This window comes from Stenotrophomonas sp. FW305-C-20-S1, from assembly GCF_058783335.1.
In genome coordinates this window covers 1-111144 of sequence record NZ_JBYTEK010000011.1, presented here as the reverse complement: position 1 = coordinate 111144, position 111144 = coordinate 1, and the positions used below count along the sequence as shown (strand labels likewise).

Annotated in this window: 105 protein-coding genes, 1 tRNA gene and 1 riboswitch (1 of these 107 only partly in view); of the genes, 52 read left to right on the top strand and 54 right to left on the bottom strand. The window is 67.3% G+C overall.

Going from position 1 to position 111144, the window contains the following annotated elements; genetic code table 11:
• The 6 genes from AC3WTC_RS08360 to AC3WTC_RS08335 all read right to left on the bottom strand — a co-directional run.
• Positions 1 to 70, bottom strand: partial view of a 50S ribosomal protein L25/general stress protein Ctc gene (locus AC3WTC_RS08360; protein WP_025879148.1) — the beginning only. It extends 548 nt beyond the left edge of the window; the window shows 70 of its 618 coding nt (coding positions 1-70); it begins with the start codon at positions 68 to 70; its stop codon lies off the left edge, out of view.
• 106 nt (positions 71 to 176) lie between these two features.
• Complete coding sequence (locus AC3WTC_RS08355; protein WP_025879147.1) at positions 177 to 1136, bottom strand: ribose-phosphate diphosphokinase; 960 nt, start codon at positions 1134 to 1136, stop codon at positions 177 to 179.
• Between the two features lie 138 nt (positions 1137 to 1274).
• A tRNA-Gln gene (locus AC3WTC_RS08350) sits at positions 1275 to 1351 on the bottom strand.
• An 11-nt stretch (positions 1352 to 1362) separates the two neighbouring features.
• Positions 1363 to 2232 (bottom strand): 4-(cytidine 5'-diphospho)-2-C-methyl-D-erythritol kinase, encoded by an 870-nt coding sequence (ispE, locus tag AC3WTC_RS08345; protein ID WP_492711273.1) that lies wholly within the window; start codon positions 2230 to 2232, stop codon positions 1363 to 1365.
• Complete coding sequence (gene lolB, locus AC3WTC_RS08340; RefSeq protein WP_025879145.1) at positions 2229 to 2888, bottom strand: lipoprotein insertase outer membrane protein LolB; 660 nt, start codon at positions 2886 to 2888, stop codon at positions 2229 to 2231. Before lolB ends, ispE begins: the two co-directional genes overlap by 4 nt.
• Positions 2885 to 4570 (bottom strand): tetratricopeptide repeat protein, encoded by a 1686-nt coding sequence (locus AC3WTC_RS08335; protein ID WP_025879144.1) that lies wholly within the window; start codon positions 4568 to 4570, stop codon positions 2885 to 2887. Before AC3WTC_RS08335 ends, lolB begins: the two co-directional genes overlap by 4 nt.
• A gap of 63 nt (positions 4571 to 4633) precedes the next feature.
• On the opposite strand from AC3WTC_RS08335, the gene hemA reads away from it, so the two are divergent.
• The 4 genes from hemA to ppk2 are packed head-to-tail and all read left to right on the top strand — an operon-like array spanning position 4634 to position 9518.
• On the top strand, positions 4634 to 5917 hold the full coding sequence (gene hemA, locus AC3WTC_RS08330) for a glutamyl-tRNA reductase (protein ID WP_025879143.1): 1284 nt from the start codon (positions 4634 to 4636) through the stop codon (positions 5915 to 5917).
• Positions 5895 to 6977, top strand: coding sequence for a peptide chain release factor 1 (gene prfA / locus AC3WTC_RS08325; protein ID WP_025879142.1), 1083 nt, complete (start codon positions 5895 to 5897; stop codon positions 6975 to 6977). The genes hemA and prfA overlap by 23 nt, the downstream gene beginning before the upstream one ends.
• A 5-nt stretch (positions 6978 to 6982) precedes the next feature.
• Positions 6983 to 8689, top strand: coding sequence for an O-linked N-acetylglucosamine transferase, SPINDLY family protein (locus AC3WTC_RS08320; protein ID WP_492711272.1), 1707 nt, complete (start codon positions 6983 to 6985; stop codon positions 8687 to 8689).
• Positions 8690 to 8735: 46 nt separating this feature from the next.
• On the top strand, positions 8736 to 9518 hold the full coding sequence (gene ppk2 / locus AC3WTC_RS08315) for a polyphosphate kinase 2 (protein WP_093818980.1): 783 nt from the start codon (positions 8736 to 8738) through the stop codon (positions 9516 to 9518).
• Between the two features lie 598 nt (positions 9519 to 10116).
• Here ppk2 and AC3WTC_RS08310 read toward each other — a convergent pair.
• Positions 10117 to 10680, bottom strand: a complete 564-nt coding sequence (locus tag AC3WTC_RS08310) for a TlpA family protein disulfide reductase (protein WP_080149965.1) — start codon at positions 10678 to 10680, stop codon at positions 10117 to 10119.
• Positions 10677 to 11951, bottom strand: a complete 1275-nt coding sequence (locus AC3WTC_RS08305; RefSeq protein WP_025879138.1) for a YihY family inner membrane protein — start codon at positions 11949 to 11951, stop codon at positions 10677 to 10679. The genes AC3WTC_RS08310 and AC3WTC_RS08305 overlap by 4 nt, the downstream gene beginning before the upstream one ends.
• Before the next feature lie 77 nt (positions 11952 to 12028).
• Here AC3WTC_RS08305 and wrbA point away from each other — a divergent pair, with 77 nt between their 5' ends.
• The 3 genes from wrbA (at position 12029) to AC3WTC_RS08290 (ending at position 13519) form a co-directional block, all read left to right on the top strand.
• A complete protein-coding gene (gene wrbA / locus AC3WTC_RS08300) occupies positions 12029 to 12622 on the top strand; it encodes an NAD(P)H:quinone oxidoreductase (protein WP_025879137.1) in 594 nt (197 codons plus the stop codon).
• Positions 12619 to 12954, top strand: a complete 336-nt coding sequence (locus AC3WTC_RS08295; RefSeq protein ID WP_025879136.1) for a DUF2069 domain-containing protein — start codon at positions 12619 to 12621, stop codon at positions 12952 to 12954. The genes wrbA and AC3WTC_RS08295 overlap by 4 nt, the downstream gene beginning before the upstream one ends.
• Positions 12955 to 13033: 79 nt before the next feature.
• Positions 13034 to 13519 (top strand): asparaginase domain-containing protein, encoded by a 486-nt coding sequence (locus tag AC3WTC_RS08290; protein ID WP_033830416.1) that lies wholly within the window; start codon positions 13034 to 13036, stop codon positions 13517 to 13519.
• A 227-nt stretch (positions 13520 to 13746) separates the two neighbouring features.
• Here AC3WTC_RS08290 and AC3WTC_RS08285 read toward each other — a convergent pair whose 3' ends face one another.
• From AC3WTC_RS08285 to sufT, 3 genes are all read right to left on the bottom strand, one after another.
• Entirely contained in the window at positions 13747 to 15486 is a 1740-nt protein-coding gene (locus AC3WTC_RS08285) for a S8 family peptidase (protein WP_025877979.1), read from the bottom strand.
• Positions 15487 to 15996: 510 nt separating this feature from the next.
• The gene (locus tag AC3WTC_RS08280) at positions 15997 to 17091 is read right to left on the bottom strand and encodes a branched-chain amino acid aminotransferase (protein WP_117309605.1); all 1095 of its coding nucleotides are present in this window, start codon (positions 17089 to 17091) and stop codon (positions 15997 to 15999) included.
• A gap of 59 nt (positions 17092 to 17150) precedes the next feature.
• Entirely contained in the window at positions 17151 to 17702 is a 552-nt protein-coding gene (gene sufT / locus AC3WTC_RS08275; protein ID WP_025877975.1) for a putative Fe-S cluster assembly protein SufT, read from the bottom strand.
• 121 nt (positions 17703 to 17823) lie between these two features.
• Here sufT and AC3WTC_RS08270 point away from each other — a divergent pair, with 121 nt between their 5' ends.
• Entirely contained in the window at positions 17824 to 18243 is a 420-nt protein-coding gene (locus AC3WTC_RS08270) for a hypothetical protein (protein WP_025877973.1), read from the top strand.
• A gap of 99 nt (positions 18244 to 18342) precedes the next feature.
• Here the strand turns inward: AC3WTC_RS08270 and AC3WTC_RS08265 are convergent, their stop codons facing one another.
• Together AC3WTC_RS08265 and AC3WTC_RS08260 are read right to left on the bottom strand one after the other, a co-directional pair.
• Positions 18343 to 19803 carry an NAD(P)(+) transhydrogenase (Re/Si-specific) subunit beta gene (locus AC3WTC_RS08265; protein WP_025877971.1) on the bottom strand — a complete coding sequence of 487 codons (1461 nt, stop codon included), beginning with the start codon at positions 19801 to 19803 and terminating at the stop codon, positions 18343 to 18345.
• Positions 19800 to 20120, bottom strand: a complete 321-nt coding sequence (locus tag AC3WTC_RS08260) for an NAD(P) transhydrogenase subunit alpha part 2 (RefSeq protein ID WP_492711271.1) — start codon at positions 20118 to 20120, stop codon at positions 19800 to 19802. The genes AC3WTC_RS08265 and AC3WTC_RS08260 overlap by 4 nt, the downstream gene beginning before the upstream one ends.
• Positions 20121 to 20217: 97 nt before the next feature.
• Between AC3WTC_RS08260 and AC3WTC_RS08255 the strand changes: the two genes are divergently transcribed.
• The 3 genes from AC3WTC_RS08255 to AC3WTC_RS08245 are packed head-to-tail and all read left to right on the top strand — an operon-like array spanning position 20218 to position 21593.
• On the top strand, positions 20218 to 20802 hold the full coding sequence (locus AC3WTC_RS08255) for an RNA polymerase sigma factor (RefSeq protein ID WP_080149966.1): 585 nt from the start codon (positions 20218 to 20220) through the stop codon (positions 20800 to 20802).
• Entirely contained in the window at positions 20799 to 21125 is a 327-nt protein-coding gene (locus AC3WTC_RS08250; RefSeq protein WP_059066081.1) for a hypothetical protein, read from the top strand. The genes AC3WTC_RS08255 and AC3WTC_RS08250 overlap by 4 nt, the downstream gene beginning before the upstream one ends.
• A 3-nt stretch (positions 21126 to 21128) precedes the next feature.
• The gene (locus AC3WTC_RS08245) at positions 21129 to 21593 is read left to right on the top strand and encodes a DUF3106 domain-containing protein (RefSeq protein ID WP_492711270.1); all 465 of its coding nucleotides are present in this window, start codon (positions 21129 to 21131) and stop codon (positions 21591 to 21593) included.
• Positions 21594 to 21680: 87 nt separating this feature from the next.
• Here AC3WTC_RS08245 and AC3WTC_RS08240 read toward each other — a convergent pair whose 3' ends face one another.
• Together AC3WTC_RS08240 and pacR are read right to left on the bottom strand one after the other, a co-directional pair.
• A complete protein-coding gene (locus AC3WTC_RS08240) occupies positions 21681 to 22760 on the bottom strand; it encodes an NAD(P) transhydrogenase subunit alpha (protein ID WP_279208899.1) in 1080 nt (359 codons plus the stop codon).
• A 52-nt stretch (positions 22761 to 22812) separates the two neighbouring features.
• Positions 22813 to 25134: a PacR family protein gene (pacR, locus tag AC3WTC_RS08235; protein WP_032977479.1), complete on the bottom strand. Its 2322-nt coding sequence runs from the start codon at positions 25132 to 25134 to the stop codon at positions 22813 to 22815.
• Between the two features lie 332 nt (positions 25135 to 25466).
• Between pacR and AC3WTC_RS08230 the strand changes: the two genes are divergently transcribed.
• From AC3WTC_RS08230 to AC3WTC_RS08215, 4 genes are read left to right on the top strand one after another with little or no spacing between them, the layout of a single operon-like run.
• Positions 25467 to 26045 (top strand): nitroreductase family protein, encoded by a 579-nt coding sequence (locus tag AC3WTC_RS08230; RefSeq protein WP_025877963.1) that lies wholly within the window; start codon positions 25467 to 25469, stop codon positions 26043 to 26045.
• Positions 26042 to 26986: a 5'-3' exonuclease gene (locus AC3WTC_RS08225; protein WP_492711269.1), complete on the top strand. Its 945-nt coding sequence runs from the start codon at positions 26042 to 26044 to the stop codon at positions 26984 to 26986. The genes AC3WTC_RS08230 and AC3WTC_RS08225 overlap by 4 nt, the downstream gene beginning before the upstream one ends.
• The gene (locus AC3WTC_RS08220) at positions 26983 to 27537 is read left to right on the top strand and encodes an NUDIX hydrolase (RefSeq protein WP_025877960.1); all 555 of its coding nucleotides are present in this window, start codon (positions 26983 to 26985) and stop codon (positions 27535 to 27537) included. The genes AC3WTC_RS08225 and AC3WTC_RS08220 overlap by 4 nt, the downstream gene beginning before the upstream one ends.
• Positions 27530 to 28327: an N-formylglutamate amidohydrolase gene (locus AC3WTC_RS08215; protein ID WP_492711268.1), complete on the top strand. Its 798-nt coding sequence runs from the start codon at positions 27530 to 27532 to the stop codon at positions 28325 to 28327. Before AC3WTC_RS08220 ends, AC3WTC_RS08215 begins: the two co-directional genes overlap by 8 nt.
• A gap of 114 nt (positions 28328 to 28441) precedes the next feature.
• Here AC3WTC_RS08215 and AC3WTC_RS08210 read toward each other — a convergent pair whose 3' ends face one another.
• Both AC3WTC_RS08210 and AC3WTC_RS08205 read right to left on the bottom strand, forming a co-directional pair.
• Complete coding sequence (locus AC3WTC_RS08210) at positions 28442 to 29110, bottom strand: DUF7716 domain-containing protein (protein ID WP_032977482.1); 669 nt, start codon at positions 29108 to 29110, stop codon at positions 28442 to 28444.
• Positions 29107 to 30525: an MFS transporter gene (locus AC3WTC_RS08205; protein ID WP_080149970.1), complete on the bottom strand. Its 1419-nt coding sequence runs from the start codon at positions 30523 to 30525 to the stop codon at positions 29107 to 29109. Before AC3WTC_RS08205 ends, AC3WTC_RS08210 begins: the two co-directional genes overlap by 4 nt.
• A 106-nt stretch (positions 30526 to 30631) precedes the next feature.
• On the opposite strand from AC3WTC_RS08205, the gene AC3WTC_RS08200 reads away from it, so the two are divergent.
• Positions 30632 to 31516, top strand: coding sequence for a LysR family transcriptional regulator (locus AC3WTC_RS08200; protein ID WP_492711280.1), 885 nt, complete (start codon positions 30632 to 30634; stop codon positions 31514 to 31516).
• A gap of 178 nt (positions 31517 to 31694) precedes the next feature.
• Here the strand turns inward: AC3WTC_RS08200 and pip are convergent, their stop codons facing one another.
• Both pip and prmC read right to left on the bottom strand, forming a co-directional pair.
• A complete protein-coding gene (gene pip / locus AC3WTC_RS08195) occupies positions 31695 to 32636 on the bottom strand; it encodes a prolyl aminopeptidase (RefSeq protein WP_032977488.1) in 942 nt (313 codons plus the stop codon).
• A 49-nt stretch (positions 32637 to 32685) separates the two neighbouring features.
• Positions 32686 to 33543, bottom strand: a complete 858-nt coding sequence (gene prmC / locus AC3WTC_RS08190) for a peptide chain release factor N(5)-glutamine methyltransferase (protein ID WP_492711267.1) — start codon at positions 33541 to 33543, stop codon at positions 32686 to 32688.
• A 306-nt stretch (positions 33544 to 33849) separates the two neighbouring features.
• Between prmC and ahpC the strand changes: the two genes are divergently transcribed.
• From ahpC to AC3WTC_RS08165, 5 genes are all read left to right on the top strand, one after another.
• Positions 33850 to 34413, top strand: coding sequence for an alkyl hydroperoxide reductase subunit C (ahpC, locus tag AC3WTC_RS08185; RefSeq protein ID WP_025877950.1), 564 nt, complete (start codon positions 33850 to 33852; stop codon positions 34411 to 34413).
• A 214-nt stretch (positions 34414 to 34627) separates the two neighbouring features.
• A complete protein-coding gene (gene ahpF, locus AC3WTC_RS08180) occupies positions 34628 to 36220 on the top strand; it encodes an alkyl hydroperoxide reductase subunit F (RefSeq protein ID WP_033830402.1) in 1593 nt (530 codons plus the stop codon).
• Between the two features lie 80 nt (positions 36221 to 36300).
• Entirely contained in the window at positions 36301 to 37266 is a 966-nt protein-coding gene (locus tag AC3WTC_RS08175) for a LysR substrate-binding domain-containing protein (protein WP_025877947.1), read from the top strand.
• A gap of 123 nt (positions 37267 to 37389) precedes the next feature.
• Positions 37390 to 37794: a nucleoside diphosphate kinase regulator gene (rnk, locus tag AC3WTC_RS08170; RefSeq protein WP_025877946.1), complete on the top strand. Its 405-nt coding sequence runs from the start codon at positions 37390 to 37392 to the stop codon at positions 37792 to 37794.
• A 58-nt stretch (positions 37795 to 37852) separates the two neighbouring features.
• Entirely contained in the window at positions 37853 to 38809 is a 957-nt protein-coding gene (locus AC3WTC_RS08165) for a transaldolase (RefSeq protein ID WP_032977493.1), read from the top strand.
• A 608-nt stretch (positions 38810 to 39417) separates the two neighbouring features.
• On the opposite strand, the gene msrA is transcribed toward AC3WTC_RS08165, so the two are convergent.
• Both msrA and AC3WTC_RS08155 read right to left on the bottom strand, forming a co-directional pair.
• Entirely contained in the window at positions 39418 to 40083 is a 666-nt protein-coding gene (gene msrA, locus AC3WTC_RS08160) for a peptide-methionine (S)-S-oxide reductase MsrA (RefSeq protein ID WP_059066071.1), read from the bottom strand.
• Positions 40084 to 40113: 30 nt separating this feature from the next.
• Positions 40114 to 40377: a putative signal transducing protein gene (locus AC3WTC_RS08155; protein ID WP_132825899.1), complete on the bottom strand. Its 264-nt coding sequence runs from the start codon at positions 40375 to 40377 to the stop codon at positions 40114 to 40116.
• A gap of 128 nt (positions 40378 to 40505) precedes the next feature.
• On the opposite strand from AC3WTC_RS08155, the gene AC3WTC_RS08150 reads away from it, so the two are divergent.
• The 5 genes from AC3WTC_RS08150 to AC3WTC_RS08130 all read left to right on the top strand — a co-directional run bounded on the left by AC3WTC_RS08150 (position 40506) and on the right by AC3WTC_RS08130 (position 45269).
• Complete coding sequence (locus AC3WTC_RS08150; protein WP_492711266.1) at positions 40506 to 42254, top strand: glutamine--tRNA ligase/YqeY domain fusion protein; 1749 nt, start codon at positions 40506 to 40508, stop codon at positions 42252 to 42254.
• 177 nt (positions 42255 to 42431) lie between these two features.
• Complete coding sequence (locus AC3WTC_RS08145) at positions 42432 to 43163, top strand: DUF6348 family protein (RefSeq protein WP_059066058.1); 732 nt, start codon at positions 42432 to 42434, stop codon at positions 43161 to 43163.
• Between the two features lie 96 nt (positions 43164 to 43259).
• Entirely contained in the window at positions 43260 to 43820 is a 561-nt protein-coding gene (locus AC3WTC_RS08140) for a nucleoside deaminase (RefSeq protein WP_033830398.1), read from the top strand.
• Positions 43804 to 44871 (top strand): 23S rRNA (cytidine(2498)-2'-O)-methyltransferase RlmM, encoded by a 1068-nt coding sequence (gene rlmM, locus AC3WTC_RS08135; RefSeq protein ID WP_492711265.1) that lies wholly within the window; start codon positions 43804 to 43806, stop codon positions 44869 to 44871. The genes AC3WTC_RS08140 and rlmM overlap by 17 nt, the downstream gene beginning before the upstream one ends.
• Positions 44871 to 45269 carry an EF-hand domain-containing protein gene (locus AC3WTC_RS08130; RefSeq protein WP_059066056.1) on the top strand — a complete coding sequence of 133 codons (399 nt, stop codon included), beginning with the start codon at positions 44871 to 44873 and terminating at the stop codon, positions 45267 to 45269. Before rlmM ends, AC3WTC_RS08130 begins: the two co-directional genes overlap by 1 nt.
• Positions 45270 to 45543: 274 nt before the next feature.
• Here the strand turns inward: AC3WTC_RS08130 and AC3WTC_RS08125 are convergent, their stop codons facing one another.
• On the bottom strand, positions 45544 to 46725 hold the full coding sequence (locus tag AC3WTC_RS08125; RefSeq protein WP_080149978.1) for a UbiH/UbiF family hydroxylase: 1182 nt from the start codon (positions 46723 to 46725) through the stop codon (positions 45544 to 45546).
• Positions 46722 to 47927 carry a 2-octaprenyl-6-methoxyphenyl hydroxylase gene (gene ubiH, locus AC3WTC_RS08120; protein ID WP_492711264.1) on the bottom strand — a complete coding sequence of 402 codons (1206 nt, stop codon included), beginning with the start codon at positions 47925 to 47927 and terminating at the stop codon, positions 46722 to 46724. Before ubiH ends, AC3WTC_RS08125 begins: the two co-directional genes overlap by 4 nt.
• 107 nt (positions 47928 to 48034) lie before the next feature.
• Here ubiH and AC3WTC_RS08115 point away from each other — a divergent pair, with 107 nt between their 5' ends.
• From AC3WTC_RS08115 to AC3WTC_RS08070, 10 genes are all read left to right on the top strand, one after another.
• The gene (locus AC3WTC_RS08115; protein ID WP_025877927.1) at positions 48035 to 48619 is read left to right on the top strand and encodes a hypothetical protein; all 585 of its coding nucleotides are present in this window, start codon (positions 48035 to 48037) and stop codon (positions 48617 to 48619) included.
• An 8-nt stretch (positions 48620 to 48627) separates the two neighbouring features.
• Positions 48628 to 49182, top strand: coding sequence for a cob(I)yrinic acid a,c-diamide adenosyltransferase (locus tag AC3WTC_RS08110; RefSeq protein ID WP_025877925.1), 555 nt, complete (start codon positions 48628 to 48630; stop codon positions 49180 to 49182).
• Between the two features lie 6 nt (positions 49183 to 49188).
• A complete protein-coding gene (locus AC3WTC_RS08105; RefSeq protein WP_492711263.1) occupies positions 49189 to 50127 on the top strand; it encodes a histone deacetylase family protein in 939 nt (312 codons plus the stop codon).
• An 89-nt stretch (positions 50128 to 50216) separates the two neighbouring features.
• Positions 50217 to 52718 carry an LPS-assembly protein LptD gene (gene lptD / locus AC3WTC_RS08100; protein WP_223483370.1) on the top strand — a complete coding sequence of 834 codons (2502 nt, stop codon included), beginning with the start codon at positions 50217 to 50219 and terminating at the stop codon, positions 52716 to 52718.
• Positions 52715 to 54058 (top strand): peptidylprolyl isomerase, encoded by a 1344-nt coding sequence (locus tag AC3WTC_RS08095; protein WP_032974943.1) that lies wholly within the window; start codon positions 52715 to 52717, stop codon positions 54056 to 54058. Before lptD ends, AC3WTC_RS08095 begins: the two co-directional genes overlap by 4 nt.
• Positions 54059 to 54061: 3 nt before the next feature.
• Complete coding sequence (gene pdxA / locus AC3WTC_RS08090) at positions 54062 to 55042, top strand: 4-hydroxythreonine-4-phosphate dehydrogenase PdxA (protein ID WP_140227963.1); 981 nt, start codon at positions 54062 to 54064, stop codon at positions 55040 to 55042.
• Entirely contained in the window at positions 55039 to 55842 is an 804-nt protein-coding gene (gene rsmA / locus AC3WTC_RS08085; protein WP_492711262.1) for a 16S rRNA (adenine(1518)-N(6)/adenine(1519)-N(6))-dimethyltransferase RsmA, read from the top strand. Before pdxA ends, rsmA begins: the two co-directional genes overlap by 4 nt.
• A gap of 13 nt (positions 55843 to 55855) precedes the next feature.
• Positions 55856 to 56239, top strand: a complete 384-nt coding sequence (gene apaG / locus AC3WTC_RS08080) for a Co2+/Mg2+ efflux protein ApaG (RefSeq protein WP_025877914.1) — start codon at positions 55856 to 55858, stop codon at positions 56237 to 56239.
• 15 nt (positions 56240 to 56254) lie between these two features.
• Positions 56255 to 57265: a symmetrical bis(5'-nucleosyl)-tetraphosphatase gene (locus AC3WTC_RS08075; RefSeq protein ID WP_033830390.1), complete on the top strand. Its 1011-nt coding sequence runs from the start codon at positions 56255 to 56257 to the stop codon at positions 57263 to 57265.
• Positions 57262 to 57906, top strand: coding sequence for a DUF1287 domain-containing protein (locus tag AC3WTC_RS08070; RefSeq protein ID WP_025877912.1), 645 nt, complete (start codon positions 57262 to 57264; stop codon positions 57904 to 57906). Before AC3WTC_RS08075 ends, AC3WTC_RS08070 begins: the two co-directional genes overlap by 4 nt.
• 48 nt (positions 57907 to 57954) lie before the next feature.
• Here AC3WTC_RS08070 and AC3WTC_RS08065 read toward each other — a convergent pair whose 3' ends face one another.
• From AC3WTC_RS08065 to AC3WTC_RS08020, 10 genes are all read right to left on the bottom strand, one after another.
• Positions 57955 to 58446 carry a dihydrofolate reductase gene (locus AC3WTC_RS08065; RefSeq protein WP_025877911.1) on the bottom strand — a complete coding sequence of 164 codons (492 nt, stop codon included), beginning with the start codon at positions 58444 to 58446 and terminating at the stop codon, positions 57955 to 57957.
• A gap of 12 nt (positions 58447 to 58458) precedes the next feature.
• Positions 58459 to 59022: a hypothetical protein gene (locus AC3WTC_RS08060; RefSeq protein ID WP_032974939.1), complete on the bottom strand. Its 564-nt coding sequence runs from the start codon at positions 59020 to 59022 to the stop codon at positions 58459 to 58461.
• The gene (locus AC3WTC_RS08055) at positions 59019 to 59813 is read right to left on the bottom strand and encodes a thymidylate synthase (RefSeq protein WP_080149983.1); all 795 of its coding nucleotides are present in this window, start codon (positions 59811 to 59813) and stop codon (positions 59019 to 59021) included. The genes AC3WTC_RS08060 and AC3WTC_RS08055 overlap by 4 nt, the downstream gene beginning before the upstream one ends.
• Positions 59810 to 60697, bottom strand: coding sequence for a prolipoprotein diacylglyceryl transferase (gene lgt / locus AC3WTC_RS08050; RefSeq protein ID WP_025877907.1), 888 nt, complete (start codon positions 60695 to 60697; stop codon positions 59810 to 59812). Before lgt ends, AC3WTC_RS08055 begins: the two co-directional genes overlap by 4 nt.
• Before the next feature lie 84 nt (positions 60698 to 60781).
• On the bottom strand, positions 60782 to 61276 hold the full coding sequence (locus tag AC3WTC_RS08045; protein ID WP_025877906.1) for a TPM domain-containing protein: 495 nt from the start codon (positions 61274 to 61276) through the stop codon (positions 60782 to 60784).
• A complete protein-coding gene (locus AC3WTC_RS08040) occupies positions 61276 to 62160 on the bottom strand; it encodes a TPM domain-containing protein (protein WP_208082836.1) in 885 nt (294 codons plus the stop codon). Before AC3WTC_RS08040 ends, AC3WTC_RS08045 begins: the two co-directional genes overlap by 1 nt.
• Positions 62161 to 62163: 3 nt before the next feature.
• Positions 62164 to 62784, bottom strand: a complete 621-nt coding sequence (locus AC3WTC_RS08035; protein ID WP_025877902.1) for a LemA family protein — start codon at positions 62782 to 62784, stop codon at positions 62164 to 62166.
• Positions 62785 to 63350: 566 nt separating this feature from the next.
• Positions 63351 to 64511 carry an MFS transporter gene (locus AC3WTC_RS08030; RefSeq protein ID WP_263929481.1) on the bottom strand — a complete coding sequence of 387 codons (1161 nt, stop codon included), beginning with the start codon at positions 64509 to 64511 and terminating at the stop codon, positions 63351 to 63353.
• Between the two features lie 255 nt (positions 64512 to 64766).
• Complete coding sequence (locus tag AC3WTC_RS08025) at positions 64767 to 65516, bottom strand: TerC family protein (RefSeq protein WP_025877899.1); 750 nt, start codon at positions 65514 to 65516, stop codon at positions 64767 to 64769.
• 32 nt (positions 65517 to 65548) lie between these two features.
• On the bottom strand, positions 65549 to 65944 hold the full coding sequence (locus tag AC3WTC_RS08020; protein WP_025877898.1) for a diacylglycerol kinase: 396 nt from the start codon (positions 65942 to 65944) through the stop codon (positions 65549 to 65551).
• A 234-nt stretch (positions 65945 to 66178) separates the two neighbouring features.
• Between AC3WTC_RS08020 and AC3WTC_RS08015 the strand changes: the two genes are divergently transcribed.
• Entirely contained in the window at positions 66179 to 66877 is a 699-nt protein-coding gene (locus tag AC3WTC_RS08015; protein WP_218788722.1) for an SGNH/GDSL hydrolase family protein, read from the top strand.
• 151 nt (positions 66878 to 67028) lie between these two features.
• Here the strand turns inward: AC3WTC_RS08015 and AC3WTC_RS08010 are convergent, their stop codons facing one another.
• The 3 genes from AC3WTC_RS08010 to AC3WTC_RS08000 all read right to left on the bottom strand — a co-directional run bounded on the left by AC3WTC_RS08010 (position 67029) and on the right by AC3WTC_RS08000 (position 69902).
• A complete protein-coding gene (locus AC3WTC_RS08010; protein WP_032974932.1) occupies positions 67029 to 68300 on the bottom strand; it encodes a sensor histidine kinase in 1272 nt (423 codons plus the stop codon).
• A gap of 150 nt (positions 68301 to 68450) precedes the next feature.
• On the bottom strand, positions 68451 to 69164 hold the full coding sequence (locus AC3WTC_RS08005; protein WP_002811889.1) for a response regulator transcription factor: 714 nt from the start codon (positions 69162 to 69164) through the stop codon (positions 68451 to 68453).
• Between the two features lie 90 nt (positions 69165 to 69254).
• Positions 69255 to 69902 carry an arylesterase gene (locus AC3WTC_RS08000; RefSeq protein ID WP_492711261.1) on the bottom strand — a complete coding sequence of 216 codons (648 nt, stop codon included), beginning with the start codon at positions 69900 to 69902 and terminating at the stop codon, positions 69255 to 69257.
• 75 nt (positions 69903 to 69977) lie between these two features.
• Between AC3WTC_RS08000 and AC3WTC_RS07995 the strand changes: the two genes are divergently transcribed.
• Positions 69978 to 70625, top strand: coding sequence for an ABC transporter ATP-binding protein (locus AC3WTC_RS07995; protein WP_059066070.1), 648 nt, complete (start codon positions 69978 to 69980; stop codon positions 70623 to 70625).
• On the top strand, positions 70622 to 73135 hold the full coding sequence (locus AC3WTC_RS07990) for an ABC transporter permease (protein WP_481462689.1): 2514 nt from the start codon (positions 70622 to 70624) through the stop codon (positions 73133 to 73135). Before AC3WTC_RS07995 ends, AC3WTC_RS07990 begins: the two co-directional genes overlap by 4 nt.
• Positions 73136 to 73525: 390 nt before the next feature.
• Here AC3WTC_RS07990 and AC3WTC_RS07985 read toward each other — a convergent pair whose 3' ends face one another.
• The 5 genes from AC3WTC_RS07985 to AC3WTC_RS07965 form a co-directional block, all read right to left on the bottom strand.
• The gene (locus tag AC3WTC_RS07985) at positions 73526 to 74461 is read right to left on the bottom strand and encodes a DUF6607 family protein (protein WP_032974928.1); all 936 of its coding nucleotides are present in this window, start codon (positions 74459 to 74461) and stop codon (positions 73526 to 73528) included.
• Positions 74462 to 74533: 72 nt separating this feature from the next.
• Positions 74534 to 75136, bottom strand: a complete 603-nt coding sequence (locus tag AC3WTC_RS07980; protein WP_025877867.1) for a ChuX/HutX family heme-like substrate-binding protein — start codon at positions 75134 to 75136, stop codon at positions 74534 to 74536.
• 4 nt (positions 75137 to 75140) lie between these two features.
• A complete protein-coding gene (locus tag AC3WTC_RS07975; protein WP_170919622.1) occupies positions 75141 to 77327 on the bottom strand; it encodes a TonB-dependent hemoglobin/transferrin/lactoferrin family receptor in 2187 nt (728 codons plus the stop codon).
• Between the two features lie 152 nt (positions 77328 to 77479).
• On the bottom strand, positions 77480 to 77674 hold the full coding sequence (hemP, locus tag AC3WTC_RS07970; protein WP_005412278.1) for a hemin uptake protein HemP: 195 nt from the start codon (positions 77672 to 77674) through the stop codon (positions 77480 to 77482).
• Between the two features lie 198 nt (positions 77675 to 77872).
• Positions 77873 to 78844: an aldo/keto reductase gene (locus AC3WTC_RS07965; RefSeq protein ID WP_492711260.1), complete on the bottom strand. Its 972-nt coding sequence runs from the start codon at positions 78842 to 78844 to the stop codon at positions 77873 to 77875.
• Between the two features lie 193 nt (positions 78845 to 79037).
• Between AC3WTC_RS07965 and AC3WTC_RS07960 the strand changes: the two genes are divergently transcribed.
• The 4 genes from AC3WTC_RS07960 to AC3WTC_RS07945 all read left to right on the top strand — a co-directional run bounded on the left by AC3WTC_RS07960 (position 79038) and on the right by AC3WTC_RS07945 (position 83452).
• On the top strand, positions 79038 to 80336 hold the full coding sequence (locus AC3WTC_RS07960) for a NupC/NupG family nucleoside CNT transporter (RefSeq protein WP_025877855.1): 1299 nt from the start codon (positions 79038 to 79040) through the stop codon (positions 80334 to 80336).
• Positions 80337 to 80362: 26 nt separating this feature from the next.
• The gene (locus tag AC3WTC_RS07955; protein ID WP_025877854.1) at positions 80363 to 81328 is read left to right on the top strand and encodes a ribokinase; all 966 of its coding nucleotides are present in this window, start codon (positions 80363 to 80365) and stop codon (positions 81326 to 81328) included.
• A gap of 290 nt (positions 81329 to 81618) precedes the next feature.
• Positions 81619 to 82614 carry a tRNA dihydrouridine synthase DusB gene (gene dusB, locus AC3WTC_RS07950; protein ID WP_025877853.1) on the top strand — a complete coding sequence of 332 codons (996 nt, stop codon included), beginning with the start codon at positions 81619 to 81621 and terminating at the stop codon, positions 82612 to 82614.
• Between the two features lie 10 nt (positions 82615 to 82624).
• Positions 82625 to 83452 (top strand): class I SAM-dependent methyltransferase, encoded by an 828-nt coding sequence (locus AC3WTC_RS07945; RefSeq protein ID WP_032974924.1) that lies wholly within the window; start codon positions 82625 to 82627, stop codon positions 83450 to 83452.
• Between the two features lie 110 nt (positions 83453 to 83562).
• Here AC3WTC_RS07945 and AC3WTC_RS07940 read toward each other — a convergent pair whose 3' ends face one another.
• The 3 genes from AC3WTC_RS07940 to olsF form a co-directional block, all read right to left on the bottom strand.
• Positions 83563 to 84621 (bottom strand): metal-dependent hydrolase, encoded by a 1059-nt coding sequence (locus AC3WTC_RS07940; protein ID WP_492711259.1) that lies wholly within the window; start codon positions 84619 to 84621, stop codon positions 83563 to 83565.
• Between the two features lie 117 nt (positions 84622 to 84738).
• Positions 84739 to 85539 (bottom strand): UDP-2,3-diacylglucosamine diphosphatase, encoded by an 801-nt coding sequence (locus AC3WTC_RS07935; protein WP_223483380.1) that lies wholly within the window; start codon positions 85537 to 85539, stop codon positions 84739 to 84741.
• Complete coding sequence (gene olsF / locus AC3WTC_RS07930) at positions 85536 to 87245, bottom strand: bifunctional ornithine lipid synthase OlsF (protein WP_080149994.1); 1710 nt, start codon at positions 87243 to 87245, stop codon at positions 85536 to 85538. Before olsF ends, AC3WTC_RS07935 begins: the two co-directional genes overlap by 4 nt.
• A 313-nt stretch (positions 87246 to 87558) precedes the next feature.
• Between olsF and metK the strand changes: the two genes are divergently transcribed.
• Both metK and AC3WTC_RS07920 read left to right on the top strand, forming a co-directional pair.
• Positions 87559 to 88770 carry a methionine adenosyltransferase gene (gene metK / locus AC3WTC_RS07925; protein WP_025876533.1) on the top strand — a complete coding sequence of 404 codons (1212 nt, stop codon included), beginning with the start codon at positions 87559 to 87561 and terminating at the stop codon, positions 88768 to 88770.
• Positions 88771 to 88918: 148 nt separating this feature from the next.
• Positions 88919 to 89425, top strand: coding sequence for an acyl-CoA thioesterase (locus tag AC3WTC_RS07920; protein ID WP_025876535.1), 507 nt, complete (start codon positions 88919 to 88921; stop codon positions 89423 to 89425).
• Between the two features lie 146 nt (positions 89426 to 89571).
• On the opposite strand, the gene ppc is transcribed toward AC3WTC_RS07920, so the two are convergent.
• Both ppc and AC3WTC_RS07910 read right to left on the bottom strand, forming a co-directional pair.
• Positions 89572 to 92283, bottom strand: coding sequence for a phosphoenolpyruvate carboxylase (gene ppc, locus AC3WTC_RS07915; protein WP_099782870.1), 2712 nt, complete (start codon positions 92281 to 92283; stop codon positions 89572 to 89574).
• A gap of 172 nt (positions 92284 to 92455) precedes the next feature.
• Entirely contained in the window at positions 92456 to 94972 is a 2517-nt protein-coding gene (locus AC3WTC_RS07910; RefSeq protein WP_492711258.1) for a S9 family peptidase, read from the bottom strand.
• 123 nt (positions 94973 to 95095) lie between these two features.
• A riboswitch (S-adenosyl-L-homocysteine riboswitch) is annotated at positions 95096 to 95178 on the top strand.
• Between the two features lie 36 nt (positions 95179 to 95214).
• Here AC3WTC_RS07910 and ahcY point away from each other — a divergent pair.
• The 3 genes from ahcY (at position 95215) to AC3WTC_RS07895 (ending at position 99154) form a co-directional block, all read left to right on the top strand.
• Entirely contained in the window at positions 95215 to 96660 is a 1446-nt protein-coding gene (gene ahcY / locus AC3WTC_RS07905; RefSeq protein WP_033830371.1) for an adenosylhomocysteinase, read from the top strand.
• A 302-nt stretch (positions 96661 to 96962) separates the two neighbouring features.
• Entirely contained in the window at positions 96963 to 97748 is a 786-nt protein-coding gene (locus tag AC3WTC_RS07900) for a lysozyme inhibitor LprI family protein (protein WP_033830370.1), read from the top strand.
• A 50-nt stretch (positions 97749 to 97798) separates the two neighbouring features.
• Positions 97799 to 99154 carry a peptidoglycan-binding protein gene (locus AC3WTC_RS07895; protein ID WP_492711257.1) on the top strand — a complete coding sequence of 452 codons (1356 nt, stop codon included), beginning with the start codon at positions 97799 to 97801 and terminating at the stop codon, positions 99152 to 99154.
• Positions 99155 to 99225: 71 nt separating this feature from the next.
• Here AC3WTC_RS07895 and AC3WTC_RS07890 read toward each other — a convergent pair whose 3' ends face one another.
• Positions 99226 to 100080 (bottom strand): hypothetical protein, encoded by an 855-nt coding sequence (locus tag AC3WTC_RS07890; RefSeq protein WP_492711256.1) that lies wholly within the window; start codon positions 100078 to 100080, stop codon positions 99226 to 99228.
• Positions 100081 to 100172: 92 nt separating this feature from the next.
• On the opposite strand from AC3WTC_RS07890, the gene ybaK reads away from it, so the two are divergent.
• A complete protein-coding gene (gene ybaK, locus AC3WTC_RS07885; protein ID WP_059066028.1) occupies positions 100173 to 100646 on the top strand; it encodes a Cys-tRNA(Pro) deacylase in 474 nt (157 codons plus the stop codon).
• Positions 100646 to 101140, top strand: coding sequence for a hypothetical protein (locus tag AC3WTC_RS07880; protein WP_492711255.1), 495 nt, complete (start codon positions 100646 to 100648; stop codon positions 101138 to 101140). Before ybaK ends, AC3WTC_RS07880 begins: the two co-directional genes overlap by 1 nt.
• Before the next feature lie 92 nt (positions 101141 to 101232).
• On the opposite strand, the gene AC3WTC_RS07875 is transcribed toward AC3WTC_RS07880, so the two are convergent.
• The 5 genes from AC3WTC_RS07875 to AC3WTC_RS07855 form a co-directional block, all read right to left on the bottom strand.
• The gene (locus AC3WTC_RS07875) at positions 101233 to 101832 is read right to left on the bottom strand and encodes an energy transducer TonB (protein WP_318263606.1); all 600 of its coding nucleotides are present in this window, start codon (positions 101830 to 101832) and stop codon (positions 101233 to 101235) included.
• Between the two features lie 128 nt (positions 101833 to 101960).
• Positions 101961 to 102518 (bottom strand): DUF3228 family protein, encoded by a 558-nt coding sequence (locus tag AC3WTC_RS07870; protein WP_025876554.1) that lies wholly within the window; start codon positions 102516 to 102518, stop codon positions 101961 to 101963.
• Between the two features lie 50 nt (positions 102519 to 102568).
• Positions 102569 to 103300 carry a LytR/AlgR family response regulator transcription factor gene (locus tag AC3WTC_RS07865; RefSeq protein WP_492711254.1) on the bottom strand — a complete coding sequence of 244 codons (732 nt, stop codon included), beginning with the start codon at positions 103298 to 103300 and terminating at the stop codon, positions 102569 to 102571.
• Complete coding sequence (locus AC3WTC_RS07860; protein WP_481462890.1) at positions 103297 to 104346, bottom strand: sensor histidine kinase; 1050 nt, start codon at positions 104344 to 104346, stop codon at positions 103297 to 103299. The genes AC3WTC_RS07865 and AC3WTC_RS07860 overlap by 4 nt, the downstream gene beginning before the upstream one ends.
• A gap of 37 nt (positions 104347 to 104383) precedes the next feature.
• On the bottom strand, positions 104384 to 105319 hold the full coding sequence (locus AC3WTC_RS07855) for an alpha/beta fold hydrolase (RefSeq protein ID WP_492711253.1): 936 nt from the start codon (positions 105317 to 105319) through the stop codon (positions 104384 to 104386).
• A gap of 204 nt (positions 105320 to 105523) precedes the next feature.
• Between AC3WTC_RS07855 and metF the strand changes: the two genes are divergently transcribed.
• Positions 105524 to 106351, top strand: coding sequence for a methylenetetrahydrofolate reductase [NAD(P)H] (gene metF / locus AC3WTC_RS07850; RefSeq protein ID WP_059066021.1), 828 nt, complete (start codon positions 105524 to 105526; stop codon positions 106349 to 106351).
• Between the two features lie 41 nt (positions 106352 to 106392).
• Positions 106393 to 106971: a DUF4124 domain-containing protein gene (locus AC3WTC_RS07845; RefSeq protein ID WP_025876564.1), complete on the top strand. Its 579-nt coding sequence runs from the start codon at positions 106393 to 106395 to the stop codon at positions 106969 to 106971.
• A 152-nt stretch (positions 106972 to 107123) separates the two neighbouring features.
• Here AC3WTC_RS07845 and AC3WTC_RS07840 read toward each other — a convergent pair whose 3' ends face one another.
• A complete protein-coding gene (locus AC3WTC_RS07840) occupies positions 107124 to 108077 on the bottom strand; it encodes a Nudix family hydrolase (protein WP_025876566.1) in 954 nt (317 codons plus the stop codon).
• Positions 108078 to 108173: 96 nt separating this feature from the next.
• Positions 108174 to 110906, bottom strand: a complete 2733-nt coding sequence (gene secA / locus AC3WTC_RS07835; protein WP_025876568.1) for a preprotein translocase subunit SecA — start codon at positions 110904 to 110906, stop codon at positions 108174 to 108176.
• Positions 110907 to 111144: the final 238 nt, after the last annotated feature.

Below are 111144 nucleotides of genomic sequence, written 5' to 3'. Positions count from 1 at the left end.
GCAGGCGGCGGCTCGCACCCTTACGCTGCAGTTCACGCTTGGTGACCTTGATTTCATGGGTCTTCGACATTTTCGACTACTCGGTTGTTGCCTTGCCTTGCGGCTTGGCGGTTGAAGGCACTTCCGCGACCAGAAGCGCCCGGTGTGTCCCTGCCGTTGCCGGCGGGGACGAAAAATCAATCCACGTACAGCGAGCTGACCGACTCGCCGAAGGCGATGCGGCGCATCGTTTCGGCCAGCATTTCCGCCACGCTCAGCTGGCGGATCTTGCTGCACACCCGCGCGGCGTCCTTCAGCGGGATGGTGTCGGTCACCACCAGCTCATCAAGCTGGGAATTGGTGATGTTGTCCACCGCCGGGCCCGACAGCACCGCGTGGGTGCAGTAGGCGGCAACCTTCAGCGCACCGCGCGCCTTCAGGGCAGCAGCAGCGGCGCACAGGGTGCCGGCGGTGTCGACGATGTCATCGACCATCACGCAGGTCTTGCCTTCGACGTCACCGATGATGTTCATCACGGTGGAGACGTTGGCGCGCGGACGACGCTTGTCGATGATCGCCAGGTCGGCGTCATCCAGGCGCTTGGCCACTGCACGGGCGCGGACCACGCCGCCCACGTCCGGCGACACCACGATCAGGTTCTCGGTGCCGTAGGCGCGCCAGATGTCGGCCAGCAGCAGCGGAGAGGCATACACGTTGTCGACCGGAATATCGAAGAAGCCCTGGATCTGGTCGGCGTGCAGGTCGACGGTCAGCACGCGATCAGCGCCGGCGGTGCTGAACATCTTCGCCGCCAGCTTGGCGGTGATCGGCACGCGCGAGGAACGCATGCGGCGATCCTGGCGCGAGTAGCCGAAGTACGGCACCACGGCGGTCACGCTGGCCACCGATGCGCGCTTGAGCGCGTCGATCAGCACCAGCAGTTCCATCAGGTTTTCCGCGCTCGGCGCCGAGGTCGGCTGGATCACGAACACGTCCTGCTTGCGGACGTTCTCTTCGATTTCCACCTGCACTTCACCATCGGAGAAGTGCGAGACCAGCGCCTTGCCCGGGCGGACTCCCAGTTCCTTGCAGATGTTCTGCGCCAGACGTTTGTTGGCGTTGCCGGAAAAGACCAGCAGGTTCGGGGACTCTTGCATCATGATTGTCTCGGGCGGGGACGAGTGGCGGGGATCCGGTAGCGGCAAGGACCACGTCGGCCCCTGCTGCTGACAACACCGCGGCTGTTCCCACGTCCCGCGCAGGTGATGCGCTGGAAGGCGCGGACGCAGCCGCATTGGCAGGGGCGGGAGGATTCGAACCTCCGAATGCCAGGATCAAAACCTGGTGCCTTGGGCCTCTTGGCGACGCCCCTGCATTGATGAATCAGTGTTGCTCGAGTGCATCCAGCAGTGGCGAACGTGCAACGCCCGCAGCCACCCTTGCCCGCAACTCCTTCGACAACTTCGCTCGTCCCTGCTCGGCGGCAGCCTGCGAATCGAACTCGACGAAACAACCACTTCCCGAACCGGTCAGTCGTGCCGTGCCGATGTCGCTCAACGCAGCAAGCACCGCCTCGACGGCAGGCTCACGGCGGCGCAGCACCGGTTCGAACACGTTCCCGACCAGCAAGCCGGAAGCGAAGTCCTCTATTTTCGCCTGTGGACTGTCGCGCGTCAAATCCGGATCTGCGAACAGCAGCGGGGTCGGCACATGAACGCCCGGTTCGACCACCACATACCAGGCCTGCCGCAGGGTGATCGGCCGCAGCCGCTCGCCCACCCCCTCGGCCCAGGCGTTGTGGCCACGCACGAACACCGGCACATCGGCGCCGAGGCGCAAGCCCAGCGCCGCCAGCGTATTTTCGTCCAGCCCCGCGCCCCAGAGCCGGTTCAGCACCACCAGCACGGTGGCCGCATCGGACGAACCACCGCCGAAACCGCCGCCCGCAGGAACGTGCTTTTCGACGACGATATCGACACCTTTCTCGACATTCGCCACCTCTTTGAGCAACCGCGCTGCGCGAACCGCCAGATCATCCGCCTCCGCGACACCGGCCAGGCCATCGCCCTGCCGCCGCACCTGGCCGTCTTCACGCAGGTGCAGGCCGATCCGGTCGCCCCAGTCGAGCAGGCGGAACACGGTCTGCAGCTCGTGGTAGCCGTCGGCACGGCGGCCGGTGATATGCAGGAACAGGTTCAACTTGGCCGGGGCCGGCCACCAGGACCAGCCCGCGTCATCCACCCGCGCGTTCATGGCGCGCCCTGCCCCCACTGGTCGACCAGCAGGCGCACCTTGGCGTCACCATTGACCGCCTCGACCCTGCGCGGCAGGGCCGGACGCCCGGCTTCGGCCGGATACCAGTCCAGATACTGGATCACCCAGCCCATCTGCTGCATGCGCCGCGGACGGCCATCGGCATCACGCTCGATCTTTTCCGGCCCAGCGCTGTCGCCGGCGACCAGGCCGCGTACCCAGTCCGGCAGCTGGTTGACCGGGATGTCCCAGCCGGTGGCTTCCAGCAACAGGGCCTGCGCGTCTTCACCGTCTCGCGGACCACCGGCCAGTCCTTCCAGACGGCCGGCTTCATGATGGCTATCACCGCTCAACTTCCAGCTCTGGCGGGTGACCGGCGCGCTCAGTTCGACGACATAGCGTTGGCCTTCCTGTTTCCAGTCGATGCGGCCGCTGCCACCATCCTTGCCCTTGCTGACCGCCACCCGGCCCTGGAAATTCCACTCCGACGCCGATCGCAGCGCGTCCACGCGTGCGGCCTCGGCGGCGGTCGCTTCGGCGGAAACGGTGGTGACCACGGCCGGCGCCGGCGTTTTCTGCCGGCCAACGGTGGTACAGGCACTCAGGGCCAGGGTCACGGCCACCAGCAGCAACGGCCGGATCGTGGAAACGCTCATGGATTGAATTTCTCGCGGGCGCGCAGCAGCGCGCGGTTTTCAGGGTCGAGCCTGGCCGCTTCCTCGAAGAAGTGACGGGCTTCATCGTGCTTGCCCAGCACCCACAGCACCTCGCCTACGTGGGCGGCGATTTCCGGGTCCTTGGCCAGCGTCCAGGCGCGGCGCAGCTGTACCAGCGCGTCGGCGTTGCGCCCCAGCCGATACAGCACCCAGCCATAACTGTCGACGATGGCGGCGTTGTCCGGTTCGGCCACGCGCGCGCGGTCGATCAGTTCGAGCGCTTCCTGGTAACGGCCAGTACGGTCGGCCAGGGTATAGCCCAGTGCGTTCAATGCCGGCACGTTCTCCGGCTCGGTCACCAGGATCTTGCGCAGGTCGGCCTCGGCACGGGCGATGTCATCGCGGCGCTCCCAGGCCAGCGCACGGGCATACAACAGGCCGTTTTCGTCCGGATACGCGGCCAGGCCACGGGCCAGTGCGTCGATCTCGCCGGGAAGGTCGTCGGCGCGCTGGCGCAGCTCGGCTTCCAGCAGATACGCATCGCGCCGCACATCGTCATCCACGCTGGCATCGGACTGGATGGCATGCACTTCATCCAGCGCCAGCGACTGCCGGCCCGCCAGACCCTGCGCATTGGCCGCGCGCAGGCGCGCTTCATTCAGCTCATCGCCGCCAGGAACGCTGTGATACCAGTTGACCGCCTCCGGGTAGCGCTTGAGGTACTCGGCGATCTTGCCCAGCAACAGGCGCTGCGCCGGGTCCGGCTTGGCCGCCTGCCGAGACAGTTCGTTGTACAGATTGGACAGCGCGGCCTTGTCGCCCTGCTTGGCCAGCAGCGAAGCGCGCATGCCCCACGTCTGCACATCCTGGGGACCGACCGCCAGCACGCGCTCGGCCGCTGCCGGCTGGCCGAGGCTGTCATAGGCGATGGCCACCGCGTTGCGCAGATCCGGGTCCTGACGGGTCTTCGGCTCCACCCCATGCAGCAGCGACAGCGCCTGGTCGGTCTGGCCGGCCTGCTGCAGCTGGCTGGCGCGCAGCAACGCCACGCGTGGCTCCTCGGGGAAGCGCTTGACCACCTCATCGATCATGCGCCGTGCCAGCTCGGGCTTCTCCATGCGCAGCGCAAGGCGTCCAAACTCCTGCCAGGCCTCGATCTTCTGGGGAATGGCGTTGGCATCGACCAGCTCACCCAGTACCTGGGCCGGCACGGCCGGATCGCGGCCACCGCCGATCAAGGCGCCCAGGGCGAACTTCCAGCCCTCATCCCCCGGGTCCTGCAACAAGGCCTGAAGCTCGCTGCGCGCAGCCTTCACATCGCCCTGGCGCATCGCCAGCGCACCGGCTGCGCTGCGCATCGCCAATGAGCGCGGCGCACGCTGCTGCCACAGGGCCAGGCCCTTGGCCGCGGCGCCATCTTCGTTGGCCAACATGGCGATACGGGTCGCCCGCTCGGCCAGGCCGGCGTCGCCGTCGGTCTGCTGGGCCGCCTGCAGGTACCAGCGCGCGGCCTCGGCCAGCTTGCCGGCCTGCAGGGCGAACTCGCCGGCCAGCACCGGCTCCAGCGCCAGTTCCTCAGTCACCGCAGGCCGTGCAGGCGCCTTGGCGGGCACCGCCGCCAGGGCCTGCGCACAGGCCAGAGACAGCAGCAGAACACTGGGGATGCGAATCAATGCGGGCATCGTCGGCATCGGGGCCTTAAAATGTCGTCCAATGGCCAGCAGCTTATCGCAAGCAACTGAACAATGACCCTGTGGGTGCTCGGACTGAATCACCAGACCGCACCGGTGGAACTGCGCGAACGCGCAGCCTTCGCCGGTGACGCGTTGCCGCGCGCGCTCGGTTCGCTGCGCGATACCCCGCAGATCGCCGAGGCGGTGCTGCTGTCCACCTGCAACCGCACCGAGCTGTATGCCGTGGCCGAGTCCGCGCAGGCGCTGGACCAGTGGCTGCAGAGCCAGGCCGGCGACCTGCAGGGCTACCTGTACCAGCACGCCGATGCCGATGCGGTGCGCCACCTGTTCCGGGTGGCGACGGGGCTGGATTCAATGGTGCTGGGTGAGCCGCAGATCCTGGGCCAGGTGAAGGACGCCTGGTCGACCGCGCGCGACCACGGCCTGCTCGGCCAACGCCTGGACCGCCTGTTCCAGCAGACGTTCTCGGTGGCCAAGCGCGCGCGTACCGATACCCAGGTCGGTGCCAACCCGGTATCGGTGGCCTCGGCAGCGGTGCGCCTGGCGCAGAATGCATTTGCACGCCTTGACGATTCCACCGTGCTGCTGGTCGGCGCCGGCGAGACCATCGAACTGGCCGCACGCCACCTCAGCGAAGGCAAGGTGCGGCGGCTGCTGATCGCCAACCGCACCCTCGCCCATGCGCAGGAACTGGCCAGCCGGCACGGCGGTGTGGCGCTGCCGCTGACCGAACTGGAGCGCCACCTGGCCGAGGCCGATGTGGTGTTCTCGGCCACCGCTGCACGTGAACCGGTGATCCACCGTGCCGCGGTGGCCAATGCCCTGCGCGCACGCCGGCACAAACCGATGCTGCTGTTCGACCTGGCCGTGCCGCGCGACATCGAAGCCGACGTTGCCAGTCTCAACGATGCGTTCCTGTACACCGTGGACGACCTCGAGCGCGCGGTGGAAGACAACCGCCGCAGCCGCCGCGAGGCGGCCGCCGAAGCGGAAACGATCATCGACCTGCAGGTCTCGCGCTTCGTCGAAACCCTGCAGGCCAGTGCCCACCAGGCACCGCTGCGGCAACTGCGCGCCTTCGGCGAGGCCACCCGTGCCGAACTGCTGGAGCGCGCGCGCCAGCAGCTGGCCAACGGCAAGCCGGCCGACGAAGTGCTGGAACTGCTTGCCCATGGATTGACCAACCGCCTGCTGCACCCGCCGACCGCCGCCCTGCGCGCGGCCGCGCTCAGCGGCGACGCCGACCTGACCCGCGCCGCCGAGCGCCTGTTCCCGGCTGCGCCGGGTTACCACCACCCACCTGTGAGAACCGATGACGCCGACCCTGCGCCGTAAGTTGGAAGCGCTGGCCGAGCGCCGCGAAGAACTGGAACGTCTGCTCGCCGAACCGGAGGTGGTCGCCAACAACGCGCGCTTCCGCGATCTTTCGCGTGAGTTTTCCCAGCTCGAACCGATCGCCACCGCGCTGGCCGATGAAGTGCGTGCCAAGGCCGACCTGGCCGCGGCCGAAAGCATGCGCACCGATCCGGACCTGCGCGAACTGGCCGACGAGGAGATCGCCGCCGCCCAGGCCCGCCTGCAGGAACTGGAGCAGGAACTGGCGCTGCTGCTGGTGCCGCGCGACCCGCGCGATGAAGGCAACCTGTTCCTGGAAGTGCGCGCCGGCACCGGCGGCGACGAGGCGGCGATCTTCGCTGGCGACCTGTTCCGCATGTATGCCCGCTACGCCGAGCGACAGGGCTGGAAGGTCGAGATCGAATCGGACAACCCCGGCGAACATGGCGGCTACAAGGAAGTGGTGGCGCGCGTGGTCGGCCGGGGCGCGTTCTCGCGCCTGAAATTCGAATCGGGCACCCACCGCGTGCAGCGCGTGCCGGCCACCGAATCGCAGGGCCGCATCCACACCTCGGCGGCCACCGTGGCGATCATCCCGGAAGCCGACGAAGTCGATGAGATCGTCATCAACCCGGCGGACCTGAGGATTGATACCTACCGCTCCTCCGGCGCCGGTGGCCAGCACGTCAACAAGACCGAATCGGCGATCCGCATCACCCACGTGCCCAGCGGCGTGGTGGTGGAATGCCAGACCGAACGCAGCCAGCACGCCAACCGGGACAAGGCGATGAAACGCCTGAAGGCGCAGCTGCTCGATGCCGAGCGCCAGCGCCACGACGCAGCGCAAGCCGAATCTCGGCGCCTGCAGGTCGGCAGCGGCGACCGCAGCCAGCGCATCCGTACCTACAACTTCCCGCAGGGCCGGATCACCGACCACCGCGTGGAAGGGCTGACCCTGTACGACCTGCCCAACGTACTGGCCGGCGATCTCGATCCGCTGCTGCAGCGATTGAGCCACGAGCACCAGGTCGACGCCCTGGCCCAGCTTTCGGCGGGCTGACCAGCATGTCGGCCTGGCAGCAGCGGCAGCAACTGCAGCAGGCGATCACGCGCCAGCCCGGCGACTTCGTCGCCTGGGTGATGCTGGCCGACCTGGAACTGGAAGCCGGCGATATCGCGGCCGGTGAGCAGGCTGCGCGACGCGCGCTGCAGCTGCGGCCCAATCATCCTGAAGCGCTTGCCCGGCTCGGCCGGGTGGCATGGATGGCAGGAGCGCATGCCGATGCCGCTACGCTGCTGGGCCAGGCCTCGGCGCTGGCACCGGAGCACCCGGGCATCGCGTTGTGGCTGGGGCACGCGCTGGAAGATGCCAACGATGCCGAAGGTGCATCAGCGGCCTATCGCCGCGCACATGCACTGATGCCCGATGAGCCGTATATCGCCGCGCAGCGCCTCGCCTGGCAGCGTCGCCTGTGCGATTGGCAGGACGTGGATGCGCTGGCCGATCAGGTGCGCGGTGCACTGGTGTCCGGCCAGGGCGTAGTGGAACCCTTCGCGTTTCTCAGCGAAGACGCCAGCGCGGCCGAACAGCTGGCCTGCGCGCGTGCACGCGCCGCTGCGGTGGCGGCATCGGTGCGGCCGCTGCCGCCGGCGAAGCTGCGCGAACGAGGCCCACTTCGCGTGGGCTTGCTTTCCAACGGCTTCGGCGCCCATCCCACCGGATTGCTGACGGTGGCGCTGCTGGAGCAGATGAGCCGCGACCCGGCCCTGCAACTGCATCTGTTCGCGCTCAACGCGGACGATGGCAGCCGCATCCGCCAACGCCTGCAGGCCGCTACCCGGCTGCATGACGTGGTGGGATTGCGCCACGCCGATACGGCCGCGCGCATCCGTGCACAGGGCATCGACCTGCTGCTGGACCTGCGCGGCTGGGGCGGTGGCGGCACGCCGGAAGTGCTGGCGATGCGCCCTGCCCCGCTGCAGTTGAACTGGCTGGCCTACCCCGGCACCTCCGGTGCATCGTGGCTGGATGCAGTGATCGCTGACGACTTCGCGCTGCCGTCCTCGCTGGAACCGCACTACAGCGAACGCGTGCTGCGCCTGCCGCGCGCGTTCCAGCCCTCCGACAACACCCGCGTGCTGGAACCGGCGCCGGACCGTGCGGCGTGTGGGCTGCCCACGCAGGGCACGGTGTTCTGCTGCTTCAACAACAGTTACAAACTCAACCCGCGCAGCATGGGCCGTGCGTTCGCGGTGCTGCAGGCAGTACCTGGCAGCGTGCTGTGGCTGCTGTCCGGCCCCGGCCAGGCCGATGCAAGGCTGCGTTCCGCCGCCAAGGCTGCAGGACTGGATCCGGCGCGCCTGGTGTTCATGGCCAAGCTGCCGCATCCGCAGTATCTGGCCCGCTATCAGCTGGCCGACCTGTTCCTGGACACCAACCCGTACAACGCGCACACCACCGCATCGGATGCACTGTGGGCCGGCTGCCCGGTGCTGACCTGCCCCGGCGCTACCTTCGCCGCGCGCGTGGCCGGCAGCCTCAACCATCATCTGGGGCTGGAGCACATGAACGTCGCCGACGATGCGGCCTTCGTCGCCACCGCCAGCGCACTCGGCAACGACCCGGCCGCGCTGGCTGCCCTGCGTGCCGAACTGGCGCAGGCACGCGAGCGCAGCGGCCTGTTCGACATGACGGCCTTCGCGCGCGATCTGTCCTCACTGCTTCAGCAGCTGGCCCGCGAACAGGGCTGGCAGGGCCTCGACACGCCCTGACATCGCCCTGCGCTACGCTCGAGCTTCCCTCCCGCGTGGCATGACGATGGCCAAGCTCAAGCGCAAGGAATACGACGAACTGCTGCAGCCGCTGCAGCTGGAACTGACGGCGATGGCACGCTGGGTGCAGCACAGCGGGCAACGCCTGCTGGTGCTGTTCGAAGGACGCGATACCGCCGGCAAGGGCGGTGCGATCCAGGCCATCAGCCAGCACCTCAACCCACGCCAATGCAGGGTGGTGGCGTTGCCCAAGCCCACCGACCGCGAAGCCACGCAATGGTATTTCCAGCGCTACGCCACGCATCTGCCGGCCGCCGGCGAGATCGTGCTGATGGACCGCAGCTGGTACAACCGCGCGGGCGTGGAACGGGTGATGGGCTACTGCAGCGAGACCGAGTACCAGCAGTTCCTGCATCAGGCACCGGTGTTCGAACAACTGCTGGTGGATGACGGCATCCTGCTGTTCAAGTACTGGCTGTGCGTGGACCAGGAGCAGCAGGAGAAGCGTTTCGCCGAACGCCATCTTGATCCGTTGAAGGGGTGGAAGCTGTCGCCGGTGGATCTGAAGTCGCGCAGCAAGTACAGCGCGTACACCGAAGCGCGCGAGGCGATGCTGCGCGCGACCCATCGCGACGGTGCGCCGTGGACGCTGGTGGATTTCAACGACCAGCGGCTGGGTCGCCTGACTCTGGTCCGCAATCTGCTGGACCGGCTGCCGGACACACGGGTGGATGTGCCCTTGCCGGAGCTGCCGAAACTGAAGGGCAAGCTGCATCGCGAGCACTACGACGTGCTGAAGCCGATCGAGGATTTTCCGGTCGAAGAATAGGGTGGGTCGGCAGGGCTGCGCCCTGCACCTGCTGCTTTCAGGCAACAGCCAAAGCAACAGCAAAAGCGGCATTGCGTGGGATGGCGGGGCGGTGTCGGACTGCGGGGACGCCGCAAGTACGTCCTTGTAGGCTTGGCAGCCGCATCCATGCGGCTGACACCCCGCAATCCGACACCGCCCCACCTTCGACAGATTTCCGGTGGCTGATGGATTCACGCCATGCGTGAATGTATGTCCATCGAAATCGAATATTTCGACAATTGAACGAAGAGCATCCACGCATGGCGTGGATCTACGTGTCGACCAAGTTCGACACCCACCAAGAGCAGGCCATGTAATTCCCGCAGCTTGCGGAGAATTGTCGAAGGCGCGGTGGGTCCGGTTGCGGGGGCGTGAGCCGCATGGATGCGGCGACCGAGCCTACAGGGACGTATTTACGGCGTCCCCCGCAACCGGACCCACCCCGCCTCCCCACAGGAAACCTGCTTCTGCTGTTGCTTCGGCTGTTGCTGTTGCTGTTGCTGTTGCTGTCGAGGTTGCCGGCCAGCGGCCGGCACTACCGCTTCGGTGGGTGCAGGGCGCAGCCCTGCCCCTCCCCTTATTTGGCAGCAGCAATCTGCTTTTCGATGTCCGCCGCGGTGACCGGGCCCAGGAAGCTGTGGGCCAGCTTGCCCTGCGGGTCGATCAGATGGGTCAGCGGCAGGCCACGCGGGGTGGCGAAGTCGGCCGGCGGGTCGAACGGATCGACGACCACGATCGGGTAGGTCACCGGATGCTTGGTCAGGAACGCCTGCATCTCCGGCGTCTCGATGTCCTCGTAGGCCAGGCCAACCACTTCGATGTTGCTGCGCATGGCATGCAACGCCGACAGCTCGGGCATTTCCTTGCGGCAGGGCGCGCACCAGGTCGCCCAGAAATTCACCACCACCCACTTGCCACGATGCGCGGCCAGGTCGTAATCGCTGCCATCGACCGCCTTCATCTTCAGCGTCGGGAACTCGGCAGTAACGCGCTCGGCGGGCGTGTCCTCCACAGGCGCCGGCGCGGCCGGGGTCGGTGCCTGTGCCGGCGGCTGGCTGCTGGCCGGGGTCGGCTCCTGCGCGGGTTTGCAGGCGGCCAGGGCCAGCAGCGCAGCCAGCAGCAACGGGGTCTTGCAGGTCATGGGGTGTCTCCAGAATCAGGGTAGATGTCGCTGACGCGACGCTTGAGGCGTTCACGCAGCGGCAGGCGCAGTTCATCCAGTGCGGCCAAGGCGGCCCGGCCGAGGCTGTCATCGCGGTAAGGCAGGTGTTGTTCGGCCACCGGAATGCGCAGCTGCGTGCATTCGTACAGATCGCCCAGGCTGACCTGGTCCAGGTCGCGGGCCAGCAGCCACTCGCCGCGCTCATCGCGGCGCAGCAGGCCGATGCCCTCCAGGTGGCAGGCCAGGTCCTGCAGCAGCGAGTCGGTCAGCATCGGTTCCAGCCGCAGGATCTCGTCGTCGGCCAGGCCCCTGCCCTTGGCGCGTGCGTGCTGGAAGCGCCCGAGCAGGCGCAGCAGGCCATAGAACTCGTAGCCCTGCGGCAGGCGCAGTTCCACCGGTTGGTAGCGGAAAGCCGCCATCGACGACGCCAACGACGCGCCCAGCAGCACGGCCACCCAGCAGAGGTAGATCCACAGCAGCAGGATCGGCACGAAGGCCACAGTGCCATACAGCTTCTGGTAGGACTGGAAGCTGCCCAGGTAGGCGCCGATGCCCCACTTCACCAGCTCCAGGATCACTGCGGCGAGAATCGCGCCCGGCACCGCATGGCGCCACTTCACGGTGTGGTGTGGCACCACCCGGAACATCAGGGTGATGCAGACGAATTCGATCAGGATCGGCGCCAGCCGCAAGGCGAGATCGGCCAGCCAGCGCCCCTCCTGCGTGCCGAACAACGGCATCGCGAACACCCGCGCCGACACCGCCAGCGATGCAGCGGCGAGCATCGCGCCCAGGGTCAGCACCGTCCAGTAGACCAGGAAGCGGGTCAGCCGCGGCCGACTGCTGCCGACGCGCCAGATCTGGTTGAAGGTCTCTTCAACACTGTTGAGGGTGATCAGCAGCGAGATGACCAGGGCAATGAAGCCGGCGGCAGTGAGCTGGCCGGCGCTGGCCGAGAACTGCCGCAGGTAGCCTTCGGCAGCGCGCGCGGCATTGGGCACGAAGTTGGAGAAGACGTAGTCGCTGAGCTGGTCGCTCCAGCGATCGAACACCGGGAAGGCCGAGAGCACGCCAAATACCACGATCGCCAACGGCACCAGCGCGAACACCGTGGTGTAGGCCAGCGCGGCGGCGGCCTGGAACAGGCGGTCGTCGAGGAAGCGGCGCCACAGGAAGCGGCCGAAGCTGGCGGCGCGTGCGCGATCCCGCGCGCGCTCCATCCACAAATTGAGCGTATCCAAAGGTTCCATCGGCGCAAGGGTACCCGATGCGGAATCGGTGCAGGATAGCCATACTGGCGTCCACACGATGAGGAGAGCTGGGCGCGATGGGCGAAATCCTGGTGCTGTACTACAGCCGCGGCGGTTCGGTGGCACGGCTGGCGCGCCAGATCGCGCGGGGCATCGGCGAGGTTCCGGGCATGGCAGCGCGGCTGCGCACGGTGCCGCCGGTGGCTGCCGTTACCCAGACCGCGCAGCCGCCGGTACCCGACGATGGCGCGCCCTATGTAAGCGTGCAGGACCTGGCGGAGTGCCAGGGACTGCTGCTGGGCAGCCCTACCCGTTTCGGCAACATGGCCGCGCCGGTCAAGCATTTCCTTGACGGCCTCGGCGCCGAATGGGTGAACGGCACGCTGGCCGGCAAGCCGGCCGGGGTGTTCACGTCCACCGCGTCGATGCATGGCGGCCAGGAGTCGACCCTGCTGTCGATGCAGGTACCTCTGCTGCACCACGGCTGCCTGATCGTCGGCATTCCGTTCACCGAGCCGGCGCTGAGCCACACCACCAGTGGCGGCACGCCGTATGGCGCCAGCCACGTGGCCGGCGCCGCCGACGACCCGCAACCCACCGACGATGAGGCGGTACTGGCGCGGGCGCTGGGCCGGCGCGTGGCCGACATCGCGCAGCGGCTGGCGCGATGAGCACCGCGCCGCGCACCGTGCTGCTGCTGGCCCTGATGGGGCTGGCGGCGCTGTTTGCCGGCTGGTTCATCAACGACAGGCACTGGCTGGCCACCCAGCTGGTGTTCACTGCGCCGCCGCTGGCGCTGGCCATCGCCCTGCGGCTGGGCTGGCGCAAGGCCGGGTTCTGGGCGGCGGTGCTGGCCCTGGGCTGGTTCAGCCACGGCGTGATGAGCGCCTGGAGCCATCCCGAGACCCGCTGGCTGGCACTGATCGAAATCGTGCTGGCGCTGCTGGTGATCTTTTCGGCCAGCCTGCCCGGCCTGCGCGCCCGTTTCGGGCGGCGGCGCTGACGCTGCGCCCGGTGGGCCGTATCATCTGCGTTCCCGGCCCCGCGCCGCTGTACCTGCCTTGGTTTCGCGCATGCACATGATGGAAGAGCTCCTGGTCGTCACCACCGGTGGCACGATCGACAAGATCTATTTCGACGACAAGTCGGACTACCAGATCGGCGACCCGCAGATCGGCATGATCCTGCGCGAACTGGGGGTCACGTTCCGTTTCAACGTGATTCCGATCCTGCGCAAGGATTCGCTGCACATCAACGACGACGATCGTGAGCTGATCCGCGCGACGATCGCCGCGCAGCCCACCCGCCACGTGCTGGTGACCCACGGCACCGATTCGATGGTGCAGACCGGCAAGGTGCTGGCGACGATCCCGGACAAGACCATCGTGATGACCGGTGCGCTGAGCCCGGCGCGTTTCCGTGGTTCGGATGCGGAGTTCAACATCGGCTGTGCGATCGGTGCGGTGCAGTCGCTGCCGGCGGGGGTGTTCATCGCGATGAACGGCCGGATCTTCGACCCGCAGCATGTGCGCAAGAACGTGGCGGCGAACCGGTTCGAGTCGGTTTGAGGGTTCAAGGCGCGCTGTCGCGCGGATGGGTTCAGCGTTTTGGTTGCTGCTGGGTTGAGGGGGTGATCACCCCCTCCTGACAGATCATCGCGCGCGGCCAGCAAGGTGAAGGGCAGAGCAAGGGCAAATGCAAATGCACTGCTGCACATTGCTTTCTCCGCTTCGCCGTCCCCCAAAAAAAACACCCCGGCCGAGGCCGGGGCGTGCCCATGGAGAGGGGCTTGGGCTCAGTACTGGGCGTTGACGGTCACGCCCGAGAAGGTGCTGTAGGCCTTCACCCGCACGTACCAGGTACCGGCGGCGGGGCTGTTGACGGTGCAGGTCTCGTTGTTGCCGCTCAGGTACGGGCGGCAGGTGTAGACGGTGTCGGTCGGGGCACTGCCCTGGCGCAGGTACAGGTCGGCATCACCGCTGCCGCCGCTGATCGCCACGCGCAGCTGCGTGCTGCCAGCCGGGACGTTGACGGTATAGCTGAGCGATGCGCCGCTGGCTGCGCCGAGGCCGGTAACCGGCACGTTGTTCTGCAGCACGGTGCCACCCGGGTTGGGCGTGGTGCCGTTGATCGCGGCAGTCACCGCGGCATCGGCGTCGATGATGCCGGCGCCGCAACCACCCGAGCACGCGCCCGGCAACGGACGCGCGGTGCTCTTGATGATGCTCTCCACCTGCGCCGGGCTGAGCGGGCTCGGTGCCACCGACTGCATCAGTGCAACCACGCCCGCCACGTGCGGTGCCGCCATCGAGGTGCCGTTGTAGGACGCATAGCTGGCGCTGCCCGGGGTGGTGGTGCCGCTGTTGAGGGTGGACAGGATGCTCTGGCCCGGTGCGGAGATGTCGATGCCGGTGCCGTAGTTGGAGAAGCTGGCACGCGCACCCGCCGAGGTGGTGGCCGCCACGGCGATCACGTTCGGGCAGTTCGCCGGTACCGCGCTGGAGACGTTGGTGTTGCTGTTGCCGGCAGCGACCACCACGGTGGTGCCGCGGCCGACCGCGCCGTTGATCGCGTTCTGGTAAGTGGTCGAGCAGCTGCCGCCGCCGCCCAGCGACATGTTGATGACCTCGGCCGGATTGGCATTGGCCGGCACACCGCTGACCGTGCCACCGGAGGCCCAGACGATCGCGTCGGCGATGTCGGAGGTGTAGCCGCCGCACTTGCCGAGCACGCGCACCGGCACGACCTTGGCGTTGAAGGCGGTACCGGCCACGCCGGTGCTGTTGTTGGTCACCGCAGCGACCGTGCCGGCCACGTGGGTGCCATGCCAGCTGGAGTTGGAGGCCGGAATGCCCGAGCCGCACTCGTTGGCGCCGTACCAGTCACCCTCATCGTTGGGATTGCTGTCACGGCCACCACCATCGCGCGCCATCGCCGCGTCGCTGATGAAGTCATAGCCGGGCAGGATGTTGGCGTTGAGGTCGGCATGGTTGGTGATGCCGGTATCGATCACGGCGACGACCACGCCGGTACCGGTGGCCTTGTCCCAGGCCGGACGCACGTTGATCGAGGCGTTGGACGTACCGAAGCCCCATTGCTCGCTGAAACGGGTGTCGTTGGGGGTCAGCGTCGCGCGCATGATCTGGTCGACTTCGACGTATTCGACGTTCGGGTCGGCGGCGAGCTTGCGCATCAGCAGCTCGGATTCGGCCTGGTCCAGCGCACGGTCGGTCCTGACCACGGTGGAGCCGACGGCAAGCCTGCGAACCTGCTGCAGGCCCAGCGCGCGGCCCTGGCTGCTGGCGATGCCGGCAGCGGCCGTCTTCAGCGAAGAGGCCAGCGCGGTGGTGTTGGCCACCGGCGCACTGCCGTCGCGGTACTTCACGATGAAACGCTGGTGGGTCGGCGCGGACTGCAGGCCGCTGAGCTGGACATCACCGGCCAGCGCAGGCGTGGCCAGCAGCAGCGATGACAGGACGGACGCACCAAGGACCACCCACACACGACGCACACGCGGTTGCGTTACCTGGGACATCGGATTTCCCTTCTAATGGTAGGAATGCCGGAATCGGCAGAAGCACCGGCCTGAACCGTGGGCTGGCTTGCGATGGCGAGGTTCGGGTCCGGCGAGCCAGCGGATTCCCCTGACCATCCGCTGTGTTGATGACGCTAGTGGCTCAAACCGGACACCACAAGATTTTCAGCGTCTTTTCAGCAAGATGAAATGTTGGATCTGAGACTTTCCGGGTCGAGGGTTTGTGAAGGTGAAGGAACTTTCGCGTCAGCTGCACGTACCTGACTGCGGAATGTCCTGTCCCACCATGTCTTTGCCGACATCGGCGAACAGCCGCCGGGCATGGCCCGACGCTACCGTGGTACGCGTACATTCGCCGGGCATCGCTGCGCGCTGGCGGGAGCCGTTGATCCTGGTAGCGCCGGGCCATGCCCGGCGGACGTACGCCTGAAACGCAGAAAGCCCGTCGCAGGGACGGGCTTTCCGAAAAGTCACCGGGCATGGCCCGGCGCTACGCGTTCGCGTGGGCGATCAGCCCAGCTTGACCAGCCAGCCGTGGCGGTCCGGCAGGCGACCGTACTGGATGTCGGTCAGTTCCTTGCGCAGTGACATGGTCACTTCGCCAGCCGGCGCGTTGATGTCGCCCACCGAGAAGCCTTCGCCCTTGAGCTGGCCGATCGGGGTGACCACCGCAGCGGTACCGCAGGCGAACACTTCGGCGATCTCGCCGGAGGTCACACCCTGCTTCCACTCATCGATGGTGACCTTGCGCTCTTCGACCTTCATGCCGCGGTCGCGGGCCAGCTGCAGGATGCTCTCGCGGGTGATGCCCTCGAGGATGCTGCCGGACAGTTCCGGCGTGACCAGGGTGCCGTCCTTGTAGACCAGGAACACGTTCATGCCGCCCAGTTCTTCCAGGTACTTGCCTTCGACCGGGTCCAGGAACAGCACCTGCGAGCAGCCCTGTGCCTGCGCCTTCTGCTGCGGCAACAGCGACGCGGCGTAGTTGCCACCGCACTTGGCCGCACCGGTACCGCCCTTGGCCGCACGCGCGTACTCGGTGGACAGCCAGATCGACACCGGGGCGACGCCCTTGGCGAAGTACGGGCCAGCCGGGCTGGCGATGACGTAGTAGCCGGCCTTGTGGGCGCCGCGCACGCCAAGGAACGCTTCATCGCCGATCATGAACGGACGGAAATACAGGCTCGACTCATCGGCCGACGGCACCCAGGCGCTGTCGACGGCGATCATCTGCTTCAGCGATTCGACGAAGATCTCCACCGGCAGTTCCGGCAGCGCCAGGCGCTGCGCCGAACGCTGCAGGCGACGGCCGTTGGCATCGGGGCGGAAGGTCCAGATCGAACCATCGGCATGGCGGTAGGCCTTGATGCCTTCGAAGATCTCCTGGCCGTAGTGCAGCACGGCCGCGGCCGGGTCCAGCTGCAACGGACCGTAGGCGCGCACGCTGGCGTTGTGCCAGCCGGCATCCTTGTCCCAGCGCACTTCCACCATGTGGTCGGTGAAGTGCAGGCCGAAGCCCGGCTTCTCCAGGATCTGGGCGCGCTCTTCAGCGCTGCGCGGGTGGTCCGAACGGGTGACGGCGAAGCTGGGAATGGACTGGGACACCGGAGATTTCCTGTTCTGGTTGCGGGTAATGCCGGGCCCGCGTCACTGCGGGCCGTGGGTCAAAGCATGCCGGTTTCGAGCCGTGCGGCCTCGGACATCATGTGCTGGTTCCACGGCGGGTCGAAGACCAGCTCGACGTCGGCCTCGGCCACCGTCGGGATCATTTCAAGCTTGCTGCGCACGTCGTCGACCAGGATGTCGCCCATGCCGCACGCAGGCGCGGTCAGGGTCATCTTCACGTCGATCTCGCGCTGCCCTTCGTCCAGGTGCTTGATCTCCACCTCGTAGACCAGGCCCAGTTCGACGATGTTGACCGGAATTTCCGGGTCGAAACAGGTGCGCAGCTGCTGCCAGACCAGTTGCTCGACCTGCTCGTCGCTGGCATCGTCGGGCAGTTCCAGCGGTGCCGGCGCCTCCTTGCCGATGGCATCGCCATCCTTGCCGGCGATGCGGAACAGATTGCCCTCGACGAACACCGAATAACTGCCGCCCAGCGCCTGGGTGATGTACCCATAGCTGCCGGCGGGCAAGGTCACGGTGTCGCCCTGCGGGACCATCACGGCCTCGCAATCGCGTTCGAAGTGGACAGGTTCGCTGCTACGGGAATACATGGGGACCGATATGGGGCTGCGGCATAAGCCACGCAAGCGGTCATTCTAGCGTAGGCGCCCCGCCCTCGCCGGTGCACTGCGGCAAACCACAGTATCCTGTTGGCGACCTTCAGGAGCTTCGATGTCCTCCAATGCCGCACGCGCCAGGACCGTTACCTGGCTCTGGCCCTTCATGTTGTTGCTGGCGCTGGCCACCGCCCCCCTCGCCTGGATGCTGATCGCCCTGTTCACCGGCCGTCCGGTCGGCTGGATGGCGGTACTGACCGCCCTGGAACTGGTGTTCATGCTGCGTCTGGGCACGCTCGGTCCCGGCAAGCTGCGCATCGCCCTGGTCGTGCTGGGCACGCTGCTGGTGGCCGCGATCTCGAACTGGGCGATCGCCAGTGCCTGGATGGGCGGCTCGATGGGCCTGAACCCCTGGGACGCCTCGCTGCGGATGGGCCCGCACCTGGCCTGGACGCTGATCACCCTGGCCAATGGCGTGGTCGAGTGGCTGTGGCTGGCGGTGGGTGTCGCCGTAGGCGCCTGGCTGGCGCGCTGAGCGCGCCGGACGTGGGTAGCGCCGGGCCATGCCCGGCGGATTGTTGGAACAGCCGCGCTGCGCGCTCGCCGGGCATGACCCGGCGCTACCGGTATGGCATCAATGCCCGCCGTCGAGCGCCTTCAGCTCGCTGACCAGCGACGCCGCCGCCTCGGCACCGTCGCCGTACAGCATGCGGGTGTTGTCGGCATAGAACAGCGCATTCTCGATACCGGCAAAGCCGGTGCCCTTGCCCCGCTTGATCACCACCACGTTGCGGGCGTTGACCACGTCCAGTACCGGCATGCCGTAGATCGGACTGGCCGGATCGGTGCGCGCCACCGGGTTGACCACGTCGTTGGCGCCGATCACCAGCACCACGTCGGTGGTGGCGAACTCGGGATTGATGTCGTCCATGTCCGCGATCAGGTCGTACGGCACCCCCGCTTCGGCCAGCAGCACGTTCATGTGCCCGGGCATGCGCCCGGCCACCGGGTGGATGGCGAACTTGACCTTCACCCCGCGCGTGATCAGCCGCTGCGCCAGCTCCCAGATCTTGTGCTGGGCCTGGGCCACGGCCATGCCATAGCCGGGCACGATCACCACGCGTTCGGCAAAGCCCATCATCGCCGCCACGTCGGCCGCTTCGATGGGCTTCTGCGAACCGGAAATCGCCTGCGCCTCACCACCGGCGCCACCACCGAAGTTGGAGAACAGCACGTTGCGGATCGGCCGGTTCATCGCCTTGGCCATCAACCGGGTCAGCAGGATGCCGGCCGCACCGACCATCATGCCGGCGATGATCAGCGCCTCGTTGCCCAGCACGTAGCCTTCGAACGACACCGCCAGGCCGGTGAACGCGTTGTACAGCGAGATCACCACCGGCATGTCGGCGCCACCAATCGGCAACGTCATCAACACGCCCAGCGCCAGGGCCAGCACGAAGAAGGCGACAATGGCCCAGGTGCTGAGCGTGCTGGCGGCGATGATGCCCAGCACCACCACGGCCAGCGCCACCAGCAGGTTCATCACCTGCTGGCCCGGCCAGGTCACGCGCTTGTCGAGGCGACCATCGAGTTTGGCCCAGGCGATCACCGAGCCGGACAGCGACACCGCACCAATCGCCGCGCCCACCACCGCCAGCACCAGCACCGTGCCGGACGGCTGCCGCGCGGCCAGATCGGCCAGCGCCTGCGCACTCCAGTGGGTGGTATCGCGGTTGGCCAGGAAGGCATAGCGCAGCAGTTCCACCGCACCGATGGCGGCCGCCGAGCCGCCGCCCATGCCGTTGTACAGCGCGACCATCTGCGGCATGTCGGTGACCGCGACCTTGCCCGCCGACCACCAGGCCAGGCCGGCCCCCAGCAGCAGTGCCACCAGGATCAACGGCACGTTGTGCAGTTCGGGCAGGAAGAAGGTCGCCACCGTGGCCAGCAACATGCCCAGCCCCGCCCAGCGGATACCGCTGCTCGCGGTCATCGGCGAGGCCATGCGCTGCAGGCCGAGCAGGAACAGGGTGGCGGCGACCAGGTAGCTGGCCTTGACCAGCCAATCGAGCAGTTCGACGGTGCTGATGTTCAAGCCTGCGGCTCCTTCGGTTCAGCGTTGCCGGCCTTGCGCACGCTCGGCTTGAACATCTCCAGCATGCGCGCGGTGACCACATAGCCACCGGCTGCGTTGCCGGCGCCGAGCACCACGGCAATGAACCCCAGCACCTTCTCCAACGGCGTCTGCGCGTGCCCCAGCACCACCATCGCGCCGATCAGCACGATGCCATGGATGAAGTTGGAGCCCGACATCAGCGGGGTATGCAGGATCACCGGGACCCGGGAAATGATCACGTGGCCGGCAATGGCGGCCAGCATGAAGATGTACAGCGCCACGAACCCGTCACTCACCGGCAACGCTCCTGCTCTGTCTTCGTCGCCCCATCATAACCATGGGCTGAACCCTGCGCGCGTCCCGGTCAACCACGGCCGCGCTCACGCGTTGTCGATGGTGACCCCTGCCGAGGAACCGTACCCTGTGCTGGTGAGCAGCCCTGTCCCCTCAACCACCGATGCCGACGCCGTTCCGGCCTCGCTGGAAGCGTTCCTGGCCAGCGTCGGGCCGCGCGCCTTCCGCTTCGCCGAGGCCGGCCTGCGCCAGCGTGATGACGCGCTGGATGCGGTGCAGGACGCGCTGCTGCGCATGCTGGACTACGCCGACAAGCCGGCCGCCGAGTGGGCGCCGTTGTTCTGGAGCATCCTGCGCCGGCGGGTGATCGACCTGCAGCGCCGCCGCCGCTTCCGCCTGCCGTTCTGGCGCGACAACCAGGATGCCGATGGCGGCGAGATCGACTGGGCCGACCCCGCACCGGACCCTTCGCAGGCGCACGAGCAGCGCCAGCAGTACCAGCAGCTGGTGCAGGCACTGCGCGACCTGCCCGCCCGCCAGCGCGAGGCATTCACCCTGCGCGTGCTGCAGGACCTGGACGGGGCCACCACCGCCCGCGCCATGGGCTGCAGCGAAGGCGCGGTAAAGACCCATCTGGCGCGCGCCCGACAGGCGCTGCAGAATCAACTGGAGATGCACCCGTGAACCGCCCCCTGCCTTCCGATGACGCCCTGCGCAGCCTGCACGCGCAGTCGCTGCAGGCGCTGTCGCCGGCCACCCTGGCACGCCTGCGCAGTGCCCGTCACAACGCCGGTGCGGCGCACGCCGGTCGCTGGCGCTGGTGGCTGGCCAGCGCCTGTTCGCTGGTGATCGCGCTGGGCATCGGCGTCCAGTTCGTCGGCCCGGGCGATCACCAGGGCCCGATCAGCACGCCGATCGTCGCTGCGGAAGAAGACAATGGCGTGCTGTACGACGAGAATCCCGATCTGTACCTGTGGCTGGGCGACAACGACCTGGCGATGGAGTGAACCATGCTGCGATACCCCTCCCTGCCCCTGCTGATCGCCCTGACCCTGCTGCCCCCTGCATCGGCACTGGCGCAGGCCACCGCGCCGGTGCCTGCCGCGCGGCCGGCACCTGCTGCCGCGCCGCTGCCGAACTGGGAACAGCTGAGCCCGGCCCAGCGCGAAGCGCTGTTGGCCCCGCTGCGTGACCGCTGGAACGGCGCTGATCCCGCGCAGCGCCAGCGCATGCTGTCGCACGGCCAGCGCTGGCAGTCGATGAGCCCGGAAGAACGCGACAAGGCCCGCCGCGGCCTGCGCCGCTTCGAACACATGAGCCCGGAACAGCGCGAGCAGGCCCGGGCGTTGTTCGGCCAGATGCGTGACCTCAGCCCGGCCCAGCGCGATGCCATGCGCGAGCGCTGGTCGCAGATGACCGCAGACGAACGCAGGGAATGGGTGCGGGACAACCCGCCGCCGGCGAAGCCGCGGTAACCCGCCATCGAAGGCGGACCGCCGGGCCATGCCCGCGGGTTCACCGGATGTCGCTGCACCCGCCGGGCATGGCCCGGCGCTACCGGCTTACGCCTGCCAGCGCGTTTTCGCCAGCAGTTCGTCTTCCCAGTCGAAGCCCAGCTGGCCATCGCGCACGAACAGGGCGACGAAGTTCATCAGGTTGCGCGCATACATCTCGCTGGCCTGGGTGGCACCCCGGCTGGCCAGGCCCAGCGGGCCATCGATGGTCACGCCCTGGTGCTCGATGCATTGGCCGGGCTCGGTCAACGCGCAGTTGCCACCGCTCTCGGCGGCCAGATCGACGATCACGCTGCCGGCGGCCATGCCTTCGACCATCGCGGCGGTGACGATCGTCGGCGCCTGACGTCCCGGCACCGCGGCAGTGCAGATCACCACGTCCACGCTGCGCAGGTGGTCGCCAAGACGGCGCTGCTGTTCACCACGCTCTTCATCGGTCAGCGCCCGCGCATAACCGCCCTCGCCTACCGCGCTCACCCCCAGGTCGAGGAAGCGCGCACCAAGCGACTGGATCTGTTCGCGGGTTTCCGGGCGCACGTCGAAGCCCTCCACCTGCGCACCCAGGCGGCGTGAGGTGGCAATGGCCTGCAGGCCGGCGACACCGGCGCCGATCACCAGCACCTTGGCTGGACGCACGGTACCGGCCGCCGTGGTCAGCATCGGGAAGAAGCGCGGCGCGCGTTCGGCAGCAATCAATGCCGCCTTGTAGCCGGCCATGCCGGCCTGCGAACTGAGTACGTCCATCGCCTGTGCGCGCGTGGTGCGCGGCAACTGCTGCAGCGGGAACAGGTGCAGGCGGTCATCGGAGGCCAATGCGGCCAACGCAGGGTCGGCCGCCGGGGTCAGCAGGCCGACCACACTGGCGCCCGGCTTCAGCTGGGCCAGCACCTCGGCCGGTGGCGCCTGCACGCACAGCAGGATGTCGATCTCGGCCCAACGGGCGGCGTCGAAGGCGCGGGCACCTGCGTCGTCGTAGGCGGCATCGGTAAAACCGGCGGCCTGGCCCGCACCGGGCTGGTACCACACGGTGATGCCCAGCGCACCGAGCTTGCGCGCCGTTTCCGGCGTGAGCGCAACGCGTCGTTCGCCCGGCGCGGTCTCCTTGATCCCCAGCAACGCCACGGCCATGCAGATTCCCGCTGATCGGTGAGTGGGTCCGATCCTAGCAGGCGTACGTGGCTCAGTGCAGCGTCGCACCACCCGGGTCGAGGCGGTCGAGCACGCCCTGCATGGCGCTGTCGAAGGCGCCATCGTCGATGTGGGGACGCAGGCGACCCAGCCGCACCATCACCGCCAGTTCTTCGGGTGAGGCCACGCAGAAGCGCACGCCACGCCGGTTGACGAACAGCAGGCGCGAGGAAATCGGGCTGATCCAGGACAGTTTGCCCGCCTGCACCTTGCCATCCTTGTCGACGAAGTCCAGCCAGTTGCCGATCTCCATCCGGCGGAAGCGGTCGGCATCGGCATTGTCGAAATCGTCGGTATTGAAGGTACCGCCCAGTTCCACTGCCGGTGTTTCCGGGGCCGGCGGCGCGGGCAGCACCACCTGCGGCAGCTCCGGCAACGCGCGCTGCAGCTCCGGTCGCGATTCGGCGATGCCCTGCAATGTGTCGTGCAGCGCATCGATGGCTGCGGTGGCTGCGTCGCCATGCACGCCGACGCTGGCAAACACCTTGGCCAGCATCGGCTGCCAGGCCTGCAGCCACGGCTTGCCGACGATCTGCCGGCGGGCCTCGGCCACTTCCTCAAGCAGGCCATCAGCCAGGGTCAGCGCCTCGGCTACCGAGGCACCCTCCTCGCCCTCGCGCAGCAGCGCCAGGGTCAGATGGTGCTGCCAGGGCTGGCGCAGGAACTCGGCGATGGCCGGCGGCAGGGTGGCATCGCCGATGCGGCGATCCAGTTCGGCGCCGGCACGGGTGCGGGCCATTTCCAGTTTTTCCTGGCCGCGCTGGGTCTCGGCGGCCCGCCGCTCGGCGATTTCCACGCGACGGCGGTGCTGTACCAGGAAATCGCGGAATTCTTCTTCCAGGGTCAGGAAGATCGCCAGGTTCTCGTTGAACTCGGCGACCAGCCGCTCGATGATCTCCTCCACCTTGGCCATCAGCATGCGTTCGGCCTGGCTTTCGCCGGTGTTGCCCTCGCAGGCTTCGGCCAGCGAGTTGAGCAGCTTGCGCGCCGGATGGGTCTTCTGCACGAACATGCGGCGGTCCAGCATCGCCACCTTCACGAACGGAACCACCAGGCGGCCGATCAGCTCACGCGAGCGGCCTTCCAGTTCGCGCTCATCGAGCATCACGTCGAACAGCATGCCGACCAGGTCAATCGCATCCTCGTCCTGCGCGTCCAGCCGGGTCTGGCCCGGGTCGACGCCCAGCCGGGTAGCGCTGGACAGCACTTCGCTCTTCAGCCGCTGCGCCAACGATTCGCCGTCCTCGCCGATCGCCGCACGCAGGGTCGCACTGGGCGTGGCCTGCAGCAGCGACAGCACCGACATCATTTCGCGCTGGCTCAACGGGCGATGCTGGCCGACCGCGACCTGCGCCGCAGAGGTTGCGTCGTCGCGCACGTGGCGGGTCTGCTGCAGCAGTTCGTGCAGGGCTTCCAGCAGCATGCCCTGCTGGCCGGAATAGGCTTCACCGGACGGGTTCTCCTCGCCACCAGCATGCTGCTGCATGTGGCCACGACGCTCCGACCAGCGCGCGGCAAATCGCTGCGCCCAGGCCGGTGCGGCCTGTTCGTCGTCATTGAATTCGTTGTCAACGCCCGGCGCCGTGCGCTGCTCGACCAGATCATCCAGGCCATGCGGAACGTGCTGCGCCGGGGCCGGCGCCAGTGGTCGGCGCGGCGCACCCATCTGCGACATCACCCCGGCCGCGGCCAGGTGCTCGTCCAGCTTCTCGTAGATGCGACCCACCGGCGCGCGCAGGTCGCGCTCGCACAGCTTGATCAGCACCAGGTGTACTTCCGGGGCCAGCTCACAGCCGGCAAAGGCTTCGTGGATGGCCACGCCCAGATGCTCGGGGCTGATCGGGTTGCGGTCGGCGTCGAGTTCGATACCGCCGCCCAGCCAGCCCAGGCGGCGGTCGAGCCGCGCCAGCACCGGCTTGAAGTCGCGCAGCAGCACGGTGGCGAAGTTGCGCACCGCCAACCGCGATTCCAGTACATGTTCCGGCACCAGGCTCAGGCCATCCTGGGCCTGCCCGGCCAGGGTCAGCTCGGCAGAGACGGGCTCGCCCGCCGCCAGGCCGGCCCAGGCATGGCCGAGATGGGCGGCAAAAGCACCGGCGATCTCTTCACGGCGGCGGCGCAGTTCGCGCATCGCGTCCAGGAACAGCAACTGCGACGAGCCGGCATTGCCGGCACGGTCGAACAGGGCATCGTCGAAGCGGGCCAGTGCCGCGCCAAAGGCCTGGCACAAGGCCGGCAGGACGATGTCCCGGGCAAGCTGGAGCTGGGCCGGGTCACGGCCCGGCGATCCCATCGGAGTGGGCGCGCTCATCATTCGGGAAGGCTCCCCACCTTCTCTGGTGCGACAGACATCATGGACATCGCGACGGCCGGTACACCCCATGCACCGGTCCCTCGATGGTAGGCCGCCCAGCCCATCGCGGACAGTGAAACAGTCCTCACTTCAAACCTCATGAACGGCGGCCCGGCAATATTACGTATCGTAAGCCGTGCGGGGCCTGCGAGGCGAGGGGAAGCGGGGCTCCGTGATCCGCCAGTGGCATGATGTTCATCACAGTTTGCTATTCAGGGGTCTGACGCGACACAAACGGCGTCATCTACCTCCCCGACTATAATCAGCGACCCGTGATGACCGGTTCAGACTCCATGCCCGACCCTGCCGCCCTGCTTGCCCTAGATGCCCGCCGCTCGGTGCCCTCGCGGCAACTGGGCGAGCCCGGACCGGACCCGGCCACCCTGCAGCGGATGCTGACCTCGGCGGTCCGCGTGCCCGACCACGGCAAGCGCGTACCGTTCCGCTTCCTGAAGATCGCCGGCGATGCGCGTCACACTCTGGGCGACTTCCTGGCCGCGCGCAGCCGTGAGCGCGACCCGCATGCCGGCGACGCCGTGTTCGAGAAGGACCGCCAGCGCTTCAGCCATGCACCGCTGGTGATCGTGGTGGTGGCCAGCCCCCGCCCGGACCCGAAGGTACCGGCACAGGAACAGCTGATGACCGCCGGCTGTGTGTGCTTTGCTCTGTTGCAGGCGGCACAGGCGCTGGGCTTCGGCGCGCAGTGGCTGACCGCATGGATGGCCTTCGATCCTGCCGTGCACGCCCACCTGGGGCTGGCCGAGGGCGAAGGCATTGCCGGCTTCATCCACATCGGCACGCCCAAGGCCGAAGTGCCCGAGCGCGAGCGTCCCGATGCCGCGGCCCTGCTGCAGGACTGGACCGGCCAGTGAGCGCGGTGATTCCCGTGGCGATACCGCCGCCGCTGTACCTGGTCGACGCCAGCATCTACGTATTCCGCGCCTGGCATTCGCTGCCGGACGAATTCCAGGACAGCCAGGGCTGGCCGACCAACGCCGTGCACGGCTTCGCCCGTTTCCTGCTGGACCTGCTGGAGCGCGAACGCCCCCGGCACATCGCCATCGCCTTCGACGAAGCACTGGACAGCGGCTTCCGCCACCGCCTGTACCCGGCCTACAAGGCCAACCGGGACCCGGCGCCGGAAGCGCTCAAGCGCCAGTTCGTGCACTGCAAGGCGTTGTGCGCAGCGCTCGGCCTGGCGGTGCTTGCCCACCATGATTACGAAGCCGACGACCTGATCGGCAGCGCCCTGCATGGCCACCGCAGCAGCCATCGCGGCGTGATCATTTCCGCCGACAAGGACCTGTCTCAGCTGCTGCTCGACCATGACGAGCAATGGGATTACGCACGCAACCAGCGCTGGGACGTGGCCGGGGTCAAGGCCCGGCACGGCGTACACGCGCACCAGATCGCCGATTACCTAGCGCTGTGCGGCGATGCGGTCGACAACATTCCGGGCATCAGCGGTGTCGGTGCCAAGTCGGCGGCCGTGCTGCTGGCCCATTTCGGCAGCATGGACGTGCTGTTCGAACGCCTGGACGAAGTGCCGTTCCTGCGCCTGCGCGGCGCGGCCCAGATGGCCGTGCGCCTGCGCGAGCAGCGCGAGCACGCCCAGCTCTGGCGCCAGCTGACCACCATCGCCCTGGACGCACCGTTGGAAGGTTGCCAGCCCGGCATGCCGCGCCAGGCGGCCGATCCAGAGCTGCTCGACGGCCTGTGCCAGACCCTGCGCTTCGGCCCCATGACCCGCCGCCGGCTGTTCAGTGCCGCCGGCATTTCCGACCCCGTCCCTACTTCCAGCGAGCCCGCATGAGCCAGCGCAACACCGAAGCACCGCGTGTCGTCTACGAAGGCAAGTACCAGCGCATGGTCGTGCGTGGCAGCTGGGAATACAGCGAACGCACCCACGCCGGCGGCCTGGCCGCGATCATCATTGCCGTCACTCCCGAGGACAAGGTGCTGTTCGTCGAGCAGTTCCGCGTGCCGCTGCAGGCCTCGACCATCGAGATGCCGGCCGGGCTGGTCGGCGACATCGATGCGGGCGAGTCCATCGAAGTTTCCGCTGTACGCGAGCTGGAAGAGGAAACCGGCTGGACCGCCGAGCACGCCGAAGTGCTGATGATCGGCCCCACCTCCTCCGGTGCCAGCAGCGAGAAGATCGCCTTCGTGCGTGCCACCGGCCTGCGCCGCATCGGCGAAGGCGGCGGCGACGAGAGCGAGGACATCACCGTGCATGAAGTGCCGCGCACGCAGGCGGCCGCCTGGCTGGTGCAGAAAATGGCCGAAGGCTATGAAGCCGATGCCAAGCTGTGGGCCGGCCTGTGGATGATCGAGCACCACCTGGACGGCCGGCCCCGTGGCTGACGCCGGCCTGCACGCGCTGCCGGCACTGCTGGGCGCCGACGATCCGGCGATCTTCAGCGTGCACCGTGCGCAGGGTGCCTCACCGTTCCTGCTGCTGGCCGACCATGCCGGCCAACAGGTGCCGCGTGCACTGGCCGACCTTGGATTGCCGCAGGCCGAACTGGACCGGCATATCGGTTGGGACATCGGCATCGGCGGCACCACCCGTGCATTGGCCGAGCGGCTGGATGCGTGGGCGATCGAGCAGACCTATTCGCGGCTGCTGATCGACTGCAACCGGCCGTTGGTTTCGCCCACGCTGATCCCCGAGGTCAGCGACCACACCATGGTGCCGGGCAATGCCGGGCTGTCGCCCGCACAGCGGCAGCAGCGCATCGATGCGATCCACGCGCCCTACCATGCACGCATCGATGCCGAACTGGATGCGCGCCGCGATGCGGGACGGCCGACGCTGCTGGTGATGATGCACAGCTTCACCCCGGTGATGAACGGCATGCAGCGCCCCTGGCACGCCGGCGTGCTGTACCACCAGGACACACGCTTTGCCCACGCCTTGCTGCAGGCACTGCGCGATGAAGGCGACCTGGTGGTGGGCGACAACGAACCGTATTCGGTCAACAGCAGCAGCGACTACGCGGTGCCGGTGCATGGCGAAGGTCGCGGCCTGGTGCATGTGGAACTGGAAATCCGCCAGGACCTGATCGCCGATGCCGCCGGGCAGCAGGCGTGGGCGGAGCGGCTGGCGCGTATTTTCAGCGCCTTGCAGCCGCAGTTGTTGGCGTTGGGATGACCGCATCCACGCATGGCGTGGATCTACTGCAGCGGTGGCGGACATCCGCATTCGGCGAAAAGAAAGAACGAGGCCGGTTCCCAGTAGATCCACGCCATGCGTGGATGATTTTCGTCAACGCAGCACGGGAACATCCATCCACGGGAACGGTTTGAATCCGCGCACCTGCACGCGGACGCCGATCGCTTCAAAATCGTCCTTGATCGCCTGCGCACGACGCCGATCCAGTGCTTCACCCAGCAACACCGGCAGCGCGCGACAGCGTGCCAGCGCTTCGCCCACCGGAATGTCGAGCAGCTGCGCGACGCGCTGTGCCGCAGCCTTGACCTGTTCGCCCGCACACGCCAGCGTCAACTCGAACGCGGCGAAGATGCCCGGCCCGACACCGGCTGCGCGCGCAGCGTCCTGCTCGGCGGCACCCGCCTCGCCCAGCGCTTCATCGACACCGTCCACCTGCAGGAAGGCGTCGTACTCGGCGTAGTACGCCAGCGCTTCGGCGTAATCCTGCAGGGATGAGAGCGGACGCTGGCGCTTCTGCACATCCAGTACGTCAGCGAACGTGGCCGGTTCCAGGCAGGCCGACAGGCCCAGCGCCTGCACGGCCTCGGGCACTTCACCGTCATCATCGAACGCGGCGTCTTCATCTGCCGGCAACCAGAAACGCGCCGCCAGCAGATCGCCCTCGCTGGCATGCACCCAGCCGAACGACGCCCATACGTCGTGGTCGTCATTGCAGGCGGCAAACGCGTCCAGCGTCTGGCGAAGATCAAGCAGTGCAATCATGCGTCGTTGGGCAGCGCGTCGGGAGAGCTGCAGTCTACCCGTGCCGGACGCAGGCCCAGCGCGACGACCACGCCGAGCGCGGCGAACAGCGCTGCGCCGTACTGTGCATTGATCATGCCCTGCAGGGCATCAGGACTGGTTGCCGCCTGCGTGCCGCGTGCGGCGTTGGCCACCATTACCAGTACTGCCAGTCCCAACGCGCCACCGATCTGCTGTGCGGTAGCCGCCATGCCGGACGCCACACCCTGCTGCGGCCCCGGAACGCCCTGCCCGGCCACGATCCACATCGCCGTCCAGCTCATGCCCTGGCCCACGCTGAGCACCACGATGCCCGGCAGCAGCGGCCAGTAGCTGGCGCCGTGCGGCATCGCCAGCGCCACCGCGGTGATGCCGATGGCACCGGCAGCGAAGCCCCAGGCCAGCACCTGCCGTGGCGAACGGCGCTGCAGCATGCGCTCGGCAATGCGGATGCCGAAGGTGCACACCAGCGTCGGCAGCAGGAAGGCCATGCCGGCCTGCAGCGGGCTCCAGCCATAGCCATCCTGGAAGTACAGCGCCAGGAAGTAGTACTGCACGCCATAGCTGCTCATGAACGCGAAGGTCAGGCCGAGTGCTGCACGCAGGCCGGGCAGGCGCAGCAGCGCGAACTGCATCAGCGGGTCGCGGCTGCGCTTTTCGATCTGTACGAACACCGTCAGCAGCACGGCTGACAGCAATAGGCAGATGAGCGTGGCCGGCGCGGTCCAGCCCCATTCCGGCCCCTGCACCAGGGTGGTGACCAGCAGGCTGCCGCCGGCGGTGACGGTGAGGCAACCGGCCAGATCGAAGGAACGGCCGCGCACGCGCGGGCCATCGGCCGGCAGCCACGCGCCCGCGGCGACGGCACAGGCGGCGGCCAACGGCACGATCACCGCCAGCACCGCCGGCCAGCCGAACGCCTGGGTCAGCACGCCGCCCAGCAGCGTTCCCAACGCGAGGCCCGCCGCGCTGGCCATGCTCCAGATTGCCAGCGCGCGGTTGCGCAACGGGCCTTCTGCATACAGCGTATTGATCAGGGCCAGGGTGGCCGGAAACAGCAGCGCCGCACCGATGCCCTGCGCCGCACGTGCCACGATCAGCAGCGTGGCATTGGGCGCCAGCGCACCCAGCAGCGAGGCCAGCGCGAACAGCAGCATGCCCAGCCGGTAGAAGCGGCGGCGGCCCAGCAGATCGGCCGCACGCCCGCCCAGCAGCAGGCTGCCGCCAAAGGCCACCGTATAGGCGCTGACCACCCACTGCAGCTGCTGCGCATTGATCTGCAGCGCGCGGCCCATGTCGTGCAGGGCGACGAAGATGATGGTGGCGTCCAGAGCGATGATCAGCTGCGCGGTGGCCAGCAGGGTCAGCGCCCAGCGCGGGTATTTCAGGGGAGGCATGCGGCGCCCGGTTCTGAGGGGGGACGGCAGTCTCATTGATGCAGGTTAATCAATAAACCCCCTCAACGCGATTTCTGTCATGATTTTCCGCATGAATGGATCCTCGATGGACCTCAACGCGGTGCGCATGCTGGTGCAGGTAGCTGAGGCGCGCAGCTTCACCGTCGCCGCCGGCCAGCTCGGCTTGAGCCAGTCCGGGCTGTCACGCGCGATCGGCCGGCTGGAAGCCTCGCTGGGGGTAAAGCTGCTGCAGCGGAATACGCGCAATGTCGCGCTGACCCCGGATGGCCAGCAGTTCGTCGAGCAGGTGGGACCGTTGCTGTGCGGGATGGAAGACGCAGAGCGGCTGCTGGCCGACCGCCCCTGCACGCCATCGGGCACGTTGAAGATCAGCGCGCCGTCGATGTTCGGGCGCAAGGTGCTGGTGCCGTTGCTGGGACCGTTGCTGCAGCAGCATCCGCAGCTGCAGGTGGAAGCGGTGCTCAGCGACCGCCTGGTGGATCTGGTGGAGGAAGGCTTCGACGCCGCCCTGCGCACCGGCACCATCGCCGACCAGCGCATGGTGGCGCGTCCGTTGAAGCCACTGCGCTGGGTGACCGTGGCCAGCCCGGCGTACCTGGCCGCGCAGGGTGAGCCGGCCGATGTGGCGGCATTGCAGAACCATGCCTGCCTGGCGGTGCGCAACCTGCGCAGCGGCCGGCTGGTGGACTGGCAGTTCCTGCAGGACGGGCAGCTGCGCGAGGTCACGCCGCCGACGCGGATGGTGTTTGATTGCGGCGACCCGTTGGTGGAGGCAGCGATTGCGGGCATCGGCATCGTGCAGGTGATGGATTTCGCGGTGGCCGACGCGTTGGCCGATGGCCGCCTGCAGCGCGTGCTGCAGCCGTTTGAAGGCCGCAGCCGCGCGCTGTCGTTGATCTACCCGCCCTCGCGCCAGCACTCACCCAAACTGCAGGTGCTGGCCGAAGCGTTGTTGGGCGGGGATTGGTAGATCCACGCCGCGCGTGGATGAGCGTTTCAACGCAAAAGCAGCCAGGCATGGCCTGGCTCTACTGGGCCGTGGTAGATCCACGCCATGCGTGGATGAGCGTTTCAACGCAAAAGCCGCCGGGCATGGCCCGGCGCTACCGGTAAGGCGTTGCCGGCCAGCGGCCGGCACTACCCCACGATCAGGCGAAACTATCGGTGGCACGCACCAGCGCGTCGACGTTCTCGGCTTCGAACGCCGAATGCCCCGAGGCCGGGGTGATCTCAAGCTTCGCCTTCGGCCACACCTTGGTCAGGTCCCAGGCATTGGCCAGCGGGCAGACCACGTCGTAGCGGCCGTGCACGATCACGCCCGGGATGTCGGCGATGCGGTGCGCGTCGCGCAGCAGCTGGTCTTCCACCTCGAAGAAACCACCGTTGACGAAGTAGTGGTTCTCGATGCGGGCAAACGCCAGCGCGAAGTGCGGGTCTTCATGGCTGTTGATGAAGTCGTCGTCCACGTGCAGGAAGCTGGTCGCGCCTTCCCACACCGCCCAGGCCTTGGCCGCGTCCAAGCGCGTTGCTTCGTCTTCGCTGGTCAGGCGGCGATGGAAGGCCGAAATCAGGTCGTGGCGTTCCACCGCCGGAATCGGCTTGAGGTAGTGCTCCCACGCATCCGGGAACAGGCGGTTGGCGCCTTCCTGGTAGAACCATTCCAGCTCCCAGCGGCGCAGCATGAAGATGCCGCGCAGCACCAGTTCGGTCACGCGCTGCGGATGGGTCTGCGCATAGGCCAGCGCCAGGGTCGAGCCCCAGCTGCCACCGAACACCTGCCAGCGATCGACCTTGAGGTGCTCGCGCAGCTTCTCGATGTCGGCCACCAGGTCCCAGGTGGTGTTGTCCACCAGATCGGCATGCGGGGTGGAACGACCGGCACCGCGCTGGTCGAACAGGATGATGCGGTACTTGGCCGGGTCGTGGAACTGGCGCATCTTGTCGCTGCAGCCGCCGCCGGGCCCACCATGCAGCATCACCACCGGCTTGCCGTCCGGGTTGCCGCACTGTTCGAAGTACAGCGTGTGGCGGTCGTCGACCTTCAGGGTGCCGACGTCGTAAGGGGTGATGGCGGGGTACAGCGTACGCATGCTTGCAGCTCCGTGGTGGTGCCCTGCCCTTGGCAGGAGAACCCCCATTCTAGGCCGGTCGCCGGCCCAGGGTGACCCGGTCGCGCTGCTCCAGGTCCTGCACGGTCTGCACGTCGATGTAGCCGGCCTGCTCGAACAGCGCGCCGATGGCATCGCCCTGGTCCCAGCCGTGCTCGATCAGCAGCCAGCCGCCGGGCTGCAGGTGGTCGCCGCCGCCGACGATGATGCGACGTATGTCGTCCAGCCCATCGATGCCCGAGGCCAGCGCCGTGGTCGGCTCGAAGCGCAGATCGCCCTGTTGCAGGTGCGGGTCGTCGCTGGCGATATAGGGAGGATTGCTGGCGATCAGGTCGAAGCGTTCACCGTGCAGCGGCGCGTACCAGTCGTGACCACCTTCGGCAAAACGCACGTTGCCCAGCTCGTGGCGCGCGGCGTTTCGGGCCGCCACCGCCAGCGCAGCGGAACTGGCGTCGGTGGCCAGCACCTGCGCCTGCGGTCGTTCGCTGGCCAGGGCCAATGCAATCGCGCCGCTGCCGGTGCCAAGATCGGCCAACCGCAGTGCACGGTCCGGCGGCAGGCGCTCCAGCGCCAGTTCCACCAGCAGTTCGGTTTCCGGGCGCGGAATCAGGGTGGCGGGGTCGACTTCCAGATCGAGGGTCCAGAAACCACGACGGCCGGTCAGGTAGGCCACCGGCTCGCCCGCGAGGCGACGACCCAGCAAGGCCTCGAACGCGGCCTGCTCGGCGGCGGGCAGTGGATCGGTGGCGTGCGCGAACAACCAGCTGCGCGGTCGCTGAAGCACATGCAGCAGCAGCAGCTCCGCTTCATGACGGGCCTCTACGCCCCCCAGGCGGCCGCTGGCGTCGGCCACGACCTGGCGCAGGGACGGTTCGGAATCGGCGGGCATGGCAGGCACTGGCGCGGGCGGTGGGCCCGCAATTGTAGAGTCTGGATACCGTTCAGGTTCGCTGGGGCGGGATTCGCTGCGGTGGGATATGAGAGACCTATCGACCGTTTTCCGCAGCCGCTGATGATTTCCCTTGTCATACAGCGGGTTGCAGGATGCAGGTGGCCTGATTCATTGCCGGCTCAGCGCACATCAATAGACTTCATCTATCAAATAGATGTAATCAATGCATTGTCCTTATCGAAATGGAACCAGTAACCTAGGTCCTGTCGATTCACCCACTCCCCTTCACCCAGAGGAAAAACGATGTCCCTGATCAACACCCAGATCCAGCCGTTCGAAGCCAACGCTTACCTGAATGGCGAGTTCATCAAGGTCTCCGACAGCACCCTGAAGGGCCAGTGGTCGGTCCTGATCTTCATGCCGGCAGCCTTCACCTTCAACTGCCCGACCGAGATCGAAGACGCCGCTGACCATTACGCCGAATTCAAGAAGGCCGGCGCCGAGGTCTACATCGTCACCACCGACACCCACTTCTCGCACAAGGTCTGGCACGAAACCTCGCCGGCCGTGGGCAAGGCCCAGTTCCCGCTGGTCGGCGACCCGACCCACCAGCTGACCCGCGCCTTCGGCGTGCACATCGAAGAAGAAGGCCTGGCCCTGCGCGGCACCTTCATCATCAACCCGGAAGGCGTGATCAAGACCCTGGAGATCCACTCCAACGAGATCGCCCGTGACGTCTCCGAGACCCTGCGCAAGCTGAAGGCTGCCCAGTTCACCGCCGCCAACCCGAACCAGGTCTGCCCGGCCAAGTGGAAGGAAGGCGAGAAGACCCTGACCCCGTCGCTGGACCTGGTCGGCAAGATCTAAAGCAGCACCGGCCTGCCGCAGCCCCACGCTGCGGCGCGCCCATCCCCGTGCCGGCCACATCGCCGGCGTGGGGGTGAACCCAAGACGGCCGCGCCCGCATCGCCCCTTCCACAGGTCCGCGCTGCCCTCTTGGGTTCACCCCTACCCCCTCGCTGGTCCGCTACCTTCTACAGCGGTGCCACGCCCCCGTTTTGCCTGAAGCCAGGAGAAGACCATGTTGGACGCCAACCTGCAGTCGCAGCTGAAGACCTATCTGGAGCGCGTGACCCGCCCGATCCAGATCACCGCGCATGCCGACGACGGTGCCAAGTCGCAGGAGATGCTGGAACTGCTGCAGACCCTGGAAAGCCTGTCGGACAAGATCTCGCTGCAGGTGCTGCGCGACGGCCAGGGCCGCGTGCCGTCCTTCGACCTGGGCACGCCGGGCCAGGACATCCACCTGACCTTCGCCGGCCTGCCGATGGGCCACGAGTTCACTTCGCTGGTGCTGGCCCTGCTGCAGGTCGGCGGGCATCCGTCCAAGGCCACTGCCGAGCTGATCGAGCAGGTGCAGAACCTGGAAGGCGACTACCGGTTTGAAACCTATTTCTCGCTGTCCTGCCAGAACTGCCCGGACGTGGTGCAGGCACTGAACCTGGCCGCGGTGCTCAACCCGCGCATCCAGCACGTGGCCATCGACGGCGCGCTGTTCCAGGAGGAAGTCGAGCAGCGCGAGATCATGTCGGTGCCGACCGTCTACCTCAACGGCGCGGTGTTCGACCAGGGCCGCATGACCCTGGAGCAGATCGTGGCCAAGCTGGACACCAACGCCAGCAAGCGCGATGCCGAGAAGATCGCCGCCAAGGACGCCTTCGACGTGCTGGTGGTCGGTGGTGGCCCGGCCGGCGCTGCTGCGGCGATCTATGCCGCGCGCAAGGGCATCCGTACCGGCATCGCCGCCGAGCGTTTCGGTGGCCAGGTGCTGGACACCATGGCGATCGAGAACTTCATTTCGGTGAAGGAGACCGAAGGCCCGAAGCTGGCCACGGCGCTGGAACAGCATGTGCGCGAGTATGAAGTCGACATCATGGACCTGCAGCGCGCCAGTGCGCTGGTGCCCGCTGGCGAAGACGGCCTGGTGCAGGTGCAGCTGGAAAACGGCGCGGTGTTGAAGTCGCGCTCGGTGATCCTGTCCACCGGCGCGCGCTGGCGGCAAATGAACGTGCCCGGCGAAGACCAGTACCGCAACAAGGGCGTGGCGTACTGCCCGCACTGCGACGGCCCGCTGTTCAAGGGCAAGCGCGTGGCGGTGATCGGTGGCGGCAATTCCGGCGTTGAAGCGGCCATCGACCTGGCCGGCATCGTGTCGCATGTGACCCTGCTGGAGTTCGATTCCAGCCTGCGTGCCGACGAAGTGCTGCAGAAGAAGCTGCGCAGCCTGGCCAATGTCACCGTGCTGACCAGCGCGCAGACCACCGAAGTGCTGGGCGACGGCAGCCGCGTCACCGGCCTGGTCTACAAGGACCGTGTCGGCGGCGACTCCCATCGCGTCGAACTGGAAGGCATCTTCGTGCAGATCGGCCTGCTGCCGAACACCGAATGGCTGAAGGACACCGTGGCCCTTTCGCCGCGTGGCGAGATCGTCATCGATGACCGCGGGCAGACCAATCTGCCGGGTGTGTTCGCCGCGGGCGATTGCACGACGGTACCCTACAAGCAGATCATCATCGCGATGGGCGCCGGTTCGACCGCCGCACTGAGCGCTTTCGATCACCTGATCCGCTCCTCGGTTCCCAAGAGCAGCGGTGCGGTGGCCGAAGCGGCCTGATCCAACGTTCCCAGGCCATCGGGAGCACCATCAACCGGCTGGGCACGCCCTGCCGGTGCAGTACCCCGAGAGGTCTGAGGATGAACCTGCGTGACCTGAAATACCTGGTGGCCCTGGCCGATCACAAGCACTTCGGCCGGGCCGCCGCCTCCTGCTTCGTCAGCCAGCCCACGCTGTCGACCCAGATCCGCAAGCTGGAAGAGGAACTGGGCCTGCCGCTGGTGGAACGCGCACCGCGCAAGGTGATGTTGACCCCCGCCGGCCACGAAGCGGCCGCGCGGGCACGGGTGATCGTGGCCGAAGTGGAGCAGCTGAAGGAAGCGGCGCGACGCAGCCGCGATCCCGAAGCGGGCACGGTGCGCCTGGGGATCTTCCCCACCTTGGGCCCGTATCTGTTGCCGCACGTGATTCCGCGCATCCGCACGCGCTTCCCCGAGCTGGAACTGCTGCTGGTGGAGGAAAAGAGCGATGTGCTGCTGGAGCGCCTGCGCGAAGGCAGGCTCGACGCCGCGCTGTTGGCACTGCCGGTGATCGACGACCAGCTGCACGCCGAATTCCTGTTCGAGGAACCGTTCCTGCTGGCCGTATCCGGCCGCCACCCGCTGGCCACGCGCGAGCATCTGGACGTACAGGAACTGGCCACGCAGAAGCTGCTGCTGCTGGAAGACGGCCACTGCCTGCGTGACCAGGCGCTGGAAGTCTGTCGCCTGTTCGGCGCCAACGAAAAATCCGAATTCCGCGCCACCAGCCTGGAAACGCTGCGACAGATGGTCGCCGCCGACGTGGGCATCACCCTGCTGCCCAGCCTGTCGGTACAGCCGCCGGTGCCGCGCTCGAACAACATCCGCCTGCTCGACTTCGTCGGCGAGGGCCGTCCCAGCCGTCGCATCGCCATGATCTGGCGGCGCAGCTCGGCAATGAACGAGTTCCTGATGGAGCTGGCCGAGCAGTTCAAGCGCCTGCCCGATGCGCTGTTCACGCTGGAGGCGCTGGCCCCGCCAAGCGGCGATGCTGCCACCCCGCCCACGCCGGTGCTGAACGGCTGAGACACCGCAGCCGGGCATCGAAACCGGCGGGAGTCGATTCCGGCCGCATTTGTCCCCACAATACAGTCAGGCGGCGCCAGCAGGTGCCGCCTTTTGCATGGCTTTCAACCAAGGAGCGTCACCATGAACACCGCCAGCGGCCTTCCGCCGTCGATCACTGTTTCCACCCTCGACATGGACCGCCTGGACGCCATGCTCGAATCCCCGGCACACAGCCAGACGCCGGCCGCGCGTACGCTTGCCGACGAGCTCAACCGCGCAACCGTGTTGCCGCCAGACCAGATTCCCGAAGGCATCGTCATGATGCATTCGCGCGTGGAGTGCGAAGATGAAGTGTCGGGCGAGAAGCATGTCCTGACCCTGGTCTTCCCCCGCGAAGCCAATGTCGATGAAGGCAAGGTGTCTGTGCTGGCGCCCGTCGGCAGCGCCCTGCTTGGCCTGGCCGTTGGCCAGAGCATCGACTGGACCGCCCCGGGCGGCCGCAAGCTGCGGCTGCGCGTGAGCGCGGTCCACAACGACCGTCCCTGACCTGCGCTGCGAACCGCGCGCGATCAGTTTCCCTGCAATCCCCGCACCAGGAGCCGTAATGAGTACCCCGTCCAAACTGTCCCAGCTGCGCGAACTGTCCGTGGTCGTTGCCGATACCGGTGACTACGAGGCGATCAAGCGCCTGCAGCCGGTGGACTGCACCACCAATCCGACCCTGGTGAAGAAGGCGCTGGACCTGCCGGTCTATGCGGAACTGATCGAACGCGAACTGGCCTGGGGCCGCCAGCAGGGCGGCGACCGCGAGGCCGTGGTGCACGCCGTGGCCGACCGCCTGACCATCGGCGTCGGTGCGCTGCTGAGCACGCTGGTGCCGGGCCGCGTCTCCACCGAAGTGGATGCCGACCAGGCCCACGACACCGCCGCGACCGTGGCCAAGGCCCGTCAGTTCATCCAGATGTATGCCGATGCCGGCGTGCCGCGCGAGAAGATCCTGATCAAGATCGCTGCGACCTGGGAAGGCGTGGAAGCCGCGCGCGTGCTGCAGGCCGAAGGTATCGACTGCAACCTGACCCTGATCTTCAACCCCACCCAGGCGCTGGCCTGCAGCGAAGCCGGTGCGTTCCTGATCTCGCCGTTCGTCGGCCGCATCCTGGACTGGTACGTGGCCAACGGCCAGACCCCGGCGAACATCGACGAGGACCCGGGCGTGGTGTTCGTGCGTGGGGTGTATGCCGAATTCAAGCGCCGCGGTTCGCCGACCGTGGTGATGGGCGCCTCGTTCCGTTCGACCGCGCAGATCGAAGCGCTGGCCGGCTGCGACCGCCTGACCATTTCGCCGGACCTGCTTGAGAAGCTCGACGCCGACCACGGCGCGCTGCCGCGCAAGCTGGTGGCCGGTGCCGCTGAAGCGGTGCAGGTGACGCCGATCGACGCGGCAAAGTTCGCAGCCGACCTGGCCGCCGATCCGATGGCGACCGAGAAGCTGGCGACCGGTATCGATGCGTTTGCCAAGGATCTGCAGGCGCTGCGCGAGCGCATTCGCTCGGAACTGTGATTCCAGCCAACGGCTGAGCCCCTCGTGGCGGGGGCTTGGTCGCGAACTGCATGAAGCAACAGCCGCGCTTGGCCGGGCGGGTTGGGTTCGCGGGAGACGCCGTGAATCCGTCCCTGGAGGCTTGGCCGCCGCATCCATGCGGCGGACACTCCCGCGAACCCAACCCGCCCGCCCTCTGACAGTTTCCTGCGGCGGTCCGCCACGGAAGAAAGAAAAGAAGAGCAGAAGCGGGTCGCGCGCTGCGCTTGCTCGCAAGCAAACAAACAAAAAGGACGCGGCGAACGCCGCGTCCTTTTTGTTTTCCATCAGTTCGTCAGTAACCCATGCTCTTGCCCACCGTCACCGGGAAACGGTCGGGGGCGGGGCGGTGTGGGTTGGCAGGACCGTTGGCGCCATGGATGGCGCCATCGAGCCCCCATGGGTGAGGGCGCTTTGCTTGCGAAGCACTGCTTCGCAAGCGCCCGAACGCACAGCCGCCAGCGGCTGGGCTGGACCCCGGAGGGGGGTTCACGGCGTGTCCTGCCAACCCACACCGCCCCGCCCAACCCACAGAAACCCAGAGCCGCTTTGGCTTTGGCTTCTGCCCGCCGCAGGCGGACCACCGCGCGTCAGCGCGGCACCTCCACATCCAACCCGATCGGGCAGCTCACGCCGGTACCGCCAATGCCGCAGTAGCCGTTCGGGTTCTTGGCCAGGTACTGCTGGTGATAGTCCTCGGCGTAGTAGTACGTCGGTGCCGGATACACGATCTCGGTGGTGATCGGGCCATACCCCGCTGCAGCCAGCTGCGCCTGGTAGGCCTCGCCACTGGCCAGCGCCGCGGCGTACTGGGCCTCGTCGGTGGCGTGGATCGCCGAACGGTACTGGGTGCCGGTGTCGTTGCCCTGGCGCATGCCCTGGGTCGGGTCGTGGCTTTCCCAGAACAGCTGCAGCAGCCGCTCCAGGCTGACAACCGCCGGGTCGAACACCACCTGCACCACCTCGGTGTGGCCGGTCAGGCCCGAGCAGACCTCTTCATAGGTGGGGTTCGGGGTGATTCCACCGGCATAGCCCACCGAGGTGCTGTACACGCCCGGCTCGTTCCAGAATTTGCGCTCGGCGCCCCAGAAGCAGCCCAGCGCGAAGCGGATCTGCTGCAGGCCGGCGAAACGGTCCTTCAACGGATGGCTGTTCACGAAGTGCTGGTTGCTGTGCAGCGGCAGCGGCTGGTCGCGGCCCGGCAAAGCCTCTTCCGGGCGCGGCAGGCGCTGCTTGAAGGCCCCGATGCCGAGGATGCCCTGTCCGATTCCCAACATGATGCGCTCCTACGCCGGAAGCCCGGCAATGTCGTCGGCATCTGAAATGGGGGCGTCTGCGGCGTGGCCCAAGTCCAGCGCCGCCACGATCTCTTCGGCCTGTGCCCGCGCGGCGTCGGGGATACCGACCCGCAGCACGCCGAACAGCGGCAGCTCGCCCATGCCGCCCAGCAGCGACTCGCCGAACACGAACGCCGGGATGCCGGCGTCTTCCAGCGCGTGCTTGACCAGGTGGGCGTCGAACAGATTGTCGGCCTTGTACACGATGTGCATGCGGCAGCTCCGTGGGACAGGATTCCAGCATACGCCCGGGGGCTGAATGGTGCCGCTGCGCTCGCCGGGCAGCCCTTCCCGGTAAGCGTTAGACTGTCAATCTTTCTGCCTTTCTCTTTCGCCGACTCATGTCAGAGCACACCCCCGCCAGCCCCGAGACCCCCGCCGACAGCCACGAGAAGCGCGATTTCATCCGCCAGATCGTGCGCGAGGACCTGGCCAGCGGTAAGCACCAGGCGATCAAGACCCGCTTCCCGCCCGAGCCGAACGGCTACCTGCACATCGGCCATGCCAAGTCGATCTGCCTGAACTTCGGCGTCGCCGGCGAGTTCGGCGGCGTCTGCAACCTGCGTTTCGACGACACCAACCCGGCCAAGGAAGACCCGGAGTACGTGGCCGCGATCCAGGACGACGTGCGCTGGCTGGGCTTTGAGTGGAACGAGCTGCGCCATGCGTCGGATTACTTCGACGCCTACTACCTGGCCGCCGAGAAGCTGATCGCCGACGGCAAGGCCTACGTCTGTGACCTGTCGGCCGAGGAAGTGCGCGCCTACCGCGGCACCCTGACCGAACCGGGCCGGCCCTCGCCGTGGCGCGACCGCAGCGTCGAGGAAAACCTGGACCTGTTCCGCCGCATGCGCGCCGGTGAATTCCCCGATGGCGCGCGCACCGTGCGCGCCAAGATCGACATGGCCAGCGGCAACATCAACCTGCGCGATCCGGCCCTGTACCGCATCAAGCACGTCGAACACCAGAACACCGGCAACGCCTGGCCGATCTACCCGATGTATGACTTCGCCCATGCACTGGGCGATTCGATCGAAGGCATCACCCACTCGCTGTGCACGCTGGAGTTCGAAGACCACCGCCCGCTGTACGACTGGTGCGTGGATAACGTCGACTTCGCCCACGATGACGCGCTGACCCAGCCGCTGGTCGACGCCGGCCTGCCGCGCGAAGCGGCCAAGCCGCGCCAGATCGAGTTCTCGCGCTTGAACATCAACTACACGGTGATGAGCAAGCGCAAGCTGATGGCGCTGGTCACCGAACAGCTGGTGGACGGCTGGGAAGACCCGCGCATGCCGACCCTGCAGGGCCTGCGTCGCCGTGGCTACACGCCGGCGGCGATGCGCCTGTTCGCCGAGCGCGTGGGCATCAGCAAGCAGAATTCGCTGATCGATTTCAGCGTGCTGGAAGGCGCGTTGCGCGAAGACCTGGACAGCGCCGCGCCGCGCCGCATGGCCGTGGTCGACCCGGTCAAGCTGGTGCTGACCAACCTGGCCGACGGCCACGAAGAGCAGCTGACTTTCAGCAACCACCCGAAGGACGAAAGCTTCGGTACCCGCGAAGTGCCGTTCGCACGTGAAGTGTGGATCGACCGCGAGGACTTTGCCGAAGTGCCGCCGAAGGGCTGGAAGCGCCTGGTTCCCGGTGGCGAAGTGCGCCTGCGCGGCGCCGGCATCATCCGCTGCGATGAAGTGATCAAGGATGCCGACGGCACCATCACCGAACTGCGCGGCTGGCTGGATCCGGAGTCGCGTCCGGGCATGGAAGGCGCCAACCGCAAGGTCAAGGGCACCATCCACTGGGTCAGCGCGGTGCACGGCGTGCCGGCCGAGATCCGCCTGTATGACCGCCTGTTCTCGGTGCCGAACCCGGACGATGAATCGGAAGGCAAGACCTACCGCGATTACCTCAATCCGGAATCACGTCGCACCGTCATCGGCTATGTCGAGCCGGCAGCTGCCACCGCGGCGCCGGAACTGTCGTTCCAGTTCGAGCGCACCGGCTACTTCGTTGCCGACCGCCGCGACCACACCGCAGCCAAGCCGGTGTTCAACCGCAGCGTGACCCTGCGCGACACCTGGTCGGCCTGAGCACCTGCGCGGGCGCCGCACAGGCGCCCGCGTCATCCCGGCGAGTGCCCCATCCCGTGAAGCCGCATCGCCGACCAGCGGACGCGGCCCGGCCGTGCTGCGCACGTGGAACGCACTGCCGCTGTGCAGCGGATACCGCCATCATCGTCCGTTCTTTCCTACCCATCAGGCCCTGCCATGTCCGCCGCCCCGAGTGCACTTCTGCCGCTGCTGCAACAGGTCCTGCTGGGCCGTGACATCGCCTGCACCGTCGAGGACGACGGACTGCTGCTCGACAGTGGCCTGCACCTGACACCGCACGGTGTCGCCAGCAACGAACGCGACAACGGCGGCTGGCAGACCTCCACCGTCATCGAGACCCGTCACGCAGGCTTGTTCGCCGATGGCCTGTTCGAATACCAGCACGCCAATGGCGCAACCGAACAGGAATCCCTGCTGTCCGGCTTCGAGACCTGGGTGCGGGTGGATCTGGCGACCCTGCAGGCCGCCATCGGCGCTGAAGACGCACCGGATCTGCCGATGATGGGACTGACCTACCCGACCAACGAAGACGGCCGGGAACACGAGCGCACCGTGGTGCTGGGACCGCTGGCCCATTACCGCGCCCGCGAACTGGACGACGCTGCTGCGTGCAGCGAAGACGACCACGGCTCCTGCCCCTGCTGCCTGTTCACCAGGAGCATCGACGCCTTCGACGATCTGCTGAAGGCTCATCACTTCCTGGCCATTCGCCTGTTCGCTTCGCGCGACGAGCAGGGCCAGTGCGAAGCCGACTGCCGGGTCAACGGCCATGACTTCGCCCCTGCCCTGCCGCTGCTGCGCGCCTATGCTGCGCGCTGGCCGCAGGCGGGGCTGGAATTCCGCAAGCAGTACGTGGTGATCCGCACCGGCTCACCCTCAGCGGCCTGAATCCAGCGCGCACGCCCGGTACATGCCACTGCCGCTACACTGCGCGCCGACATCTGTTGCACCTGTTCCTTTCACTCCCAACGAGGCACCCCCGCGATGCTGTACGCGCAAGTCCACCTGACCCTTCCCGCCTGGATCCACGACCAGATCGACCTGGATCGTCGATATCCGGGCGACGAGGCCAAGGTCGCGCTGGCGATCGAGCTGTCGCGGCTGAACGTCGACCACGCCAGTGGCGGCCCGTTCGGCGCCGTGGTGTTCGGGCCGGATGACAAGGTGATCGCTGCCGGCGTGAACCGGGTGATGCCGCATTCGACCTCGCTGGCGCACGCCGAGAACATGGCCTACATGCTGGCCCAGCAGCGCCTGCAGACCCCGCGCCTGAACGCGGTGCTGTCGCCGATCACCCTGGCCACCAGCTCGCAGCCGTGCTGCCAGTGCTACGGCGCCACCGTGTGGGCCGGCATCGACCGCCTGCTGATCGGCGCCAGTTCGGCCGACGTGGAAGAACTGACCCCGTTCGATGAAGGCCCGCTGCCGGCCGACTGGGTGGGCGAGCTCAACAAGCGCGGCATCGAAGTGGTGCAGGGCCTGAACCGCGATGCGGCGCGCAGCGTGCTGCGTGCCTATGGGGAAAGCGATGGCGCCCGTTACTGAGGCCGGCATCGGCCTGCTGTGCCTGTGCCGGCAGGGCTTCGAGCCCGAGCTGGCCGGCGAACTGCAGTTCCGCGCAGGCACCGCCGGTTTTGCCGGTTACGCCCGTACCCAGCGCAACGACGGCTACGTGCTCTTCATGTGCGATGAAGCCGCAGCGCTTGCACCGCGACTGCCGTGGCGCGAGCTGATCTTCGCCCGCCAGAAGCTGGTGGTGCTGGCCGAGCTGCCGCAGCTGGACCCGGCCGACCGCATCACGCCGATGCTGGACGTGCTGGCCGATGCGCCGCGCTTCGGTGATCTGTGGGTGGAGCATCCCGATTCGGACGCCGGCAAACCGCTGTCCGGGCTCGCGCGTGCCTTCGGCAATGCCCTGCGCCCGGCGCTGCGCAAGGCCGGCAAACTCAGCGACAAACCCAACGCACGCTTGCCGCGCCTGCACGTGGTGTTCGTCGATGGCACGCATGCCTTCATCTGCGTGGCCAACCCGGACGACAGTGCACCCTGGGCGTTGGGCATTCCGCGCCTGAAGCTGTTGCCCGACGCACCCTCGCGCTCGGCATTGAAGCTGGACGAGGCACTGCTGACCCTGCTTGCCCCGGAAGAACGCGAAGCGCTGGTGCGTCCGGGCATGCGTGCGGCCGACCTGGGCGCGGCACCCGGCGGCTGGACCTGGGTACTGACCCGCCAGCACGTGCATGTGCTGAGCATCGACAACGGCCCGCTGCGCCAGCACGTGCTGGACACCGGCCTGGTCGAACACCTGCGCGCCGATGGTTTCCATTGGCACCCGGAGCAGCCGCTGGACTGGATGGTCTGCGACATGGTCGAGCAGCCGCGTCGCGTCGCCGAACGCATGGCCACCTGGTTCCGCGAGGGCTGGTGCAGGCACGCGATCTTCAACCTGAAGCTGCCGATGAAGAAGCGCTGGGATGAAACCCGCCTGTGCCTGGACCTGTTCCAGGAGCAGGCTGGCAAGCCGCTGGTGGTACGTGCCAAGCAGCTGTACCACGACCGTGAGGAAATCACGGTGCTGGCGTCGCCGCTGCGCTGATGAACACCCTGCGCATATCCCTGCTGCTGTGTACCGCGGTGCTGGCGTCGCCGGCACTGGCACAACCGGCGCGCCCGCAGCCGGCACAAAGTGCTCCGCTGCGCGATGACAGTGGCGTGGTCCGACAGCAGTCACTGTCGGCCGGCCGCGTGACCGGCAGCGTCGACATCGTGGTGCCGCTGGGCGAAACCCCGGTAACGGTGCGCTCGCTGGCGCCGGCCAGCGTGGTCGGCCAGTACCGCATCCATTTCGCCGAGCTGGACGTGAACGCTGATGGTTTCATCAGCCGTGACGAAGCACTGGCCAATCCGGCGCTTTCCGATGAGTTCAACGCATTGGACAGCAAGCGTCGCGGCAAGCTGGACCGCGCTGACCTTGCCGGTTGGCTGATCGATTGACCCGATTCCGGTAGCGCCGGGCCACGCCCGGCGGGATCGGTGAACCGCGCTACGCGCTCGCCGGGCATGGCCCGGCGCTACCGGCGGATGATCCGGGGCTCGCGCGCCAACCAAGGTTGGCGTCTACAGAAGCGATTCGCTGCAGACCGGCATGACCCGCTTTTGGTAGGTGCCAACCTTGGTTGGCACAAGCCCGGAAGGCCCTCACTCCAGCTGGGGCGAGGATGCCCGATCGACGCGCCAACCGAGGTTGGCATGTACCAGGGCCTCGCCGTCACACCCCTGCGGCGCGCTTCCAGAAGGCCTGCACAAGCGGCGGCCACTTGCCTACGCAGCCCAGCGCGCGCCCACGCGCCAGGGTCAGGTGCATCTCGTCGTTGGAGAACAGCCGGTTGATCGCGTCGAAGCTGTAGGCGGCGATCTGGTTGTCGCTGCGACGCTCACGCGCCCAGCGCTGCACGCGCTGCGGCGACAACCGGGGTTGTCCACGCCGTTCGGCCGACGGCGCCAGCCAGTGCTGCAGGGCGGCGACATCGCGCAGGCCAAGATTGACACCCTGCCCGGCCAGCGGATGCACCACGTGGGCGGCATCGCCCAGCGCCAGCACGCGACCGGCCACGTAGTGGCGGGCAAGCTGCCGGCGCAGCGGGAAGGCCGCGCGCGGCGAGGCCAGCCGCAGTTCACCCAGGCGCGCGGCGAAAGCGCGGGTCAGTTCACGATTGAATGCGTCTTCGTCCAGGGCCAGTACGCGTGCCGCCTCGTCGTCGGGCAACGTCCAGACGATGGAACTGCGGCGCTCGGCCACCGGCAACAGCGCCAGCGGACCGGTCGGCAGGAAGCGCTGCCAGGCCGTGGCCTGGTTGGGCAGCTCGCTGTCCACATAGGCGACTACACCGCGCTGCTGGTAGTCGTGGCGTTCAACGTCGATCCCGGCCAGTCCGCGCAGGGTCGATTCAGCGCCGTCGGCAGCCACCGCCAGTGCGGCTTCGATGCGACGGCCATCATCCAGGCGCAGGCGCACAGCGTGCTCGTCCTGCTCAAGCGCTTCCACCCGCGCCGGGCAATGCAGCTCCACGCCAGCTGCCGGCAGCGCCGCCCACAGGCGATCCTGCAGCAAGCCGTTCTCGACGATGAAACCCAGCTCGCGTCGGCCGAAGCGATCGGCGTCGAACAGCAGGTCGTCGCCACCGGCCGCGTCCCACACCTGCATGCGCCGGTATGGCCAGGCGCGTGCCTGCGCGATCGTCGGCCACACGCCGAGACGCTCAAGCAACTGCACGTTGTCGGCGGCGAAGGCGAACACCCGCAGATCCGGCTGTGCGGCCTGCCATGGTGCCGGTTCACGCCCTTCCACCAGCGTTACGGCAAGGCCGGCATCGGCCAGCGCCAGCGCACAGGCGGCGCCGACCACACCGCCGCCAACGATGGCCACGTCCAGGCGTGCGCGCCGGTTCATGCGGCTTCTCCACGGCACAGGCGCGGCACATCGCCACGGAAGCCCATCGCACCACCAACCAGCATCGACTGCACCGAGGCGCGCTGTGCGGCCACCAGGCCCAGGCTGCGCAGGGGGCGCAGCAGCGGCGCCGGATTGCTGGTCAGCCGGGCAAGACCGCCGGAGAACGCCACCGTCTGCCGTCGATCTTCTTCGCGGCGGTCCACGTAGGATCGCAACAGTGCATCGCTGCCGGCATCGCCCTCCACTTCCAGCAGCTCGGCCAACGTCAATGCGTCGCGCAGGCCGAGGTTGAAACCCTGCGCACCCAGCGGGTGGATGGTCTGCGCGGCATTGCCCAGCAGCACCGAGCGCTCCCCCACCAGCGCGCGCGCCAGTACCTGGATCAGCGGATAGGCACTGCGCGGGCCGGAGTCGAGCAGGCGGCCCGCCCGCCAGCCGATGGCCTGCTGCAGGCGCTGCAGCCAGGCGGTGTCGTCCAGCGCCATCACCGCCTCGGCCTGGTCACGGGCAACCCCGTGCACAGTACCGAAATGGCGGTCGCCACGCGGCAGCAACGCCGTCGGGCCGGTATCGGTGAAACGCTCCCAGGCGGTGCCATCGGGCGCGCGCTGGCTGCGCACGCGGGCCACGAACAGCGTCTGCTGGAAGTCGTGGCGATCAACGTCGATGCCCAGCGCATCGCGCACGCCGCTGCTGGTGCCGTCGGCACCGACCACCAGCCGCGCCAGCAGCACCCGCTCGCCACTGTCATCGGCCACCCGCACCTGGCGGTAGCCGTCAATCACCTCGCCCAGGCCAAGGAAACGCATCGGCCGGTAGCGGCGCAGCCGTGACAACTCCTGTAGCCGGCTTTCCAGCGCCTGGCCGAAATCACGCGCCACCACCACCTGGCCGAACCATGGCCGGTCGTACTCTGCGGCATCGAGCTGCACCCGGCCGAAATCGCCGGCGCGGCTGACATGGATGCGGCGGATCGGACCGGGCGCCATCGACAGCTTCTGCATGACCCCCAGCACGGTCAGCGCGTTGATCGTGGCGGCGGCAAAACTGAGGTTGCGCTGGTCGAACACCGCCGGCAGTTCCCCGGCCGGGCTGGCTTCGAGCAGGCCCACGTCGCGGCCCAGGCGGTCCAGGGCGATGGCCAGGCTGGCACCCACCAGACCGCCACCGACGATCAGCACGTCATGTCGTTCACTCATGGGCGCATGATACGCGCTCGCCGCGCCGGCATGCCCCACGCCGCCCCGCCTGCGCCAAGCGCCGCGCCGGGCTAGAATGAAACCTGAATCCGCTCCGGCCCACCGCCATGTCCGACTCCGCCCCCCGCGCCTTCGTCCTGTCAGTGCTCGTGCTGTTGCTGGCGGCGACCCGCGTCAATCACTTCGCGGCAATCCCGGACGCCTCCTGGGCGGTGTTCTTCATCGGCGGCTTCTATCTCGCCCGCTGGACCCGCTGGGCGTTTCCGCTGCTGATGGTGTTCGCGGTGCTGGTCGACTGGATCGTGATCCGCAGCAGCGGCCTCGACTTCTGGCAGCACTACTGCGTATCGCCGGGCTACTGGCTGCTGTTGCCGGCCTACTTCGCGATGTGGGCCGGCGGCATGTTGCTGGGCCGCAACTACCGCAGCGCGCAGTGGTCGGTGCTGGGCAAGGGTGCCTTGCTGCTGGTGGCGTCGGTGGCGCTGTGCCATCTGCTGGCGCAGGGCGGTTTCTACTGGACCAGCCAGAACGTGGCCGAGCCGACCGTGGCCGGATGGGCACAGAACTACGCCCAGTGGTTCGGCCCCTACCTGCGCACCACCGCGATCTACGTGGCCCTGGCCGCCGCACTGCAGCTGGCCGTGGAGCAGGTGCTCAAGCTCCTGCAGGCCCGCCGCGACATCCACCACTGAGCCACGCCATGGGTCATCGCCTCTCGCGCATCTACACCCGCACCGGCGACGACGGCAGCACCGGCCTGGGTGACGGCAGCCGGGTCGGCAAGGATGACCTGCGTGTTGCGTCCTATGGCACCGTCGATGAAGCCAACGCCACGCTCGGCCTGTTGTTGGCCGTGCCGCTGCCGGAGGACGTCCGCGCGCTGGTGGTGCACCTGCAGCACCAGCTGTTCGATCTGGGCGCCGAACTGTGCATTCCCGGCCATGCGGCGATCCACGCCGCTGATGTGTCGGCGCTGGAGCAGCAGCTGGACCACTACAACGCCGACCTGCCGATGCTGAAGGAGTTCATCCTGCCGGCCGGTGGCGAGGCCGCCGCGCGCTGCCACCTGGCGCGCACCGTGGTCCGCCGCGCCGAGCGCGACACGGTCGCCCTGGCCCGCGTGGAACCGGTACGCAGCGAGGCGCTGCAGTACCTCAACCGGCTGTCAGACCTGCTGTTCGTGCTGGCCCGGGTGCTGGCACGGGCCGATGGCCACGGCGAAGCGCTGTGGCAACCACAGCATCGCCAGCGCTGAGCCGCCGTGCTGGTCTTCACCCATCCCGCCTGCCTGCTGCACGACCCGGGCCCTGGCCATCCTGAATGCCCGCAACGCCTGCAGGTGGTGCTCGACGCGCTGCACGAGGCCTTCCCCGGCCAACTGGATTGGCGCGAAGCGCCGCCGGCCAAGTTCGGTGAACTGACCCGGGTCCACGACAGCGCGCTGCTGGATCTGGTACTGCAACCGCAGAGCGCACCGCTGCGCCAGCTGGACATGGACACCTGGACCTCGCCGGGCTCGGCCAGCGCCGCGGTGCACGCCGCCGGCGCAGGTGTCGCGGCCGTCGATGCGGTGATGCTGGGCGAGGATCCGCTGGCCTTCTGCGCGGTGCGCCCGCCCGGCCACCATGCCACCAGCAGCACCGCGATGGGCTTCTGCCTGCTCAACAACATCGCCATCGCCGCCGCCTACGCCCGCGACCGCCACGGTCTGGAGCGGATCGCAGTGGTCGACTTCGACGTCCACCACGGCAACGGCACCCAGGACATCTTCCAGCACGACGCACGGGTGTCCTACTACAGCACCCACCAGGCCGGGCTGTTCCCCGAGTCCGGCCTGCGCCGTGACCGCGGCGCCGGCAACCTGATGAACATCCTGCTGCCGCCCGGCAGTGGCGGCTTCCGCTTCCGCAACGTCTGGGCCGACGAGATGCTGCCGGCGATCGACGACTTCCGCCCCCAGCTGCTGCTGATCTCGGCAGGCTTCGACGCCCACCTGCGCGACCCGCAGGCCGACCTGATGCTGGAGACCGACGATTTCGCCTGGATCATCCGCGAACTGCACGCGCTGGCACGCCGCCATGCCGCCGGCCGGGTGGTGTCGATGCTGGAGGGAGGATACGACCTGCAGGCCTTGGCCGAGTGCAGCGTGGCCCACCTGCAGGCACTGATGGCGACGCCTTCCGGCAACGGGCCTGGATGAACCCGAACCGGCAATCCGGGGAGGCCTTCATTGCCCCTATGCAAGGGATGGGGCAAGCTACCGTCCGTTTTCGCCCGAATCCGAACCGCGTGCGCCGAGCCCTCCGCCTGCTTCCCCTGCCCCTGAGCATCGCCGTCTGCCTTCCGGCATGGGCTGATGACAAGCCGCTCAACTGGGGCCTTTGCCCGGCCACCGACGTGATCCCTGCGTTCACCGACGCACCGACCCCGGTGCCCGGCCAGGACAAGGCTGCCGCCAGCGCTGCGCGCGAACAGCAGCCCACCGACATCGAGGGCGACCAGCTGCTGGGCACCACCACCGTGCCGCAGTACCAGGGCAACGTGGCGCTGCGCCGGGGCGACCAGTTCGTGGGCACCGACAAGCTCAGCTTCGATACCGAAAGCGGCAACTATGTCGCCGACGGCAACGTCCGCTACCAGGATGCCTCGATCCGGATGGTCGCCAAGCGCGCCGAGGGCAACCAGGAAAGCGACACCCACAAGATCACCGACATCCAGTACCAGTTGGTGTCCCGCCGCGGCAACGGTGAAGCCGAATCGGTCGACCTGCAGGGCGCGGTCGGGCAGATGCACCGCTCCACCTACACCACCTGCGACCCGTCGCAGCCGGTGTGGAAGCTGACCGCCCCGGAGATCGAAGTCGACAACGACGAAGGCTTCGGCACCGCCCGCAACGCGGTGCTGCGGATCGGCAAGGTGCCGGTGCTGTGGGCGCCCTACTTCAAGTTCCCGATCGATGACCGGCGCAAGACCGGCCTGCTGTTCCCGCAGCTGGGCATGTCCGGCCGCAACGGTTTCGATTACGCACAGCCGATCTACTTCAACCTGGCGCCGAACTACGACGACACGTTGACCCCGCGTTACATGAGCCAACGCGGCCTGATGCTCGACAACGAGTTCCGCTACCTCTACAACGGCGGCCGCGGCGAACTGCTGACCGCGTTCATGCCCAACGACAAACTGCGCGACCGCGACCGCGGCCGGGTGATGTTCGGCGGCTACCACAACCTCGACGACCACTGGCAGGCCCGCGCCAACCTGGCCTGGGTCAGCGACGAACGCTACGTGGAAGACTTCGCCAACCGCCTGGTGGGCGTCACCGCGTCAAACCTGCAGAGCACCGTCGGCCTGTACGGCACCGGCAAGAACTGGACGGCCGGCATCATGGCCGACCGCTGGCAGCTGACCGACTACACCCTCAACGAGAGTGCGCTGGCCTACAACCGCCAGCCGCGCCTGTACTTCAACTGGGACAAGCCGCTGCTGCCGTGGCTGGAGACCGGTGTCTACGCCGAGGCCGTGCGCTTCACCCACGACGACATCAACTTCAAGTACGGCGCCGATGCGGGACCGGACCTGCAGTACACCCGAAACGGCAGCCGGCAGACCGAGGGCATCGGCGTCAGCGGCGGCTCGCGACTGGACCTGAAACCGTACGTGTCGTTCCCGATCAGCGGCGCGGCCTGGTATGTCACGCCCACGCTGGCCTACCGCTATACCGGTTACCAGTTGGACCGCGGCCTGGTTGATGGCGTGAACGGCATCCGCGGCCAGATCCTGCGCTCGCAGGGCATCGACCCGGCCACCGCTACCCCCGAACAGCTGCGCGGCAACACCTCGCCCAGCCGCAGCCTGCCGATCGCCAGCCTCGATGCCGGCCTGTTCTTCGACCGTGAGACGAAGATCGGTGGCAAGTCGTTCCTGCAGACCCTGGAACCGCGCCTGTTCTACCTGCGCACGCCCTACCGCGACCAGGACGAGCTGCCGATCTTCGATACCCGCGACTTCACCTTCAGCTGGGGCCAGCTGTTCCGCGATTCGCGCTATACCGGCGCCGATCGCCAGAACGACGCCAACCAGCTGACCGTGGCCCTGAGTACCCGCTTCATCGACCAGACCACCGGCAAGGAGCGTTTCTCGGCCTCCATCGGCCAGATCCAGTACTTCGACGAGTCGCGGGTGAGCGTGGTCCCCGGTGGCGCACCGGTGGAAAAGGGCAAGTCGGCCTGGATCGCCGACGGCAACTACATGATCAACGACCGCTGGACGCTGGGCGCCACCTACCAGTGGGATCCCAAGTACAAGCGCGAGGACCTGGCCAGCGTGCGTGCCCGCTACCTGATGTCCAACGACGGCGTGGTCAACCTGACCTACCGTTACCGCATCAATTCCGGCGCCCCGGCCACCGCCAACAAGCATGACCGCACCCTGCTGGAACAGGCCGACCTGTCGTTCCTGTACCCGCTGAACGAGCGCTGGAGCCTGGTCGGCCGCTACTACTACTCGATCCAGGACAAGGAACCGCTGGAGATCATCGGTGGCGTACAGTGGGACAGCTGCTGCCTGGCCGTGCGCGCCGTGGCCCGCCGCTACGTACGCAACCGCGAAGGCGAAATGAACAACTCCATCCAGCTCGAGTTCGTGCTCAAGGGCTTGAGCTCCCTCGGCCAGGACACGGACCGCACTTTGCGCCGTGCTATCCTCGGCTACAACCGCGACGACCTCTATCTCGTGCCGCCCAGCAACACCGGAGCGACCCGCGATGACTACGATCCGAATCAGATCCCATGACCAAGAGCTTCCCCGTTCTCCTCGCATCGCTTCTGGCGGTGTCCAGCGTGTCCGCCCCCCTGCAGGTTCTTGCGCAGGAGGCCCAGCCGTTGGATCGCATCGCTGCTGTCGTCGATGAGGACGTGATCCTGCAGAGCGAGCTCCAGCGTGCGATCGCCAACATCAAGGCGCAGTACGCCGGCCGCGAGGCCCAGCTGCCGCCCGATGACGTGCTCAGCCGCCAGGTGCTCGAGCGCCTGGTGCTGGTCAAGCTGCAGGTGGCCCGTGCCCAGGGCAGCGGCATCCGTGTCAGCGACCAGGAACTGACCCAGGCGATGAATGCCATCGCCCAGCAGAACGGCTCGACCCTGGATGCCCTGCGCCAGCGCCTGGCCAGTGACGGTATCGATTTCAACGATTTCCGCGCCTCGGTGCGTGACGAGATCACCGTGCAGCGCCTGCGCCAGAGCTTCGCGCAGAGCCGCATCAGCGTCAGCGAAGGCGAGGTCGATGCTGCCCTGAAGCAGCAGGCCGATGCCGGCAACCAGTTCCACCTCGCACACATCCTGGTCGCCCTGCCCGACGGTGCCAGCGCCGAGCAGATCGCCACCGGCCAGAAGAAGGCTGATGGCGTGAAGGCCCTGCTGGACAAGGGCGAACTGGACTTCAATGCGGCGGCCGTGCGCTATTCCGACAGCCCCAATGCGCTGGAAGGCGGCGACCTCGGCTGGCGCACCCTGGATGAAATCCCGGCCGCGTTCGCACAGACGATGCAGCAGATGAAGCCCGGCGAAGTGGTCGGCCCGATCCGTGGCCCGAGCGGCTTCCAGCTGCTGAAGCTGGTGGAAGTGCGTGACGCCAGCGCGGCGGCAGGCACCCACACGGTCACCGAGTACCACGGCCGCCATATCCTGGTGCGCGTGGACGATGCCCAGTCCGACGCGGCGGCCAAGGCCAAGATCGACACCCTGCGTGCGCGTATTGCCGGCGGTGCCGACTTCCAGCAGGTGGCCAAGGAATCGTCCGAGGACACCAACAGCAAGGGCCAGGGCGGCGATCTGGGCTGGTTCCCGGCCGACGCGTTCGGCCCGGCCTTCGGCCAGCAGGTGGCAGGCATCCAGGACGGCGGCGTAAGCCAGCCGTTCCGCACCGATGCGGGCTGGCACATCGTGCAGCGCGTGGGCACCCGCCAGACCGACGTCGGCAGTGACAACCAGCGCGCCCAGGTCCGCGAGACCATCGGTCGCCGCAAGCTGGAAGACGAGTACAACCGCTTCCTGCAGGAGCTGCGTGGCGAAGCCTACGTCAGCTTCCGCAGCGGTGACCGGGCGGAAAATACCGCCACGCCTCCGCAGTCCTGAGCCATGCTCCCCGAGCTCGCTCTGGTACCGGGCGAGCCCGCCGGGATCGGCCCGGAACTGTGTGTCCGACTGGTCCAGCAGCCGCGCGATGATTGCCGGCTGCTGGCATTCGCCGATCCGGACACCCTGCGCGCGGCCGCAGCCGCGCTGGATCTGCCCCTGCAACTGCTGCCCGAGGACGCACACGCACGCGTCCCCGGCGATCTGCGCCTGCGCGCCGTCGCCAACCGCGCCCCCAGCCGTTTCGGCCATACCGACCCTGCCAACGCAGGTGCGGTGATCGGTGCCCTGCTCGGTGCGGGCCAGGCCTGCCTGTCCGGTGAACTGCACGGCGTAGTGACCGGCCCGGTGCACAAGGCGGTGATCAACCAGGGCGGCATCGCCTACAGCGGCACCACCGAACTGCTGGCCGACCAGGCCGGGGTGAAGGTAGTGATGATGCTGGCCAACGACATCGTCCGCGTTGCCCTGGCCACGACCCACCTGCCGCTGCGCGAGGTCGCCGATGCGATCACCGCGCCCGGCCTGGAACACACCCTGCGCACCGTGCATGCCGCGCTGCGCCGCGAGTTCGGCCTGGCCGCACCGCGCATCGCCGTGCTTGGCCTGAACCCGCATGCCGGCGAAGACGGCCACCTCGGTCGCGAGGAACTGGATCTGGTCATCCCCCTGCTGCAGCGCCTGCGCAGCGAGGGCATGGACCTGATCGGTCCGCTGCCGGCCGATACCGCGTTCCTGCCGGCCAAGCTGGCCGGCTTCGACACCGTGCTGGCCATGTACCACGACCAGGGCCTGCCGGTGCTGAAGTACTCCGGCTTCGAGCAGGCGGTGAACCTGACCCTGGGCCTGCCCTATCCGCGCGTGGCGGTGGACCACGGCACCGCGCTGGATCTTGCCGGCCGCGGCATTGCCGATCCTTCCAGCCTGCAGGCCGCCACAACGCTGTGTGCGCGGCTGGCGCGGCAACGTACACTGAGCACATGACTTCCCCGCATTCCCCCTCCGGCCCGGTGTTTTCCGCCCCGGCCAAGAAGCAGCTCGGCCAGCACTTCCTTGCCGACCGCTACTACATCGACAAGATCGTGATGGCGGTCAATCCCAAGGACGGCGACCGCCTGGTCGAGATCGGCCCGGGCCAGGGTGCGATCACCCTGCCGCTGCTGCGCGTGCACCCGAAGATGACGGTGATCGAGTTCGACCGCGACCTGATCGTGCCGTTGACCGCCGCCGCCGAGCCCCTGGGTGAACTGACCATCGTCAACCGCGACGTGCTGCGGGTTGATTTCACCGAGCTGGCCGACGGACAGCCGATCCGCCTGGTCGGCAACCTGCCCTACAACATCTCCTCGCCCATCCTGTTCCATGCACTGGAACATGCTGCGGTGGTCTCGGACATGCACTTCATGCTGCAGAAGGAAGTGGTCGACCGCATGGCTGCCGGTCCCGGCAGCAAGGTGTTCGGCCGCCTCAGCGTGATGCTGCAGGCCTACTGCGAGGTGACCTCGCTGTTCGTGGTGCCGCCGGGTGCGTTCAGGCCGCCGCCGAAGGTCGATTCGGCCGTGGTGCGCCTGGTACCGCGTGACCCGGCCAGCATCGACATCAAGGACCACAAGCGCTTCGCCGAGGTGGTCAAAGCCGCCTTCGGCCAACGCCGCAAGACCCTGCGCAATGCCCTGAACAACGTGGTCAGCGCCGAGCAGTTCGTGGCCGCCGGCGTGCGCCCCGATGCCCGCGCCGAACAGCTGGACGTGGCTGAATTCATCGCTTTGGCCAATGCCACCTGATTACACTGCCGGTATGGAAGACGCTGACGTTTATGCCATCTCCGTCGAAGTCGCCCCGCGCTTCCTCGACGACCAATCCGCGCCGGAAGACGGTCGTTATGCGTTCGCCTATACGATCCGCATCCACAACCAGGGCCGCGTTGCCGCGCGCCTGGTCGCACGCCATTGGCGCATCACCGATGCCAATGGCCGCGTCGAGCATGTCGATGGCGATGGCGTGATCGGCGAACAGCCGCGTCTGCGTCCGGGTGAAGACTTCCATTACACCTCGGGTGTCATGCTCGGCACCGAGCACGGCACGATGCAGGGCCATTACGACATGGTGGCCGACGACGGCACCGAATTCGCCGCGCCGGTCGCACCCTTCGTGCTGGCCATTCCGCGCACCCTGCACTGACACGGAGGCCGAACGATGAGTGTATGGGCGATCGGCGACCTGCAAGGCTGCTATGACGTAACCCAGCGCCTGCTGGAGAAGATCCGGTTCGATCCGGCGCAGGACACCCTGTGGTTCTGCGGCGACCTGGTCAACCGCGGTGGACAGTCACTGGAAACCCTGCGGCTGGTGCATTCGCTGCGCGAACACAGCGTGGTGGTGCTCGGCAACCACGACCTTTCCCTGCTGGCCGTCGGTGCGCGCACCGAGGAAGAGCAGCGCAAGGTCAACCCGGACCTGCTGCGCATCGTCCAGGCCGAAGACCGCGATGTGCTGCTGGACTGGCTGCGCCTGCAGAAGCTGGTGCACGTGGACCGCGAGCTTGGCTGGATGATGGTGCATGCCGGCCTTGCGCCGAAGTGGACCACGCAGATGGCCGAGAAGCATGCGGCCGAAGTGGAAGTGCAGCTGCACGGCGCCGGCTACCGCAAGCTGTTCCGCAACATGTACGGCGACAAGCCCAGCTGGGCGCCGAACCTGACCGGCTACGAGCGCTCGCGGGCGATCATCAACGTGCTCACGCGCATGCGCTACTGCACCTCGCGCGGCCGCATCGGCATCGAGGACAAAGGCACGCCGGGCACCCAGGAACAGGGGCTGTATCCCTGGTTCGAAGTGCCGGGCCGGGTCGAACGCGACCTGAAGGTGGTCTGCGGCCACTGGTCCGCGCTCGGCCTGACCATCACCCAGGGCATCCACGCGATCGACACCGGTGCCGTGTGGGGTGGCAAGCTCACCGCGATCCAGCTCGACACCGATGAGCTGCGCGTGGTGCAGGTACCGGGACGCGACGTACCGGCACCGGTCGCCAACGCGCGGCCGCCCGCGCGACCGGCACACGAGCGCACGGCAGGCAAGGACAACAGCCAGGGCAACGGCAACGCTGCAACGGCTGGCGCCCCGGGCAACCGTGGTCCGCGCCGCCGCCGCCGCCGTGGTGGTGGTGGCGGTGGTGGCAACAACAACGGAACGCCTCCTTCGGCATGACGCCCGGCAACCGCGCACCATGGACGGTGCTGCTGCTGACGCTGGCCCTGGCCAGCGGCTGCCAGCCCTCATCGTCGCCAGCGACTGCCGGCGCCGACGCTACCGCCGCCCCTGCATCAGCTCCTGCACCTTCGCCGCCGCTGGTCGCTGCCGCACGCGCACAGGTCGGCGTCACCACCCGCTACGACCCTGCCTATCAGGTACTGGCCTACCCCGGTGGCGACGTGCCCGCTGATCGCGGCGTATGCACCGACGTGGTGGTCCGCGCCCTGCGTACGCAGGGGCTGGACCTGCAGGTCCGCGTGAATGAAGACATGCGCGCTGATTTCAGCGCCTATCCGCCCCTCTGGGGCCTGTCCCGACCGGATCGGAACATCGACCACCGGCGCGTGCCCAACCTGATGCGCTGGTTCGACCGCCACGGCTGGCAGCAACCGATCAGTGCCCTTCCCAGCGACTTCGCCGCCGGCGACATCGTGGCCTGGAAGCTCAACGGCAACGGCCTGCTGCACGTAGGCATCGTTTCCGACCGGCGCCTGGCCGACGGCACGCCGCTGGTACTGCACAACATCGCGCGCGGTACGCGGGAAGAGAACCTGCTGTTCCAGCACACCATCATCGGCCACTACCGGATGCCGTAGAACGATCCTGTAGAGCCGAGCACGGCCGGGCTCTACAGGACGCCGCGCTCAGCGGCGGACGTAATGCACGAAGCGGAACGCGTAGGCGTGACGCTCATCGGCCGGGTGCGGCTCACTGGCCACCTGCTGCCAGAGGCGCTCATCCACCTCCGGGAAATGGGTATCGGCCGGTACTTCGGCATCCACCCAGGTCAGGTACAGATCACTGGCCTGGTCCAGCAGCTGGCGGAAGATCTCGCCGCCACCAATGATGCACAGCTCGCTGGCACCCTCGCCCTCTGCAATCGCTTTCGCCTCGTCCAGCGAGGCCACCGCGCGCATGCCCTCGAACGGCACCTGGCCGCTGCGGGTCAGCACCAGGTTCGTTCGGCCGGGCAGCACGCGGCCAATCGATTCGGCGGTCCTGCGCCCCATCAGGATCGGCTTGCCCAGGGTCAACGCCTTGAAGTGCCTGAAGTCGTCCGGCAGGTGCCAGGGCATGGCGTTGCCCTGGCCGATGCCACGATTGCGATCCAGTGCAACGATCATCGAAAGTTTCATGGTGCGGCCTCCTCAGCCGGCGTCGATCTGCAGGCGTGTACAGGCCTCGTTGGCGGCACTGGCCGCGCGCAGCGCCGCAGCCAGCGCCGGGTTCGACGTGGAATTCTCGTCCAGGCCTTCGAGGATCCTGTCCATCTGCGCGTCCTCGATCTCCTTCAGGCCCGGTCCCGACAGGATGTCCCTGGACAGCGTGGCAACGTCGGTGCTGCCGCTGCGCGCCAGGAATCCCTGCAGATCCTTGCTGGAATAGACCACCGCCAGGCGCTGCTCAAGCTCATGCTGATAGGCGGGTTCTTCGATGCCAGCCTTCAGGTGTTCGGCCATCGCCGCGTACATGCCGGTCACCGCTTCGCGCATCTGTGCCTGGCAGCCGGCCGGCATGTCGCTGGGCAGTGGCGCGCTGCCATCGAGCGTCCGGACGAAGCGCTGCAATTCCCCGCGCATGTGCTTGTGCACGATCTGCTCGTTGACCTGCCGGGCCAATGCGAGGGTGTCTGCAGGCGCCGCCTGCACCAGGCTCAGCGGCGCCAGGCCAGCCAACGCCAGCAGCGCCGCAACGCGTGGGCGCGCGCTCATACCGCCACCGGCGCCTTGATCGCCGGATGCGGATCGTAGCCATCAATGCGGATGTCATCGAACTGGAAGCCGAACAGATCGGTCACCTCCGGGTTCAACCACAGCGTCGGCAGCGCGCGCGGTTCACGCGACAGCTGCTCGCGGGCCTGCTCGAAGTGGTTCGAATACAGGTGCGCGTCGCCCAGCGTGTGCACGAAATCGCCGACGCCCAGGCCGGTGGCCTGCGCCACCATGTGGGTCAGCAGTGCGTAGCTGGCGATGTTGAACGGTACGCCAAGGAAGATGTCGCCACTGCGCTGGTACAGCTGGCAGCTGAGCTTGCCGTCGACCACGTAGAACTGGAACAGGTTATGGCACGGCATCAACGCCATCTGCGAGAGCTCGCCCACGTTCCAGGCACTGACCACCAGCCGCCGCGAATCCGGATTACGATTGATCTCGTCCACCAGCCACTGCATCTGGTCGATCTCGCCGCCGTCGGCCGTGGCCCAGCTGCGCCACTGCTTGCCGTACACCGGGCCGAGGTCGCCGTTCTCGTCGGCCCACTCGTCCCAGATGCGCACCTGGTTGTCCTTGAGGTAACCGATGTTGGTATCGCCCTTCAGGAACCACAGCAGCTCGTGGATGATCGAGCGCAGGTGCAGCTTCTTGGTGGTGACCAACGGGAAGCCGTCGTTGAGGTTGAAGCGCATCTGCCAGCCGAACACGCTGCGGGTGCCGGTACCGGTGCGGTCGCTCTTCTCCGCGCCGTGTTCGAGCACGTGCGAGAGCAGGTCCAGGTAGGCCTTCATGCCCTGCCCTCCGCCGTCACCAGCGGCTGCGGCTGCAGCACCGGCGCGCGGCGCGACATCACCAGCAGCACCAGGCCGAAGGCGATCAGCGGCACGCACAGGATCTGGCCCTTGGTCAGCCAGCCGAAGGCCACGTAGACGCCGTTGTCGGGCATGCGCACGAACTCGACGGCGAAGCGGAAGATGCCATACAGCAGCGCGAACAGGCCGCCGATGAGATAGCGATGGCGCGGCTTGGCCGACACCGTCCACAACACCGCGAACATCACCAGCCCTTCCAGCAGCGCTTCATACAGCTGCGACGGATGGCGCGCGAACTGGTTGAGCGCACCGCTGGCGAACTGCGACTGCAGGGTGGCGTGGTCGAGCTGGTTCAACGGTGCCGGCAGGCCGGACGGGAACACCACGCCCCAGCTGCCGTCGGTGTACTTGCCCCACAGCTCGGCGCCGATGAAGTTGCCGATGCGGCCAAAGCCCAGGCCCAGCGGCACCAGCGGCGCCATGAAATCCATGGTGTCGAAGAAGTGCAGCGCATGCTTGCGCGACCACCACCAGCAGGCCGCGATCACGCCGAGCAGGCCACCGTGGAAGCTCATGCCACCATCCCACACCTTGAACAGCAGCAGCGGGTTGTGCAGGAAATCGCCCAGCGCATAGAACAGCATGTAACCGATGCGCCCGCCCAGCACTACGCCGAGCATGGCGTAGAACAGCAGGTCGGAGAAGCCGTTGGCGTCGACGCCCGGCAGGCGCCCGTCGGCGATCCGCTTGCGCCCCAGCAGCCAGGCGGCGGTGAAGCCGAGCAGGTACATGATGCCGTACCAGTGCACCTTGATCGGTCCCAACGAGAGGGCGATGGGGTCGATGTCGTGGAAATAGATCATGAAGGGCGCCTTGCAGGGATGCCGATATTCTAGCGCCGCCCGGGAGCGGCCTCGTGGTGGCCGCCGTCGCCCGATTGCCGGGCTTCAGCCCAGGATCTGCGGCGTGTCCGGCAGGCCGTCCTGATCGGACCGCGCCGAGGCCGGAAAGTGCCCTTCCACCAAGGAGGAAACCTCGTCGATGGCATCGCGCAGCGCTGCCACCGGCTGCGAGCCGCGCAGGCCTTCGCGCAGATGCGTGCAGACCCGCTGCCACTGCTCGGGCGCGACCCGCCCCTGCAGGCCACGGTCGGCGACGATCTCGATGGCGTGGTCGGCCAGCAGCAGGTAGATCAGCACGCCGTTGTTGTGCGCGGTATCCCAGGTGCGCAGGCGCGCGAAGGCATGCTCCGCCGCCTGCCGCGGGGTCACCTTGTGCCACAGCGCGTGCAGTGGCAGATCGGCCTCCACGGCAAACATCACCTGGCCGCCATGGCGCTGCTCGCCCGCGGCGATCGCCTCGGTGATCGCCTGCAGCGTGGCCGGCGGGAACGCCCGCCGTACCGATGGCGAAAACAGATGTCTGCACAGACGTTGGATCATCACCAGCCTCCCGACGCGCCGCCGCCGCCGGAACGGCCACCACCGCCGCCCCAGCCACCGCCACCGCCAAACCCACCCCCGCCGCCGAAGCCGCCGCCGCCCCAGCTACCGCCGCCCCAACCGCCACCGCCGGCGAAGCGCCCCGGATGGCCGGACAACATCGCCACCACCAGGCCCACCACGCCGGCCAGGCCACTGGCCAGCAAGGTGGAAGTGAACAGGAAGGCGGCTACCGCCGCTCCAGCACCACCCAGCAGACCGCGCAGCGGACGCGGTACCCGCGAGAACACGCCGCGCAGGATGCTGCCGGCGAACACGCCGATGAACAACGCCAGGATCCAGGTATCACCGCCCCCGTCCGGGGCGCGTCCCTGCTGGCTGCTGACCGGCGCCGGCAGGGCTTCGCCGTCGATGATCCTCACCAGCACCGCCGTGGCCTCGGTGATGCCACCGGCATAGTCATTGGCGCGGAAGCGTGGCACCAGGTATTCCTGGATCACCCGGTTGGCGATCGCGTCGGGAATCGCACCTTCCAGGCCATAGCCCGGTTCGATACGCACCCGCCGATCGTCCTTGGCCACCACCAGCAGCACGCCGTCATCCACGCCCTTGCGACCGATCTGCCACTGGTCGAACACCCGGGTGGTGTACTGGGCGATGTCTTCCGGCTGCGTGGTCGGCACCACCAGCACCTGCATCTGGCTGCCCTTGCGCTGCTGCAGGTCCAGCGCCTGCTGCACCAGCGCCTGCTTCTGCGCGGCATCCAGGGTGCCGGTGGTGTCGACCACCGGCGAATCCAGCGCCGGAATCGGCGCCAGCGTCTGCGCCTGCACGGTCAACGGCAGCCACAGCAGCAGGGCCAGCAGTGTGGCGGCCAGGCGCATCGGTCAGTGGCCCGGAGCCGGGGCCGGCTGCTGCTGCGGCGCGTTGCCGAAATCAACCGCCGGCGCGTTGGAGATCTGCGCTTCGTTTTCCACGGTGAAGTTCGGCTTGGGCTGGTAGCCGAAGATCTTGGCGGTGATCAGCTGCGGGAACGAGCGGATGTAGGTGTTGTAGTCCTGCACCTGCTGGATGTAGCGGCCACGGGCGACGGTGATGCGGTTCTCGGTGCCTTCCAGCTGCGCCTGCAGGTCGCGGAAGTTCTGGTCGGACTTCAGCACCGGGTAGTTCTCGGTAACCACCAGCAGGCGCGACAGCGCACTGCCCAGTTCGCCCTGGGCCTGCTGGAACTGCTTGAGTGAGGCTTCATCGTCGGCGTTGACGTTGATCTGGCCAACGCGCGAACGGGCGTTGGTGACTTCGGTCAGCACGCGTTCTTCCTGGCTGGCGAAACCTTTCACGGTCTGCACCAGGTTGGGCACCAGGTCGGCGCGGCGCTTGTACTGGTTGAGCACTTCGGACCAGCTGGCCTTGACCGCTTCGTCCTTCTGCTGGATGGCGTTGTAGCCGCAGCCGGACAGCAGGGAGGCCAGCAGCAGCAATGGGATGAGGCGGGTCAACAGGCGCATGGCCAAGGCTCCGGGTGGACTGAGCGCCGAGCATGCCATGGTCGGTGTTAACGGACGTGTGGAGAGTGCCGGCCATCGGGCGCCGCCCCCTCCGCGGTGGTCATGTCTGCTGGATATCTGGGTGGGCCGGGAGGGTGGGTTGGCTGGGGGACGCTGCAAGTACGTCCATGTAAGCTCGGTCGCCGCATCCATGCGGCTCACGCCCCCAGCCAACCCACCCTCCCGGCCACGGACGGTTTCCTGCGCACCGCGGAAAGATCAAAAAAGAGCAAAAGCGAAAGCCCATGCTCCGGGCATTCGTGCCGACCAACGGTCGGCACCCACCATCAGCAGCAGGTTCCAACAGATCGCAGGAACCTGTCGAAGGCGGGGTGGGTCCGGTTGAGGGGGCGTGAGCGCCATGGATGGCGCGACCGAGGCTACAGGGACGTACTTGCGCCGTCCCCTGCCACCGGACCCACCCCGCCATCCCACGGAATGCCCGCCGTTGCTGTTGAGGTTGCCGGCCAGCGGCCGGCACTACCGCCTCTGCGGGTGCAGGGCGCAGCCCTGCCGGAACACATCTCTCAGCAAGCCTCAGCCACCGGCGCGCGTGCCCGCCCCAACCACGCCAGCAGCAGCGCCGACGCTGCCAGCAGCCCACCGGCCACCGGAATCGCCGCGTACCCCAGCCCCAGGCTGATCACCGCACCACCCAGCGCCGCGCCCAGTGCATTGCCGAGGTTGAACGCACCGACGTTGATCGACGACGCCAGGCCCGGCGCCTCGCTGGCCGCCTGCATCACCCGGATCTGCAACGGCGGCACGATCGCGAAGGTCGCCGCACCGAACAGCAGTACACCCAGCGCTGCAGTCGCGTGGCTCATGAAAGCCAGCGGCAGCACGAACATCAGCACCGCAAGTACCGCCAGCAGGATCCGGGTGGCGCCGTCCAGCGACCAGTCGGCCATGCGGCCGCCAATACCGTTACCGAAGGTAAAGCCGATGCCGATCAATGCCAGCGACAGCGCGATGAAGGCATTCGACGCACCGGTCAGTTCAGTCAGCACCGGCGCCACGTAGGTGTAGAGGGTGAACATCGCACCTGCACCCAGCACCGTAGTGGCCATCGCCAGCAGCACCTGCGGCTGCATGATCGATTTCAGTTCACGCCGGACATCCGGGCGCGCGCCCGCAGCCGACGGCGGCAGTGCCATGGCCAACGCGGTGATCGCAACCACACCGAGTACGGCGGTGCCGGCAAAGGCCAGGCGCCAGCCCAGCTGCTGGCCGACCCAGGTCGCCAGCGGCACGCCACCGATGTTGGCGATGGTCAGGCCCATGAACATCGTTGCCACCGCCGCGGCCTGCTTCTCCTTCGGCACCAGGCTGGCGGCGACCACCGCGCCGATGCCGAAGAACGCACCGTGATTGAGGCTGGTCACCAGCCGTGACAGCAGCAGCAGGCCGTAGTTCGGGGCCAGCGCCGACAGCAGGTTGCCGACCACGAAGATCGACATCAGCAGCATCAGCGCGGTGCGCTTGCCGAAGCGTCCCATCAGCAGGGTCATCACCGGTGCGCCCAGCATCACGCCCACCGCATAGGCGGTGATCAGCATGCCGGCGGTGGGGATGCTGACCCCCACGCCGTTGGCGATGACCGGCAGCAGGCCCATCGGCGTGAACTCGGTGGTGCCAATGGCGAAGGCGCCGACGGCGAGGGCCAGCAATGCGGCTCTGGAATTCATGGGGATTGCCTGCGTGGGGGCAGGCCCTGTGGAAAATGAGCGCGTAGCCTGCGCGCTTTGCCGGCCGGGAGTAAGCCACTACGCGGGAAAACAGTGTTGATCCCGATTCACAAGTGGAAGGTGCAAGCCGGCATTGCGGGAAGAAGCCACGCCGGGCATGGCCCACGCTTCGGTAGCGCCGGGCCATGCCCGGCGAGCGCAGCGGCGCCTGAAACGCAGAACCCCCGGCCGGGCCGGGGGTTCTGTCTCGCTTGCTTACCAGTCGCCGGCGCCCGGCACGTGGTGTTCGCGTGCGCGGCGGCGCATCAGCAGGTTCAGCCACTCCACCAGCACCGAGAAGCCCATCGCGGCGTAGATGTAGGGCTTGGGCACGTGCACGTCCAGGCCGTCCAGGATCAGCACCGCGCCGATCAGCAGGATGAAGGCCAGGGCCAGCATCTTCACGGTCGGGTTGGCATCGATGAAGCGGCCCAGCGGGTTGGCCGCCAGCAGCATCACCGCCACCGACAACAGGATCGCCGCCACCATCACCGGCACGTGGTCGGCGATGCCGACGGCGGTGATCACCGAATCCAGCGAGAACACGATGTCGATGACCGCGATCTGCGCGATCACGTAGCCGAACACGGCCGAGGTCTTGGTGGTGGTCGGGTCCTCGTCCTCGCCACCGGTGATCATCTCCTTGATCTCCATCCAGCCCTTGATGATCAGGAACAGGCCACCGACGATCAGCACCAGGTCGCGGATGGAGATGCCCATGCCGGCCACGGTGAACAGGTTTGCCTGCATGTGCGCCAGGTACGCCAGCGAGACCAGCAGGCCGATACGGGTAATGCAGGCCACGGCGATGCCGAGGCGGCGCGCGAACGGGCGGCGCTCTTCGGGCAGCTTGCTGACGGCGATGGAGATGAACACCAGATTGTCGATGCCGAGCACGATTTCCAGCGCGCTCAAGGTGAACAGGGTCAACCAGACGTTCGGATCGGCGAGAAGCTCAAGGGACATGGGAAGTCTTCAACAAGGGGGAGGAAGAAGGATCAGCCGACGCTGGCCGGGAACAATCGCGGCACCAGCACCAGGGCCCAGCACAGCAGCACGTTCATCATCAGCACGAACACCGCCGCCGAGCCCATGTCCTTGGCGCGGCCGGCCAGTTCGTGGATTTCCGCGCCATAGCGCTCGATCACCGCCTCGATGGCCGAATTGGCCAGCTCCATCGCCAGCACCAGCAGCATCGAGCCGATCATCAGCGCGCGCTCCACCGGGGTCTGGCCCAGCCAGATCGCCAGCGGGGTCAGCAGCACCAGCAGGTAGACCTCCAGCCGGAACGAGGACTCGTGCAGCCAGGCAGCACGCAGGCCCTGCCAGGACCAGCGGGCGGCCTGGAAGATGCGGCGCGGGCCGCGGGGCATGTGGCCGAACTGATCAGCCACGGGTGATGGATCCAGCAACAGGGGCGCGGCGCAGCGACCGCTCAGACGCACGGCAGGAAATCATGGGTGCACAGGGATAGGCAGACAGCCCCCATTTTGCCACAAGGGCGGCAATGGCACCCCGCACGCCCCGCCGCGAGGCCCTGCGAACGACCCCGCAAACGGCCCAGCGCGGCCAAGCGCGGGGCCAGCCCAGCTTCTATGATGGATACCCCTGCCCTGCCGGAGTGCCTGATGACCCGTCCCCGCACCTGCCTGATCCTGCTCGGCCTGCTGGCCGCGCCGCTGGCCCAGGCCCTGAGCCCGCCGGCGTCGCCGCAGATCCCTGCGCAGGTCTCCAACGTGGCCTGGGAGGCCGACATCGCCGCCTTCGCCAGCGCCGACCGGACCAACCCGCCGCCGCGCGGCGGCATCGAGTTCATCGGCAGCTCGTCCTTCCGCATGTGGGACAGCCTGGCCCGGGATTTCCCGGGGCAACCGGTGTTCAACCGCGGCTTCGGAGGTTCGGAAGTACGCGACAGCACCTGGTACGCCGGCCAGGCCATCGTGCCGTACGCGCCGTGCAAGGTGTTCTTCTACGCCGGCGACAACGACCTCAACAGCGGCCGCAGCGCGACCCAGGTACGCGATGACGTGGTGGCCTTCGTGCAGCGCGTGCATCGCGACCTGCCGCAGACGAAGGTGGAATACGTCTCCATCAAGCCCAGCCCCTCGCGGGCGCACCTGCTGCCGGCGATCAACGACGCCAACGCGAAGATCAAGGCTGCGTTGGCGAAGCTGCCCAACACCGGCTACACCGACATCTACACACCGATGCTGGGGGCCGACGGCCAACCCGATGCGTCGTTGTTCCGCGAGGACATGCTGCACATGACCCCGGCCGGCTATGCGATCTGGACCAAGGCGCTGGCGCCGAAGGTCAACTGCAACTGATTGATCCCGAGGTTGCCGGCCAGCGGCCGGCACTACCGCGACAACGCGCGTGCTCCGGTAGTTGCCAACCTTGGTTGGCATGAATGCGTCCACCTGCATCCCAGTGAAAGCGCCGACCAAGGTCGGCAACTACCGAGGTGGCAAGCGGCCCTCAGCGGAAAATCACCGTCGCCTCGGTGCCCTTGCCCAGCTCGCTGGCCAGGCTGACCTTCCAGCCGAAGCGGTCACACAGGCGGCGCACGATCGACAGCCCCAGGCCGGTGCCCTGCGGTCGGCTGGGATCGGCACGATAGAACGGCTCGAACGCACGCGACAGCGCGTCTGCGGACATGCCGATGCCGGTATCGCTCACCACCACCCGGTCGTTGTGCACGTGCACGTCGATGCGGCCTTCATCGGTATAGCTGCAGGCGTTGCGCACCAGGTTGCTGACCACCACCTGCAGCACCCGCGGCGGTGCGTGCAGCTGCACGGCCGCGTCGCTGTGCAGGTGCACCGCCAGCGGCCGTCCCACCAGCAGCTCGTTGGCGTTGTCCACTTCGTAACGGACGATGTCGTTGACGTCGAACAGTTCCACCTGCGGCTCGACGTCGGCCTCACGGGCCAGGATCAGGAAGGCATCGATCACCGCTTCCATGTCCCGCCCGGCACGCTGGATGCGCTGCAGGCTCCGACGCAGGCGCGGCTCCAGGCTTTCATCGCCCAGCGCCATGTCGCTGGCCACGCGGATGACGGTCAGCGGCGTGCGCAGTTCATGGCTGGCATCACGGGTGAAGTTGCGCTCGCGCGCCACGTGCGCGGTGACCCGGTTGGCCAGCGAATGCAGCGCCGCCGCCAGCTGCCGGGTCTCGCCCTGCATGTCCGCCGGCAGCTTGTTCGGCTCCAGGTCGGCCGCTTCCGGATGGCCCGGATCCCAGCGCGAGACACGACGCGCCAGCCAGTTCACCGGCGATACCAGGCGTTTGGAGGCACGGTAGGTGATCCAGGAGGCGCCATATACCGCCAGCAGGGTCAGCAGCACCGGCACGATGCCGAACCAGAACGCCAGCATCTCCGCGCGCGAGCGCAGGAACACCAGGTACAGGCGCCCCTCTTCGCGGGCGTCGACCAGCACCAGCTGATCGTCGTCGGGCAGTTCGTGGAAACCCGGTTCCAACGTGCGCAGGTTGGCCGGCAGTGACAGGCTGGACTGCCCGCGTTCCAGCAGGTAGCCACGGATGTTCTGGGTATTGGGTGGCGGCTGCACGGGCGAGGCCTCGTGCAGTGTCCAGTAGTACGCCGCTTCTTCGCGCAGGGCAGCGCCCACCAGGCTGTGCTTGATCACCAGCGAAACCAGCCAGGCACCCAGCAGGATACCCAGGCTGGCCAGCACGGCTTGCAGGATGAAGGCGATACGGATCTTGCGCGGCAGGCCGTGCGGCATTGCGGTGTCCCGGTCAGAGCGCTGCGATTATAGGCAGCGCGCTGTGCCGTGATCGTGCATGGACGATGACGACCCGGTATCCGGAACGTTCACCCCTTCCCTGCCGACCACGGCCGTGCCGGTTCTGCTGCAACGCCGGCACGACGTCGATCAGGCCATCGGCTGGGCGATATCGGCGATGCGATAGCCCGCGCTCTGCACGGTGTGCAGCAGCGGCCGATCGAACGGCTTGTCGATGATCTTGCGCAGGTTGTACAGATGGCTGCGCAACGTGTCCGAATCAGGCAGGCCGTTGCCCCAGATCTCGCGCTCGATTTCCTGGCGGGTGACCACACGCGGCGATTCACGCATCAGGATGGTCAGCAGGCGCAGGCCGATCGGCGACAGCTGCAGCTCGGTGCCGGCACGGGTGGCACGCATGCTGACCGGATCGAGCACCAGGTCGGCGACCTTGAGCACTTCCGAACCCACCTGGCGACGTTCGCGGCGGATCAGCGCGCGCAGGCGGGCTTCCAGTTCCTGGATCGCGAACGGCTTGGTCAGGTAATCGTCGGCACCAAAGCCAAGGCCGGTGAGCTTGTCATCCAGCGTGTCGCGCGCGGTCAGCATCAGCACCGGGGTCGACTTGCGCGCATCGTTGCGCAGCCGGCGGCACACTTCGATGCCATCCAGCCGCGGCAGCATGAGGTCCAGCACGACGACGTCGTAGCTGTTCTCGGCAGCCAGACGGTAGCCGTCCAGGCCATCCTGCGCATAGTCGACCTCGAAGCCACGGCCTTCCAGGTATTCACCGATCATCTCGGAGATATTGCGGTTGTCTTCGACCACCAGCACCAAGCCGGAAGTCTCCTTCGTCTGACGCATGAGAATCCCTCTTTCTTCAGCTTTGTGAAACATGCCCGATCGACGGTGCACGCGATGTGAAGTTGCGTCAATGAAAAGAAGATGGCGTGCTCACAGCAGCGGTTTCAGCAGCGGCCAGACGTTGTCCAGCACCTTCGGCTGCGCTTGCGCGGTGGGATGCAGGCCGTCGGCCTGCATCAAGCCGGGCTGCAGGGCCACGCCTTCCAGCAGGAACGGCAGCAACGGCACCTTGTACTGCGTGGCCAGTGCCCGGTACGCCGCAGCCAGGCGCTGGCGGTAGCCTGGCCCATAATTGGGCGGCACATCGATGCCCAGCAGCAGCACCTTGGCACCGGCCTTCTGGCTGGCCTGCACCATCTTCTCCAGGTTGCCCTGCACCTGCGCCGGGGTCAGCCCGCGCAGCGCATCGTTGCCACCAAGGGCGATCACCACCACCCTGGGCTTCTCCCGGCCAAGCAGGCCCGGCAGGCGGGTCAGCGCGCCAGCGGTGGTTTCCCCGCTCATGCTGGCGTTGACGATGCGCGGCGGGGTTTTCGACTGCTGCCTGACCCGCTGCTGCAGCAGGCTGACCCAGCCGGCATCGGCCGGGATATTGTGGGCGGCACTGAGGCTGTCACCGAGCACCAGCACGGTACCGCCGCCCGGACCTTTGGCACACGCCAGTGCCGGCAACAGCAGCAACCCTAGCAGCAGCATCATCATTGCGCCGGCTTGCCGGCTCCATTCCGTCTTGTGCATTGGAGTCTCCTCATCGACAGCCTGTCCCCCCGCAGCGCGCCCGTCGCCATCGCCGTCGACCAGGTCGGCAAATCCGTGCATGGCCCGGAGGGTGAAGTCCACATACTGGACAACATCACCCTGACCGTCCATGAAGGCACCAGCGTGGCCATCGTCGGCGCCTCTGGTTCCGGCAAGACCACCCTGCTCGGCCTGCTGGCCGGGCTGGACCTGCCCAGCCGTGGCCGCATCGCGCTGGCGGGCCAGGATCTGACAGCGCTGGACGAAGAAGCGCGTGCACAACTGCGCGCGCGCGACGTCGGCTTCGTCTTCCAGAGCTTCCATCTGCTGCCGGCGCTGACGGCGGCCGAGAACATCGCGCTGCCGCTGGAACTGGCCGGGCGCGAGGACCGCACGCGGGTGGACGAGGTGCTGGCTGCGGTCGGGCTCTCGCATCGCGCCCGCCACTATCCGCGGCAGTTGTCCGGCGGTGAGCAGCAGCGTGTCGCCCTTGCCCGGGCATTCGTCAGCCGCCCGCGCATCCTGTTCGCCGACGAACCCACCGGTTCACTGGACCAGGCCACCGGCCAGCACATCAGCGATCTGCTGTTCGAACTCAATGCCGGCAGCGGTACCACGCTGGTGCTGGTCACCCACGACCTGCGCCTGGCGCAGCGCTGCCAGTACATCCATCGCATCGACAACGGCCGCCTGCAGCCGGTGGAACATGGAGTGGACGCATGAACCTGCTGCGGCATGCGTGGCGCGCGCTGCGCCGCGAGGCCCTGGCAGGTGACCTGCTGACCGTGTTCGCCGCCCTGGTACTGGGCGTGGCGGTGATGACGGCGGTGGGCACGCTGGTGAACCGGGTCAACCTGGCATTGACCGGCAGCGCGGCGGAAATGCTCGGCGGCGACCTCGGTGTTGCCGGCCGCGATGACCCGCCCGCCGCGTTCGTTGAGGAGGCGCAGCGACGCGGCCTGGCGCATACGCGGCTGGCCAGCTTCGGCAGCGTGCTGTTCCAGGGCGATGCCAGCCAGATGGCCAGCATCAAGGCCGTGGAAGCGGGCTACCCCCTGCGCGGCGCGCTGCGCGTGCGTGCCACGCCCGGCGGCGCGCTGATCGCCGATGCCGGAATGCCGGCCAAGGGCCAGGCCTATGCCGACCCACGCCTGCTGCAGGCACTGGGCCTGAAGGCCGGCGACGATCTGGAATTCGGTGCGGGCACGCTGCGCATCGCCGGCATCATCGAATCGGAACCGGATGCCGGTGGCGACCTGCTGACGCTGTCGCCGACCCTGCTGGTCAACCGCGCCGATGTGGAAGGCACCGGCCTGCTCGGCCCCGGCAGCCGCATCAACTACCGGGTGATGTTCGCCGGCCCTGCCGCCGACATCGCGTCATTCCGGCAATGGCTGCTGCCGCAGGTAAAAGGCATGCGCCTGCTCAGCGTGAACGATACCCAGCGCGGTGTGCGCCAGGCCTTCGACCTGGCCGGTCGTTTCCTCGGCCTGAGCGCGCTGCTGGCGGTGCTGCTGGCCGGCGTTGCCACCGCACTGGCGGCCAACCGGTTCGCGCTGCGTCGCATCGACCAGGTGGCGATCCTGCGCTGCCTGGGTGCACGCCAGCGCGACATCCTGGCCGGCCTGGCCCTGCAGCTGCTGATGCTGGCGGTGCCGGCGTGTGCGATCGGCATCGGCCTGGGCATGGCGGCACAGGAAGGACTGGTGCAGGTACTGGGCAGCCTGGTGCCGCAACGCCTGCCGCTGCCCGAAGCCATGCCTGCGCTGACCGGCGCGGGAATCGGCCTGTTGCTGCTGTTCGGCTTCGGACTGCCACCGCTGCTGCGCCTGCGTGGCGTGCCGCCGATGCGCGTGCTCAACCGTTCGTTCGCTGCCTTGCCGCCGGCCTCGCTGCTGGCCTATGTGGCTGCGCTGGCGGCCAGCCTGGTACTGGCGGTGCAGGTCACCGGCGATCTGAAACTGGCGCTGTGGGTGCTGGGTGGCCTGGCCGGGCTGGCGGTGGCCGCGGGCGTGGTCGGGTTCCTGCTGCTGCAGCTGCTGCGTGGCCTGCAGCACCGCCTGCACGGCAACTGGCGGCTGGGCCTGGCGGCGCTGACGCGGCGGCGGATGCTGGCGGTGATGCAGCTGGTGGGGCTGTCACTGTCGCTGTGCGCCCTGCTGTTGCTGGCGGTGATCGGCCCCGGCCTGCTGCAGCAGTGGCGCGAGCGCCTGCCTGCGGACACGCCCAATTATTTCCTGATCAACATCCAGCCCGAGCAGCGCGACAGCGTGCTGGCCACCCTGCAGGGCCTGGGTGCGCACGATGCCAGCATCGAACCGATGGCCACCGGCCGCCTGATCGCGATCAACGGCAAGCCGCCGCTGCGAGTGGATCGCACGCCGGCCGACGACAATCAGCCGCAGGGTGAAGGACAGCGCGACGACGATGACGAGAACCGGCCGCTGAACTTCAGTTGGCGCAGCACGTTCCCGCCGGCCAATACGCTGGTCAACGGCACGTTCTGGAAGCCGGACAGCACCGCCGCGGAGGCATCCGTGGAGATCGGCTGGGCCAAGCGCTACGGCGTGTATCCCGGTGACCGCATCACCATTGCGGTGGGCGAGCAGCAGCGCGAGTTCAGCGTCACCAGCGTGCGCAAGGCCGACTGGAATACCTTCCGCCCGAACTTCTTCGTGTTGTTGAACCCGAACGCGGTGGGCGATACACCGCACAACCTGCTGTCGGCGTTCCATCTCCCGGCTGGCCGATCGGCGGGACTGGGTGCCCTGGTGCGTGCGCAGCCCAACCTCTCGCTGCTGGACGTGGATGCGGTGATCTCGCAGGTACGCGATGTGATGGAACGGGTGGCGCAGGCGGTGCAGCTGGTGATGGTGTTCAGCCTGCTGGCCGGCGTGCTGGTGCTGCTGGCGGCGCTGCAGGCAACGGCGGGCGAGCGCCGCTATGACAGCGCGGTGCTGCGCACGCTGGGTGCGACGCGGCGCCAGCTGCGTGGCGCGGTGCTGGTCGAGTTCGGTGCGCTGGGCGCGCTGGCGGCGCTGCTGGCGGTGGGCGCGGCAGCGGTGATCGGCGTTGCGGTGTCGCAGAAGGTGTTCGAACTACCGCTGCTGCCGCCGTGGCCTGGCCTGCTGCTGGGTGGCCTGCTCGGCATCGCGCTGAGCCTGCTGGCCGGCTGGTTGGGGACCCGGCGGATCCTGCACACGCCACCGGCATTGGCGCTGCGCGAGGCCTGACGCTGTTCTGTGGCAAGGGCATCCACGCATGGCGTGGATCTACCAGCGAGCCGAGTAGATCCACGCCAAGCGTGGATGAATTACCGATGATCCCGGTAGATCCACGCCAAGCGTGGATGAATTACCGATGATCCCGGTAGATCCACGCCATGCGTGGATGCATTACCGATGATCCCGGTAGATCCACGCCGCGCAAGCAAGTAGATCCACGCCATGCGTGGATGCAGTGCCGATGGTCCCAGTAGATCCACGCCACGCGTGGATGCATTGCCGATAGCTCCAGTAGATCCACGCCATGCGTGGATGCCGGGTGCAATCACCGCCGGAGAGCGTGCCGAGCAAGCTCGGCACCCACCAGTGCAGTGCGCATCCGGCACCGCAGCGCGCCGATCAACCTTCCTTCGGCGCCTTTTCCACGTACTTGGCGAAGACTTCGTCGATCTGCGCGTCCTTCACCTTCTTGCCGGCCTGCACGTCCTCCGCCTGGGTGAACAACGGGATGATCATCGCCATGCCGTCGAGCTTGGTCTTCAGGTGCACGCCCGGGGCCTGGGTCAGGAAGCCGTCCCAGCGCTGGCGCACCTTGCTCCAGTAACCGGCGGTGGCCTTCCAGTAATCGCGCGCCGGGGTGAAGTCGACCTCGGTGGTCCTGGTGTAGTCGTTGAAGCCGAATTCGCGGGCGATTTCCACCTGGCTGCCATCCGCGTTGCGCTGCACCTTGGTGTTGAACTGCTCGTGGGTCCAGCCGTTCGGGGTCAGGGTGTGGCGGTTGACCACCGCCAGCGCGTTGTAATCGCTGCGCTTGGTGTACTCGCGGCGTGGCAGCGGCCGCCAGCTGATGTCGCTGGTCCAGGTCGGCACGTTGTTGAGGTAGGTCCACGTGCCGGTGCCGCAGTAGCGCGGTGCATCGCTGACTTCGTACACGCACTGGGTCCAGGCGCCCTGGTTGGTTGCGGCCGCGATCGTGCGCACCTGCCAGGTCTGGTCGGCGCTGAACTCGAAGCGGTTCGGCGCTTCATACACCCAGTCCTGCCGCCAGTGCTTGGTCACGTGGCCGCTCTTCTCGTCCAGCAGCAGGTGCTGCAGCACGATGCGCTTCGGCGTGTCCTCGACCACGATCACCACTTCGTTGCCACCGCTGCGCATGGCCGGCGCGCGCTCGTAGCCCGGCTTCAGCAGCACGGTCTCATCGAAGGCGAAATCCACCGTGTACTCACCCTGCATGGCAAGGATGCTGTCATGGTCGCGGGCGATGTCGGAGGGCTGCGCGCTGGCGGCGCCACTAGCGGCGAGCAGCACCATCACGCTGGCTGTCTGGAACTTCATCGGGTCTTCCTTCGGGGTTGCAGGTTTCGTGGAAAGGCCATCCTGGCCGGCAGGCAATCCATCGCAATCAGGTCACAGCCGTACCAGCGGCAGGTCGCCGGGAGCGCGCGCGGCAGGGCGGCGTGCGGCGTCGGCGCAGCAGCAGTCGTCGATCGCCAGTTCGCCTTCGGCGCCTTCCATGCGTGCGATGCGGCGCGCGGTGGCGGCACCGAGCGACGACAGCGTGGACAGGCTGGCGGCCAGGGTCCGGCCCTCGTCGGCGGCGTGCAGGCGCAGCGTGCACAGACGCCAGCGTTGTCCGCCCAGGTGCCCGGCCAGGCGCCGCCACAGGCGCTCACCGACGCTGCCATCGCTATCGTGCGAAGGACCCGGCGGCAGCGTCGCCACCAGTCGGTCCCAGGCCAGGAAATCGCTGTCCGGCAACAGGTACAGGCGCCACACGCAACGGCCTCGTGCATCGAGGAAGCACAGGCTTTCGCGCAGGCCCTCGCTGTCCACGCCCTGGCAGGCATGCACCGATACCGCCTGGCGCCAACCGCCCAGCTCGTTGCCATCGGCGTGATACAGGCACAACACCGTGCCGAGCGCTGCCAGCTGTGCCGGCGCAGGCCAGGCCCGCGGCGACGAACGCGACAGGGAGGACGGCGGGCGGCGCGCGGACAGGGCTCGGCTCATGGGATCACCAGGACACGGCAAGGCTGGCCGACAGGGTGCGGCCGGGGCTGGTATAGCGGTCCAGAACGGTACTGGTGGCCGACAGGGTCGAGCCGACGTTGGACCAGTCGATGTAACGCTTGTCACCCAGGTTGAAGACACCGACGTTGAAGGTGGCGCCCGGGGCGAAGTTCCAGTGCGCCATCAGGTCGGCCACGCCATAGCCCGCCGGGCGATAGGTGGTGGTGCTGGCCAGCCGGTCCTTGCGCTTGACGAAGGTGCCTGCCAGTTCAACACCCCAGGTATCGGTGTCGTACATCAGGCCGACGGTGCCGCGCAGCGGATCGACCGAATCCAACGGCGTGTCTTCGGTCTTGTTGTCGCCGCGCGACCACGCCACCGCACTGCGCAGCGCCCAGCCCTGCAGTGCGGGACGGATCTGGCCGAAGTCGACGCCGGCCTTCAGTTCGGCGCCGTAGATGCGTGCGTCGGCGATGTTGCGCGACTGGAACACCATCAGGCCCTGCGGGTTGGTACCCACCAGCGTCTGCGACTCGATGAAGTCCTTGTAGTCGTTGTAGTAGCCGCTCACGCTCACGTACGCCGCCGGCGACAGGAAGCGCAGGCCCAGCTCAACGCCATCGCTGGTTTCCGGCTTCAGGTCCGGATTGGGAATGGCGGTATAGCCGAAAGCGAAATTGGTGAAGCCGAGGTTGACGTCGTTGTACGGCGGCGAGCGGAAACCACGCGAGTAACCGGCAAACAGCGACCACTCGTCGGTGAAGCGATAGACCAGGCCGAACTTCGGCGACACGCTGGTCTTCTTCAGCTCCGACACGGCCACGCCGGGGTTGTCCTCGGCGAAGATGCTGTCCACGTCCGGCTTCAGTTCGTAGCGGTCCACGCGCACGCCCGGCACCAACGACAGCCTGCCATCGGCCAGGCGCATTTCATCCTGCGCGTACAGGCCCAGCTCGGTGGTCTTGCTGATCGGGAAATCGCGCACGGGGAACGCGTCGGGCAGGATCGTCGTGCTGACCACGCCACGATTGCTGACCTGGTAGCCATCGCGCTTCTGGCGGATCTCGGTGCGGGCGCCATCGAAGCCATAGGTCAGCGCGTGTTCGACGCTGCCGGTGCTGAAGGCCTTGTTGAACACCGCCTGCAGGCCATAGACGCGCTGGTCGAAACTGAACTCGCGATGGCGGCGGCTGCCGTTGGCGCGCGCCTCATCGGTGCGCTGCGTGGTTTCGCTGTCCTGCGTGTAGACCTGCCAGTGCAGGCTGTCGGCGAAGCCCTTGTCCAGCGCATCCATCTCGTGGGCGAAGGACACGCGGGTGCGGTTCTGCTTGTCGCGCGCCTTCATGCCGGTGGTGGTGGTGCGGTCGATCGAGGACAGCACGTCGGTATCGGCGTTGTCTTCGTTGCCTTCCACGGTCAGGCGGAAACGCTGGTCTTCGCTGGGCGCATAGACCAGCTTGGCCAGGCCGCTGCGACCATCGCGGTCCTGCGGGTTGGCCGCGGTGCGCGTGTTGTCATTGCTGCGCACATCGCCCTTGTTGTCGGTTTCCTGGCCCTGGCGGTGGTTGATGTTGACCATGCCGCTCCAGTGTTCGCCACCGAAGGCGCTGGTGACGCCGCCGAGCAGGCCCTTCCACTCGCCGTCGTAGCCGAATTTCAGGCCGACGTAGCTGTCCTTGCCGTCCTTGAGGTAATCAGCCGGATCCTTGGTGACGAAGGCAACCACGCCGCCAAGTGCGTCCGAGCCGTACAGCGAACTCGCCGGCCCGCGCACGATCTCCACGCGCTTGAGCGTGTCCAGGTCGGTGAAGTTGCGGTTGGCGTTGGAGAACGAACCGATGTTGAAGCTGGTCGGCATGGCGATGCCATCGGTCTGGATGCGTACGCGATTGCCATCCAGGCCGCGGATGCGGATGCTGCCGAGGCCGAAACGGGTGGCACTGCGGCTGACCGACAGGCCCGGCTCGTAGCGGACCAGATCCTTGATGTCCTGCACCAGCTGCCGGTCCATCTGCTCGCGGTCGATCACATCGACGGTGGCGGCGACATCGCTGACCGCACGTTCGGTACGGGTGGCGGTGACCTGCACGCGATCGAACTCGCGCGCGTCGGGCGCGGCATCGGCAGCAGCGTGGGCGGACAGCGGCAGAGCCATCCACAGGGCAATGGAAAGGGCAGTCGGGCGGGTCATCGGCATCGTTCGGTCAGGCAGGGGAACCCCCGGCCACCGCCACACCTGACAGGCATGAACGGTAGACCGAGGGGGAGAGAGCAGGAGCGGACGGGGCGCCCACCCTGCCGGCGCTGCCGACAGGAGGGAGGGAGGCGGGCGACCAGACCGCGTTACTTGGTCAGGATCAGCTTGTCGTTGCTGGTATGACGCAGACGGTAGAAACGGTCACCGTGCTGGATCAGGATTTCACGACGGCCCTTGAGCAGGGCTTCGCTGTCGATGACCTCTTCCGGCGGCACGACACGCACCGGGCGGTCGCGGAGGGTCAGCGTTTCGGGGCGCAGCAGTACAGGTTGAGCATTCATGAGCATCTGGACTCGTGCGAGGGACGAGTTAAATGATAATGATTCTCAGTTAACAATCAACAACCATTCTCAACTTCATTGATGGAATTAATGATCGAAATTTAAAATTCGATAGCTACCATCTATTGAAATGGGCCCGACTGGGCGCGGGAGGGCCGGCCGAGCGCGGGTTCGGCCCTGCCCCCCTGTCCCCGTTCCTCAGGCGAATACGGCTTCTACCTGCGCCCAGCCGGCGTCGTCCACCTGCGCCAGCACCTCCAGCGCCTGCAGGTTCTGCAGCAGCTGGCTGACCCGGCTGGCGCCGAGGATCACGCTGGAGACGTTGGGATTGCGCAGGCACCAGGCGATGGCCAGGCTGGCCGGGGCGTGACCCAGCTCGCGGGCCACCGCACTGAAGCGGCGCACCCGGGCCAAACGCTCATCGGCGTTGTCGCCCAGCACCAGGTCCTGCAGCCAGCCCATGCCTTCGCGGCCCAGCCGCGCATCGGCCGGCACGCCATCGTCGTACTTGCCGCTCAGCAGGCCCGAGGCCAGCGGCGAGAAGATCGTGGTGCCCAGTCCGGCGGTGGCATACAGCGGCGCGTACTCCACTTCCACGCGCTGACGGTGCAGCAGGTTGTACTGCGGCTGCTCCATCGACGGCGCCTGCAGGTTGTGGCGCGCGGCGATGTCCACCGCCTCCTGGATCTGGTTGGCCGACCATTCCGACGTGCCCCAGTACAGCACCTTGCCCTGCCGGACCAGGGTGTCCATGGCATGCACCGTCTCAGCGATCGGCGCGTCCGGATCCGGACGATGACAGTAATAAAGGTCCAGGTAGTCCACCCGCAGGCGCTTGAGCGCAGCATGGCAGGCGTCGGTCACATGCTTGCGCGACAGGCCGCGCTGGGTGGGCCGGGGATCCTTGGCACTGCCGAAGAACACCTTGCTGGACACACAGAAGCCATCGCGCGGCAGGCGCAGGTCGGCCATCACATCGCCCATCACCTGCTCGGCGCGGCCGTTGGCATAGCCCTCGGCGTTGTCGAAGAAGTTGATGCCATGGTCCCAGGCCGCCGCCACCAGGTTGCGCGCCTCGTCGCGCGGCACCTGGTCGCCGAAGGTCACCCAGGCGCCGAAGGACAGGGCGGACATCGGCAGGCCGGTGGAGCCAAGGCGACGGTAGAGCATGCGATTCTCCTGCTGCGGGCCCGCATACGGGCCGGGATCAAGCCACCATTCTACCTGTCCCGGCAGGCGCAACCCCTTGCTGTTGCTGGCCTGATCGGAGCCGATGGCCGCGCGCAGACGGCTTTTCCTTGCTCCGGCCCCTGCCCTGCACTAGGCTTCCCGTTTTTCGCGACGCCCCAGGGGAGTCACTCAGATGGTCGAAGGTTTGGGCAGGATCGGCTTCGGCCTGTTCGGTTTGGCGGTGCTGATCGGCATCACCTGGCTGTTTTCCAACAACAAGCGCGCGGTGGACTGGAAGCTGGTCGCCACCGGCATCACCCTGCAGATCGCCTTTGCGGCCCTGGTGATCCTGGTACCGGGCGGGCGCGACGTGTTCGATGCGCTGGGCCAGGGCTTCGTGAAAGTGCTGAGCTTCGTCAACGAAGGTTCGAAGTTCATCTTCGGCTCGTTGATGGACGTCAAGAACTACGGTTTCATCTTCGCCTTCCAGGTGCTGCCGACGATCATCTTCTTCTCGGCGCTGATGGGGGTCATGTACCACCTCAACGTCATGCAGGCGATCGTGCGGGTGATGGCCTGGTCGATCACCAAGGTGATGCGCGTGTCCGGTGCGGAAACCACCAGCGTCTGCGCCAGCGTGTTCATCGGCCAGACCGAGGCGCCGCTGACGGTGCGTCCGTACATCGCCAAGATGACCCAGTCCGAGCTGCTGACGATGATGATCGGCGGCATGGCCCACATCGCCGGCGGCGTGCTTGCCGCGTACGTGGGCATGCTGGGCGGCGGCGATCCGGTGCAGCAGGCGTTCTACGCCAAGCACCTGCTGGCGGCCAGCATCATGGCGGCCCCGGCCACCCTGGTCGTGGCCAAGCTGCTGATTCCGGAAACCGGCACCCCGCTGACCCGCGGCACGGTCAAGATGGAAGTGGAGAAGACCTCCAGCAACATCATCGACGCCGCCGCCGCCGGCGCCGGTGACGGCCTGAAGCTGGCCCTGAACATCGGTGCGATGCTGCTGGCCTTCATCGCCCTGATCGCCCTGCTCAATGCGCCGCTGACCTGGATCGGTGAAGTGACCGGCCTGGCGGCTGCGATCGGCAAGCCGACCGACCTGTCGACCATCTTCGGTTACGTGCTGGCCCCGATCGCCTGGGTGATCGGCACCCCCTGGGCCGACGCCACCACCGTCGGTTCGCTGATCGGCCAGAAGGTCGTGATCAACGAGTTCGTCGCCTACACCGAACTGTCGAAGATCGTGAATGGCCAGGTGCCGGGCATGAGCCTGTCCGACGAAGGTCGCCTGATCGCCACCTACGCGCTGTGTGGCTTCGCCAATTTCAGTTCGATCGCGATCCAGATTGGCGGCATCGGCGGGTTGGCACCGGAACGTCGCCACGATCTGGCCAAGTTCGGCCTGCGCGCGGTGCTGGGCGGTACCATCGCCACCTTCATGACGGCTACCATCGCCGGCGTGCTGACGCATTTCAGCTGAACCCTAGTTTCGAGAACAGATTCCCTATGAGCAGCAGTGTCGTTGTCGTCGGTTCCTTCAATGTCGATCACGTGTGGCGGTGCGAGTCGCTGCCGGCACCGGGTGCGACCATTGCCGGCCGCTACAGCACCGGTCCCGGTGGCAAGGGCTTCAACCAGGCCGTTGCCGCCTGCCGTGCCGGCGCTGACACCAGCTTCCTGTGTGCACTGGGCGACGATGCGGGTGGTGCCACCGCCCGTGACCTGGCCGCGCAGGATGGTTTCGCGCTGATCGCCGAAGCCAGCAGCGAGCCGACCGGCACCGCCGGCATCTACGTCGATGCCCGTGGCCGCAACACCATCGTCATCGGCCCGGGTGCCAACGCGGCGCTGAGCACCGACTTCGTACAGCAACAGCAGGCCCTGCTGACCGGCGCCAAAGTGGTGCTGGTGCAGCTGGAATCGCCGGTGCAGACCATCGAAGCGGCCCTGGCCGTGGCCCGTGAGGCCGGTGTCACCACCGTTCTCAACGCCGCCCCGGCCGACGCCCCGTCGAGCATCGGCCTGCTGAAGCTGGCCGATGTGATCACCCCGAACGAAACCGAGTTCGCCGCCCTGCTCGGCCGTCATGTCGGCGAGCGCGTGGATGCCAATGACGTCGCCGCGCTGGACGGTGCCAGCCTGCACGCGCTGTGCCGCAAGCTGGTCGGCAACGGCACGGTGGTGGTGACCCTTGGTTCGGTGGGCGTGTTCGTGTCGCATGCCGACGAGCACCTGCGTGGCGACACCCAGCCGTACTACCGCGTGGGTGCCGAACAGGTGCAGGCGATCGACACCACCGGTGCCGGCGATGCCTTCAACGGTGCGCTGGTGGCCTCGATGGCACAGGTGCCGGACGCTCCGTTCGCCCGCCACGTGCGCTTCGCCAACCAGTTCGCCGGTCGCTCGACCGAGAAGGAAGGCGCAGCGGCGGCGATGCCGCGCTTCACCCCGGCCGATGCCGAAGTGAAGTAACGCGACATCCCCATGGGGATGATGAGCGGGCCCGGGCATGCAGATGCCCGGGCCTTTTCACGTTCATGGGCAAGGCCCCATCCACGCATGGCGTGGATCTACCGGGTGCTGGGTGCGTGGATGCGCCTTGCCGGCCCGCCCAGCCGTCCACCATGACCGGCCCGTGGGGGCGACGGAAGCGACCATCAAGCATCTGCTGATGCCCGTCCGGCATGAGGTCGGTCCGGATCGGCCTGAACCGGCGGGCCGCCAACCCAGCCGGGGCGCCTGCCGCGCCCTACAATGGGCACATGCAGATCGGCCCGTACTCCATTGCCCCCAACGTCGTGCTTGCGCCCATGGCCGGCGTTACCGACAAACCCTTCCGCCTGCTGTGCAAACGGCTGGGCGCGGGCCTGGCCGCCTCGGAAATGACCATCAGCGACCCGCGATTCTGGAACACGCGCAAGTCCATCCACCGCATGGACCATGCCGGTGAACCGGCGCCGATCAGCGTGCAGATCGCCGGCACCGAGCCGCAGCAGCTGGCCGAGGCCGCGCGTTACAACGTCGACCATGGCGCGCAGATCATCGACATCAACATGGGCTGCCCGGCCAAGAAGGTGTGCAACGCCTGGGCGGGGTCAGCGCTGATGCGCGACGAGCAGCTGGTCGCGCGCATCCTGGAAGCAGTGGTGAACGCGGTGGACGTGCCGGTGACGCTGAAGATCCGTACCGGCTGGGACTGCGACCATCGCAACGGCCCGCTCATCGCGCGTATCGCCGAAGACAGTGGCATCGCTGCGCTGGCGGTGCACGGCCGTACCCGCGACCAGCATTACACCGGCCAGGCCGAGTACGCCACGATCGGCGAGATCAAGGCCGCGCTGCGCATCCCGGTGATCGCCAACGGCGATATCGATTCGCCGCAGAAGGCCGCCTTCGTCCTGCAGCAGACCGGCGTGGATGCGGTGATGATCGGCCGCTCCGCACAGGGCCGGCCGTGGATCTTCCGCGAAGTGGCGCATTACCTGGCCACCGGCGAGGAGCTGCCGCCGCCGTCGCTGGCCGAAGTGCGCGACATCCTGCTCGGCCATCTGCACGCGCTGCACGATTTCTACGGCGAACCGCAGGGCGTGCGCATCGCGCGCAAGCACCTGGGCTGGTACGCCAAGGATCGGCCGGAGAATGCCGCGTTCCGCGCGGTGGTCAACCGCGCCGAAGATCCGGCCAGCCAGATCGCGCTGACCACTGACTATTTCGACCGCCTGATTGCCGGGGAACCGGCGATGTCTTCCGCTGCCTGAGCCCGCCCCCATGACCCCGCCGATTTCTTCCCCGACCTACCTGCATGGGTTCTCCGGCACCGAGCAGCAGCGCCTGATGACCCAGGCGCGCCTGCTGGAAACGAGCATCTTCGGCCAGATCGATTACAGCGGCGCAAAGCGCCTGCTGGAAGTCGGCAGTGGCGTGGGCGCGCAGACCGAGATCCTGCTGCGCCGCTTCCCCGAGCTGCACGTGACCGGCGTGGACCTGAGCGAGGCCCAGCTGGAAACCGCGCGCGAAAACCTGGCGCGCACGCCGTGGTGCAACGACCGTTACACCCTGCAGCAGGCCGATGCCGGCGAACTGCCTTTCGAGGCGCGCAGCTTCGATGCGGCGTTCCTGTGCTGGGTGCTGGAACACGTGCCGTCGCCGGCGCGCGTGCTGAGTGAAGTACGCCGCGTGTTGGCCCCGGGCTCGCCGGTGTACATCACTGAAGTGATGAATGCTTCGTTCCTGCTTGATCCGTATTCGCCGCACATCTGGCGCTACTGGATGGCCTTCAACGATTTCCAGTACGACCACGGCGGTGATCCGTTCGTCGGCGCCAAGCTCGGCAACCTGCTGCTGGCCGGTGGCTTCCGCGATGTGCACACCGAGATCAAGACCATCCATCTGGACAACCGCGAACCGGCACGTCGCAAGACGATGATCGCTTTCTGGGAACAGCTGCTGCTGTCGGCGGCCGACCAGCTGCTGCAGGCCGGCACGGTGGACGAAGAGACGGTGGAGGGCATGCGCCGCGAGTTCCGGCTGGTGCAGAACGATCCGAACGCGGTGTTCTTCTATTCGTTCGTGCAGGGCCGCGCAACGGTGTATTGAGCGGCCGCGGTACACGCCATCCACGCATGGCGTGGATCTACTGGGTGTCGATGCACTGCGCCATCCACGCATGGCGTGGATCTACTGTACTGATGGGCCGTGGCGTGGATCTACGGGTGCGCGGCGGCGCCGTCCGCCGCCGCCGGTTCGTGCCAGATGCGCTGCCACATCGCCGACAACCGGCGGCCGGCATCGGCACGCGCGGCCGGGCTGCTGTAGTCCACCCGCAACTGTTCGGGCACGATCGAGCGCCACTGGCCGTCAACCTGCTCGGCCACCGCGAAATTGAAGGTGTAGTCCGGCTCCAGCCCCATGCGCAGGTCGCTCAGCACCAGCCTGCCCTGCACCACCTGTGCGCGCATGAAGCCACGGTTGAACCACTGCAGGCGCCGTACTGCCGGAATTCCCGCCGCTTCGCGCAAGGCCTGCACGTTGGACGGATGCCCCTCGAAACGCATCGGCCCGTGGTCGGCCACCAGCGAGCGGTCAGCGACCACGTAGCCATTCGGGGTCATCGCCACGACCCGCCACAACAGGGTATTGAACGGCATCGGCACCGAGAACCGCGGCGCGTCGCCCAGGCCCATCGCGGCCAGGCTCTGCTGCGCGGCGCGGTCGACCTGTGCCTTGGCGATCAGCCCCCAGCCCAGGTACGCACTGCTGAGCAGCAACGCAACGCAGAGCACCTTGCCCACCCACGGTCGCGCGCGGCCGAACCACGCCAGCACGCAGCCCAGCAGCAGCCACACCGTGTAGCCGGGATCGATGATGAAGACACTCGAGCCCATCGCGGGATGTGGCTGCAACGGCCACCACAGCTGCGTGCCGTAGACAGTGAACGCATCCAGCACCGGATGGGTGACCAGCGCCAGCTGGATCGCCCAGAACCAGCGCAGCGGTGATTGCGCCACCCGGCCGTTGCCGAAGTGCTTGAACAGCCACCAGATCAGCGCGGCCACCCACGGCAGCACCAGCAGCGAATGGCTGAAGCTGCGATGGTCGGTCATGTTCGCCACCGGGTCGGCGGCGGCAAAGCCCAGCCAGAGGGCATCCAGGTCCGGCAGGGTACCGAGCGCGGCACCGGCCAGCAGGGCGGCACGGCGGTGTCCAGGCGGGGCGATGGCGGCAGCGACGGCGCCGCCAAGAACGATCTGGGTCAATGAGTCCATCGGCCGATGCTAGCGGCTTGGCGATCTCCGTGCAGCGGCGGTTTCCTGCCCGGCGGCGCGTCAGTCAGCTGCCAGTGCGGCCGCAGCCGCGCGTGGGCCTGTCCCTGCAGCTGTGAATCACGCCGCCTGCGACAACCGTGCTCCCGGCAGCTCCACCAACGTCCGCCCGTTGTGGTCCAGCAGCCGCATGGCGCCGTCGTGGTCCTCGGCCAACGCGGTCAGGCTCTCCACCCAGTCGCCGTCATTGGCGTAGACCAGACCGTCGCGTTCGATCAGTGCGGCGCGGTGGATGTGCCCACAGATGATGCCATCCAGGCCTCGCCGGCGAACATCGTCCAGGCCGGCCTGCACGAAGCGCTCGATGTAGCGTTCAGCGGCGCCACTCTGCCGTTTCAGGAATTCGGACAGTGACCAGTAGCGCATCCCGAGTCGGCGCCGCACCGCATTCAACAGATGGTTGCCGGTGAGGATGCGGTAGTACAGCCAATCACCAAACCGCTCCTGCAGGCCACCGAAGTGGGTGACACCGTCATAGTCGTCGCCATGCGCCACCAGCAGCCGGCGGCCATCGGCGGTGGTGTGGATCGCACGGCGGCGCACCTGCATCGCCGGCAGCATCAGGCCGCACACCTGGCGCAGCGAGGCGTCGTGGTTGCCGGGGATGTAGATGATCTCGGTACCGGCGCGTCGCAGCGCGTGCAGGGCCAGGATGACCTCGCTGTGCGACTGCCGCCAGTTGGCGCGTCGGTGTGCCATCCACCACAGGTCGATGATGTCGCCGACCAGATACAGTCGCTCGCAGCGCAGGGTGCTGAGGAAACGCGCCAGCTCGGTGGCGTGGCAATGCCGCGACCCGAGATGAACATCGGAGACGAACACGGCGCGACGATGCGGTGCCAGGTTCGCCAGCGTGCTCATGCCGGCATCCCCGCATCGCGCAGGTAGCGTTTGCGCTTGTGTGGCCGGATCGCGTGCAGGTCGACTTCGATCAGGCCGTCGATCGAGTCGCTGAAATCCGGATCGACGCCAAACGCCAGGAACCGTGCACCGCCGGGTTCGCACAGGTCTGTGTACTGCCGGTACAAGGTGGGCACACCGGTACCGAGCGCGGCGAGATTGGCTTTGAGCACGTCGAAGGCAGCCGCCGCATCCATCTCACCAAAGCAAGGTGGCGCGGCGAAGTACTGGAACGGCCGGTTCGACTGCACCCGGCCATCGGCTGCGCCGTAGTAGCGCTGGTAATAGGCCACCAGCTGCTCCCGCGCATCGCGTGGCAGCGCGGCGCTGATCGACACCGCACCGAACAGGTAGCGGATGCCGGGCTGGCATTGCAGGTAAGCGCCGATGCCCTGCCACAGGTAATCCAGGCTGCGGCTGCCCCAGTAATCGGGCACCACGAAGCTGCGTCCCAATTCCAGGCCTTCGGCAATGCGGGGAATGGCGTCGTCGGAATAGCGGAACAGCGAAGCGCTGTAGAGCCCGGCCAGGCCCCGGCGCGCCAACGCCTGCGCGCCCCGCATGATCCGGTAGGCACCGGCGATGCGCTGGGCGGTGCCGTCCCAGATCACGATGTGCTGGTAGTGCAGGTCGAAGTCATCCAGGTCGCGACTGCGCCCAGTGCCCTCGCCCACCTGGCGGAAAGTCAGTTCGCGCAGCCGCCCCAGCTCGTGCAGCAGCGGCGAATCGGCCGTGCAGCTGGCCAGCAGGATCTGTTTGCCATCGGCGGTCTGCCCCAGCACGGTGGCGGCGGCAATCGCAGCGGCGACCTGTGCAGGCGGCACCGGCGCGGCAAGCGGCTCGGGCCCTGCCGGGCAGCCTTCGGCAAGCGCTGTGCTGCGCCCCAGCGCATATACCGCGCGGCGCACCGCCAGCAGCTGCGCGCCGGGATCACCCTGCCCCAGCTGCATCGGTTCGCCGATGCGCAGCCGCAGCGGCCGGCCGCGGCGGGCGAACATCTCCCGTGCCAGCAGTGCCGTACCAGCCGGCTTGAACAGGGTCGAAGCGCCGTAGAACAGCGCCGAATTGCGCGCTTCCACCCGCACCGGCAGTACCGGTGCGGCGGCGGCGCGGGCAAAGCGGACAAACCCCCGCTGCCAGCGACCATCGCGGATGCCGAGCAGCGACAGCCGCGAGACCTCGCCGGCCGGGAACACGATCACGCACTGCTCGGCCGCCAGCGCCTGCTCCACCGCCTGCAGGCTGCTGCGCTGGACCTTGCCGCCGAGGATGCGTACCGGCAGCAGCAGGTCCTGCAGCGGCCCGATCGCGCCCAGCAGATCGTTGGCCACGATCCGCACGTCACGGCGGATGCGGCCAACCGCATCCAGCAACGCCAGCGCATCCAGCGCGCCGGAAGGGTGGTTGGCCACGATCAACAGGCGGCCGGTGGCGGGGATCCGCGCCAGCGCGGCGGGGTCCACGTGATAGCGACCCTCGATGAACTCCAGTCCGGCGGCGACGAAGTCGAAACCGCGCACGTTGGCATTGCGGCGCAGGAACGCCTCGATCCGGTCCAGCCGTGACCAGCGCCCGACGCTGCGCAGCAGGGGCCGAGCCAGTTGGCCCCGACGGCCATGGAACCAGTCGGGATAGCGTTGCTGCAGACGCTGTTCGAGTTCCTGCATGGCGTGTCCCCTCCTGCCCGGCGGCCGGGTTGGCCGAGAGCCTGCGCCCGGCAGGCGGCAGCCAGATGGCGGTTTGGCGGCAGAATGATGACGGCGCAGGCGCTGGCACATCCGGTCCCGGCGGGGGCGGCAATGGTCACGCCAGTGGAACACTGCCTGTGCACGATGCCCCCGCAATGCCCGCCAGGCCTTGCCCTGCCGGGCACAACACCTTAACCACCGGCAACCCATACGGGTTCACAATGCACAGGCGGCGCACCCCGTGTATCATTCGCGCCCATCTTTCCATCCGAATCAAAGGATATTAAGCCTGATGTCCAGCTACCTCTTCACCTCCGAGTCGGTCTCTGAAGGCCATCCGGACAAGGTTGCCGACCAGATCTCCGATGCGGTGCTGGACGCGATCCTGACCCAGGACCAGCGCGCCCGCGTGGCCTGCGAGACCATGGTCAAGACCGGCGTTGCCATCGTTGCCGGCGAAATCACCACCAGCGCCTGGATCGACCTGGAAGCGCTGACCCGCAAGGTCATCGTGGACATCGGCTATGACAGCTCCGACGTCGGCTTCGACGGCGCCACCTGCGGCGTGCTGAACCTGATCGGCAAGCAGTCCCCGCACATCGCCCAGGGCGTTGACCGCAAGAAGCCGGAAGAAATGGGCGCTGGCGACCAGGGCCTGATGTTCGGCTATGCCACCAACGAAACCGACAGCTACATGCCGGCGGCGATCCACCTGTCGCACCGCCTGGTCGAGCAGCAGGCCAAGATCCGCAAGAAGCGCAACTCGCCGCTGTCCTGGCTGCGTCCGGACGCCAAGAGCCAGGTCACCCTGCGCTATGAAAACGGCGTGGTTTCGGCCATCGACGCGGTGGTCCTGTCGACCCAGCACGCCCCGGGCATCAAGCAGAAGGACCTCATCGAGGCCGTCCGCGAAGAGATCATCAAGCCGGTGCTGCCGGCCAAGTGGCTGCACAAGGGCACCAAGTTCCACATCAACCCGACCGGCAAGTTCGAGATCGGCGGCCCGGTGGGCGACTGCGGCCTGACCGGCCGCAAGATCATCGTCGACACCTACGGCGGCTGGGCTCGTCACGGTGGTGGCGCGTTCTCCGGCAAGGACCCGTCCAAGGTCGATCGTTCGGCCGCCTACGCTGCCCGCTACGTCGCCAAGAACGTGGTTGCCGCCGGCCTGGCCGACCGTTGCGAAGTGCAGGTCTCCTACGCCATCGGCGTGGCTGAGCCGACCTCGATCTCGGTCACCACCTTCGGCACCGGCAAGATCAGCGACGACAAGATCGAGAAGCTGATCCGCAAGCACTTCGACCTGCGCCCGTACGGCATCATCAAGATGCTGGACCTGATCCACCCGATGTACCAGCAGACCGCGGCCTATGGCCACTTCGGCCGCAAGCCGAAGGAGTTCAGCTACATCAACGGCGAGGGCGAGACCGTCAACGCCACGGCCTTCTCCTGGGAGAAGACCGATCGCGCCGCCGCCCTGCGCGCCGATGCGAAGCTGAAGTAAGAAACACGAAGGGCCGCGCAAGCGGCCCTTCTGCTTTCGGTAGTGCCGGCCGCTGGCCGGCAACCATGCATCGGTTTGCGGACATCATGAGGGTGCCGGCCGCTGGCCGGCAGATGGTAGTGCCGGTGGTTGCCGATACAATCGCCCCATGTCGACCGAACTCAAATCCCACCAGCTGTCCATGACCGTGCTGATGTCGCCGGAAATGGCCAATTTCTCCGGCAAGGTCCACGGTGGCGCGATCCTGCGCCTGCTCGACCAGGTCGCCTATGCCTGCGCCAGCCGCTATGCCGGCCGCTACGTGGTCACCCTGTCGGTGGACCAGGTGGTGTTCCGCCAGCCGATCGCGGTGGGCGAACTGGTCACCTTCCTGGCCTCGGTGAACTACACCGGCACCTCGTCGATGGAAATCGGCGTCAAGGTGGTGGCCGAGGACATCCTCAAGCGCAGCGTGCGCCACGCCAACAGCTGCTTCTTCACCATGGTGGCGGTGGACGAGGACGGCCGGCCGACGCCGGTTCCATCGCTGCAACCGGCCAGTTCGGATGAAAAGCGCCGGCAGGCCGCAGCGCTGATCCGCCGCCAGCTGCGGCAGGAAATGGAGCAGCGGCATCTGGAACTGCTGGCGTCCAATCCGCCGTCGCCAGAAGAATGAAAGCGCGCCGACCGGGCTCGGCACCTGGCAAACCGGTAGTGCCGGCCGCTGGCCGGCAACTGCGGTAGCCTGCCTGCTGCGAGGTTGCCGGCCAGCGGCCGGCACTACCATTGCGAATTCGCCGGGCCATGCCCGGCGGATGCGGATCACCCCGTGTTCTGCACGCCCTGCGAGACACCATTCACGCAGGCCACCAGCGCACGCAGCAGGTCGTCGTCCTCGCGTCCGCTTTCGCGCCAGCGCTGCAGCAGGTCCACCTGCAGCACGCTGATCGGGTCCACATAGGGATTGCGCAGGCGGATCGACAGCGCCAGCCGCGCGTCGTGGTCCAGCAGGGTCTGCTGCTCCATCAGCGCCAGCAGCCAGTGCCGGGTCAGCTCCAGTTCGCGCTCGACCTGCGGGAAGAACGCATCGTGCAGCTCGCCGGACAGGCGCGAGAACTGTTCGGCGATGGTGATATCCCCCTTGGACAGCACCATCGCGATGTCATCCAGGAACGTGCGGAAGAACGGCCAGTCCCGCGCCATTTCACGCAACGTGGCTTCATGGCCGGCGTCGGCGGCCGCCTGCAGGCCGCTGCCGACCCCATACCAGCCCGGAATCACCGCGCGCGCCTGGCTCCAGGCGAACACCCACGGAATCGCGCGCAGGTTGGTCAAGGCCGCATCCTGGCCGAGCCGGCGCGACGGCCGCGATCCCAGCGTCATCCGTTCAATCACATCGATCGGCGTGGCGGTACGGAAGTAATCCATGAAACGCGTTTGGCCAACGAACGCCCGATAGACCTCGCTGCTGGAACCGGCGACCACGTCCATCACCGGCCGCCAATCATCCTCGCGCGGTTCGGCGGCACGCGGGCGCAGGCTGGCGCGCAGCACCGCACCGGTGGCCTGCTCCAGCGAACGCAGTGCCAGCGCGCGGATGCCGTACTTGCGGTGGATCACCTCGCCCTGCTCGGTCACCCGCAGGCGGCCATCGATGCTGCCGCGTGGCGAGGCATCGACCGCGTGCGTGGTCTTGCCACCACCGCGGCTGATCGAGCCACCGCGGCCATGGAAGAAGGTCAGGCGCAGGCCCGCTTCGGCGGCCACCTCCAGCAGCTCCACCTGTGCGCGCTGCAAGCCCCAGCGTGATGCGGCAATGCCACCATCCTTGCTGCTGTCCGAATAGCCGAGCATCACCATCTGCACGTCCTCCCGTGCACGCAGGTGCGCGCGGTACACCGGATCGGCCAGCAGATCGCGCAGCGTCGCGGTGCCGCGCTTGAGGTCGTCCACGGTTTCGAACAGCGGCGCGATATCCAGCGGCACGTGGCCGGCGTCATCGACCAGGCCGCCACGACGCGCCAGGGCCAGCACCGCCAGCACATCGCCACGGTCGTGCGCCATCGAGATGATGTAGCTGCCCAGCGCGTCGCCACCATGCCGCGCACGGGCATCGGCCAAGGCCGCGAACACTGCATCCAAGCGCTGGTTGCCCTCATCATCGCCAACAGGCAATGGTGTTTCACCACTGGCATGCGGTGCCAGCAGGCGTGCGCGACCCGCTGTATCCAATGCGTCCCATGCCGCATCGCCCCCCAGCACTGCCGCCAGCGCGCGCGCATGCACGCTCGATTCCTGGCGCACATCCAGCCGCGCCAGATGGAAACCGAAGGTCTTCACCCGCCACAACAGGCGCTGCACCGCGAAGCCGCCGGCATGTTCGCCCCGGTTCGCGCGCAGGCTGTCGAGGATCAGCTGCAGGTCGTCGATCAGCTCGTCCGGGCCGGCATAGGCGCCGTCGGCATCATCCAGCGTGGCCTGCAGGCGTGCGCGCATGCGGTCATTGAGCAACCGATATGGCATGTCGGCATGGCGTGGCCGCGACTGCACCTGCGGCAGCAACTGCTGGTAATGCGCGACGCGCGCCTGCAGTGCGTCGCTCACCCCCACCCGCTCGGTGGATTGGCTGAGCAGGCTGGCCAGCTGCAGCAGTTCCTTCTGGTAACGGCCCAGCACGGCAACGCGCTGTGCATCCAGCGTATTGCGGATGGTGTGCGCATCCACATTGGGATTGCCGTCCATGTCGCCGCCCACCCACGTGCCGAAACGCAGCAGGCGCGGCAGCGGCAGTTCCGCGCCATAGGTATCGCGCAGTGCCTGCTGCAGCGATTCGTACAGCACCGGGATCACCCGGTACAGCACCTGCACCAGATAGAAGCCGACGTGCTCGCGTTCGTCGTCCACGGTCGGGCGCACCGGCGAGGAATCGGTGGTCTGCCACGAGGCGGTCAACGCCATGCGGAAACGCGCGGCATCTGCGGCCGCCTCACCCGGCGTGCGCTGGCCGTCGAGATTGTCGACCAGGCTGGCCACCATCAGCTGCTCTTTCTCCAGCAGCGCGCGGCGCACCGCTTCGGTCGGGTGCGCGGTGAACACCGGCTCGATATCGATGCGTGGCAGCCACTGTGCCAGTTCATCCAGGCCGACGCCCTGCGCCTTCAGGTGCTGCAGGGCATCCTGCAGGCCATCGGGTTGCGGCGCGGCGGCAACGGCGCGCTGGTAGTCGCGGCGGCGGCGGATGCGATGCACGCGCTCGGCAATGTTGACCACCTGGAAGTAGGTACTGAACGCACGCACCATTGTCTCGGCCTGCTGCGGTTCACGCCCGGCCAGGCCGTCGGCCAGCTCTGACAGCGGCGCCTGGTTCTCGCGGCGGGCAATGGCACGCGTACGCACGTCCTCGACGTCATCGAGAAAGGCAGCCGACACCTGCTCGACCAGCAGGTCACCGACCAGTGCACCCAGACGGCGCACGTCGTCACGCAAGGGAAGATCAGGGGAAGCGAATTCGATACTGCTGCGGTACTCGTTCATCGGCGACGCACAGGCCTCGGTCAACGGATCCAGACCCCAAGCCTAAACCAGAACGCGTGCCGTGCTGCGATGCAAAAATGGTTTCATCTGGTAGTGCCGGCCGCTGGCCGGCAACCTCACGTTGCGCAGGTCCATGAGGTTGCCGGCCAGCGGCCGGCACTACCAGCACTGGTCAGCGCGTCTTCTTGGCCTTGCCCTGCTGCACCGGGCCGAGGTTCTGCTCCAGCCAGCGTTCGCTTTCGGCCAGCATCGTCATGATCGATTCGCGTGCGCGGTAGGCATGCGACTCGTTCGGCAGCATCACCAGGCGGGCGGTGCCGCCCAGCCCCTTCACTGCGGCAAACATGCGTTCGCTCTGCATCGGGAAGGTGCCCGAGTTGTTGTCGTCCACGCCGTGGATGAAGAGGATCGGATCCTTGATCCTGTCGGCGTAATTGAACGGCGCCATCTTCTGGTACACGTCCTGCGCCTGCCAGTAGTTGCGCTCTTCGGCCTGGAAACCAAACGGGGTAAGCGTGCGGTTGTAGGCGCCGCTGCGCGCGATACCGGCCTTGAACAGGCGGGTGTGCGCGAGTAGGTTGGCGGTCATGAACGCACCGTAGGAGTGGCCACCGATGGCGATGTGCTCGCGGTCGGTCACGCCACGCCGCACCACCTCGTCCACTGCGGCCTGCGCATTGGCCACCAGCTGTTCGATGTAGGTGTCGTTGGGTTCCTTGTCGCCTTCGCCGATGATCGGCATCGACGGGCTGGCCAGCACCACATAGCCCTTGGCCAGGAACGCCTGCGGGCCCCAGTAGCTGATGGCATTGAAGCGGTACGGCGAATCGGTCACCTGGCTGGCGGCCGCCGCGCTCTTGAACTCACCCGGGTAGGCCCACATCAGCAGCGGCCGCGGACCATCGCGCTTGGGGTCATAGCCCGGCGGCAGCAGCAGGGTCGCGGTCAGGTCCACGCCGTCCTTGCGCTTGTAGCGGATCTGCTCCTTCTGCACGCCCTTCAGCTGCGGCAGCGGATGGGCGAAATGGGTCAGCGCACGCGGTGCGGCGTTGGTGTCGGCCAGCGACTGCACGTAGAAGTTGGTCGGCTCGTCCGGGCTCTCGCGGCTGATCAGCAGCGAACTGGCCTGCGCATCCAGCAGCGTTACCGGCGCGGCGTAGGTCGGTGCCTGCGAATGGAACAGGCGGGTTGCCTTGCCGCTGGCCACGTCGAAGCGATCAACGAACGGACGGTCGCCTTCCGGCGATGCACCGGCACCGGCCAGGTACAGGCTGCCGCCATCAGCGGTGGTCTGCAGCAGCGAGCGGCCGCGGTCATCACTGGCCATCAGCGGGCGGCCCGGATCGGCGTAGCGGTCCTGCGCGTCGCGATCCCACAGCAGCCTGGCATCGGCACTGGCGTTGTCCGGTGCGATCAGCCAGGTCTTGCTGCGGCGGGTCTTCCACCACGATTCGTTGAGCAGGGCCAGGTCGCCGCGGCCCCAGCTGATGCCGGCATAGCGGCTGCCGAGCTGGGCCAGGGTCACCGGCGGCGTGTCGAATGGTGCGGCCTGCATGAACACCGCATCGCGCACCTTGGCTTCCCGGTTCGGGTCGCCACCATCCTGCGCTTCGGCCCAGACCAGGGTGGCATCGGCATCGCCACGCCAGCTGATGTCACGCACGCCGGTCACTTCGGCATCGTTGCCGGTCGGCAGGCCTTCCACCAGCGGCCGTACAGCCACGGTATGCACCAGCTTGCCGGTGCTGCGGTCGAGCACTTCGATACGGCGCGGGAAGCTGCTCAGCGGCACCACGTAGGAGTACGGACGCTGCACCGGCTGGCTGAGCACGAAACGGCCGTCGGGCGACACCGCAAAACCCATGAAGATGCCGGCCGCACCGATGGCACGGCTCTGCCCATCCAGGCCCACCTCCATCGGTTGGGTGGTGGCGTAGTAATCGAACTGGCGCGCGTCGGCCTCGTTCTTCAGCAGGTCCTGGTAGGTGCGGATGGACACCACGCCACCGCCCTGGCTGGTCTGCTGCACGGCCGGGCCGGTCGGGATGCCATCTGCAGCCGGGGCGGCGCCAAGGTTGCCCGGGCGGGTGAACACCACCAGGCCACGGCTGTCCGGCAACCACTGGTAGCCAGTGCCCAGAACGGTGTTCAGGCCGGCGACCAGGCGACGGGCGCTGCCGCCAGCCACGTCCACCAGCCACAGCTCATTGGCCCCGGTAGCGGCATCGACCTGGTTGAAGGCCAGCCACTTCTGGTCCGGCGACCACGTCAGGCTGGCGATCGACAGCGAGCCCGGCAACCCGCTGATCTGCCGCTCCTTGCCGTCGGCCACATTCATCAGCCACAGCTTCTGGCCGAAGCTGAAGCGGCTGTCGGAGAAGGTTTTCGGATTGATGCGCAGGCCGGCCAGCTTCAGCTCCGGCTGCGCCACCACCTGGATCGACGGCAGCGAAGGCATCTGCATCAGCGCGGCCACATCCCGGCGCGGCGACAGGAACAGCGACGGCGCCCGCGGCGCGTCGACCACGGCCTGCAGTGCTGCCGAGGGCAGCTCGTAACCGGCCACGCCCTGTGCCTGCGCTGCGGCCGCCTGCGGTGCCGCAGCCCAGGCCTGCGGGACCACCGCCAGCAGTGCCATCGACAGGACCAGGCCAGTCAAGCGCCGGTTGCGGCGTGCGTGCGTGCTCATCATTGTTCCACCTGTTCGCTGCATGAAGCCCTCGACCTTAACAGGCCATGCACCTGCGCCCATCTGCCGATGGTTGGGTCATCGCCGTGTCACAGCGGAGGCGCGATATAATGGGCATCCTCCCCTGCCGAGGGGCGCTGCGACCGGATCCCTTGAGGCCGGCCAGGCTCGGCCAGGTGGCTTTGCAACAACGGCGCCCGGCCAGATGCGAGCATCCGCTCGCCCACAACCGGAGCTACTGCATGAATGCTGTTGCCAAGACCTTCTCCACCGAAGGCGATTACAAGATCCGCGACATCACCCTGGCCGACTGGGGCCGCAAGGAACTGGACATCGCCGAGCACGAAATGCCGGGCCTGATGTCCATCCGCCGCAAGTACCAGGCCGAGCTGCCGCTGAAGGGCGTGCGCGTGACCGGCTCGCTGCACATGACCATCCAGACCGCGGTGCTGATCGAGACCCTGAAGGACATCGGCGCCGACGTGCGCTGGGCTTCGTGCAACATCTTCTCGACCCAGGACCATGCCGCTGCGGCGATCGCCGCCACCGGCACCCCCGTGTTCGCCTGGAAGGGCGAGTCGCTGGAAGAGTACTGGGACTGCACCCTGGACGCGCTGACCTTCACCCTGCCCGACGGCACCCTGACCGGCCCGGAGCTGGTGGTCGACGACGGCGGTGACGTGACCCTGCTGATCCACAAGGGCTACGAGCTGGAAAACGGCAGCACCTGGGTCGACGAAAAGGCCGCTTCGCACGAAGAGCAGGTCATCAAGAACCTGCTCAAGCGCGTGGCCAAGGAGCGCCCGGGTTACTGGGGCCGCGTGGTCAAGGACTGGAAGGGCGTTTCGGAAGAAACCACCACCGGCGTGCACCGCCTGTACCAGCTGGCCCAGGCCGGCACCCTGCTGATCCCGGCAATCAACGTCAACGACTCGGTCACCAAGAGCAAGTTCGACAACCTGTACGGCTGCCGCGAGTCGCTGGCCGATGGCCTCAAGCGCGCGATGGACGTGATGCTGGCCGGCAAGGTCGCCGTGGTCTGCGGCTACGGTGACGTCGGCAAGGGCTGCGCCGCGTCGCTGCGTGCCTACGGCGCGCGCGTGGTGGTCACCGAGATCGATCCGATCTGCGCCCTGCAGGCGGCGATGGAAGGCTTCGAGGTCAACACCATCGAATCCACCCTGGGCCGTGCCGACCTGTACGTCACCACCACCGGCAACAAGGACATCATCCGCATCGAGCACCTGAGCGCGATGAAGGACCAGGCCATCGTCTGCAATATCGGCCACTTCGACAACGAGATCCAGGTCGATGCGCTGGTCGACTTCCCGGGCGTGAAGCACGTCAACATCAAGCCGCAGGTGGACAAGTACATCTTCCCCAACGGCAATGCGATCTTCCTGCTGGCCGAAGGCCGCCTAGTCAACCTGGGCTGCGCCACCGGCCACCCGAGCTTCGTGATGTCCAACTCGTTCGCCAACCAGACCCTGGCCCAGATCGACCTGTGGGCCAACAAGGGCACCTACGAGAACAAGGTGTACCTGCTGCCGAAGAAGCTGGACGAAGAAGTGGCCCGTCTGCACCTGGAAAAGATCGGCGTGAAGCTGACCACCCTGAGCCAGGAACAGGCCGACTACATCGGCGTGCCGGTGGAAGGTCCGTTCAAGCCGGATCATTACCGCTACTGATGCCGTGCGCGGGGTCGGATTCCTTTCCGCAGGAAAGGGCGCTGACCCCAGCAACGGATGCACGCGGACGGGCGCCTTCGGGCGCCCGTTCTGCATCCGGGCACCCGCCGCCGTGTTCCGCGCGTCCTGTCACAGAGCCCTAAGCAGTCGCTTGCTACGCTCTGTTCCCGCCAACGGCCCCGGCGCGGGATGTTGCAATGCCCAGCCCGCCGCGTGGCCGCCACGGCACCCCCATTCCATGGTTCGCCCCATGCCTGCCGCCCGCAGGCCATGCGCCAGGACGCAGACATCAAAGGATAGACATGCAGCGCAGCAGTGAACGTATGACCCGGGCCATCAAGCCCCTCATGACCCTGTGCTGGGTGGCCCTGCTGGCCGCCTGCACCCCGCCCTCCGGTGAAGCCCAGGCCACGACGCCTGCAGCCGCCACCGAACAGGCCAACACCGACGGCAAGGCGGCCAGTGCCCCGGCAGCGGCCGCCGGCAGCACCGCCTGCGCCAATCCGGCATCGCCGGTGCAGGCCCTGATCTGCAACGACCCCGCCCTGTTGAAGCAGGAAGGCGAGCTGGCCAAGGCCGAAGCCGCCGCAAGCCAAACCCTCGATGCCGCCGGCAAGGCCAAGCTGCAGGCCGAGCAGCAGCGCTGGATCCAGCACACCCGCGACCTGTGCAGCGACGCGCACTGCCTGCAACAGGTATCTGCCGACCGCCTCAAGGTACTGTCGGCCACGCGCGACGGTCTGGTCGACCAGGACGCCTGCGAAGTGCCCGACGGCCAGCAGCAGTGCGTGGACATGCTGGTGCTGCGCGACCCCAACAGCCAGCTGGCGACCTTCAACACGCTACTGGGTGAAAACGGCCAAAAAGGCAGCCTGCTGGGCTGCACGGCGGCAACCAACATCGGCGCCGGCCACAACGCCCTGCTGGCGGCCAACTGCACCCTGGAAACAGCCACCGGCAAGCGCAACGTGCAGCTGTGCAGCAACCAGATGGTCGGCCAGTTCGCCATCGAACCGGCACCGGCTGCCTACGGCACCGAGGCCACCCGCCAGCTGCTCGGCTTCACCCAGCAGCACTGCGCCGGCTGACATCAGCCGGGCGGGCACGGCTCCCTTTTCCTCATTGAAGGACGATGACCATGGCAACGGATTCCACTCTCACCCGCGAACAGCTGTCCACGCTGTTCCTCAACACCGAACTGGGCGGCAACACCCGCCACCTGGACCATTTTTCATACGCCCAGGAGGGCACCAGCGCCTATTCGTTCGGCCTGGTGCAGTTCGACGTCGGCGGCAACCCCCAGGCCAGGCGCTTCCTGCGCGACAACGGTTTCACCAACGGTGACATCGAACTGCTGTCCCAGCACGGGGGGCTGAGCACACAGCAGCTGGCCGCGCTCGACGCCAAGCTGCAGGCCATTCCGCAGGCCAACATCGACCAGCTCACCAACACCAAGCTGGACAGCGCCATCGAGCGCGTCGACGAGGCCATCGGCAAGGTGCGTGCGACCAACCCGGCCGCCGCCGATGCCATCGTGGCAAACCCGGAACTGCAGCTGGCCATGGCCGACTATGACAACCAGTTCGGCAGCATGGGCCCGCAGTTCATCAACTATCTGGCCGGCAACGCGGAGAAGCTGCAGGGCGGTACCGTCCAGGCCGGCGATCCACCAAGCCGGGCCGACGTGCAGACCTTCGTCGATGCGACCAAATTCGGCATCCAGTCGCCTGCGGCCGTGACCAGCCGCGATCAACGCTTCGACACGGCCATGACCCAGCTGAGCATCACCCCAACCCATGCCCCCTCGCACGGCTCGCCCAGCACACCCGGTGCGTCGGCTGGCAGTGGCGTGCTGGTGAACGGCGCAAAGGGCGATGAGGTGCAGGCCATGCAGCAGAAGCTGGCCGACCTCGGCTACACGGGCAAGGACGGTGCACCGCTGGTGGCCGACGGTCACTTTGGCCCGGGCACCCTGCAGGCGGTCCAGCAGTTCCAGCGCGATCATCAGCTGACGGTGGACGGCAAAGCCGGCAACGGCACATTGGGTGCGCTGGAGGCGGCAAGCCAGCAGCATCAGCAGGCCGAATCAGCAGCACCGAGCATGGCCACGCCCGGGCACGCCGACAATCCGCGCTACCAGCAGGTCGTGGAAAAGCTGGAAGCATTGGAACAGCAGCGCAGCCAAGGTGGACTATCGCCGCTGTTCCATGACCGCGGCCAGCTGGAGAATGCCGCTGGACAGGTCGCCTACGAGTCCAAGCTTGTCGGCATGTCACAGGTGGACACCGTGGTGGCGCGCCCCGACGGCCAGGGTGTATTCGCGGTGCAGGGCCAGCTGGGCGATCCTGCAGCGCATCGCACCTACATCGACCTTGCGCAGGCGGTCAGCCAGGATCTGCCATCCAGCACTCGCCAGAGCGAAGCGTTGAACGCCGAACAGACACAACGACAGGCGCAGGAACAGGCACAGGCACAGCAGCCGCTGTCGCGCTGATCTGCGATGGATCGGATCCACGCACAGCGTGGATCCTGTCATCCGGTTCAGTATCCACGCGCGGGGTGGCTCTACTGCATGCGCTGGCGGTCGTCGCCGAGGGCGAGGCGGCACTGTTCGCGGAACGCAAGCTGCCACGCGGGCAGATCAAAGCGCTCGCGCTCCTGGAATGACACCGTCTCGGCGGCCAGCACGTAACAGCGGTTGTGCGACAACCGTAGTGCCGCCTCCCTATCGCCGATCTGCCAACACCGATCGATGCAGGCCTGCATCAACGCGTAGTCCGGGTTGTTCCTGGCACCGCCAAAGGCGAAGCCCATCTGCTGCGCCATCGCCACCACCGGATCCACACCAGCATGCGCCGATTTCAGGATGCGCAGCACACCTGCTTCGGGCACGCCAAAGGCCCAGTTGGCCAGCACGGCCGAGCGCGCTGCGCGCACCGCCAGCTCGGCATTGCGCAACCGCATGTGCTGGCCAGCGAGCATGGCCCAGCCCTTCTGCAGGTCTGGAAAAGCCGCAGTTGCGGCGTCGAGCAGTGGGATCGCAGCGGCGGGCTCGCCCGCGGCTACATGTCCCTGCGCCAACTCGACAAGCCGCAGAGGCGAGTCTGCGTCGTCCACATCATGCGCGCGCGGATCCCACTCGTCGTCATCCCACGCATCCTCGTCCAGCGCGCGATTGATGGCCAACCAGTGCGCGAACACGTCCAGCGAAGAATGGCTGTAGACCATCCTGCCCTCGTCATGGAACATCTCGCAGACCAGCGGCAATGCGCCTTCGCGCCCCAATGGCCAGTACAGCCCGAAGCAATCGCCGTTGCCCAACGCGCCTTCGGCGATCGGCAGAAAACCCTGCGGTGGATACGGGCCCGCTGCCACTTCGGTGTCAAAGGTCAGGTCGTGGAGGTGAGCGGGTGCGCGCATGCTGGAGCCTGGGAAAGCCGACGTGCAGTATCGCAGGGTGCGGCAATAGCCTCGGTCAAGGCAATGCCCGCGCGCGGCGCTACGATATGCCCATGACCCCGGCCATCAACCTGCTCAAGCGCGAGAAGATCGCCCATACCGTGCACAGCTACGTGCACGATGCCCATGCCGAATCCTATGGCGGCGAAGCCGTCGAAAAGCTGGGCCTGGACCCGGCACAGGTATTCAAGACCCTGCTGGCCAGCACCGAAACGCACGAACTGCTCGTTGCCATCGTGCCGGTGGCCGGCCAGCTTGATCTGAAAGCACTGGCCGAGGCGGCCGGCTGCAAGAAGTGCGAGATGGCCGCCGTCGATGCCGCGCAGCGCGCAACCGGCTATCTGGTCGGCGGCATCAGCCCGCTTGGGCAGAAGAAGCGCCTGCGCAGTTTTCTCGACGCCAGCGCGCAGGCACTGCCCACCCTGCACGTCAGCGCGGGACGGCGTGGCCTGGAAGTGGAGCTGGCACCGGCCGACCTGCTGCACCTGACCGGCGGCCTCTACGCCGCGATCGGCAGGCCCCGTTGATGCGCTGGCCCTGGTCCACGTCGCCGCCACTGCGGCTGGACGACCCGCAGGCCGATGTGCTGCTGCAGGACCTGCTGTCGCGCGATGCCAGTCGTATTCATGCAGCCAGCAGCCGCCTGGCACGGCTGTTCAGCGCTACGACGCTGGATGCGCTGGCGTCGCAGACCGAGCGGATCGAGCAGGCCTGCCAGGGCGTGCAGCTTGGCGGTGCGCTGGTCAGCAACGATGTGCACCTGCAGGCCGCACTGCGCCGCCTGCGCTACTGGCATGAGCGCAAAGGCTGCCTGTGCGCGCTGTATCCGGATTACCTGTTCTTCGACCCACGCCGGCTCATCGAGCAGGGGCATGTGCGGCTGCTGGAACAGGGCGTGGCCGAGGATGGCTGGGGCGACCGCCATCGGGTGGCCTGCACCTGCTGCGGCCAGCGCTGGGATGCCACCGACCGCGAGTACCACTACCCGTGGTGGGAGTGGACCTTGCTCGCCCTTGATTGAAGCCACGCGTGGCGTGGCTCTACTGCGAAGGCGGATCCACGCCAAGCCTGGTTGTGCCGGCTCCCGCTACGAAAGCCAGGAGAGCACATCCTTCATTCGTTGAGAGCAAAGGTCACCGGCACGTCCATCACACTCATGGCGGGCAACGCGGGCTGTTGCGCGTCGCGTTGCATGGCCCACGAGCGGAGCCCCTTGGCCGCTGCCGCGTCCAGCACCGCGTGACCACTGGACACGCGTACCACGGCCGCGACAATCCTGCCGTCCCCGCTCACCAGCGCCTTCAGCTGCACTTTGCCCTGCAACCCGTCACGTACAGCCGCAGAGGGGTACTCGGGGAATTCACGCCTCCAGTTGCCGCTGGCCGCAGGGAACAGTGTCGCCTTGGACGACAGCGGGCAGCGCGCAGGGAATCGCAGCACCAGTGACAGCGGCTGCGCGGACGGCTGAGGTTCCGCAGCGGCCTTGCATACCGCCATCGACACCGCTTCCAGCATGCGTTGCTGGCGCACCAGCGCTTCCGCATCCGCAGCCACGACGTGCAGCGTGCAGCGCCCTTGCTGGGAACGCGCCTCCATGCTGCTGACGCCCACATCCTGGATCGATGCCGCGTTGCTCAATCCACCGCATGCGGCGTTGGCATCGTAACGCTGGGCTGAACTCTCGGCTGAACCGAGCAAGGCGCCCAGCGCCACCGCCAACGGTAGCCACGTTCTGATCGTCATCGTTGCTTCCTGCTGTGATGGAAACAGCATCGTATCCCGCGGTGGCCGCAGCGGATTTCACATCGCAGTGCGCTGACGCGCATCGCGATGCTGTGTTCTCACGGCCGCCAGTTGGCGTTGTTCTCCCAGAACGCCACCGCGCGCTGATAGGCTTCGCGGTCCAGCGGCACGCCCGAACCACCCTCCTCCACGCCCAGCGCATTGCGCATCATGGTGATCGGCGCCATCGGCACTTCTTCCGGCTCGGCGGTATAGATGCAGCCGACGATGCCCCAGTCCGCATCGATGGGTGAACCTTCCTTGGCCAGCTGCTCGGCGCTGTACAGGATCACCACCAGGTAATTGGCCCGTGGCGATTCCACGCCCTCGAACCAGCGCACCAGCACCGGCAGTTCCTCACGGTTGCGCGCCTCGTAGCCGCTGCGCAGCAGGTGCCGGTTGGCATCGGTGACCGGTACGGTCAGGCAGCGCGTGCTGGTCCAGTTCTCATAGACGAACAGCTTGCAGAACGGTGCATAGCCATCGAGCACCTTCAGCGGCGGGTGCGCGTTGAGATGCGCCTGGAACTGCTCGGCGCTGCAGTCCTGGATGGTGTTGCCGCGCGGTACGCGCGGGAACAGGCGGGGGCGGGCGAAATCGGTGAGGACGATGGACATGGCGCGGTGTGATCGAAGAATCCGCTGCACAGGGTAACCGCAGTCGTTGCCTACAGCGCCATCCGCTCGCGCAGCTCCCGTGCCTGCCGCCGCGATACCTCCACTTCACTGCCATCATCCAGTGCCAGATCGTAGCCATCGCCAATGCTCGGCGTGACCGCACGGATGCGCCGCAGGTTGACCAGCGTGTTGCGGTTGGCACGAAAGAAAAGGTCCGATGGCAAGCGTGCTTCCAACGCGCTCAGGCTGCGGGCCAGCAATGCGTTCTGGTCGCGGAACCACAGCCGCGTGTAGTTGCCGTCCACCACCAGCCGACGGATCTCGGCAATGGACACGAACCAGCAGCGCTCGCCTTCGCGCACGAACACCTGGTCCTGCGCACCCAGCGTGCCGTGCACTGTGGGAGGTTCGGTATCCAACACCGCATGATGACGCGCACGCTCCAGCGCTTCCAGCAGTCGCGGCGCTTCCACCGGCTTCACCAGGTAATCCAGTGCATTGGCCCGGAACGCGCGTACTGCGTAGGTGTCGTAGGCAGTGACGAACACCACCGAGGGCACCCTTTCCAACCCGTCCAGTACATCGAAGCCGGTACCGGAGGGCATCTGCACATCCAGCAGCACCAGGTCCGGCGCCAGCGCGGCGATCGCCTCGCGCGCAGCAGGCACATCGTCGGCCTCGCCCACGCACTGCACCCACGGCAGCGCCGACAGCAGCGTCCGCAGCTCCTGTCGCGCCAGCCGTGCATCATCGACAATCAGCACACGCAGCACGGCCGTCATTGCGGAATCTCCAGCAGCGCCTGCATGCGGTCGCCGACCGGCTGCAGGGTGAAACGGCCGCGCGTGCCAAGCTGCGCACGCAGGTAGGCCAGTCCCACGCCATGCCCGTGCGCGGGTTCGCTGCCAGTGCAAAGCGGGTTGTCCACCTGGAGGCGCAGCAGGTCATCGTCCAGCGACGCGCGGATATGTACCTCGCCGCCGCCCGCGCGGCTGGCAATGCCATGCTTTATCGCGTTCTCCACCAACAGCTGCAGTGCCATCGCAGGCAGCTGTGCCTGCACAGCCTCTGCGGCGATCTCCCGCCGCACCTGCAGACGCTGTTCGAAGTGGATCGCCTCGATGGCCAGATAGTCGTCGACCACTTCCAGTTCCTCGGCCAGGGTCACCTGCTCACTGCGATTGTGGGCCAACGCGTGGCGCAGCGTGCGCGACAGGCGGGTGACCATGTCGCGGGCACGCTCGGGCTCTTCCAGAATCAGCGCTCGCAGGTTGTTCAATGCGTTGAACATGAAATGCGGATTCAGCCGCGCACGCAACGCATCGCGCTCCAGGGCGCTGCGCTCCGCCTCCACGCGCAATCGCGCCAGCTCGCTGTGGCGCGCGCGGCGCAAGCCATGCAGGCCCGCCCACAGTCCCGTCCACATCAAAAGGAACAGGGCGGTATTCATCCAGTACAGCACGACCGACGACAGCTGATAGTCGGCACGCCCACCGGGCAACTGCACCCAGCCCAGGGCCAGCGCCGGCAACAACAATGCCGCCGTCAGCGCCTGTGCAATGCTGGCGCCGACCACCACGCCAGTTGCCAGTTTCAACACCAGGCTGCCCAGACTGCCATCCCACCAGCGCTGCCGCAGTGCGACCGAACGCAGCGCGCCGCTGCACAACCACAGGGAAACGGCAATGCTGAGGGAGATCAACACCACGCCGCTGAACAGCGTACCGCCGCCGATACGCACCCCCAGCCACAGGCTGTACGTCGCATAGCCTGCCCACGCCAGCGCGTTGAGGATCCAGAAGCGGCGGGAAGGCGTGGTAGCGTCCATGAGCAGCCTTGGCGGTGGAGGAAAGGGCATACGGCGGTCAGGGATGTGCGGCGAGGAAGCGGCGCACCTGCGCCTGCAGCCAACGCGGATCATCCCACATCAGGAAGTGGTAACCCTGTGCGCTCATCTCGATCTGCACACCCGGCAGCTTCGCGTACTGCGCCTGGAACTGCGCACGGGTACTGGCTTCCGTACCCCCCATCGACTGATAAGCGGCCCAGCTGCCCAGCACCAGGACCGGCGTGTGGATGCCGTCGATGTCATCACGCAGATCGCGCACCAGCATGGAGTACATCGCATCGGCCATGCTCGTGCGATCACTGTCGCGCCCCCAACGCCGCAGCTCCGGCAGATGCTGGGTGCTGCGGGTCAGGGCTTTGGCGGTCGCATCGTTGCGTGCATTGAAGCTGGCCTCATCGGCCGCCAGCAGGCCTTCACGCAGCTGCCCGGCCATCATCCCCACGTTCTGCGCGGTGGCCTGCGGGTTCATCACCGCCGCATAGAACGGCAGCGAATCAACGATCACCAGCGGACCGATGCTATCGGGCGCCTTCAGTGCCAGTTGCATCGCCAGCACACCCCCCAGGCTGTGACCGATCACGGCAACCTTCGACAGGTGCCGCGCCTGCAGATAGCCCAGTAGTTCGTCGCGCATCGCCGGCAGGAAATCGGCCGGGCGCGGATCGACAGGCGCCGCGCCGGCAAAACCCGGCAGTTGCACCAGATGGCACTGCACGTCCTCCAGGGCCAGGCAGGTCTCACGCCAGACCTCCGCACTGCTGTTAAGCCCGGGAATCATCAGCAAGGGACGGCCCTTGCCGAGCACCTCGACCTGCACTGCGCCTGCAACGGCGGCTTTATCGACGGCTGTGGCATGGGCCGGGCCTGAGCCAAGCACGGCCATCGCCATGCCGATCATCGCCAGCCTGGCCAAGGCCTTCATCGCGTACCAGAGTGCCTGGAAGATCTTCATCGTCTGCTCCTTCATCGCGTGGGTGGTGCCGGGATTGGGACCAGCGTGGCTTCGCTCCCGTTGCCCCGGTTGCGATTACGGAGCAACGGCCCGTCAGCGGGGCGAACGGTCGCCCGCACGGGACGACGTGACCCGACACATCCATCGCACATCCATCTCGATGGAGAGATATACTGCTTCACACCCGATGCCGCCGCCCGTGCCATGACCGCCATCAGCTTCGAGTTCTATCCGCCCAAGACCGACGAACAGCGCACCCAGCTGGACCGTGCCGCGGCCAGGCTGAAGGCCTATGCCCCCGAGTACGTGTCCTGCACCTTCGGCGCCGGTGGCTCGACCCTCAGCTACACCTCCGAGACCGTGCGCCATCTCAACCAGCACCACGGCTTCGACGCGGCACCGCACCTGTCCTGCGTCGGCGGTACCCGCCAGGAAATCCGCGAACTGCTCAAGCTCTACCGCGCCATCGGCTGCCGGCGCCTGGTGGCACTACGCGGCGACCTGCCCTCGGGCATGGGCTTTCCTGGCGACATGCGCTATGCCTCCGAACTGATCGCCTTCATCCGTGCCGAACACGGTGATGCCTTCCGCATCGAAGTGGGCGCGTATCCGGAAACGCATCCGCAAGCGCAGGACGCCCTGCTCGACCTGAAGCACTTCAAGGCCAAGGTCGACGCCGGTGCCGATGCCGCCATCACCCAGTACTTCTTCAATCCCGACGCCTACTTCCACTTCGTCGACGAAGTGCAGCGGCTCGGCGTGCAGGTGCCGATCACCCCGGGCATCATGCCGATCTCCAACTTCAGCCAGCTGCGCCGCTTCTCCGAACAGTGCGGTGCGGAAATCCCGCGCTGGATCAGCCGCAAGATGCAGGCCTACGGTGACGACGCCGAATCGGTGCGCGCCTTCGGCGCCGAAGTGGTGGCCAAGCTGTGCCAGCGCCTGGTCGAAGGCGGCGCTCCGGGCCTGCACTTCTACACCTTGAACCTGGCCAAGCCGACGGTCTCGGTACTGAAGCTGCTGCAAGGCTGAAAAGTACGCTGCGTTATCGCAATCGGCGCTACGCTGCGTCGATGAAGCTCGTCCTGTCCCTGTTGCTGGTCCTGCTGCTGCCCGGTGTCTGCGCCGGTGTGCAGGCGCAGACCACGCGCTTGAACCGCTGCACCGATCCGCAGGGGCAAAGTGTCTATACCGACCGCCCCTGCGACAGCTTGGGCGCGCAGTCCCGGCGGCCACCGCCGGCGCCTTCCGGCAATACCCTGCAACGCGACAGCCTCGGCAGCAGCTGTCCGCGCCGGCTGAGCGAACTGGTGCAGGCTTTGCACACGGCGGTCAGCATCGGTGATGTGAACCGGCTTTCTTCGCTGTACCTGTGGGGCGCGGTGTCCGATGCCGGCGCACAGCGGATTCTTGGCCAGCTGGAATCGGTGGTGCGACGGCCGCTGGTGGACGTGGTGCCGGTGTATCCGCGGCAGGATCTGGATGAGGGCCAGGGCATCGCCTCGCAGGATTCGGAAACGGTGCCGATGCCGGCTGCACGGCGACATCCGATCGGGTTGCGGTTGGAGCAGACCCTGCCGGGCAGCGCCACGCGCGCGGCGACCGTGCTTGGGCTGCGGCGGCAGTATGGGTGTTTCTGGATTACGTTGTGAGCGGGTGCTGCTGAACCGCCATCCACGCATGGCGTGGATCTACTGCTTGCGGTGAGGGGTCGGATCCCCTTCCAGCGGAAAGGGCTCCGACCCCGGATTCAAGCGAGGAGGTCAGAGCCCCGCGTCGCGGGGATCCGACCCTGTGTATCGCGCTACACCGGCCACAGTCCGCGGATGGCGGCGATACCCTGCCCGCCATGCCGGCGTGCCTCGGCCACATGCTGCGGTGTCATGCCGCCGAGCGCATAGATCGGCAGCGAGACCTGGGCGCGCAGCGCGGCGAAGGCCTCCCACCCCAGCGGCATTGCATCGGGATGGCTCGCAGTGGCCTGCACCGGCCCCAGCACGGCGAAGTCGCAGCCCAGCCGCTGTGCGGCCAGCAGCTGCTCAAGCCCGTGGCAGGAGGCGGCCACCAGCTGCCCGGACGGCAGCGGCCGTTCCTGCAGCGACTGCAGCTGCTCGCTGCCCAGGTGCACGCCAACGCCGAGTGTGCGCGCCAGTTCGATATCGCGGTTGAGCAGCCACTGCACACCGCGCCGATGCGCGCGCACGGCCTGCTCGATCACGCCCTGACGCTGCGGATGCTCGGCGGGCAGGCGCAGCTGGATGCGTTGCTGCCCCGAAGCCACCGCCTGCTGCAGCTGGCCGTGCCAACGCTGCAGGCCGCCCTCATCGATGTCCGGTGCAGGGGTGATCAGGTAGCAGTCCGGCTGGCGCAGTGCGGCCACCACCGGCAGGTCGGCCGGCGGCATTGAATAACGGGCCAGCTTGTCCGGCGTCACCCAGGTGATGGCCTGGCCCTCGCGTCCACGCGGCGCGCCCTTCCAGCTGCGCACGTGGCGCACTTCCAGGGTCAGGTCCTTGTCCGGGTAGCGCTGCGGCACGTCCATGATCCACTCGCCCACCTCGGCCTCGATGCCCAGCTCCTCGTGCAGCTCGCGCACCAGCGCCTGTTCGGAGGTTTCACCGGGCTCGCGCTTGCCGCCCGGGAATTCCCAGAGGCCGGCCATGTCGCGGCTTTCGGTACGGCGGTTGAGCAGGATGCGGCCGCGGGCGTCGGTGATGACGGCGGCTACGACGTGGATCGATCGTTTCGGGGAAGGCATGGCCGAAGCATGCCGAAAAGCGGGGCACCGGTGCAATCGCCGGACGCTTCAAGGCCCAGAACAGGAAAGCCCCGCTTTCGCGGGGCTCTCCGGGGGTCAGCTCAGCTGGCCGTGGCAGTGCTTGTACTTCTTGCCGCTGCCGCACGGGCACGGATCGTTGCGACCGATCTTGGGCTCGTCACGCTGCAGCTGCGCCACGCCCTGCTGGGCGGCCTCCACCTGCGCCGCCTCTTCGTCGGCGCCGTAGCCGCCAGCGTCCTGGTGCTGGAACTGCGACTGGCTCAGGCGGGCTTCCACCTGCTGGCGCTCGGCCGCTTCCAGTGCCTGCACTTCCTCGTCGCTGCGGATGCGCACGCGGGCCAGCAGGGTCACCACTTCGCGCTTGACGTTTTCCAGCATGTCCGAGAACAGCTCGAAGGCTTCCTTCTTGTATTCCTGCTTCGGCTGCTTCTGCGCATAACCGCGCAGGTAGATGCCCTGGCGCAGGTAATCCATGCGTGCCAGGTGCTCCTTCCAGCTCTGGTCGAGCACGGTCAGCATCACGTGCTTCTCCAGCGCGCGCATGGTCTCTTCGCCCACGCCCGCTTCCTTCTCGGCGAAGTGCTGGTTGATGCGCTCCTGCACCTTGGCGGTGATGCCTTCGGCGTCCAGTTCCTCGTGCGACTTGACCAGATCGGTCAGCGACATGTCCACACCGAAGTCCGACTGCAGGGTGGCTTCCAGGCCACGCAGGTCCCACTGCTCGTCCACCGAGTTCGGCGGCACGAAGCGGGCAACGATGTCGAAGATCACGTCGTCGCGGATGCCATCGACGTTGTCCTTCACCGACTCGGCGTCCAGCAGTTCGTCGCGCTGGGCGTAGATCACCTTGCGCTGGTCGTTGTTGACGTCGTCGAAATCCAGCAGGTTCTTGCGGATGTCGAAGTTGTGGGCCTCGACCTTGCGCTGCGCCTTTTCAATCTGGCGGCTGACCAGGCGGTCTTCGATGACGTCGTCTTCCTTCATGCCCATCATGCGCATGGCCTTCTGCACCCAGTCGGAGGCGAAGATGCGCATCAGGTTGTCTTCCAGCGACAGGTAGAAACGGGACGAGCCCGGGTCACCCTGGCGGCCCGAACGGCCACGCAGCTGGTTGTCGATACGACGCGATTCGTGGCGTTCGGTGCCGACGATGTGCAGGCCGCCGGCCGCCTTGACCGCGTCATGGCGCTTCTGCCACTCGGCCTTGATCGCGGCCTTCTGCTCGTCGGTCGCGCCTTCGCCCAGCTCGTGGATTTCCGCTTCCAGCGAACCGCCCAGCACGATGTCGGTACCACGACCGGCCATGTTGGTGGCGATGGTCACGGCGGCCGGACGACCGGCGTTGGCGACGATGGTCGCTTCGCGGTCGTGCTGCTTGGCGTTGAGCACTTCGTGCTTCACACCCGCCTTGCGCAGGTGCTCGGACAGCATTTCCGAGGTTTCGATCGAGGTGGTACCCACCAGCACCGGCTGGCCGCGCTTGGCGCACTCTTCGATGTCGGCCAGCACCGCATTGAACTTGCCCTTGCGGTTGAGGAACACCTGGTCCGGGCTGTCCTTGCGGATGGTCGGGCGGTTGGTCGGGATCACCACCACTTCCAGGCCATAGATGCTCTGGAATTCGAACGCTTCGGTATCGGCCGTACCGGTCATGCCGGACAGCTTCTTGTACATGCGGAACAGGTTCTGGAAGGTGATGCTGGCCAGCGTCTGGTTCTCGCGCTGGACCGGCACGCCTTCCTTCGCTTCCACCGCCTGGTGCAGGCCATCGGACCAGCGACGGCCGGCCAGGGTACGGCCGGTGAATTCGTCGACGATGACCACTTCGCCATCGCGCACGATGTAGTCCACATCGCGCTGGTAGATGGCGTGCGCGCGCAGGGCGGCGTTGAGGTGGTGGACCACGGTCAGGTTCTGCGCCGCGTACAGGCCTTCGGTCTCGGCATCGAGGATGCCCGCTTCCACCAGCAGCTGTTCGGCGTGCTCCATGCCCGCTTCGGACAGGTGCACCTGCTTGCCCTTCTCATCGACCCAGAAGTCGCCTTCGCCGTCTTCCGCTTCCTGCTTGACCAGGTTCGGCACGATGCGGTTGACGCGGATGTACAGCTCCGGGGAATCGTCGGCCGGGCCGGAGATGATCAGCGGGGTACGCGCTTCGTCGATCAGGATGGAGTCGACTTCGTCGACGATGGCGTAGTGCAGGCCGCGCTGGTAGCGGTCAGCCTTGGACAGCGCCATGTTGTCGCGCAGGTAGTCGAAACCGAATTCGTTGTTGGTGCCGTAGGTGATGTCCGAACCATAGGCTTCGCGCTTGTCGCTGTGCGGCATGCCCGGGTAGACCACGCCCACGCTCAGGCCCAGCCAGTTGTACAGCTTGCCCATCTGCGCGGCATCGCGGCGGGCCAGGTAGTCGTTCACGGTGACCACGTGCACGCCCTTGCCCTCCAGCGCATTGAGGTACACCGGCAGGGTCGCCACCAGGGTCTTGCCTTCACCGGTGCGCATTTCTGCGATCTTGCCCAGGTGAAGCACCATGCCGCCGATCAGCTGCACGTCGTAGTGGCGCATGCCCAGCACGCGGCGACCGGCCTCGCGGCAGACCGCGAACGCTTCCGGCAACACCTTGTCCAGGGCTTCACCACCGGCGATGCGCTGCTTGAATTCCGGCGTCTTGGCCTGCAGCTGCTCGTCGGAAAGCTTCTCGATCTCCGGCTCCAGCGCATTGATCTTGGCGACGATGCGGTTGAGCTGGCGCAGCTGTCGTTCATTACGACTGCCAAATACGCGGGTAAGCAGGCTGTTGATCATTGAGGGAACCGGGTTGGATGGAAATGCCGCACGGCTCCGGGAAGGATCCGTCCGCCGCAAACGAATCAGGGCGCCTGGCGCCCTGTCGATGGCAACACCCATTGTAGCTTGGGATGGGCCGCTGGGGTTTCAACCCTGTGGCGGCATTGGCATCCGAACATTCCGGTAGTGGGGGGGGGGGGGGGGGGGGGGGGGGGGGGGGGGGGGGGGGGGGGGGGGGGGGGGGGGGGGGGGGGGG

Bases quoted from the DNA above. Each gene is read 5' to 3' on its own strand.
- AC3WTC_RS08310 (WP_080149965.1), bottom strand. From the start codon at position 10,680: ATGACCTGCAAGACCCCGTTGCTGCTGGCTGCGCTGCTGGCCCTGGCC.
- hemP (WP_005412278.1), bottom strand. From the start codon at position 77,674: ATGAATGCTCAACCTGTACTGCTGCGCCCCGAAACGCTGACCCTCCGC.
- pip (WP_032977488.1), bottom strand. From the start codon at position 32,636: ATGCGTACGCTGTACCCCGCCATCACCCCTTACGACGTCGGCACCCTG.
- AC3WTC_RS08155 (WP_132825899.1), bottom strand. From the start codon at position 40,377: ATGCACATCGTGTACAAGGCCGACAATCTGTTCGACGCCCACCTGGTC.
- AC3WTC_RS08220 (WP_025877960.1), top strand. From the start codon at position 26,983: ATGAGCCAGCGCAACACCGAAGCACCGCGTGTCGTCTACGAAGGCAAG.
- AC3WTC_RS08115 (WP_025877927.1), top strand. From the start codon at position 48,035: ATGTCCGACTCCGCCCCCCGCGCCTTCGTCCTGTCAGTGCTCGTGCTG.
- AC3WTC_RS08230 (WP_025877963.1), top strand. From the start codon at position 25,467: ATGCCCGACCCTGCCGCCCTGCTTGCCCTAGATGCCCGCCGCTCGGTG.
- AC3WTC_RS07890 (WP_492711256.1), bottom strand. From the start codon at position 100,080: ATGCGCGCACCCGCTCACCTCCACGACCTGACCTTTGACACCGAAGTG.
- apaG (WP_025877914.1), top strand. From the start codon at position 55,856: ATGGAAGACGCTGACGTTTATGCCATCTCCGTCGAAGTCGCCCCGCGC.
- AC3WTC_RS08320 (WP_492711272.1), top strand. From the start codon at position 6,983: ATGTCGGCCTGGCAGCAGCGGCAGCAACTGCAGCAGGCGATCACGCGC.
- AC3WTC_RS08075 (WP_033830390.1), top strand. From the start codon at position 56,255: ATGAGTGTATGGGCGATCGGCGACCTGCAAGGCTGCTATGACGTAACC.
- pacR (WP_032977479.1), bottom strand. From the start codon at position 25,134: ATGATGAGCGCGCCCACTCCGATGGGATCGCCGGGCCGTGACCCGGCC.
- AC3WTC_RS08165 (WP_032977493.1), top strand. From the start codon at position 37,853: ATGAGTACCCCGTCCAAACTGTCCCAGCTGCGCGAACTGTCCGTGGTC.
- ybaK (WP_059066028.1), top strand. From the start codon at position 100,173: ATGACCCCGGCCATCAACCTGCTCAAGCGCGAGAAGATCGCCCATACC.
- lolB (WP_025879145.1), bottom strand. From the start codon at position 2,888: ATGAGCGTTTCCACGATCCGGCCGTTGCTGCTGGTGGCCGTGACCCTG.
- AC3WTC_RS07985 (WP_032974928.1), bottom strand. From the start codon at position 74,461: ATGAAGTTCCAGACAGCCAGCGTGATGGTGCTGCTCGCCGCTAGTGGC.
- AC3WTC_RS07840 (WP_025876566.1), bottom strand. From the start codon at position 108,077: ATGCCTTCCCCGAAACGATCGATCCACGTCGTAGCCGCCGTCATCACC.
- AC3WTC_RS08270 (WP_025877973.1), top strand. From the start codon at position 17,824: ATGTCCTCCAATGCCGCACGCGCCAGGACCGTTACCTGGCTCTGGCCC.
- hemA (WP_025879143.1), top strand. From the start codon at position 4,634: ATGACCCTGTGGGTGCTCGGACTGAATCACCAGACCGCACCGGTGGAA.
- ubiH (WP_492711264.1), bottom strand. From the start codon at position 47,927: ATGAGTGAACGACATGACGTGCTGATCGTCGGTGGCGGTCTGGTGGGT.
- ahpC (WP_025877950.1), top strand. From the start codon at position 33,850: ATGTCCCTGATCAACACCCAGATCCAGCCGTTCGAAGCCAACGCTTAC.
- AC3WTC_RS07965 (WP_492711260.1), bottom strand. From the start codon at position 78,844: ATGCTCTACCGTCGCCTTGGCTCCACCGGCCTGCCGATGTCCGCCCTG.
- AC3WTC_RS07935 (WP_223483380.1), bottom strand. From the start codon at position 85,539: ATGAGCACGCTGGCGAACCTGGCACCGCATCGTCGCGCCGTGTTCGTC.
- sufT (WP_025877975.1), bottom strand. From the start codon at position 17,702: ATGTATTCCCGTAGCAGCGAACCTGTCCACTTCGAACGCGATTGCGAG.
- AC3WTC_RS08045 (WP_025877906.1), bottom strand. From the start codon at position 61,276: ATGATCCAACGTCTGTGCAGACATCTGTTTTCGCCATCGGTACGGCGG.
- prfA (WP_025879142.1), top strand. From the start codon at position 5,895: ATGACGCCGACCCTGCGCCGTAAGTTGGAAGCGCTGGCCGAGCGCCGC.
- AC3WTC_RS07980 (WP_025877867.1), bottom strand. From the start codon at position 75,136: ATGAGCCGAGCCCTGTCCGCGCGCCGCCCGCCGTCCTCCCTGTCGCGT.
- pdxA (WP_140227963.1), top strand. From the start codon at position 54,062: ATGCTCCCCGAGCTCGCTCTGGTACCGGGCGAGCCCGCCGGGATCGGC.
- AC3WTC_RS08125 (WP_080149978.1), bottom strand. From the start codon at position 46,725: ATGAACCGGCGCGCACGCCTGGACGTGGCCATCGTTGGCGGCGGTGTG.
- AC3WTC_RS08055 (WP_080149983.1), bottom strand. From the start codon at position 59,813: ATGAAGGCCTACCTGGACCTGCTCTCGCACGTGCTCGAACACGGCGCG.
- AC3WTC_RS08070 (WP_025877912.1), top strand. From the start codon at position 57,262: ATGACGCCCGGCAACCGCGCACCATGGACGGTGCTGCTGCTGACGCTG.
- AC3WTC_RS07940 (WP_492711259.1), bottom strand. From the start codon at position 84,621: ATGGACTCATTGACCCAGATCGTTCTTGGCGGCGCCGTCGCTGCCGCC.
- AC3WTC_RS07990 (WP_481462689.1), top strand. From the start codon at position 70,622: ATGAACCTGCTGCGGCATGCGTGGCGCGCGCTGCGCCGCGAGGCCCTG.
- AC3WTC_RS08035 (WP_025877902.1), bottom strand. From the start codon at position 62,784: ATGCGCCTGTTGACCCGCCTCATCCCATTGCTGCTGCTGGCCTCCCTG.
- AC3WTC_RS08200 (WP_492711280.1), top strand. From the start codon at position 30,632: ATGGACCTCAACGCGGTGCGCATGCTGGTGCAGGTAGCTGAGGCGCGC.
- AC3WTC_RS08065 (WP_025877911.1), bottom strand. From the start codon at position 58,446: ATGAAACTTTCGATGATCGTTGCACTGGATCGCAATCGTGGCATCGGC.
- AC3WTC_RS07880 (WP_492711255.1), top strand. From the start codon at position 100,646: ATGCGCTGGCCCTGGTCCACGTCGCCGCCACTGCGGCTGGACGACCCG.
- AC3WTC_RS07895 (WP_492711257.1), top strand. From the start codon at position 97,799: ATGGCAACGGATTCCACTCTCACCCGCGAACAGCTGTCCACGCTGTTC.
- AC3WTC_RS07900 (WP_033830370.1), top strand. From the start codon at position 96,963: ATGCAGCGCAGCAGTGAACGTATGACCCGGGCCATCAAGCCCCTCATG.
- AC3WTC_RS08175 (WP_025877947.1), top strand. From the start codon at position 36,301: ATGAACCTGCGTGACCTGAAATACCTGGTGGCCCTGGCCGATCACAAG.
- ppc (WP_099782870.1), bottom strand. From the start codon at position 92,283: ATGAACGAGTACCGCAGCAGTATCGAATTCGCTTCCCCTGATCTTCCC.
- lgt (WP_025877907.1), bottom strand. From the start codon at position 60,697: ATGATCTATTTCCACGACATCGACCCCATCGCCCTCTCGTTGGGACCG.
- AC3WTC_RS08240 (WP_279208899.1), bottom strand. From the start codon at position 22,760: ATGGCCGTGGCGTTGCTGGGGATCAAGGAGACCGCGCCGGGCGAACGA.
- AC3WTC_RS07945 (WP_032974924.1), top strand. From the start codon at position 82,625: ATGACCCCGCCGATTTCTTCCCCGACCTACCTGCATGGGTTCTCCGGC.
- metF (WP_059066021.1), top strand. From the start codon at position 105,524: ATGACCGCCATCAGCTTCGAGTTCTATCCGCCCAAGACCGACGAACAG.
- AC3WTC_RS08040 (WP_208082836.1), bottom strand. From the start codon at position 62,160: ATGCGCCTGGCCGCCACACTGCTGGCCCTGCTGCTGTGGCTGCCGTTG.
- AC3WTC_RS08010 (WP_032974932.1), bottom strand. From the start codon at position 68,300: ATGCCGCACGGCCTGCCGCGCAAGATCCGTATCGCCTTCATCCTGCAA.
- ahcY (WP_033830371.1), top strand. From the start codon at position 95,215: ATGAATGCTGTTGCCAAGACCTTCTCCACCGAAGGCGATTACAAGATC.
- AC3WTC_RS07855 (WP_492711253.1), bottom strand. From the start codon at position 105,319: ATGAAGATCTTCCAGGCACTCTGGTACGCGATGAAGGCCTTGGCCAGG.
- AC3WTC_RS08130 (WP_059066056.1), top strand. From the start codon at position 44,871: ATGAACACCCTGCGCATATCCCTGCTGCTGTGTACCGCGGTGCTGGCG.
- rnk (WP_025877946.1), top strand. From the start codon at position 37,390: ATGAACACCGCCAGCGGCCTTCCGCCGTCGATCACTGTTTCCACCCTC.
- wrbA (WP_025879137.1), top strand. From the start codon at position 12,029: ATGGGCGAAATCCTGGTGCTGTACTACAGCCGCGGCGGTTCGGTGGCA.
- AC3WTC_RS08285 (WP_025877979.1), bottom strand. From the start codon at position 15,486: ATGTCCCAGGTAACGCAACCGCGTGTGCGTCGTGTGTGGGTGGTCCTT.
- rsmA (WP_492711262.1), top strand. From the start codon at position 55,039: ATGACTTCCCCGCATTCCCCCTCCGGCCCGGTGTTTTCCGCCCCGGCC.
- AC3WTC_RS08255 (WP_080149966.1), top strand. From the start codon at position 20,218: ATGGTGACCCCTGCCGAGGAACCGTACCCTGTGCTGGTGAGCAGCCCT.
- AC3WTC_RS07960 (WP_025877855.1), top strand. From the start codon at position 79,038: ATGGTCGAAGGTTTGGGCAGGATCGGCTTCGGCCTGTTCGGTTTGGCG.
- AC3WTC_RS08210 (WP_032977482.1), bottom strand. From the start codon at position 29,110: ATGATTGCACTGCTTGATCTTCGCCAGACGCTGGACGCGTTTGCCGCC.
- AC3WTC_RS08205 (WP_080149970.1), bottom strand. From the start codon at position 30,525: ATGCCTCCCCTGAAATACCCGCGCTGGGCGCTGACCCTGCTGGCCACC.
- AC3WTC_RS08095 (WP_032974943.1), top strand. From the start codon at position 52,715: ATGACCAAGAGCTTCCCCGTTCTCCTCGCATCGCTTCTGGCGGTGTCC.
- AC3WTC_RS07865 (WP_492711254.1), bottom strand. From the start codon at position 103,300: ATGACGGCCGTGCTGCGTGTGCTGATTGTCGATGATGCACGGCTGGCG.
- AC3WTC_RS08335 (WP_025879144.1), bottom strand. From the start codon at position 4,570: ATGCCCGCATTGATTCGCATCCCCAGTGTTCTGCTGCTGTCTCTGGCC.
- AC3WTC_RS08000 (WP_492711261.1), bottom strand. From the start codon at position 69,902: ATGCACAAGACGGAATGGAGCCGGCAAGCCGGCGCAATGATGATGCTG.
- AC3WTC_RS07955 (WP_025877854.1), top strand. From the start codon at position 80,363: ATGAGCAGCAGTGTCGTTGTCGTCGGTTCCTTCAATGTCGATCACGTG.
- AC3WTC_RS08355 (WP_025879147.1), bottom strand. From the start codon at position 1,136: ATGCAAGAGTCCCCGAACCTGCTGGTCTTTTCCGGCAACGCCAACAAA.
- ppk2 (WP_093818980.1), top strand. From the start codon at position 8,736: ATGGCCAAGCTCAAGCGCAAGGAATACGACGAACTGCTGCAGCCGCTG.
- secA (WP_025876568.1), bottom strand. From the start codon at position 110,906: ATGATCAACAGCCTGCTTACCCGCGTATTTGGCAGTCGTAATGAACGA.
- prmC (WP_492711267.1), bottom strand. From the start codon at position 33,543: ATGCCCGCCGATTCCGAACCGTCCCTGCGCCAGGTCGTGGCCGACGCC.
- ispE (WP_492711273.1), bottom strand. From the start codon at position 2,232: ATGAACGCGCGGGTGGATGACGCGGGCTGGTCCTGGTGGCCGGCCCCG.
- AC3WTC_RS08140 (WP_033830398.1), top strand. From the start codon at position 43,260: ATGCTGTACGCGCAAGTCCACCTGACCCTTCCCGCCTGGATCCACGAC.
- AC3WTC_RS08110 (WP_025877925.1), top strand. From the start codon at position 48,628: ATGGGTCATCGCCTCTCGCGCATCTACACCCGCACCGGCGACGACGGC.
- AC3WTC_RS08015 (WP_218788722.1), top strand. From the start codon at position 66,179: ATGACCCGTCCCCGCACCTGCCTGATCCTGCTCGGCCTGCTGGCCGCG.
- AC3WTC_RS08025 (WP_025877899.1), bottom strand. From the start codon at position 65,516: ATGTCCCTTGAGCTTCTCGCCGATCCGAACGTCTGGTTGACCCTGTTC.
- AC3WTC_RS07845 (WP_025876564.1), top strand. From the start codon at position 106,393: ATGAAGCTCGTCCTGTCCCTGTTGCTGGTCCTGCTGCTGCCCGGTGTC.
- AC3WTC_RS08005 (WP_002811889.1), bottom strand. From the start codon at position 69,164: ATGCGTCAGACGAAGGAGACTTCCGGCTTGGTGCTGGTGGTCGAAGAC.
- dusB (WP_025877853.1), top strand. From the start codon at position 81,619: ATGCAGATCGGCCCGTACTCCATTGCCCCCAACGTCGTGCTTGCGCCC.
- olsF (WP_080149994.1), bottom strand. From the start codon at position 87,245: ATGCAGGAACTCGAACAGCGTCTGCAGCAACGCTATCCCGACTGGTTC.
- AC3WTC_RS07920 (WP_025876535.1), top strand. From the start codon at position 88,919: ATGTCGACCGAACTCAAATCCCACCAGCTGTCCATGACCGTGCTGATG.
- AC3WTC_RS07910 (WP_492711258.1), bottom strand. From the start codon at position 94,972: ATGAGCACGCACGCACGCCGCAACCGGCGCTTGACTGGCCTGGTCCTG.
- AC3WTC_RS07870 (WP_025876554.1), bottom strand. From the start codon at position 102,518: ATGTCCATCGTCCTCACCGATTTCGCCCGCCCCCGCCTGTTCCCGCGC.
- AC3WTC_RS08295 (WP_025879136.1), top strand. From the start codon at position 12,619: ATGAGCACCGCGCCGCGCACCGTGCTGCTGCTGGCCCTGATGGGGCTG.
- AC3WTC_RS08030 (WP_263929481.1), bottom strand. From the start codon at position 64,511: ATGAATTCCAGAGCCGCATTGCTGGCCCTCGCCGTCGGCGCCTTCGCC.
- AC3WTC_RS08060 (WP_032974939.1), bottom strand. From the start codon at position 59,022: ATGAGCGCGCGCCCACGCGTTGCGGCGCTGCTGGCGTTGGCTGGCCTG.
- ahpF (WP_033830402.1), top strand. From the start codon at position 34,628: ATGTTGGACGCCAACCTGCAGTCGCAGCTGAAGACCTATCTGGAGCGC.
- AC3WTC_RS08290 (WP_033830416.1), top strand. From the start codon at position 13,034: ATGGAAGAGCTCCTGGTCGTCACCACCGGTGGCACGATCGACAAGATC.
- AC3WTC_RS08245 (WP_492711270.1), top strand. From the start codon at position 21,129: ATGCTGCGATACCCCTCCCTGCCCCTGCTGATCGCCCTGACCCTGCTG.
- AC3WTC_RS07860 (WP_481462890.1), bottom strand. From the start codon at position 104,346: ATGGACGCTACCACGCCTTCCCGCCGCTTCTGGATCCTCAACGCGCTG.
- AC3WTC_RS08145 (WP_059066058.1), top strand. From the start codon at position 42,432: ATGTCCGCCGCCCCGAGTGCACTTCTGCCGCTGCTGCAACAGGTCCTG.
- AC3WTC_RS08305 (WP_025879138.1), bottom strand. From the start codon at position 11,951: ATGGAACCTTTGGATACGCTCAATTTGTGGATGGAGCGCGCGCGGGAT.
- metK (WP_025876533.1), top strand. From the start codon at position 87,559: ATGTCCAGCTACCTCTTCACCTCCGAGTCGGTCTCTGAAGGCCATCCG.
- rlmM (WP_492711265.1), top strand. From the start codon at position 43,804: ATGGCGCCCGTTACTGAGGCCGGCATCGGCCTGCTGTGCCTGTGCCGG.
- AC3WTC_RS08150 (WP_492711266.1), top strand. From the start codon at position 40,506: ATGTCAGAGCACACCCCCGCCAGCCCCGAGACCCCCGCCGACAGCCAC.
- AC3WTC_RS07975 (WP_170919622.1), bottom strand. From the start codon at position 77,327: ATGACCCGCCCGACTGCCCTTTCCATTGCCCTGTGGATGGCTCTGCCG.